Consider the following 98,851-nt stretch of genomic DNA (forward strand, 5'->3'; position numbering starts at 1 on the left):
CTAATAATCCGTAAGCTTATGTACAAACTTTTCCCTCCGAGCAATCGGAGGGAGAGAACTTTCTAAAATATATTTACTTTTCTTTATCTCAGTATGTTAAGATATTGTTTTAATTATCAATTGTCAATTATCAATTATTAATTAAAAAGTTGCCCAAGCAACGAACGACCTTAAGGTGGTTATTGCGGCGGGGCTCACCTCTTCCCATCCCGAACAGAGAAGTTAAGCCCGCCTGCGCAGATGGTACTGCATCATTGTGGGAGAGTATGTCGTCGCCTTTCTTTTGAAAACCCTGTCCGTATCGGACGGGGTTTTTTGTTTTTGGGGTATTTGATGTTTTTTGGCAATATAGCCCTCAATAGTAAAGAATTGATATAAACTCTGTTTTATTTCATCTTAAGGAAAAGTGCTCGTAGCTGTATTTTTTTATCTAATTTTTTTATCAGATTCTTTCATGTTGTAATACTTTTCTTTATGTTTTAAGTTTTCGTAATACTATTTTTAGTTGTTAAACATTGTAAATATGTTCGTAAAATAGTATTATTATATAATTTTATATAGAAAAATTAAATGGATAGGCGGCTATTACTATGTAAGTTATTATTATGATGCTCATCAAAAAAATAATAATAGTAAGAAAGGTTAGCAAAAATGTCGAATAAAGATATTTTCCCTGCTGTAATCGTTTATAGGTTCTTCGGTATTTCCAATAGGATAAGATAATTGTTAAAGCTCCGGTTAAAACTAAGGCAATCCCTATAATTATTGTAAACCCATTTTTAGGAATATCGGTATCTTTAAATAAAGAAGCAGGAAGTTGATTTACAAATAAAGAGAATTTAACAATAACGAATCCGAACACCATAATTCCGATCCCGGTACGAATCCAAGATAATAACGTTCTTTCATTTGACATCTGTTCATTGATCATTTTTTTATTATCGCTTTCCATTGTTTTTTGTATTTAATTTATTCAGGTTTATGCATTAAAATTATGTACAGTTTTGAAAAATGATTTTACAACATATAGAATCAATTTTACAGAATATCAATCTTAAGTATTTTGAATTTGCAAAGCTCGCATATGAATCAAGAATTATAAACAGTTTAATTATTACATTTTACCAATTTATCTTGATTTTTCCTCCGCCAGAAATTTTATGTTCTTCTTGTTTTTCATTTTTATTTATAGATAGTATTAAAATGTTGTCTATCTATATTTGTGGTGATTTAATCTTCGATTTAAAGCGCATAATTATTTTTATTCCACTATTCTGAAAGCTTTCTTTAAATTATCTTGTTTTAATAGTGTTGTATTCATAGCTATTCAGTTTAAATTTCTTTTGTCTCACAAATTTCGCGCTCGAAACAAATTTGTTCCGAAGATTTATAATTATGGTGATCATTTGATTCTTTATTATTGTAAAATGATTTTAGAAATCTTGTAATCCTTGTTAGTCAAATATGCACGTTTGAGCATAGTGGCATGGCTTCATTGTCTTTTGAAAGAACGGTATCGTCATTATTGTTGCCATTTTGCTAATGTTGTGTTGGAATAGTAAATATGCTGCTGATTAAAATATTATAATAAAAATAAATCCTGAAAAGAATAGCTATTAAATTCTTTTTAGGATTTATTTTCAAGTTTTTATAAATGAAATCTAATAATCCTCATCGTCTTCATCGGCTTTTATTTCATCTAGTGTTCTTCTATTGGCATCATCATCATCATCATCATCGTCATCCTCGTACCTCATTTAAATCTTCATTAAGACCTTGTGCTATTGGAGCATTTTTTTTAAAAGGATCTGAAGTATTATTTTCGTCACTTGTATGTTTGTCATTTTGATAATGAAGAATGTCTCTCTGAATTGTCTTCATGTTGATTGATAGCAGGATCTTATTTTCTCTTGAAATAATATCTAGTTTAGTGTGTTAGTATTTGTTTTTCTATTCAGCAGCTGTAATATTTACAATATTCAAGGCGATATCGTTCAGTAAACAATCAGCCTCTTTTTCTTCTGCTAAAGTTTGAGTTAGCAATTTTGCGGCGTCATTTTCTCCTAAAGTTTTTGCAAAAGCACATAGTGTTCCATACGATGCAATTTCGTAATGCTCGATTTTTTGTGATGCAGCAATTATTCCAGCATCCCTAATAGCTCCAGGCGTTGTTTCTAGAAGAACATTGTCGCCTTCTTTCAATAATCCAGCCATTGCTTCACATTTTTTTCCTTGTGTTTTTTCGCCTATAAGTTCAAATACTTGATCAAGTCTTGCAACTTGATTTTCAGTCACAGCAAGGTGTTCAAGAATAATACTAGAAAGTCCGGCTGATGAAGCATTAGCAGCCATTTTAGGAAGGGCAGAAACGAGGGCATTTTCAGCCCAATAAATATCTTGCAAACTATCTAAGAAAAGTTTTCTCAATTCTGTTGCAGCATCTTTTGCAGGTGCTACGATTTTATCTTTATTGCTTTTAGCAGTTTTATTTTGGATTGGTTTTTCTGAATTTTTCATAATTATTTTTGTTTGATTAATTATATAGATTTTTTTCACGTTGCCAGAAACGATGCATTGTCATGGCAGTTATAAAATCCTGAGCAAATGTGGCCGAAGCAATTTCGTCAGTTATTACAATTCCCGGATCGTAATCTGTCATTTGCGAAACAAAAGGAGAGTTGCTGATTATTTTAGAAGCTTTTCCATCTGCCCCAATAACTTTGCAATGTTTATAAGCATCGTTTAAAAATTCAACTACTTCGTCATTTTTTTCTAAAGTTGTCAAATCTAATCCATGTGGTACGTAAATAGCATCAAATAAAACAGATGAAGCGGTTAAAAAACTGAAATTAGCAGAAAGATCACCATCAGAGTCTGTTTTGATTGATCCTAATCGAGGTGCCACAATACATGCTTTAGCATCTTCTTTTTTCAATGCATTTTTTAAATTTTTGACAGCAGCTTCAGAAACTCCATCGGAACAAATTATAGCTACTTTTCTTGAGGCAATAGTTGGAGAATTGGTTGGATTATTTACCATACTTAAGGCATCCGAAGATTCAACGGTAGATTCTATTGTTTGTGATTCTTGATTTCCGCCTTCATTTTCTGGCGAAACACCTTTGTTTAATGGCGTTTCAAGAATAGGAGGTATGATGGCTCCAAGTCCGTTGGCAACTTTTTCGGCCAGTTGTCGGTCGACTTGTGACAGTAGTCCAATCATTCTAATTCGTATTGCTGTTGTTTCAACTTTTCCAAGCTCAAAACGAAGCGCTTTTACAATATGGCTTTTTTCTTCAGCAGTTTGGCTGTTAAAAAATAATCTTGCTTGACCGAAATGATCATTAAAACTTTCGCTTCTCTCGCGCACTTTATGCGCATCAACACGTTCATTAAAACTTGCAAAACCTCCTTCAGCAATTTTAGCTTGATAAGGGCAACCTCCGCCTAGAGAATTCGGATGATAACTTACTCGGCCTTTGTTGATTTCTTGTCGCATATGGCCATCACGCTGATTATTATGAACAGGCGCAATGCTTCTGTTGATTGGTATTTCATGAAAATTTGGACTTCCTAATCGAGACAATTGTGTGTCTGTATAAGAAAATAATCTTCCCTGAAGCAATGGATCGTTCGTAAAATCGATTCCCGGTACTATATGGCCTGGATGAAAAGCAATTTGCTCCGTTTCTGCAAAGAAATTGTCTGGATTTTTGTTCAGCACCATTCGGCCAATAATAGTAATCGGAACGATTTCTTCGGGAACAATTTTGGTAGGATCGAGCAAATCAAAATTGTATTTGTTTTCATCTTCAGAAGGAATAATTTGAATGCCTAATTCCCATTCTGGAAAATTCCCCATTTCTATGGCTTCCCATAAATCTTCCCTGTGAAAGTCTGGGTTTTTTCCCGAAATTTTCTGTGCTTCATCCCAAGCGACTGCATGCGTTCCTAATTTTGGTTTCCAATGGAATTTTACAAAAACAGATTCTTCGTTTGAGTTAATTAATCTAAAAGTATGAACACCAAAACCTTCCATCATTCTGTAGCTTCGCGGAATAGCACGATCAGACATCACCCACATAATCATATGCATGGATTCTGGCATAAGCGAAATAAAATCCCAAAATGTGTCGTGGGCAGATGCAGCTTGTGGCATCTCGTTGTGCGGTTCAGGTTTTACGGCGTGTACTAAATCTGGAAATTTTGACGCATCCTGTATAAAGAACACAGGGATATTATTTCCTACTAAATCATAAACACCTTCCTGAGTATAAAATTTAACTGCAAATCCTCTTGCATCTCTAGCCAAATCTGTTGATCCTCTGGATCCCGCAACTGTCGAGAAACGAACAAATACGGGTGTCGTTTGTCCCATTTCTTGCAAAAAACCGGCTTTAGTCAATTCTGGAATTGGATTTGTAACTTCAAAAAAGCCGTGTGCGCCAGAACCTCGCGCATGAACAATTCTCTCTGGAATTCTTTCGTGATCAAAATGAGTAATTTTTTCTCTTAAAATAAAATCTTCTAATAATGATGGGCCTCTTTCGCCAACCTTTAGCGAATTATTATCGTCATTAATTTTGACTCCTTGATCTGTAGTCAAAAATTTATTCGTTCCATCGGATTTGTTTAGAGACAAATCGCGTTGTTTTTCGTCTTGAAAATTTTTCATAAATATTCCTATTTTTAATGATTTTAAAATACATTGTTTATCTTCTTTAAAAATAAAAGATATTCTAAGAATTAATTTACAGCATTGAAAATCAAAATTTTACAATTACCATATCTGAGAATTTAGATAATTTGAAAATTTGGTCTAACGTGCATACTCGCAATATCGCTACGTTCAAATTGAGCCAAATCGAAATAAAACACTCGAAGCAATGTCTTCGGCTTTCAACATTTTCATTTTTTTATTTTTCCCTGTTGCACATCCTTTGTTGCAAGTTGCATATTGCTGGTTAAGGTACCAGGCTCAATGTTAGCAACTTTTATTAAAGTGGATTAATTTCTTTAAGCAAGGCCTTGCTGAAATCTCTTATTGTTATTGCGGTTTTGAATCTACTAACTAAAATTATGATGGGTTTACAACTATTAATTATGCATTTTTATAGGATTGCATTAAGGTTCATTTTGATTTTCAAGTTTCTTGATAATCTTTTTGATATTGGCTCCTTTTGCTAAAACAGGCTTCCATAAATCGCCTTTTTTTTCAAAACGTTGCAGTACATTTTTTATCGTAAACTGTGACGGATGCAATTTTTTATTGACTTCATTCCACTCCAATGGTGTTGAAACAGTAGCTCCTTGTTTAGGACGGACAGAATAAGGCGCGGCCAAAGTTTGCCCTCTCCGGTTTTGCAGGTAATCAATATAAAGTTTTCGGTTTCTTTTTTTAATACTTCTTTCAATGGTGGTAATTTCAGGAATTCGGCTTTGCACTTCTGAAGCAATTAATTCTCCTAAAATTTTAATAGAATCATAATCATATTGCCCGCCAAGCGGAATATAAATATGAAGCCCCGTAGCGCCCGAAGTTTTGCACAAACATTCGGTTTCTAATTCATCCATGACTTGTTTTACTGTCAGAGCCGTTGTGATAACATTGCCAAAATCATTTTCATGAGCAGGATCCAAATCCATTACAAGCCAATCTGGATTATGAATTCTTTTAATTGTCGAATTCCAAGGGTTCATTTCAATGCAGCCAAGATTTGCCATATAAAGCAAAGTTTCTTTATCATTGCAAATCAGATAATCGATATTTTCATTGGTTGATTCTGAGAATATTTTTTTTGTTTTCAACCACGATGGCGTTTTGTCCAAATCAATATCTTTTTGATAAAAACTGGGCGCATTAATGCCATTGGGAAAACGATTGAGTGATTCTGGACGATTTTTTAAATAAGGTAAAATCAGTGGCGCAACTTCATTGTAATATTGAATAATATCGCCTTTTGTGATTCCGTCAGCAGGATAATATATTTTGTTTTGATTGGTTAAATGAAGTGTTCTTTTTCCAACCTTCAAATCATAATCATTTTCGGTTTTATATTCGTTTCGATCTTCCATTTTATTGGTTTTCTTAGTAATAGTATTGTTTTCTTGCAAAATAACTTCGCCAGCTTTTTTGTCAATTCGCAATCCGAGATAAACCGGATGTCTCAAATGTTTGTCTTCTGTCCATTCAGAATATTTTACTTGGCAAATCAATTTTGGTTTTACCCACTGAATTTTATCTCTTAAATGAATTTTGTCATTTACTGGCGATTTGTCAATAAAAAACGGCTCGAGTTTAGTATAAAGTTCTTTTAAAACCGATTCTGTAAAACCTGTTCCGCATTTTCCAATGTATTTCAAGATTTTGCCTTTGTATTGCCCGAGCAGAATGGCGCCAAAATATTTTCGGGAATTTTTAGGTTCTGTTATTCCAATAATAATTGCTTCTTCTTCGTTTGAAAGTTTAATTTTCAGCCAATTATTGCTTCTGTTTCCTATGGAATAAGAACTGTCGGCTTTTTTAGCTATAATTCCTTCACTTTTGTTTTTTTCAGCTTTTTCAAACTGTTTTATTCCGTCTCCAATAGTATGTTCGGAGTAGAAAATATTCGAAAAAGAATATTTGTTGAATAAGATTTTAAGAAGCTCTTTTCTGTCCAGCAATGACAATTCGGTTATCAGATTTCCATCAAGAAGAAGCAAGTCAAAAACATAATATTTTAGGTTCCCAATACCAGTTTTTAAATAGTTTTGCAGCATTTGAAAATCAGCTTGGCCAGAATTATTTTCAACTACAATTTCACCATCCAGAATTACAGTATGGTCTATTTTTTTTAATTCGTCTGCAATTGGCTTAAAATTAGTATTAAACGAAACTTCATTTCGGCTGAACAATTCTATTTTATTGGGATTGATAACCGCTACTGTACGATAGCCGTCGTATTTATTTTCAAAAATCCATTCATCGTTATCAAAAGGTTTTTTGATCGTATTGGCAAGCATTGGTTTGATAAATTCGGCTTTTATTTTTTTTGTTTTAGGCTTTTTTTTTACCGGTTCTTTTTCAGTTCCATTTTTTTCTGGTTTTGGCAGTATTTTTTCTGATTTTGCTTCTAATTCTTCCAAAGTTCGCTTAGAAATAACCGATTTGTTTTTCTCCAAAACTTCTGCATTCGTGGCGTATTTATCTTGTTTTTTAATCAAGAGCCACGCATTTTCTTGTTTTCCGTGAAGTTTTACAAGAGAAAATTCGCCTTTAAGTTTTTTTCCTTTTAATATAAAACTTAAACGTCCTTTTTTAAGATCAGCAATTAATTGTTTTTCGTCTGAAACTGTTTTTTCATCATAAGTATACGTTCCGTTATCCCAAACAATTACATTTCCGGCACCATAATTTCCTTCCGGAATTGTGCCTTCAAAATCTTTATAACTGTATGGATGATCTTCGACCATCATAGCAAGTCGTTTTATTTCAGGATCTAAAGACGGACCTTTGGGAACAGCCCAACTTTTGAGAACGCCATTCATTTCTAGTCTAAAATCATAATGCAAATGCGAAGCGGCATGTTTTTGAACTACAAAAATCAATTCACTTGCCGATTTTCCTATTTTTCCTTTCGGCTCACGCGTTTGCTTAAAATCTCTTTTTTCATTGTATTTAGATAATGACATAGCAGAGTTATTTTAAAAATGTTAGTGAAGTAGCCTCAAAAGGCATTGTAGTAAAATAAAATTTAGTAATAAATGCTTTTAAAAAGTCTACTTTCAAAGTTACTCGTAAGCCGTTGTTTTGAGTTATATTTTTAAAACTCCGAATTATATAATTTTCAGTATAACAAAGTAATAGGTGTCTTTGAGATGAAATCTAATGCATAATATTTTGAAGCTTTTGAAAACGATTATGTAAGAGTTCATCCTTTCATTTCGATTAATTTTAAATAAATTAAAATTTTACTGTTATGAAAACAAACAACAACAATCTGAAAGTCAATAAAAAAAGTGACTCAGATATTCGAAGCAACACAAGAAAACATGAGTATAAAGAGCATGATGAAGTTTTAACAAACGACGAAAATTATGACGATGATACGCATAAGTTTAAAGGCAAGGAAGAACCTGAATTTGACGATAAGTTAAACAATGAAGAAAAAAAGTAAAGCTTAAAAAGTCTCAAATATTTTAATTTGAGACTTTTTAATTTTATGTAAATCAAAATATTAGATTTTGTCTGAAATATGTTTTGCGACCTCTGCAAGTCGGTTCGAGAAGCCCCATTCGTTGTCGTACCAAGCGGCAACGGAAAGCAAATTCCCTTCTTTCGCAGTAAGCGGTAAATCAATAATCGAAGAGTGCGGATCTCCAACAATTCGGGCTGATGTCCATTGTTCTTCTAAAACATCCATAACGCCTTTTAAAGAACCTTCTGATGCCGCTTTTCTAAAAGCATTATTTACTTCTTCTACCGTACAGTCTTTTGTGGTCACTAAATTTAATTCGGCAATACTTCCAGTTCTGGTTGGAACTCTGTAGGCTTTTCCAGTAATTTTAAGATCGCTCCAAATAAACTGTAAAGCTCTAGCGGCACCAGATGAGGATGGAATTATATTTTCGGCTGCTGCCCAAGAATCGCGCCTGTCTTTCATTGGCTGATCTGTCAAGGATTGGGTATTGGTATACGAATGAACCGTTGAGAAAAGGCCATATTCAATTCCGAAATTTTCTTTGATTACTTTTACCACAGAAGCCAATCCATTAGTAGTACAGCTTCCCATACTGATGATTTTATGGTTTGCTGCATCAAATTCATCCAAATTAATTCCTTTTAAAAGCACAGCATCACAGTCGGCTAAAGATTTGCTCGGCGCGCTTACCAACACATATTTTGCACCTTTGTCAATATGTTTTTGTGCAAAATCCCGTGTAGTCGCACGCCCTGTACAATCTACAACGAGATCAATTCCTAATGCTTTCCAATCCGGAATATCTAATTTGGAATTCTTGTACGGAATTTTTCTGCCTCCAATACTAAAATTTTCATCTGCTGTTTTTACTTCTTCGTGCCATCTTCCATAATTGGTATCGACACTAAAAAGCGCTCCGAGCAAATCTATATCTTGAATGTCAGCAATGACTTCAGGAACAAAAAGATTGTTTTTTAAAGCCACGCGAAGAAATTGTCTCCCGATTCGGCCAAATCCGTATAATGCTATTTTTGCCATGGTATATTGATTTTAATGATTATTTATTTTGAGAATTTTATCTGTGCATATCGAAAAGCTAGTCTTTAAATTTAATATTAAATTATTGATTATCAATTTTTTAATATTAAATAATTTTTAATTTTTTTTAAGTAATGACAAAAAAAGGCTGTCTGGAAACAGACAGCCTTTTTTGCATCATGCGTTTGCGATTAGAGCACTTCAGTTTTACTTTTCTGAAATTTCTTTTAGTTTATCCATTGCTTTTGGATACGTACTGTTGAAATAATCCAAATATTCATCAATTGTATCCATATCTACGGTTACGGTTGTAACGCCGTTATTTTCCTCAAAAGTGTAATTTTCGTGTCCGCCGGCCCATTTTTCAACTTGTTCGCCTGTGGTTACTTCAGTATCTCCATCCAGAAAACCGTAATGACGAATGGAAACAAAATCAGCAGGCTTATTTTCCTCGATTTCCGAAACCATTCCGGCTTTTTTACCGTTTTCATCTGTTCCCACAAAACGGATTTTGCTTCCTTTTTCCCAACTGCCTTCAAAGGTAGAAGTGGGGTTAAAAGTGGCGACCCAATATTCGTAAGTGGCTTTGTCCTTTAAGCCGAGCATCGTTTCATATACTTTTTGAGCGGATGCATTTATTTCTTTTTTAAATTGTAATTTTTGCATGGCTTCTTTTTTTAGATGCTTAAAGTTACATAGTTATTCGATATATAAGTACTAAAATGCTCTACTATTGATTTCAATATACAGATAATCTTTATCAAAAAATTCAATGAAATAATCAATCGTTTGGCTTACAAACCATGGAATATTTGCAATCTTGACAATTCGGCATTTTTATAATTTTTTGACATAGCCAATAAATTCATCTCTTTCAATATCCACTGTCCACTAGCAGTTTTTCAAAATTTATTTGACGAATAGTTTTTTTAGTATCAAATTCTGAATCTATTTTTATACAAATATTGCAATACATCAGTAGATGTTTGTTGTTTTACCTTCGATATATTTTGTAAGTTTCTCGTATTCTTTTTTTTTGATATAATTTTCCATATATACATAATCAGGTTTCCCTTTTTTGTCTATTGGTAAAACTATTTTTTCTCGTTTAATTCGTTGATCATTAATTTCTCTATTGAAACTATATTTTTCGCTTAATCTTTTTGTAATGGTTGAAATAAATATATATATAAATTCATTGAAATTTGTATTCTCTAATTTTGTAATATGATCACTTGCAACATATTTAAAAGGTTGGAAAAATGTTGCACCAACACTTCCGCTATTTGCTAAAGAAAGACAATTGTCGAAAATTCTAACACTATCTTTATTACTTACAAAACCATCAACTCCGTTGTTTATTGCGGAAGATGACACATAAGGCATTAAACCTTTTACATGGTCTTCTTTTTTTAATCTTTTACCTCTTTGAATGACAGTAAAAATTTCATTAAAAAAAAATTCTCTCCATTCTTTATTTTCTATAGGTTCAACTTCTGTGAAATCTTTTACTTGTTCGATTCTTTTAGTAACATATGTGTGATATTTTATAAGTTTTTCTTTTTCTTTCTGTCTTATAAATTGCTCCATAAAAGTATAGTCTGGCTCACCTTGATAAACAGGTAAAATAATTTTATCTCTTTTTAATCGTTTTTCATTTCTTATGTAGCCGTAACTATATTTATTACTCTGATTATTGTTGATAGTTACTATAAATTGTCCTACATACTCATTTAAGAATTTAGAACGACCAATAGTAACATTATTTGAAGGGATAAAGCAATTTTTTTTATATACAGCATCTCCAACAGAACCTTCTCCTGTATTTATGAAAACTAAACAATTACCATTTTTTAAGTATTTAATATAATTATTATTTACAAAGCCAACATTACCATTATTTCGACTTGTTGCACCAACATAATCAATAGAGTATTCTTGGGATAATTCACTACTTAATGATTTATTTGACCCTTTCTCTATTTCGAAAATTTCCCCAATTTCAAACTCTTCCCATTCAACTTTTTTCAAATCCATGCTATTACTGATTTTCGTTAAATAAATATTCACGGTTTTGCATAATCATACTAAATTCAAAAGTAAGATAATCAGCTATTGTTTTTTCAAAATCACTTTCATTAGGTATTTCATCATTGAAGTAATAAAAAGAATGCAACCATTCGTCAGTAGGCTCAATAGTTGTTTTTACACAAAATTTTGTTTCAGCATCAATTCGGTTGAACCAAACATCTAATAGATGTTGTTTCTTGTCTTTAGCTTTTATAGTTTCAACTAAACCACGATGCTTTTGTACTTCGAACCCATCATTATCAAAATTGATAAATTTTACTTCTTTTTCTTTATAATGTGGTATTCCAGCTGTAAAAATAGCAATACAAGGGTTTGTCCCAACTCCATAAAAAGTATTTTTGTTGAGTGTGATAACGCCATCTAAAGTATGGTGTTTAAGAATATTTTCTTTGATTATTTGTTCTTCTTTTGTTTTTCCAACCATTGTAGATTGAGGAACAATAACGACAACTTTACCATCTTGAACAATCGAATTTAGAAGATGTTCTGTAAAATTAATTTCATATAAACTTGGATTGCTTTTACTTCCCATCGAATATGGCGGATTCATCATCCCCACCGTACAACCTTTTTCTTGCAATAAAGATGGATTGTATTTTAAAAAATCTTCTTGTTCTAAATTACTTTTTCCATCGCCACGCAAAATCATATTTGTCGTCGCAATGGTAAACATATAAGGTTGCAATTCTAAACCATGTAATTGGTTTTTACGTATATTTCTTTGTGTTTCAGGATGGTCTGTTTTTTGTAACATAACATGCATTGCGGCAATTAAAAACCCTGCAGTTCCACAACATGGGTCTAAAACTGAATCTGTAGGTTTTAGCTCTATTAAGTCGCAAAACAATTCTGTTACATGCTTTGGTGTCAAAATAATGCCTAGTGATTGCCCGTCACCGCCAGAATATGACATAAACTCTCCATAAAATCTACCTAAATAATCTTCCGCAGATTGTATGTGTTTTATGTTTTTGTAAATATTTTCGTATAGAAATTCTGTAAAGTGTTTTAAAGGCGTTTTTTTTAATCCTTCATTTATTTCATTGATAGCTTTCGTATCTTTTATGACTAAAAACTGACTTAATAATTTTTCTTTTTTTACTTGAGGCGAAACATTTGATCTTTTTAAATTCTTTTCAATCGCCTCATAAATTTTTTCGCCGTCTGTATTTGTTTCGTCTCCAATTAAACTTTCAATACTGAAACCTTTATGTTCCATTTCACGTAAAGCTAAAAGAATTCCTGAAACTATTAGTGGTTTATCCTTATCTTGAATACTTCCATAATTTCTTAAATCTTCATGAAGATTTTTCGCATCCTTTAGGACTTCTTCTGTTGTCTTATCTTCGGGTGTTTGCTCTTTTAAAATGTTTTTCGTATAGTACTCCTCAATATTTTTCTCATTAAAAAGTGTAAATGTTTCAACATCTTCAAGTTCCTTGTAGCCACCTCTTTCATCAATGAAAATTGGTGAAATTTTGTGTCGTTTTTCGTTACCAGAAACTCCAAAAACAATAAGCTTTTTATAGTTCGTATTTTTTGCTAAATGCTTTCCGTAAAACAAAGCACCATTAACAGCATAATTTTTTACGCTTATTGTGTCATTACAAATTAGACTTTTATCGTTTCGCTTTATATGAAGCGAGACATCTGCTTTATTTTCAATAATTAAAACGAAGTCTTTGACGATTCCACTGTATTCAGGAAAACCAACTCTTCCAGTTCCAGCTTTTGATGCTGATTTTAAAGCGTTGTCAATATCTTTTATGTTACTTCCTTGCGGATGTAAGTCAATATTTGCTTCTTTTAGCAATTCGTAAACCCATAAATCTGTCAATATTTCTTTCTTCGCCATTTATTTTATCAATTCGTTAATATCGCAAATTTAGAATTTTTATTTGTATTATTTGTTGGTTTATCAGTCGGTTTTGTGGTTTGTTACAATGACGTATAAATAAATTTATTGGTCTGATTGCATTTAACTAAGTCACCAAAATATATAGAGATAATCTAATAAAGGTCAGTTTGGGTATCATTCATATGTAAGATATTTTTTGTAATGAATTAAACCTCTTTTCGAATTTTAAAAAAAAAAGCCATCCCAATAAGGACAGCTTTTTCAAAAAATAGTTGTGATATTCGGGATAAACCCGGTTTAGTAAGCAATTAATCTATTTTAACCAAATGTGCTTCAATAGCTTCTCTTTGAGATTCGTATTGTGCAGGAAGTTTTAGGTTTTGACCTAATTCTTCTAAGCTTTCATCTACTGTAAATCCAGGATTATCAGTTGCGATTTCGAACAAAACGCCTCCCGGTTCTCTGAAATATAGAGAGTGGAAATATTGTCTGTCGATTTGTGGTGTGATCTGCAATCCGTAATCTGCAATTTTTTCGCGGAAATGCATCAAAATCTCATCATTTGCTACACGAAAAGCTACGTGATGAACTGTTCCGTTAGCATTCAAACCGCGTTTTTCATCTGCCAATTCAACCAAATCTACAATTGCTGCATTTTCTACAGCATCTGTAGCATAACGGTAACGGTTAACGTCTTGATCAATCAATTTATAACCAAATATTTCAGTTAAAATAGCAGCAGTTGGCTTGATGTTATTTAACGTCAAAGTAATGTTATGAAAACCTTTTGTTGCCACATCAGCTTTTACTTCGTCAGTTTCCCATGCTTTTCGGTTGTCTTCGGTTTTAGATTCGATTAACTCTAATTTCAATCCGTCTGGATCTAGGAAAGTCAAATATTTTTCTCCGAATTTTTCGGCCGGTTTATTATAGATTACATTGTATTGATCGAAACGTTTTTGCCAGAATTCCAAGCTTCCTTTTGGAACAGAATACCCAATTTCAGTTGCCATTCCAGAACCTTTTCTTCCTTGTTGAATTCCTTCCCCCCAAGGGAAAAATGTCAAGATTGTTCCTGCACTTCCTACTTCGTCACCAAAGTAAAAGTGATACGTTCCTGGATCGTCAAAATTCACTGTTTTTTTGATGAATCTTAATCCTAAAATGTTTGAATAAAAGTTGAAATTACGTTTAGCGTCACCTGCAATTGCAGTAATATGGTGCAAGCCTAAAATTTTATTTTCCATGGTATTTTTATATTAAATTGTTGTTTGATTTTCTTATACAAATTTACGTCCGTTATGCTTCTGCATCGATTAACCTAGATTAAGAAATAAAAAGACACTAAATTTTCGTGTGCAAGTGTATATCCAAATAATATTCCACTTGATTTAAAGCTTTATTTATCAGGGTTTATGATGTAAAAGTCGTTATTTGATTATACGATATATCGTAATTTTATGATTTGGTACTGCCATATTTAGAAAATGGAACGTAATTTAATTGAGCCTATTTCTTAAATTTACGCTGTTACTACATATAAATACCGCCAAAAACTTTTATGGAAAAGCCTATAGACAAAACTGCCATCATAATGAAACGATTGCAGGAAAGAGAAAAAGAACAATTATTGATTTTGTCTATTTGCTCAGCGCTATCTCAGGCTTTATCAAAAAAAGATTTTGGCGAAATTCTATCTGGAATCGTAAAAGAAAATTTGCAGTTTGAGGATTTGGTTTTGGCTTCTTCCAAGGAAAATGAAAGCGATTACCATATTTTTTATTCTTCTTTAGAAAAAAATGCGGAATCTAAAAAATATGTTTTAAACGACGGTTTTTTTGATCGTTGTCTGGATTCAGCTGATTCAGTTGTTTTTGATTTAAAAGCTGAAAATCAAAGAACGCCAGATTATATTCAAGCGTCCCTTAAAAAAGGTTCTAAAAACGGAGTCGGAATTGGTCTTCCTTATTTAAAAGGAAATCGCAATGTGCTTTTTCTTTTCTTTAAAAATGCAAAAACGTTTGACAGAGCATCTAATAGAATTTTGCGAGGAATTGCAATGCAGTTTTCTATTACTATTCAAAATATTGTTTTAAAGCATCAATATGAAAATACTATCGCTGAATTGAAATTGCTGAAAAGTAAGTTTTCAGAAAAAAATGAGGAGCTTATTAATCTAAAAGATGAAGGTTTTCATGGAATTGTAGGAAACAGCGAGGCAATGCAGAATGTTTATGAATTGATTTCAAATGTAGCAACTTCGCCTTCTACAGTTTTGATATTAGGCGAAACGGGTACAGGAAAAGAGCTTGTTGCCAGCGCGATTCATAATTTATCGCCGGTTTCTAATAACAGAATGATAAAAGTAAACTGTGCTTCAATTCCTGAAAATTTGATTGAAAGCGAATTATTCGGGCATGAAAAAGGAGCTTTCACGGGAGCCACCGAACGTAGAATAGGGAAATTTGAGCAAGCAGAAAACAGTACTATTTTTTTAGATGAAATAGGAGAATTGCCATTAGAACTGCAAGGAAAACTGCTTCGTGTTTTGCAGGAAAGAGAAATTGAACGAGTTGGCGGAAATAAATCCATCAAAGTAAATGCTAGGGTAATTGCCGCAACGAACAAATCACTAGAAAAAGAAGTTGCCGAAGAACGTTTTAGAAGCGATTTGTATTATCGTTTGAATGTTTATCCTATTTTATTGCCAGCTTTGCGCGAACGTAAAAATGATATTGAAGTGCTGGCAAATTTTTTTTTAGAAAAACATTCGAACAGGATAGGCAAGAGGATAAAAGGTTTTTCGAAAAAAGTACTCAACAAAATGCTTGCGAATGCATGGCAGGGAAATATACGAGAGCTGGAAAATATGATCGAACGAAGTGTTTTGTTTGCGAAAAGCGACACGATCAAAGAAATGACTTTTACTGAAATTTTTATAACAGAATCGGATATTCCAGTATCTGAATTTCAAATTAAAACGTTGCAAGAGGTAGAAAAGGAGCATATCTTGAAAGTAATCAAAAAATGCAACGGACGAATTTCTGGTCCACAGGGAGCGGCAGTTTTATTAGGAATCCCGCCAACAACACTTGTTTCACGAATGCAAAAATTAGGTATTAAAAAAGAGTATTTCTTTTGATTGGTTGATTTTCCAAATCTGATTTCCTTTTTTATAATTTTATAAAAATAGATTTTCGCAGTTTTGGTTCAAGGTTTTTTGTTTTGTGTCCTTTTCCTGTAGTGTCTTCTACCAATAAAATTGAGCCGGTATTAAAAGTCCGTTTCTCTCCTAAAGAAGTTTCGATTTCCACGCCGCCGTCGAGTAAAACTATATACTGACGGTCGGGCGCATTATGAAAATCGTAATCATAAGAAGGATTTACTTCTCTAAAAACAATAGATTTAACAGGTTCATCATCAGATAAAAAACCGATATCGCCATTGTTTTTCAACGGAACTTCAAAGTCTTCAAAATGACTTTCTCCGTTGTTGTCGCTGTAAACTCTTGTGATTGTAATCATTATTTTTTATTGAATATCAATGCATTTGCGCAATCTACTTCGTCTTGACTAATGGTATGCCCCATGTTTGGATAGATTTTTTTTATAACATTTGCCCCCATTTTTTCCATAAGCGCTTCAGTATCATTTACTCTTTCTACCGGAACGTGAAAATCAGGATCACTTGTGCCAATAAAAACAGGAGTATTTTCGAAGTTTCCTGAATAATGATTTTCGTAAACTTTATCGCCAATCAATCCGCCTGTAAAGGCTACAATGCCACCGTATTTTGCTGCATTTCTGGTTGTGAATTCCAAAGCAAGGCAAGCTCCTTGAGAAAATCCCAAAAAATAGATATTCTCTTTTTCGATTCCGTTTTGTTGAATTGCCACTACAACTTGATGAATCGCCTCTAAAGATTTTGAAAAAGAAGGCTCATTTTCATTAAGTGGAGCTAAAAATGAATAGGGATACCAAGTTCTGTTTTCTGCCTGAGGAGCAACTAATGCAAAATCTTTTACATTTAGATGTTTGGCAATCGAAAGAATATCATGAGCGCCAGCACCACGGCCATGAATCATAATTAAAGCTTTTTTTGCTTCACCTAAAGTGATTCCGTCTGTTAAAATATCTGTATTCATACGTTGTGTTTTAATTTTTGTTTTGACAAACTTTGCAGAAAATACTTTACTAATAATTAATTATTTCTTCCAAATATCTTCATACTCATCTGGATGTCTCTTGAATTGTGCATGCACGTAAGGACAAAGCGGTAAAACCTTCAAATTATTGGCACGAACATAAGCAACCATTTCTTCTAAAAGTTTTTTTGCATAGCCTTTTCCTTCGCCTTCTGGTTCAATTCCTGTATGGTAAACAGTTAGCAAATCTGGTTTAATGCTCACAGTCATTTCACCAATTTTTTTATCGTCAACATAGAGGTTAAAAGCGCCATGTTTTTTCTCGTCTAATTCTAATTTTATTGTTTCCATGTTTTTTTTTATCTTAGTTTAGAACCACAAAGTTCGTTAAACTAACAGTTAAGTCTTCTTAATGTAGATTAATTATATCCTTGTTTTATGCCTAATTTTTTCATTTTTGAAAACAAAGTCTGAGGTTGCATTTTTAATAATTCTGCCGCACCACCAGCACCAGAAACTTTTCCTTCACACAGAAAAAGGGCATTCATAATATGTTCCTTTTCCATTTCTTCCATCGATTTCATTTTTCCTGAATTTTGTTCAACTGTAGCCAGAATGTTTTTAGGAAGATCAAATTTTTCAATTTCGTTTGTTCTGGCAAGTAATACATTCCTTTCAATTAAATGTTCCAATTCGCGGATATTTCCCGGCCAATCGTATTCTTTTAATTCTTCTAAAGCTTTCTCACTTATGCTGTTGACATTTTTTCTAGAACTTGATGCATATTTTTTCAGAAAATAATAGGCAAGGGGTTCAATATCTTCTTTGCGTTCTTTTAGGGTTGGCAATTGAATCGGAAATACATTTAGTCGATAATATAAATCAAGTCTGAAACGTCCTTCGGCAACTTCTTTTTCCAAAGATCTATTGGTTGCGGCTATAATACGAACATTAATTTTAATGGTTTTATTGCCTCCAAGACGCTGAATTTCTTTTTCCTGCAATACGCGTAATAATTTGACTTGCGAATCGAGTGGCAATTCTCCAATTTCATCTAGAAAAATAGTTCCCTCATTTGCCTGTTCAAATTTGCCAATTCGTAAAGCATTTGCTCCCGTAAAAGCGCCTTTTTCATGCCCAAAAAGTTCCGATTCGATCAAGGAATGTGGCAAAGCCGCACAGTTTACCACGACAATTGGATTTGATTTATGCGCCGAAAGTTCGTGAATGGAATGTGCAACTCTTTCTTTGCCTGTTCCGCTTTCGCCTAAAATCAAAACAGAAGTTTCAGCTGGAGCGACAAGTTTGATTTTTTCGATTACTTCATTCAAGAGCGGACTTTTGCCAACAATCCCTTCAATTTCTTGATGTTCTTGATCGTTGTGAATTTCGACTAACGTTTCTTTTTCCTCATTAAATCGATATCTGGCAATGTCAAGCATTACGATCAAATCTTTTTCGCGGAAAGGCTTAACCATAAATCCATATGGATGTGTTGCCTTTACTGCTTCAAGCGTGCTTTGATTGGTATTGGCAGAAATGTAAAGAAAAGGCAATTTCAGTTTTCGGAGCTCCCAAGCGAGATCAATTCCCGTAAGCGTTCCTTTGAGTATAATATCTAGAAGCACCCAATCAGGTTGTTTTTCTTCAATTAATTTTCGGGCCTGAATTACAGAGGAAGCAATGCCTACAATTTGATAGCCAGCTTTTAGCAACATGATTTTTAAATCATTAGCAACAATAAATTCATCCTCAACAATTAATATTTTCTCTTTCATTGTTTTACTGATGTAATTTCTGAATCTTCAACAACAGTTTCAAATTCAGTATTTCTGTTGAATGTGATTTTTATCTTCAATCCATTATCATTTTTCATTTCAAAAGTTCCGTCAATTTGAGCGCTTAAGCCTGTCATTAAATTCATTCCTAGTGAATCTCTTTCGGCATGATTGAAATTTTCAGGCAAACCAACTCCATTATCTGAAATGATAAGCTGGTAATTATCTCTTTCACTATTTTTGAAAGAAATAAAAATTTCGCCTTTTCGGTCTAATGGAAAGGCATATTTGATCGCATTGCTGATTGCTTCATTTATAATTAATCCCAGTGGAACGGCCTGTGCAACATCCAGACAGGTATTTTCGATTTCTAAAACAAAATTTATTTTTCCGTCCGTATCATAACATTCTTTCATGTAATTGATCAATTCATAAATATACCAAGACATATCGATATTTGAAAGATTGTCAGACTGATACAATTTTTGATGAATCAAAGACATGGCATGCATTCGGTGTTGGCTGTTTTGAATCGCCATCAAAGCATCTTCATTGTCCAAATAAGCTGATTGTGTGTTTAAAAGGCTAATAACAATTTGAAGATTATTTTTTACGCGATGATGAATTTCTTTCAAAAGCCACTCTTTTTCAATAAGCATTTTTTTGTTTAGCTCATTTTGCTCATTAATTTGCTGACGCTGGATTTCTAACGCTTCGTTTTTCTTCTTTTTTAATCTAAAACTATTGTACAAAAGGCCCAGAATAAGAATTAAAACCAAGACGCTTCCAATAAAGACATATTTTACAACATTATCTTTCTGAATTTGAATTTGCTGTACTTTGGCTTGTTGTTTTAGCAGTTCAATATTTTTATCTTTTTTATTGCTTTCATATTGTACTTGAAGACTGTTGATCTGTCTGTTCGTTTCACCTTTGTAAATAGAGTCTAAAATGTTTTTATGAAGCTGATAATGTTTAATGGCGTCGAGATATTTTCCTCTTGATGAATCTGCTTTAAACCAGATAAGGTAATTGTCTGATAGCATTATCGTATTTTTTGCTGTTGTTGCGAGCGAATCTAAGCGATGAAGTAATGGGTATAACTCATTATAGTTTTTTAACTGATAATGATAACGGACAAAACTTCTCAGAATCGGCAATCTGTTTTCGGCTTTTTTTTCGGCATTTTTGCCATAATAAGCTACCAGTTTATTATAGTATACTGTGGCTTTTTCATTATTATTTAGAACTCGGTAAATACCAAGAAAAAGGTAATTTTCTTTTATCTGCCTCTCCTCATCATAAGAAGGATAATTAACCTGCATTTCTTTTAAAATTTTGAGGGCATCATTTCCTTTTTTCTGCAAAATAAATACCGAACAAAGATTATCGCCAATTACTCTCACATAGTCCGTGCTTTTATGTTTTTTTGCTATTTCCAGACCCTTATAAAAATATTCCGCTGCATTATTTTTTTTTTGAAGGTTAAGATATGCCATTCCAACATGATTGTAAATAGCACTTAGTTGTAGTGAACTATCACGTAATTTCAAAGCTGTTTTTTCTGCTAAAAGTGCATACTTTAAAGCATCTTCAAAATTTCCCGTATGGGTATAACCATCTGAAAAGAGATTATAGACGCCTTGCAAATGAGGAAATTTTATCGATTTATACAAAACAAGCGATTCTTTTAAAATCGTAAGACCTTTTTCTGGATTGTCATTCATTAAGTATAATTCGCCAATTTCTTTGGTAACGTCTGCCTGTTTTTCTATTGCTCCAATCTTTTTTAAAATTGGCAATGCCATTTCTTTGTATTTAATTCGCTGTTCAAGCGATTCGCCATACATAGCAAGTTCCAAGTAAGCATCTGCCTGCAGTTCTGTTAAATTGTTTTTTTGAGAATAAGCTAGAATTTCCTGTGCCTTTTTTAAGCCGTTTTTTGAATCTCCTTTTTCTCTCGTAATTTGAGCATCAAGAAGAATTGATTTTCCAATTCCGTTTTTATAATGCAAACGAGTACTTAATTGTCTTGCTTGTTTGTTTATTGCTTCCGCTTGATCTAGATCCACTTTGTATTCGTGGTCTTTGTTTAGATAATAAGCGCTTAAGAGCAGTTGTAAATCAACTTTCTGTGAATCATTTTCCGCGGCAGCAATTCTTAATTGAAGTTCTTTCGGATTTTTCTTCAACTGCGCATTAATTTGCATGTTAAAGAACAGCAGCAAAAACAATACACATAAAACTTTGATGTGGTTTTTGGTAACAATAAAAGGGATGAAATTCATTTTTTAAAGATACTATATTATCAGAAATCTGCAATCCGAAAATTAGTGTTATCTAGCTTTTTCGGTGGTATAAATAACAAATTATCATGGCCAAGCCTGGCAGAATAAGAGTTTCTAATCCGAAAAACTTTCCCGCTATTGCACCTAAAAAGCATCCTATAAGAAATCCGATTATCGTAACTAATTGTTTTTTAAAACTTGATACAACATCGGTGTCTTTAAGTCCATTTTTTAGTATGTTTCCTAGATCCAGAGAAGCTTGTGTTACGTTTCCTGTCATCATTGTTGTTGGTCCGTGCGTTTCTTTAGCATATAATTTTCCAAAAGCATTTTGGAGCCCCATTGCAAATACTGTTGTCATGGCTATCGTGTATATTGTCCATTCTGCGGTATTTTGTAAATAGGCAAAAACGAATGAAGCAATACCGCTTAAAACCAATATTATTCCTTCCCAAAATAAAATGGTATAACGATTTGTTGCTTTTAATGCAATTCGCCCTCCGGTAATTACCGCAATTATAAAAATGGGGAAGGTTAACAGTTTTATCCACGCATGAATGTCTGAACCTTTGATGATTTGATAAGCAAATACAATGAAGTTGCCCGTTACGTGAGCTGAGAATATCGAATCGGCGGCGACAAATGTTACGGTATCGCAATACCCTGCTATTATGGTTAAAAGCAGGGTTACGTACCAAATGTTGTTTTGTTGTATTTCCATAATATTAGTTCAAGTGAGCACGAAGCATCCAAGCCATTTTTTCATGATTTTCTACAAGACCTGTAATAAAATCGCTTGTTCCGGCATCTTGTAAATCATTAGCAATAAAATTAATGTTTTCTCTAAGATAAATAATGATGCTTTCGTGATCCAAAAGCAATTCTTTGATAAAACCAATGCTGTCATTTTTTTCCTGTAGTTCTTCTGTAAGATGCGTCAATGCTAAAAAGTCTTTTAGTGTTGCAGGTGTATAATGACCTAGAGATCTGATTCTTTCGGCAACTGTATCTACGATTTCGTCGATTGCATCATATTGTTGTTCGAAAAAAATATGTTTGTTGTAGAAATCCGGACCTTCAACATTCCAGTGCGCTCTTTTTGTTTTGGTATAAAGTACAAATTCGTCTGCAAGAATTTTGGTTAGTACATCTACAACTTTTGAGATATTTTCTTGTTTGATTCCAATGTTTGATTTCATTTTAAATTGGGTTTTTAATGAATACTATGTTTAGAAAATTAAACACACAGAAACATAGATTTTTCTTTGACCTTGAAAAAGAATAATGAAAGAAACTGGTTTTTCACACATAGTCCCGAAGTCTAGGGATACATTAAAGTAAGTGAAACGCCTTTTTATGCTTTCCAATAAGATATGTTTTTATGTGTTTAAATTTAGTTTTTTGTGAGTGTTAATAAGTAATAATCAAGTGAATAAGTTCCTGCTCCAAGCGCCAGAAGCAATAATAAAGATAAAGTGTACATATAAGGAACGTCGCGAACTTCGAGGGAATCATTCTTGTGAACGACAAAGTAACCAATTGCAGTTACACCAATTGTTGGCAAAACAGCAAGACGTGTTCCGAGTCCTAAAATGATGAAAAACGGAATTATAGTATCTGAAAATGTTGCCACCAATCCGTTTAGTTTTTCTGGTAAATGCAACGGATTTGGAACGTGTTCTTTTTGTCCATTTTCAACTCTGAATTTTTTCATTCCGTGTACTCTAAATAGTTCAACTGCAAGTAAAACTCTAAATATTAAAAGAGCTCCATTATTGAATGAATTTCCTAAATCGGAATAAAGGATTTGTTTTATAATTTCAATCATTTTTTTTACTATTTAAAAGGCAAAACAAGAACATCCTAAAGCTCCCCAGAACGCATTATAATTGTTTACGGGAACATTGCTCATTCTGGCGACATTATGATTATGTGCGTGAACATCGCAACTTCCAGTACAGCTGTGAATTTGTGAAGTCAGTTTTGGTTTTGCATCTGCTTTTGCATTTTTTTCAATCGCACTTTGCAAACTGCTTCTTACTGGATATCCGTTATAAATATTCGTTGGCGACCAATCTGGCAAAATCGGAATATGAGGTGGGGAGAATGATGAAAAATCGCCATTTGCATACACAATTTTTCCGTCGACAATGGTTAAATCGGCTTCAATTTTTTTAATGTCTTCGTCTGCAATCGTAAAATAATCCCGATCTAAAACCACTAAATCAGCAAACATTCCAACTTTAATGTCTCCTTTTTTAGTTTGTTCTTGCGAAAACCAAGCACTTCCTCTAGTGTATAATTCTAAAGCTGTTTGTCTGTTCAATCTTGTTTCTGTGTACAATTGCAAGCCTCCAACCGTTTTTCCAACTGTCATCCAATACATAGAAACCCACGGATTGTAACTGCTCACACGCGTCGCATCTGAACCTGCGCCTACAGGGACTTCCATTTCTAGCATTTTTTTGATTGGTGGTGTATTTTCGGCCGCTTTTGCTCCATAACGATCAGTAAAATATTCGCCTTGATATGCCATTCTGCTTTGAATGGCAATTCCGCCACCTAAAGCTCTTACGCGTTCGATGTTTCTTTCGTCAATAGTTTCAGCATGATCAAAAATCCACGGTAGTCCGTTGAAAGGAACATCTTGATTTATTTTTTCAAATACATTCAAAAATCTAGTAATGCTTTCGTTGTAAGTTGCATGAAGTCTGAAAGGCCAACGGTTTTCTACTAATAAACGAACGACTTTTTCCAGTTCAGCTTCCATGTTTTCAGGAAGATCAGGTCTTGGCTGAAGGAAATCTTCAAAATCGGCAGCAGAAAAAACAAGCATTTCACCAGCACCATTATGACGATACATATCATTTCCTTGATACAATTTTACTGAATCAATCCAATCAGAGAAATCTTCAAACTCGTGCTTTGGTTTTTGAGTAAAAAGATTATATGCAATTCTTACTGTTAATTGTTTCTTTTCATTCAATTCATTAACAACTTTATAATCATCTGGAAAATTCTGAAATCCGCCGCCGGCATCAATAACACTTGTAATTCCGAAACGGTTTAATTCTTTCATAAAATGACGCGTCGAATTGATTTGATGTTCATAAGAAAGCGTTGGACCTTTTGCCAAAGTCGAATACAAAATCATCGCATTTGGTGTGGCAATAATAAGCCCGGTTGGTTCTCCGTTAGAATCGCGTTCAATATGTCCCCCCGGTGGAGCAGGCGTATCTTTAGTATAACCAACGGCTCTTAATGCTGCTCTGTTCATAATCGCTCTGTCGTACAAATGCAGAATAAAAACCGGAGTATCTGGCGCAATTGCATTGATTTCTTCTAAAGTAGGCATTCTGCGTTCAGCAAACTGAAATTCAGACCAGCCACCAACAACACGAACCCATTGCGGATTTGGTGTACGATCTACTTGTTCTTTCAGCATCCGAAGCGCATCTGCCAAAGAAGGAACGCCATCCCAGCGCAATTCTAAATTATAATTCAATCCACCACGAATAAGGTGAATGTGTGAATCGTTGATTCCGGGAACGACTCTTTTGTTTTGAAGGTCGATTATTTTGGTTTCTTCAGAAGCAAAAGTCATGATATCGCTATCGTTTCCAACGGCAATAAATTTTCCATCTTTGATTGCTACCGCCGTTACATTAGGTGTTTCGGTATTGAAACTATGAATTTTTCCGTTGAATAAAATTAGATCTGCTTTCATAATTCAATTATTTAGAGTTAAGTTTTGTGATAGCATCTTTGATACCTTCTCCAGCCACAGCATAGTAAGCTGGTCCAGCAAGCAAAATGATTTTGGAAAGAGGTTTGTATGCTGCTAGTTGTTTTTCTTTCAAAAAAGCTTGAGTTCTATAAGCTTCAAATGAACCTAAAACCACATTTTTAGCAACTAGTGCTGTTGGCGAATCAATTCCTGCATCCTTGACGTCACTCGCAAAAGAAAAATTGGAAACGCCTAAGCGTAAAGCTTCACGCATGGCAGTGCTTCCAACACTAATCATTATATCGGCATTGAATTTATTTCGATCTCCTAATCCAATCAACAATAATTGCTTTGATGCCAAAGTTCCTTTTGGTGGAGTAATCAATAAAGTTTCAAGCGAATGTCCGGTAAATTTGCCGCTTTTGCGTAATTCTGTAATAATGCCTTTTAATGCATCATCTAAATGTACCATTCCGTTTAGGTTTGCCGGCAGGGCAGGAGGGTTGAAAATATCACCTTCTGTATATTCAAAAACGCAGGCAACTTGTAAGTCGGCTTCTGCGGCAGATGGTCCTTGAACCAATCCGTTCACTGCTATTCCGTCTACTCTTCCCCAAGTAACTGTAGAACCTATAGAAGCTGTTTGCGCAAATGCGTTGTTACTAAGTGCGCCTGCAAGTGTTATAATAAGAAGCATTAGATATGAATATCTAAGACTATATTTTGTTGGGTTTGTTTTCATTGGTAATTTTTTGGTTAACGTTTGTGTATTCGTGAGAAATTTTTCAATGCGCTTAAATTAATTTTGCTAAAATTTGAATCCGAGTCGGGCGTTAAAGAAAACACCGTCTTTAGAATTTGGAATCATGTCATCAATAAAAGCTCCTGTTTTAAAATATTGAATACCGCTCACAACTGAAATATATTTATTTATGCTATATGTAAAGTTGGCCAAATATGCAGTGCCGATGTATTTTTCGTCAGAATCACTTCCACGAAGATTCAAAATACCACTAGGTCTGTAAACCCCGTCTTGTGTTGAAAATCGCCAGTTTAAAACCACATCGACCTGCATCTTAAGTTCTGGCAATAAATCCAGAGTAGCATAAGGATGAATATCGATAAGGTTTACAGGTCCAACCTGCGGACTAAAACCAAAATAGCCTCCTTTAGGATATAGCGGATTAAACGTTTGAAGATTTCCATTGCCTTGATTTTTATCTCCTGATATATAATCATTTCGGAGATTTATCGTTGGCTTAAATTTTACGTTTTCAAACAAATAACCAACATCAATAGATCCAGTCCATGCATTGATATTTCCTGATCCAAAAGTTCCAAATTGATACGCAGCTTCTAGATTATAAATAAAACCGCCACCATATTTCGAAAGTCTTGTACCGATAGTATGGCGTCTTTCTGGGGCAATTCCCTCTTCAAAAATAGAAGCATCTCTTCTGAATCCGAGGTAATAAACATCGAGATTTCCTGCTTTTGGGAAAAATATTTTAGAATATGCCCCCCAAAGATTTAGCTGTTTTGACATTTTATTATCAAAAACGCCTATGTGTACTGTGTCAGCCATGACAGCAAATGCATCAATAGCTAATCTTGACGATGTATACATTAATTTTCCTCCAGTAAAATACAATCTTGCATTTGGGCCTTCTCGAACAGAAATCAATCGTCCTGAACCATAATCCAATTCTTGTCTGCCAGCGCGAACTGTTATTTTCTTGTCTTTTTGTTGCCAGACATTTACATCTAAAAACAAATTTTGAACATTCAGCTGATCTTCGTCTATGCCTCGCGCTCCGTTTACACGTCCGTCTTCCAAGGCGCTTCGTAATTGGGCGAATATTCTAATTTTTTTTCCTAAATGAATATCAGCATGAAGATCATAGCGTTGCAGCAAGAAATTGTTGTGTCCAATATTAAATCTTCCCCAGTCTTCATTGTTGAAATCAACATATTCATATCGAGCTTCGCCTCCAAGAGACATATAAAAATCTTTTTCAGGACTTAACGGAATAAATTTTAATCGTTCATAAAAATTCCTGTTTGAGTCTTTTAAGAATTCATAATTTTCATCATAACGCAAAAGCTTAAAATTTTGTGCCAATGCTATGTTTCCAATAAAGAGAAAAAGTAAAAGTAACTTGGCGTATTTCGATATGGATTTTGATGATTCCAACATAATGAAGGGTAAAGGATTTAAAAAAAGAGTTGTCAGATTAGTGTTTCAACATATTATGCGCATAGTGAATACCAATACCGTATGAACCTCCATATTTTTTCATTAAAGTAGTTACCGGACCGTAAGTTTCTTCACGTGCCCAATCTCTTTGAAGTTCTAATAAATACTGAATTGCAGTTACTGGAATTGCGCCTGCTTGTATCATTCTCTGTACAGCGCGTTCGTGAGCCTCGCTGCTTACATCACCGCAAGCATCTGTAATTATATATACTTCGTAACCTTCTTCGATTGCAGATAAAACGGGACCAACAATACAAACACTTGTCCATAAGCCAGCAAGAACTAATTTCTTTTTATTTTTTGCTACAATAGCCTTATAAGCGTTTTCGTCTTCCCAAGTATTCATTGTAGTTCTGTCAATGTATCCAGAAGTAGCAATTGGATAAAATTCTTCGACTTCAGGAAAAACTGGACCTGAAAAGCTTTCTTCGGCAACTGTAGTTACAACTGTAGCTACATTGAAAATTTTTGACGCACCGGCAACAATTGCCACATTTGTACGTAATTCATGAACAGGAATATTGCTTGTTGCAAATGCCATTTGGCCTTCAAAATCGATTAATACTAATGCGTGATTTTCTGGTGTTAATAAGTTTACTGATGGTTTCATATTATTTATTTTAAGATTTATAATTAGTTAAGCCAATGGAATGCGAAACTTTTAATTGGTTATTAAAGAATAATTGGTCTTTTTAAAAGACGGTTTTAATTACTAGTGCGTGGAAAGTTTTCTAATCATTTCTGCAGAAACGGTATCGGCATAAATTCCGAAGGCACTTGTTAGAACACCTTTCAAATTGTAGATTTCAGATATAATGCCGTACACTATATCTTCATCTCCAGGATTAGTGTCGCCTTCAAAACGGAAAAAATATTCAATTTTAAATTCCTCTGGCGACATGCTTTGTCTATTGTTATTGTAACGAATACAATTAGAATCAAGATTAAAGTTTTCTGTAAAACCTTGAGTATTCAGCCATTGTAGTGCTTCAGTAACTGTATCGAAAGAGGGTTGTTGGAAAAAACTCATAATTTGATAGAATTAAACTGCCTGTAAAACCTTCTGCAGGCAGTTTTGATTGAATTATTTTATAAAAGCTAAAATATCGTTGTTGATTGTTTCTGCATTTATAGTCGGCATTCCATGTGAGAATCCTGGATATGAAATTAATTTTCCGTTTTTCAGCAATTTTGCTGATTTTGGCGCTTGATGAAACGGAACTATTTGGTCATCTTCTCCGTGTAATACAAGAACCGGAATGTCCAAACTTTTAAGATCTTCTGTGAAATCTGTTTCAGAAAAAGCTTTGATTCCTTCATAGTGTGACAAAACAGAGCCCATCATTCCTTGACGCCACCAGTTTTGCTTAATTCCTTCTTGAACGGTTTGGCCTTCGCGGTTCCATCCATAAAATGGAATTGGGAAATCATAAAAATATTGTGATCTAGTAAAAGCTGTTCCTTTTCTGATTTCGTCAAAAACAGACAAAGGCACACCTTCGGGATTTGATTCGCTTTGCACCATAATTGGCGGTACAGCACTTATGATAACTGCTTTTGAAATACGTCCTTTTGCGTATTTTGCAGCATAACGAATTACTTCTCCGCCTCCGGTTGAGTGCCCAACGTGTATTGCATCTTTTAAATCTAAAGCTTCAACCAATTGTGCAATATCAGCTGCGTAAGTTTCCATGTTGTTTCCTTCAGAGCTTTGGCTCGATCTACCGTGTCCACGACGGTCATGTGCAATAACTCTGTAACCTTTTTGAAGAAAAAACATCATTTGTGCATCCCAATCATCGCTTGATAATGGCCATCCATGATGAAAAACAATTGGCTGACCCGTTCCCCAATCTTTGTAATAAATTTGTGTTCCGTCTTTTACTGTAAATGTGCTCATGATTTTTGATTTTAAGATTAATATATTTTGCTATTCTGATTTTATGTGATAATTACTTCTTGTTTTTTAACATTTTTGATACTGAATTATCAATATTGTTGAGTTTGTATTGCAAATTTATTACAGTGAGAAATCTGCATCGATTAACCTAGGTTAAGAAGTAAAAATCCAGCCTAAATTTTTCTTAGTACATGAAAAAAACAATTTTGATTATCAGCAGTTTTTAAATTAACATTTGAATGCCAAAGAGTAGCCAATTAATGTGCCTGAATGTATAAAGTCTTTATCAATAGGACTTTTGACGTTTTTAGGGGTCTTATTTATTTACGATATATCGTTAATTTATGAATCGAATTTGTTTTATATAGAATTTTTGACAATTCTGAAGGTAAAGTTTAGCCGAGTAGTTTTTTATATTATCGTAAGAAAAGGGACAGTTTTTGTTTTTTCTACATAAATTTAGAGAAGTTATTCTCGAATTTTTCAGTTTTTTTAATTTTGAACACGAAGTGTTAGTTGTAAACTATTTGTTGATAAGTAATTATTTGTCAATGTGTTAAAGTTTGCTTTTAAATACAATATTTTAATAATTTTAACTTCAAGTTATCATGAATTAATTTAATCATATTTGAAATGGGAAAAGCAATTAAACTTCAGATAAGAAAAGAACTGAACGGTCATCAGCAGCTAAATGTGATTAGATTAAAAGGCAGTTTAATTTCAAATGGCTACACTGAAATAATTCATATCAATGATTATGATGATGAATTCCATATCAATACGTTCGAAACTTCACCAAATAATGCTGATGAGGTTTTAAATTTTATCAACGTATTTATAAATCAAAAGGAACTTAATAATACAGTTAGTGTTTATTGATTAAAATTACTTTTATAATCACCATCCTCAAACGGAAACTTTTCTTATTATATTCATCAGAGCAAACGTAATCTGATGACAATCTTTTTTTGTAGATTGCTGTTTCCTAATAAGCAAAATGATTTGCTTTGCGGTTTATTTTAAATAAAATTAAGAGTATGAAAAAAGTTATAATTATCGCATTGTTCTTGTCATGTGCGCCAATCCTACATGCGCAAAAAGCTTTCAAACCTCTTTTTGATGGAAAAACCACAAAAGGTTGGCATTCTTATGGTAAAAAATCAGCTGGAGCTGGATGGAAAGTAGAAGATGGCGTGTTGCATTTTGATCCTGAGACAGCAAAGAATGGAGAGGGAGGGGATTTAGTAACCAATTCTGAATTTGGGAATTTTCATTTAAAATTAGATTGGAAAGTGGCTCCCAAATCCAATAGTGGCATTATATTTTATGTGAACGAAAATCCGTCAAAATATCAAAATACATACAGTACTGGTTTAGAAATGCAAGTTTTGGACAACGACGGTCATCCAGACGGTAAAATCACAAAACATCGCGCGGGCGATTTGTATGATTTGATTCAAAGCAAGTCTGAACCCGTAAAACCTGTTGGCGAATGGAATACAGCCGAAGTAATCAGTAAAAATGGAAAACTGACTTTGATTCTAAATGGCGTTGTCGTTGTAGAAACAGTGCTTTGGGATGATAATTTTAAAAAATTGATCGACGGAAGCAAATTTGTTGGATGGCCAGATTTTGGAACATTCAAAAGAGGAAAAATTGCATTGCAGGATCACGGAGATAATGTTTGGTATCGTAATATCATGATTAAAGAGTAAGCGTCGTTTTAGTATTTAATAAAGATTTATCTTTGCAAAATATTAAAAAGCCATATAATGCCTCCTAAGGAAAAGTCAATTTATACTGTTCAGTTTATCTTATTATGTTTGAGTTCATTGTTGTTTTCATCTAGTTTTAACATGATGATTCCTGAACTTCCAAATTATTTGAGCAGTATGGGAGGGTCTGAATATAAAGGCTTAATAATTTCACTATTCACTTTAACGGCGGGAATATCACGCCCTTTCAGTGGCAAATTAACAGACAAATGGGGTCGCGTTCCGGTTATGGCAATTGGTTCATCTGTTTGTGTAATATGCGGTTTTCTTTATCCAGTGTTAAGTTGCGTATCGGGATTTCTTTTATTGCGATTAGTTCATGGTTTTTCAACAGGGTTCAAACCTACAGCGACTTCAGCTTATGTTGCGGATATTATTCCGCAGAAAAGATGGGGAGAAGCGTTAGGAATGCATGGTTTGTGTTTTAGTATTGGCGGCGCACTTGGCCCCGCAGTTGGTAGCTTGATCACAAATGCATTTGGAATAAATTTCATGTTCTACTGTTCGTCCCTGCTTGCGTTTTTATCGATTATTATTGTAATGAATATGAAGGAAACATTGGCAGAGAAAGAAAAACTGCACAAGTCAATGTTCATTCTTAGTCGAAAAGATATTATTGATGTTAATGCATTGCCAGCTGGAGTTGTAACTTTCTTTTCGTATACCGCCTTTGGACTTATACTTACTTTGATTCCAGATTGGAGCAGTCACTTGGGTGCGCAGAATAAAGGACTTTTTTTTACTGCTTTTACGGTTACGTCTGTCATGGTACGATTTGTAGCCGGAAAAGTTTCAGATCGGTATGGACGTCCAAAAGTTATTTTAGCAGGTTTATTTATCGTGGTATTGGCACTCTTTGTTATAAGTGAAGGCAGAAATATTCAGATGTTATTAGTAGGAGCAGGAATTTACGGAATTGGTACAGGAATTTTATCGCCTGCAATTAGTGCCTGGACAATTGATTTAAGTAGTCCCGAACATAGAGGAAAAGCAGTTGCTACTATGTATATTTCGATGGAACTTGGAATAGGAAGCGGTGCACTTTTGGGAGGAAGTTATTATAATGATCAAATCATGCGTATTCCTCAGATTATGAAATTTGATATTTTGGTTATCCTTTTGGGAATTATATATCTAATTTACTGGGGCAGGATTGTTAAAAGAAAGCGCGAAAATTTCACTTAAAAATAGAAACAAGATTATTTTGAAGAGCCTGTAAATTTATTTTGCAGGCTTTCTTGTTTAAATCGATGCAATTTGAAAGATCCTATACTGTTCCTGAATTTTTTAAAAGGAAGTTTATAGTTTTTTTAATTTTGGATTAGTTTGATAAATGCGGTATTCTGAAAAAGAGCCGTATTTGTTATTTAAGAGAAAACAAAAAAAAACAGAAATATAAAAAGCTCCGATGATGTTTATTTAATAGACGTCATCGGAGTTTTTTGTTATTTATTTAGGGCATTTTTTTTATGCTTATTGTTATAACGCATCCCAAGAAGCACTTGGATAATAGATAGAACTTGTTACTGGCGCTTTCCAATATTCTTGGCTACCACCACGGAAAGTATGAAGACTAACTGCATTTACATTTCGTTTAGAATCATTTGTCACCCAACGAATTTTCTGATTCAATATTTCTGTACCATTTACATAATATTTTACGTATCCATCTGTATTTGATCCTGTATTTAGCTTAACCGATATTTGGCAGTTGTATGTTACGCCTTCTTGAATGTAATACTTTTTTCCAAAATCATTTCCATACTGTCCAGGCTGGTCTTTGTAATATACATAGGGCTGAAGATAAGCACCGCTTCCTTTTGCAGTATTTGATCCATTCGGGCAATACCACATAAATCTGGCACTTCCGCCATTGCCATCCCATCCTGGATCACCACCGGTATTTTGATCACCAATTAAAATACCATAACCACATTTACCGCCTCGGCTCCAATAAAACCCAGAATTAAATTTCATTGTAAACCAAACAGTATACACACCTGTTGACCAAACGCCGTATGACGTGCATAACCCGCCAGGGCATGAAAGAGTGTTTGTCTGTAATGTAATTGTTCTGGCTCCAGCACTACCGGCTAATGCAGCAACGCTTTCTGCAGCGGCTTTTGCTGATACATCTTTAGCAGCAACATCATTATTAACGATTTCAGACATGTCTTCGTTAGTCGCTTGAACTGCATTTGTGTCTTGTTCCTTTTCACAGGAATTAAACACCAATACTGTAATAAATAATAAACTTGTTAATTTTAGAATTTTTTTCATTTTTAAAATTTTAAGGTTAGTAATAATTAATGGTTAGTAAATAATAGATAGTAATTGTATCATTTTGCTGAAATAGAGTGTTTTATAAATTAAAGATCAACAAAATGATAATGTAAAATTGATTAATAATAATTTGCAAGAGGAGTAATAAAGTCCGTTTTTACGTACACAAAAATCCGGAGCACTATTTTGTGGATTTTTTCTAGATCAGAAAAGACAATAAATTAATCTTAATAGTAATGAAAGTGATATAAAATGTTGATAGTCAGAATTTAATATTTTTATTTATTGATTTAGATCACGAAAATTTCTATTTAAAGAATGAAGAAGGGGCAAAAAAAGGAGTATGTATTTTTAAATACTTACTCCTTTTTTGATCGCTACAAATTGTTAGGTATTCAATAAACTGCAACGTCCCAAACATTGGACATACGAGCTTTTCCGTCAGGTCCTTCGATGTCAAGTATCACAATATATTTTCCTGCATTTTTATATTCATGAACAGGGTTTTGTTCATTTGAACTGGTGCCATCACCAAAATCCCAATGCCATTTGGTTATCTTGCCTGTACTTTCATCTATAAATGATACCTGTCGCTTGTTCATGTTTGTTATTTTGAAGGACCATTTTGCATCAAATGATTTTTGGTGTTTTTTCTCCAGTGGCTGTAATGTAAAAATAGTTCCAAGGCTTGAGTTGCCATACATTTTGTGGTTTTTAGATAAGTTCCAAAAACCTTTTTTTGTTTCGTCATTTACATCATCATAATCGATTACAGCCCATGTAAGTCCAATTTTTTTATTGTCATACAAGTTGGATTCGACTGCTCTTTCAGGGCCTTCGTTTCCTGCATAATCAAATAAGGTAATCCAGAATTCTGCAATTAGTTTTCCAGGCTGACCAGGCTTAAAGTTGTATGAATAGGCTATATTTGAGTAAGGCATTTTTTTTATCCATGGTTGACTGCCCCACGCAAGCGCCCAATCTTTCCCGACCGCTGGCGTAAAAATGTGATAATTTTGTGCATGAACTCCGTGAAAATCAAAATAGCGTTGCTGCCACGAAAGGTCTTGGTTTGGATGCAATTGATCCGTTAACGGTCCTCCGGAGAGGTCGCCATCTACTATTATTTCAAAAATGTCATTATGAAGCCCTGGCAACGAAAAATCCCAATAATCATCATAAGCCTCGTATAAAAAGTACAGTCGGTTCAGGCCTTTTACCCAAGCTACTTTCACTTTTACATCTAAATTTTTGGGATCTGTTTTTGGATAATGCTTTGAGTCGTCCCACAATTGGTCAGTGCCTACAATATATTCTGTTGGAAATGTATCCCAGTCATCTGTATTGCCATCAATTCTCGGAATCATATTGGCTGGAAACTGATATATTTTATAGCCTCTGTCTTCTTGTGAAAATGCCTTCGAACTTAAAAATATCAAAGCACTTAATATTAGGATGAATTTAGTTTTATATAACATGATGATTAGCTTAGATTATTGTCAATTGAAATTCTGATTCTAATATGTTTTCGTCGTCATTTTTTGTATTTCTAAATCCTTAAATGGCTTGCTGTCTTTAATAGAGAGTTCGTTAACATCTTTTAATATAAGCTTTCCAGATTTTTGATTTTCGGGTAGGTTGAGATTACGCATTTTCATGTTTTGTATATCGGTCAGCATTATTGCAGGACGCTTTTCTTCGCTTAATAAATACAGATTTACATTGTGGAGTTCAATGTTTTTAGCATGCCGAATAAAAAATCCATAAACCGGTAAAATTCCAAATTTTTGCGGTTCAGGATATGCTTTTTCAAATTCGGGAACTTCTTGCTGAATGTTGGTTTCTAAAGAATCGAGCGCACGATACCAAATACTTATATTACTGAGCCGAATGTCTTCTATAGGATGATTTGGAACCCCACTAATAAGAGTAGCAAAACGAGAATCGGCATTGTATACATTTATATTGCTGATATTTACACGACGCAATGCGCCTACTGGAGTGCCGTCGGGTGCTCTCATGCGGGAACCAAGACGAAGGAAAATAGGGGAGTTTATGACATCGCGCATTGTTATGTTGGTAATGTTTACATCTTCCAAAAGTCCGCCATCAACAGTTTCAAGTGCGAGTCCGCGACAGTATTCAAACACACAGTTGCTGATCGTAATGTTTTTAAAACCGCCATTTGATTCGGTTCCAAATTTGATTCGTCCAGTAGGGCCTTCTTTATCCGGCACCAAATGTGCTTCATTACGTAAATACGTACCATTGTAAAAGGTACCACGGTCAAAACCGCTTACACTGCAATTTGTTATAGTTACATTTTCGGTTGGACGTACATATCCCAAGGCAAAGGAACTCTTAAGGCAAATTCCATCATCCCATGGAGAATTAACACTGCAATTGGATATCCGAACATTTTTGCAACAGTCAATATCTATTCCATCTCTGTTTGTGTCAATTTTTAGATTATCAATGGTTAAATTGTCAACACCGGTTGCAAGTATACCGAAATGACCTCCGTATAATATGGTAAAATCTTTCAAAATTACGTTTCGACAAAGTTTTAGAGCAATTGCCTTATTTCCAATTGGTGCTTTGTATGGGCCTCCGCGCGATAATCCTTTGCCATGAATTATTCCCGGTCCAAGAATAGAAATGTCTTCAAGATTTTCACCCCATATCAAACTATTATGCCAATGACTATGTCCAAAATCTTGGAACTTATCATTTAAGGCGGGTTCTGGAGCATCATAACCGATCTCTCCAGAAGGAGTTGCGCCCATAATTGTTGCTCCTTGATCGAGATAAATTGCAATATGACTTTCTAGTCGGATAGAATAACTAAGATAAGTACCCGCAGGAAAGTATACCGTTCCTCCGCCCGCTTGTGATGCCGCCTTTATAGTATTGTTGATGGCATTAGTGTCAAGTGTACTGCCGTCTCCTTTGGCACCGTAGGCTTTGACGTTGAAGCTTGTTTCAGGTGATGCCCAAATACTGTTAAGTGTAATAATAAACAGATACACGCTAACAGTGAATTTTGAGAAAAAAGACGCGATAATTTCGGATAGAATTTTCATATGACTGAAACAAATAATATATAATTGTTTGTAATCTAAAAGTTTATTCAGAAATAAATATCCTGTACAATCCTGCTTCAAAGAAATTCATTTTCAAAACATTCAAAATTTCTCTATAGTTTTTTTGCTCGTTGCGCTGCTACATTAAATCCAATGCAAAAATTAGCATTTAATTTAGAAAGAAACGTATTAGATATTATTGTTTTAATATCTGAGAAGGTTTAAGCTCGTCTGGCGTGCTTTTGGTAAAACTGTCCCACGTTTCTTTAGAAGGTGTTGTAAATAAAGCTTTTAGTGCCGAAATATCAACATTTTCCTTCGGATTAAAAGAGGTTGATGTCATATAACGCGTCAAACTGTAAAGTAGCTGTTTTGCTGCTATTCTATTATTTGGATCACTGAATAAATCGGCACTGCAGACTATGATTTTTCCTTTTCCTGCTTTTGCTTCCATTATAAGTGCCAATTTTCTATTCATAAACCATGTATCAATAGGCTGAACTAGTGGTTTGAATCCAGCAGGGAAATCTTCGAGATGCATTACTTGGGCTTTATTGACTATTTCCCACCATTGCATATCACTATGGAATGAAGTTGGGAAATCATTAAAAGCTTTACTGGTAGTATCTACCAAAATGCCTAATGTGTGTGGAGGCTTCATTTTAAACCAAGAAGTATTCCAAAACACAGGCGTAAAATATTGAACGACTTCTTTTCCTTTAACTACTTTTCCTGCGGCGTTCAAAAATACAGTACCACCTTTTTGCAAGATTTTCTCGGCTTTTTCATCCAAGTTATCTGTAAAGTAAATGTTGTTGTCTATTTTAGGATTTTTTTGAGGATAAACCCAAAAATCCCAATCGTTAATTATTTCACTTTGTTCAAGACTTACTTCGAGTTTTAGTTTTGTTGCGGTAGTAATGCTGTTTAGTGGAAATGCAATTTCACCTATAGATGTAACGGTTCCCTTAGGCAATAATGTTTTATTTAGCAAACCATTGCCTATCATTTTTCCGCTGGAATCTTTTATTGTCCAATTTAATTTGGCATTTTCAATTGTTTTTGCTCCAAAATGGTATACCTCTATATTTGCTTTGAAAATTTCACTTTCCATATAAGTAAACTTTGGAATACGGCTTAATATAACAGTTTGGTTGCAAAATCGACGCCATTCATTCGGCGTAATATAACCTTTTTCCTGCCAGAGTGCATTTAAAACTCCTATAATCGCGCTCCCTTGACCCGGAAAATCCTGTAGACCTAAAAGCTGAAATCCTGCACTGTTGGCAGTGCGCAATGATTTTTCGATTTCTTGTTTGTAGCAAAGTGCTTGAAGTTTGCCTGATGCTTTTAGAAAATCTTCTGCCTGATCAAGCATTCCATGCGTTTTTAAGTCGGCTTGAAAAAGTTCGAAATTTTTAGCACGCATAACGCCTTTGTATTGCGTTATTTCTTTAAAATCGGGAAAAACACACCATTGGCCCATCTCATGCGTAATATATGGGATACTAAATGATTCGATTTTTTCGTGATAGTCGGTCATCGTCTCCGGCTGAATGTTGTTCCAATTTAGGCTTCGTGGTCCTGATTTGATCATATAATCGCTTTCAGGATATAAAGGCCAGCTCATTGCTACAGAAGCACCGGTATAAATATGGCGATTATCTTTATTTTTCCAATAAACATTAAATTTTTCAAGAAACGCGGCCTGATTTTTTCCAGCAGGTTCATTGCTAGAGGCAAAAAGACAAAAAGAGGGATGATTGCCATAATTTTTTATAATTAGAGCCGTTTCATCGTAAAGGTACTGATCGATAAACTTGCCATCACCTAATGTTGTGCCATGATTCGGCCATGTAGGGCCTTCGGGTTGGAGATAGAATCCCATTTCGTCAGCAGCGACAAAGGCGGCCTCTGGTGGACACCAAGAATGAAACCTGAAATGGTTGATCCCATGTTGCTTAGCAGTGGAATAAATCTTTTTCCAGCCTTCAACATCCATAGGAGGGTAGCCAGTAAGTGGAAATTCACAGTTATTCAAATCACCTCTTAAATGTATATTATTGCCATTAATTGTAATAAAACGTCCTTTTGTTTTGACAGTTCGCATTCCAAAAGTGACTTTATTTTCATCTAACTTTTCACCACTTTTGAGTGCAATTTGAAGTTGGTACAATGCCGGGTTAAATTCATCCCATAACTGCATTTTGTCTCCCATTTCAAATGGTATTTCAATCACCGTTGTAGTATCGGCGAAAGCCTTAAAATCAAGAGTTATTGCTGGAATGACATGTTTGGTCTCAGAGTTATAACTTGCGGCGCTTAAAACCAGTGTGCCTTTTTTTAGCTTTTTATTGGTATTGATGATGCTTATTACTACACGCGCTTTTCGATTTTCTACATCTGGATAAACCTGGACATCGGCAAGTTGAAGCAAAGGTTTTGCTGTAAGTGTTATTTTCCCAACTATACCATTCCAATTGCCTTGTGTATGATCGCTTACACTATGCGAATCTGGGCCGACATTCATGTTCTTGATCCTGTTGTCTATTTTTATAGTCAAAAAATGCTCGCCTGCAGTAATTTTAGATGGAAGATTATATCGATGAGGTGCAACTAGTGAATTGCCTTTGCCCAAAGGTATGTTGTCAATCCAAACCTCTGATTGAATATGAGGACGTTCGAGATATAATTCGATTTGTTTTTTAGTCCACTCTTTCGGAATTACTATTTTTCTTTGATACCAAGCAGCTCCAGCATAATATTTAACAGGACTAAGCCAAAAAGGGATTTTTATATTTCCCGGTTTGCGATAAGGTGCCAATCGAGAAAAATGATAATACGAACTGTCATAAATGGTTCCTGTCCACTTTGTGGTCAGACTTATTTCATCGCCTTTGCCATTTTCCGCCATGGAGCCAGGCAATTTGATTTTATCCTCTTTGATTTCCTTTTTATACCATTCCTCAGCTACTCCTTTGTCTTCAGGGTCAATCTTGAATGACCAATTTCCATGTAAAGAAATCTCTTGTGCATTAAGCGAGCCTATTATAAAAATAAAGAAGTATCCTATTCTTTTTATGTGATTTTGTAAATTCATCTCAAGTTATATTGCAATAAATAATATTGGCACAGTTTAGAAAGTAATGTTTGTGGTGTATTGAACGTTTATGGTAAAATTGTTCACATTCAGAAATTCTTTATTGTTTCCAAAATCGGGAATGCTTTCTGGATAAGGCTGTAGGTCTATAAGATAGGATGCATTTTTTTGCATTGGACGGAAATAAAGTACCATTTCTTGAGGTTGGCCAGTAAGAAATTTGCGTAATCCAATCTGCCATGGAATTCCCTTGTAAAATTCATCAGTAACCAGCTCGCCATCAATAAATCCCATTGCCGTATCTCCAGTGTAGTTTACCGTTAGATAAGCATCGTTAACATGTTTTGGAAGCTCCGAAGGAAGGTTTAAACTCCATTTTCTTTCACTAATCTTTTTGCTGTTAACATTCATTATTACTTGAGGGAGTGAAACTTTATAAGAGGAAAAAACTCTTTGATTGTCCAGCTTCGTTAAGTTCCCAAAAGTGTTTTTTGGAACTATTGATGTTTTAGGATAGATTTTAATGGTAAAGTCAGAACTTCCATCCTGAAGTAATTGAGTGCTTTCACCATTTTCTAATACCAGTGCATCGGAAAAAATGAAATGTTTTTTTCCGTTAATTGAAATTTTGTACATTTTTAAGGCTAATTCTTTACTAATGACAAGTATACGAATCATTTTTCCTGAAGCTGTTAGCTTGAATTCATTTATAGCTTCATTACAAGAAACCAGAGTTCTCTGCGAATTTTTATTGATAGACGTGCCTTGAAGGTTATTTATAGTAATATTGGACGGAAATGAAAATTCACTTTTTATACCCGCTGGGGTAAAGAAAATATAATAAGGTACTGATTGCTCTTCGTCCTTTGCTAAAAGTTGAGCAGTGGCATAATTAAGCTGAAAACCATTAAGGTCAAGGTTGTACGGAAAAATAACGTTTTCATTGCTTTCAAGATTAAACGAACCTTTTTCAGGAATTATAATATTAGTTTGCACGGTTTTTATTTTCAAGCGTATGTTTTTCTGCTCCACCATGGTAGTATCATCTTGAAAATTGTTTAGAAAGACAAAGCCCGAATTGCCTTTTTTTCTTACTGCATATCTTAAAGAAGTTATATTTTGAGGAGTAAGGGAAGAGGCATCCTGAGGCAAAACTGTAGTCATTGGTGCAAGTAAATGCCCATAATCTTGTACAAAAAAATGTAATAGTTTTAATCGTTGAAAGCCTTCCCTTACCTGTCCATATTCACCAATAGGTGCCTGAAAATCATACGATATTTTAGGAAGACCGTAGGCTTCATCGCTCATATAGGAAGATTTCCCTTTTGGGGTTGATCCTCCATGATACATATAATAACCAATCCCGTTCGCTCCACTTCCAAGACAGCGGTTAATCAATGCATCAAAACTTTTATGCACTGCTATAGGACGGCGTGTATAGACGCTCATAATTCCCGAGCCCAATTCAGCTGAAAATGCTGGATAATCAGTTGGGGTATATCGTACTGGGCCATAGTCTGGAAAACGATGCATATCTTTATACAGAAAAAAGGGTGAGTAGTCTCTTTTAGGTGTCCAGAATGGATAAGCATAAGCAGCAGTTACCGGAATACTTTCATCAGGAATAATTGCGGCATTTCCCCAGCCTGTCGCGGTGTAAATTGGAACATCGATTCCTGCAGACTGTGACAACGATTTCAATATTTTCATATGATCATTTCCCTGTTTTAAAAATGGGTTGACAGCATCGGAAATTCCAACTCCTTCCTGAGTTACACTCATATCTCTTTCTGAAGCCGTCATTTCAAGAGGCTGTCCTGGATATGTAAGTCCCCAAGGAGCTGCGGAATGCTGGTATTCGTTTTCAATTTGTACCCCAATAATTGGCCCATCATCTTTGTAATAAAAACCTTTGAGTTGTTTTCCAATTTCATTGTATAGCCTTTCAACATATTTTAAATAAAGAGGATCATTAGAACGAATGTTTAATGCTCTGCCCATAAGCCAGTCAGGAAGACCTCCGTTGCGTATTTCGCCATGGCAGAAAGGTCCTATCCTTACTATCACTTCAATATTATTTTTTTTGCACAGTTGAAGGAAATAACGTAAATCTTTGTCATCCTTCCAATCAAATATATTTTCTTTTTCTTCATGAACATTCCAGAAAACATATGTTGCTATTACGTTGATTCCTCCAGCTTTGATTTTACGAATGCTTTCATCCCAATATTTTTTTGGATATCTTGAAAAGTGAAATTCTCCCACAATCGGAATCACAGGTTTATTCCCTACTGACATATAGTAATTGTTCACTCTTATTTTTTCTCCCTTGGAATTGGTTCCTCCAAGTTTCAATTTTTGATGTATTTCAATATCAGGAACGTTTGTATCTAACTCGTATACTTTTTGAGCGGTTGTTATAGAGGAAAATAAAATTACTATTACAATACTTAAATGTTTTTTCATTAATATAGTTATTGAACGATGATAGCTAGTCTAGTAGTAAATCAAATGTATAGTTCGTATTGTAAAAAACCATCATGCTCTATCCTGATTCCGTGTTGTTTATATTCTATACCTCAATAAGAACTATAAATTTTGATGTAAAAGAAATAAAAGAAGTTAATTAGTGGGACGGTACATCATTCGGATAACCACTTTAAATGTAGAGTTACAAATGTTTGAAGATAATAAATGTCATTGGACAACTATTTATATAATATAAAATTGCATAGAACTGTAATTTACATTTTTCAAGATACAAACGAGCTACAAGTTTAATCATAACAACAAGCATCTAAAAGAAAAGGAAAATAAAAAACGAGTTAAAATACTGTTTATTAATACTTTAACTCGTTTATTTGTTTTTGTTTTGTCTTATTTTGTCCTGCTATTTTCCGATGCAGAAATTCGCAACCTTTATTTGTATTGCGGACCTAAAGGTACAATTGAGGTACAAACATTAACACAACATAGCAGTAAAAAACAAACAAACTTTATTCATTCTTTTTAATGAAAGCAGAACTTTGATTAACAGTAATAACATCTTTTTAAGAACACATTAATCCGGTGGTTGAAACAAAATTATGAAAATTATTTGATTGAAAAGGGTTTAGATCTTTTAAAGAGCATCTTCTAGTTTAGTTTTCGAATGAATCTGCTGATTTTTTTTAAATTTTAATTTCGTAAGATCAACATCTATTTATTATTTTTTTTATATCTTTGAACAACCGGTTGTGTTTGTTGTTTATATTCCATTATTTTCTAATAGTTTGACGGTCTCTTTAGATTGTTTAAATTAAGTTTAAAAGCAAAGCCTACTAACTCTTAGATTTAGTATAGGGTTTTGTTATACCGTTTGTTGCCACTGAAAAGAAAGAATGAATTATAAATCAAATAACAAACTTGGTATGCCTGAAGATAATATTGATAAAATAAATTTCGAAGAAATTAATAAATCCGCAATTTCTAAACCTCTAGTATTGCATATATACACAGCTGATCCCTCGGCACATGTGTTTGAAAATAAAATATATATTTATCCTTCCCATGATATCGAAGCCGGGATTCCCTTTAATGATAATGGTGATCATTTTGGTATGAAAGATTATCATGTGTTTTCGATGGATTCTATAGAGTCAGAAGCAGTAGATCATGGTGTTGCGCTACATATTGATGACGTAGCATGGGCTGAAAAACAAATGTGGGCTCCAGATGCAGCATACAAAAATGGTAAGTATTATTTGTATTTCCCAGCAAAGCGTGTAGATGGAATTTTTCAAATTGGTGTTGCAGTGAGTAATTCGCCTGCAGGGCCTTTTGAACCTCAAAAAGAGGCGATAAGGGGTAGTTACAGTATTGACCCCGCTGTTTTTGAGGATGATGACGATAGGCATTATATTTATTTTGGAGGTATCTGGGGTGGACAACTTCAAAAATATAGAAATAATAAATATGATATCAATAACCAAGAACCATCTGATACTGAGCCTGCTTTAGGACCCATCGTGGCAATGCTGTCAGATGATATGCTAGAATTTGCAGAAATACCAAGGGAAATTAAAATTCTCGATGAGAATGGGGAACCGCTGAAAGCTGAGGATAATGAACGACGTTTCTTTGAAGCTTCTTGGATTCATAAATATAATGGTCAATATTATTTTTCATATTCGACTGGAGATACACATTATATCTGTTATGCAATAGGCGACAATCCTTATGGGCCCTTTACCTATCAAGGCCGTATTCTTAATCCGGTGATTGGATGGACATCACATCATTCGATTTGTAAAGTAAATGACGAATGGTATCTGTTTTATCATGATTCGAGTTTGTCAAAAGGTGTGACGCATTTGCGAAGTATTAAAGTAACTAAAATCGATTATACAAATGACGGAAAAATCCTTACCATAGACCCATATGGTTTAAGAAGATCAACGGAGTAGATGTTGCTTGTCAGAGCCTTATACAGTATAGTCAAATTATACTGCCTAAGGTTTTAAAAATACAACTTAATAGTAAAGTAATTAAGTGGAATAAACTTAGTTATCTGATAGTCTTTGAACGTTATTTATTGAGGCCGATCGTGATTGTAATTTCATGAAAAGGGAATTATAATATTGAATGTGATTTTTTTGATAAAACTTTTCTTTCTTAATTTAGAAAAGGTATAAAAAAACTCATTCATTTTTTTGCTCTATTTTTTAAAAATAATTAATAGAATTTCAATTTTCCTAAAATTCAGATCAATTAAAGTTGATAAAAAACAAATATTTTATCAATTTTATTACTTATACTGTTTTTTACTTTACATATTTTTGATTTTTTGTAAAAATATTATTAAGCAACCGGTTGTTCTTTGGGATATTTTTTTATATTTGTAATAAATACACTTATTAATTATCTAGATTCAATTATTTTATAACCACACATTTCAAAGAGATGTTAAAATACAAGAACAAATTAAAATGAAACACCAAAAAATATTTCTGCTATTATCTTTATTATTTCTTTTTTCTTTTAGTGAAATAAAAATTAAAGATTCTCTTGTAAAAGCGCAAGTTGGCAAAATGCCTATTTTTTCTAATGTTGTTTATACAGGCAATGATGATATTTATAAAAATAATCCTTTAAAACCAGACGAATTTTATACTCCAATTTTACAAGGATGTTATCCGGATCCTGCTATCACCAGAAAAGGAGAGGACTATTATATGGTTTGCTCTTCTTTTGCCATGTTCCCAGGAGTGCCAATTTTTCATTCTAAAGATTTAGTGAATTGGACAGATTTAGGAGGCGTTTTAAATAAGGTTTCAGAATTTAATCCTCACGATACTGGAATTAGCCAAGGAGTGTACGCACCAGGTATAACTTATAATCCTCATAATGATACTTTTTATATGATTGTAACTGCTTTTACGGGAGGAATGGGTAATATTATAGTAAAAACAAAAGATCCAATGAAAGGTTGGGGAAGTCCTATGAAATTAGGTTTTGATGGAATTGACCCATGCATTTTCTTTGATGATGACGGAAAAGGTTATATCGTACACAATGATGCTCCAGACAAAGGAAAGGCACTGTATGAAGGTCATCGTGTAATTAAAGTTTGGGAATATGATCTTGTAAATGACAAAGTAATTTCGGGATCAGATAAAATTATAGTTGATGGCGGTGTAGATCTTTCTAAAAAACCAATATGGATTGAAGCACCACATTTATATAAAAAAGACGGTCGTTATTATTTAATGTGTGCCGAAGGCGGAACTGGAGATAATCATAGTGAAGTTGTTTTTATTAGTGACAGTCCAAAAGGGCCTTTCAAACCAGCATCAAACAACCCGATTTTGACGCAAAGATATTTTCCACAAGATAGACCTGAAAAAGTGGACTGGGCGGGACACGCTGATTTAGTATTAGGCCCTGATAATAAATATTATGGTGTGTTTCTTGGTATTCGTCCTAATGATAAAAATAAAGTGAATACGGGACGCGAAACTTTTATGTTGCCTGTAGATTGGTCAGGAGTTTTTCCAATTTTTGAAAACGGATTAGTTCCTCTCAAACCAAAAATGAAAATGCCTAATGGTGTTAATGAAAACAAAACTGGAAAAGATGGATTTTTTCCTAATGGAAATTTTACGTTTACAGAAAACTTCACATCTGAAAAACTAGATTACAGATGGATCGGGCTTAGAGGGCCTCGAGAAAATTTTATTTCAGTAACCAAAAAAGGACTAGAGATCAAGCCTTTTGCCGTAAATATAAAAGAAGTCAAACCAACGTCAACACTTTTTTATAGACAGCAGCACAATAATTTTTCTTTCACATCGACATTAGATTATAAACCTGTATCTGAAAAGGATTTGGCTGGAATTGTTTGCCTTCAGAGCGAGCGTTTTAACTACGTGTTTGGTATTACCAAAAAAGGAAAAGATACCTATGTTGTATTGCAAAGAACCGATAAAGGGCAATCAAAAATTGTTGCAAGTACTAAAATTGAAATCAAAAAAGACATTCGTCTTCAGGTAAAAGCAACAGGAGACAGCTATCAATTTAGCTATGCTTTAAATGATGTTGATTTTGAAAATTTAGGCGGAAGTGTTTCTGGCGATATTCTTTCAACAAATGTGGCTGGAGGTTTTACAGGAGCATTAGTAGGTCTGTACGCTACGAGTGCAAATGACGCTTACGCAGAATAAAAAGAAACGTCTTTACATAAGGATTGAATTTTTTAATTCAACATTTAAACAATTCAAAAATAATTTTTGGCATTAAAAATATCACTATATAATGAAATCAATAATTAGATTTTTTGCATTTGCTGTTCTTTTTTTGATAGGACAAAATGGATATTCTCAAGATCCAAATTTTCACGTTTATTTGAGTTTTGGCCAATCAAATATGGAAGGTTATGCCAAAATAGAACCTCAGGATATTGCTTCAGTTGATGATCGATTTCAGGTTTTGGAAACAGTTGATTGTCCTGAAATTGGACGTTCCAAAGGCACTTGGTACACGGCAGTTCCGCCATTATGCAGATGTAATACTGGGCTGACTCCAGTTGATTATTTTGGAAGAACTTTAATTGCCAATCTACCAAAAAATATAAAAGTCGGTGTTATAAATGTGGCTGTTGGTGGATGCAAAATTGAACTTTTTGATAAAGATAAAACATCAGAATATGTTGCAACAGCGCCTGATTGGATGAAAGGCATTCTGAAACAATACAACGACAATCCTTATCAAAGATTGGTGGAAATGGCAAAGATTGCTCAGAAGAAAGGTGTAATTAAAGGGATTTTACTCCATCAGGGAGAATCTAATACTGGTGATACGCTTTGGCCCAAAAAAGTAAAAATTGTTTATGATAACCTGATGAAAGATCTGAATCTGGATCCCAATAAAGTTCCGTTGCTTTCGGGTGAAACTGTAAATGAAGATCAAAACGGCAAATGCGGAAGTATGAATAAAATTATAGCAACACTTCCTAAAACAATACCTAATTCGTATGTGATTTCTTCAAGCGGATGCAAAGCCGAATCTGATAATTTGCATTTCAATGCGGCAGGTTATCGCGATTTAGGTAACCGTTACGGCGAGAAAATGCTATCATTATTAGGGTATAAATGGTACAATGGAAAAGACTTTTTCCGGGTTAGTGCTCCAATTGGTTTTGATCAGGTAAATTCAAACGAAGCAGCGGGTAAAGTAGAATTGATTAGTTACCAATCTAAAACGGTTGGAACCATAAGAAAAGCAAATGTATATACGCCTCCCGGATTTAATAAAAAGAAAAAATACCCTGTTTTATATCTCCTGCACGGAATAGGCGGCGATGAAAATGAATGGTTGAAAGGAGGAAATCCACAAATTATATTAGATAATCTTTATGCTGAAGGAAAATTAGAACCTATGATTGTCGTAATGCCAAACGGAAGAGCAATGAAAGATGATAGTGCTACAGGAAATATCATGGCTCCAGATAAAGTACAGGCTTTTTCAACCTTCGAAAAAGATTTATTGGGTGATTTAATTCCGTTTATTGAAAAAAAATATCCTGTTTATAAAGACAGAGAGCATCGTGCAATTGCCGGTTTGTCTATGGGTGGCGGGCAATCTTTGAATTTTGGCTTAGGGAACTTGGATAAATTTGCTTGGGTTGGTGCATTTTCAGCTGCGCCAAATACCAAAATGCCAGAAGAATTACTCCCAAATCCTGAAGAGGCAAAAAAGAAATTAAAATTACTTTGGATTTCGTGCGGTGATAATGATTGGTTAATTAGCAACAGTAAACGCACGCACGATTATTTGTATAAAAATGATGTGCCTCACATTTATTATTTAGAGCCAGGCGTGCATGATTTCAAAGTTTGGAAAAATGGATTGTATATGTTTTCACAGTTTTTATTCAAGCCTGTCGATCAATCCAGTTTTTCAGAATATACGATTTTAGGTGATCAGGCTGCGACCAACATCCGTAATGCGAAGTATCCTCAAATATTGCCGGATAACCGTGTCGTTTTTAAAATAAAAGCGCCAGAAGCTTCAAAAGTACAGATTGATTTAGGCAAGAAATATGATTTGTCCAGAGATTCAGACGGACTATGGACTTCAACAACAGGAGTAATTAATAAAGGTTTTAATTATTACTCCTTGCTTATTGATGGGCTAGCAGTTGCTGATCCTGCTAGTGAAACATTTTATGGCATGGGACGCATGGCCAGCGGCATTGAAATTCCAAATAGAGAAGGTGATTTTTACGAATTGAAAATGGTTCCCCATGGTGACATCAGAATCAAAAAATATTTTTCAAAAGCAACTAATTCGTGGCGTGAAATGTATGTTTATACACCAGCAGGTTATGAAAATTCGACCGAAAAATATCCTGTTTTATATCTGTTGCATGGAGGAGGCGAAGACCAAAGCGGATGGGCAACTCAAGGCAAGGCTAATTTGATTTTAGACAATTTAATAGCCGAAAAGAAAGCAAAGCCAATGATTATCGCCATGCTTGATGGAAATATGGGGAATGCAGGTTTCAATGAAAATGCATTGAAAGCATTTGAAAATGAATTAAAGGAGGGCGCAATTCCTTTTGTAGAAAGTAATTTTAAGGTGGTTGCAGATGCCAAAAACAGAGCACTTGCCGGATTATCGATGGGAGGATTGCAGACATTGTATGCTGGTGTTAAAAATTCAGATATGTTTTCAAGTATAGGTGTATTCAGCTCAGGTTGGTGGGCCAATAATGACACATTATCAGGACCTCAATATGAATTTATGAAAAACAATGTAACGGCTATTAATTCTAATATCAAGAATTTTTGGATTTCAATGGGCGGAAAGGAAGACATTGCATATGAAAACTGCAAAATAATGATGAGCAAATTCGACCAAATGGGTATTAAATATAAATACAGCGAATATTCAGGAGGACATACGTGGCCGGTTTGGAGACATGATTTGTTCCTGTTTGCTCCGTTATTGTTTAATTAATTTTTCAGATATCTAAAGGAATTCCAAAAACAACATAAATGATGAAAAAATACCTAATTGCCATATTGTTTTTGTTGGGGATTTCACTAACTGCACAACAGAAAGAGGATTTAAAACTTTGGTATAAAAATCCTTCTGGCACAGTATGGGAAAATGCTCTTCCAATTGGAAATGGTTTTCAGGGCGCCATGGTATACGGGAATGTTGAGAAAGAAATTTTTCAACTAAATGAAGCAAGTGTATGGAGCGGAAGTCCGAACAGGAATGACAATCCTGATGCGAAAAATGCGATGAATGAAATTAGAAAACTTATTTTTCAGAAAGAATATAAAAAAGCCGAAAAACTCATCAATGAAAATATAATCACTAAAAAATCCCACGGGCAAATGTTTCAGCCTGTGGGAAATTTAGAATTGGATTTTCTAAATCATCAAAACTTTACCGATTATTACCGAGAGCTTGATATAGAAAAAGCTGTTACAAAAACAGTTTATAAAGTTCAGAACGTTACCTATACACGTGAAGCATTTATGTCTTTCCCTGATCGGGTTTTAGTGATAAAACTTTCTGCTGATAAACCGGGAAAATTGTCGTTTACAGCTGCTTTCACTTCTGAGCATAAAAAGCAAGAAATGAAAGTTGAAAACAACAATGAACTTTCACTTTTGGGAACTACAAGTGATCATGAAGGTATAGACGGAAAAGTCAATTTTAATGCATTGGCAAAATTTAAAGTCAATGGCGGAGGAATAAAAAGTTTTGGAAATTCTATAAAAATTGAAGGCGCAGATTCCGTTTTGATTTATATTTCTATCGCAAGTAATTTTATTAATTACAACGACATAAGCGGCAACGAAAAAAAACTTTCAAAATCTTTTTTGGATAAGGCATTTGATAAAGATTATAACAATATGAAAAAAGCTCATATTGCTTATTATCAAAAATATTTTAAAAGAGTCAAACTTGATTTTGGAACGACTGAAGCATCTAAACTACCAACAAATGAAAGATTAGCGAATTTCAGAAATGTTTCGGATCCATCTTTTGTAGCACTTTATTTTCAATATGGAAGATATTTATTGATTTCATCCTCACAACCTGGCGGTCAGCCTGCTAATCTTCAGGGTATTTGGAATCACAGCATGAATCCTGCATGGGATAGTAAATATACCATCAATATAAACACAGAAATGAATTATTGGCCAGTTGAGAAAACTAATTTATCAGAAATGCATGAACCGCTTTTAAAAATGATTTCTGAACTTTCCGAAACAGGAAAAGAGACTGCAAAAGTGATGTTTGGCGCCCGTGGCTGGATGGCGCATCATAATACTGATATATGGCGTATTAATGGCGCTGTGGATGGTGCCACTTGGGGAGTTTGGAATGCCGGCGGAGGCTGGTTAAGCCAACATCTTTGGGAACATTATCTGTATACTGGCGATAAAGATTATCTTCAATCGGTATATGAAATACTTAAGGGAGCAGCCGATTTTTATGCTGATTTCTTGGTAAAAGATCCTGAAAGTGGCTGGCTGGTCGTCGTTCCTGGAAATTCACCTGAAAATAGCCCGGCAGCGCATCAAGGTTCTGCGGTAACTGCCGGATCAACAATGGACAATCAAATCGTTTTTGATGTTTTTAGTACGGCAATAAAAGCATCTGAAACATTAGGAAAAGACAAACAATATGTTGATAGTTTAAAAACGTTGCGCAATATGCTTCCGCCAATGCAAATTGGCAAATACAATCAGCTTCAGGAATGGATGGATGATGTTGATGATCCTAAAGATAATCATCGCCATATTTCGCATTTATATGGCTTATATCCTTCTAATCAGATTTCGGCTTACAAAACTCCGGAGCTTTTTGCAGCCGCAAAGAATACATTATTGCAAAGAGGCGATATCTCTACAGGCTGGAGTATGGGCTGGAAAGTAAATTGGTGGGCAAAAATGCAGGATGGAAACCACGCTTTTAATTTAATCCAAAATCAATTGACTCCACTCGGCGTAAACGCTGGAGGCGGGGGTACTTATAATAATCTTTTTGATGCGCATCCGCCATTTCAGATTGATGGAAATTTTGGTTGTACATCAGGTATTACTGAAATGTTGATGCAGAGTTCAGACGGTTCGATCCATTTACTTCCCGCTTTGCCCGATGCTTTGAAAGGATATGGAGAAATAACTGGTTTGAAAGCGCGAGGAGGATTTGAAATTAAAGAGTTGAAATGGAAAAATGGAAAATTAGTTGCTGTCAGTATTCAGTCCAATCTTGGAGGAAATCTTAGATTAAGAACTCCAAATCAAATCATTCCTGAAAATAAGATGAATTTTAAAACTGCTTCAGGTGCTAATTCAAATATTTTTTACGAAACGAATGAAATCCAGAACCCCATTATCGCCAAAGAATCAACTATAAAACCTTTGGATATACAAGCAACAATTTTATATGATATTGATACTGAAAAAGGTAAAATATACAACTTGAGAATTAAGGAATAATTCAATTTCGAATATCAATATCAATTATTTCATAAAGCAGTGAGGATTAAAAGACGAATTTTAAAAATGCTCATATTAAATTCAGAGAACATGAAAAACAAGTTTCTATTTATAATAAGTTTACTATCGTTTTTTTGTGCCAATGCACAGCAATATCCTTTTAAAAATCCTTCTCTTAGTTCAACAGAAAGAGCAAAAGATCTAATTTCACGATTGACGCTTGAAGAAAAAGCAGCGTTAATGTGCGATCAGAGTGATGCAATACCACGATTAGGAATTAAAAAATTCAATTGGTGGAGTGAAGCTTTGCACGGCTATGCTAATAATGATAATGTGACTGTTTTTCCTGAACCTATTGGTATGGCAGCATCATTTGATGATCAATTTATTTATCAAGTTTTTAATGCCGTTTCAGATGAAGCCCGTGCTAAATTCAATCAGTGGATTCAAAACGGAAATGAAAACAAGCGTTTTTTAAGCCTCTCAGTTTGGACTCCAAACGTAAATATTTTTAGAGATCCGCGTTGGGGTCGTGGCCAGGAAACTTATGGTGAAGATCCTTACTTGACTTCGCGAATGGGAATCTCTGTTGTAAAAGGTCTTCAGGGACCTGCAGATGTTAAATACCGAAAACTTTTGGCTTGTGCAAAACATTTTGCGGTTCATTCAGGACCCGAGTGGAGCAGGCACGAATTGAATCTTAATAATGTAAATCCGAGGGAATTATATGAGACTTATCTGCCAGCATTTAAATCACTGGTTCAAGATGCCGATGTTCGCCAAGTAATGTGTGCTTATCAGCGTTTAGACGACGAACCTTGCTGCAGTAATACAAGATTGCTACAAGGCATTCTTCGTGATGAATGGGGCTATAAATATATGGTGGTTTCAGATTGCGGTGCGGTGACTGATTTTTATACCACTCATAAAGTTTCGTCTGATGCAACACATGCCGCGTCTAAAGCCGTACTGGCAGGAACTGATGTAGAATGTGTTTGGGAAAAATATCCCTTTAAAAATCTTCCGGAAGCAGTTGAGAAAGATTTAATAAAAGAGTCGGATATCAATAAAAGCCTTCTTCGTGTTTTAGTTGGCCGTTTTGATTTGGGCGAAATGGATGATGATGCAATTGTTCCATGGGCTCAAATTCCGGCAACTGTTCTTAACAGCAAAGAACATCAGCAATTAGCACTTGAAATGGCTCAAAAGTCAATGACGCTTTTGCAAAACAAGAACAATATTCTTCCTTTAAATAAATCCATCAATAAAGTAGCCGTTATTGGTCCAAATGCCGAAAATGAGCCAATGTTATGGGGGAATTATAATGGAACCCCCGTTAAAACAATAACGATCAAAAGTGGAATAGAATCAAAACTTCCTGCAAATAAAATATTTTATGATAAAGCCTGTGATTTAGTAGAAGATAAAGTAAATCAAACCTACTTTGACCAACTTTCTTTTGAAGGGAAAAAAGGGATGAAAGCAACTTATTGGAATAACTCGAATAGAGAAGGCAGTCCAGTAGTATCACAACAGATTTTAAATCCGATAAAAATGACAACTGCTGGTCAGCATGAATTTGCTTCCGGAGTGAAATTAGAAGGATTTTCAGCAAAATATGAGGCAGAATTTGCAGCTAAAGCAAATGATACATTGGTTTTTAAAACTGGTGCCACGGGAACTTTCGAATTAATGGTTGACGGAATTTCTAAAGCAAAATACACCAATTGGAGAACAGTACCGGGAAAAATTCCATTTGCCGTTGAAGCAGGTAAAAAATATAAAATCGAAATTAATTACGCCCAGTCAAACAATTGGTATGCAAACCTTGAATTTGATTTTGGAAAAGAATTCGATATAAATTTCGGAGCTTTAATCCAGAAATTAAATGGTATTGATACGGTGATTTTTGTCGGCGGACTTTCGACTTTGCTGGAGGGTGAAGAAATGCCGGTTTCGTATCCGGGTTTTAAAGGAGGAGACAGAACGAATATAGAACTTCCGGCTGTTCAGAGAAAATGTCTGCAAGAACTTAAAAAAGCGGGTAAAAAAGTAGTTTTTGTAAACTGCTCGGGTTCTGCAATTGCTTTTGCACCAGAAACATCAAGCTGTGATGCCATTTTACAGGCATGGTATCCTGGGGAATCAGGTGGCCAGGCTGTTGCCGATGTTCTTTTTGGAGATTATAATCCTGCGGGGAAACTTCCAGTTTCATTTTATAAAAATTCAGATATATTGGGAGATTTTGAGGATTATTCTATGAAAGGACGCACGTACAGATATACAACGGATGTATTATTTCCTTTTGGCTTTGGTTTGAGTTATTCTAAATTCGACATTGGTACGGCAGAACTGAGCAATCCAAAAATAAAATCAAATGAAAGCACGCAATTGAGTTTTTCAATTAAAAACAGTAGTAAACGTGATGGAACTGAGATTGTTCAAGTATATGTTCGAAAATTAAATGATATAGATGGCCCATTAAAAACCCTGAAAGCTTTTAAACGGATCAATTTAAAAGCGGGAGAAAGTCAAAATGTAACGATTGATTTGCCATCATCTTCATTTGAATTTTATGATCAAAATACTAGAAATATGAAGGTAACTCCAGGTGAGTATGAGGTGTATTATGGTAATAGTTCAAAAACTCAAGATTTAAAAATGATTAAAGTTTTTGTTCAATAATCTATCAAAATTCAACGCCTGCTTGAGAAATATTGTTTTTTGAAGTATGCTAAAATTCTAATATTATACTTAATTAACATGTATAAAAATTGCATTTTCAATTAAAAAGTATATATTTAATTTAAATTTCCTCAATAATGTATGGCTCCAAAAATTTGTATTAAAGCGATAGTTATTCTATTTTTTATAGTAAACAAATTGTTTTCTCAGGATAAATTTGAAAACTATCAATTTAGATTAGTAGATAAAGAAGCTTCGAAAAGTGGTATCTATACCATTTCACAGGATCAGTCTGGATTTATGTGGATGGGTACAAATGGTGCTGGCTTGTATAAATACGACGGAGTTAATTATGTTGCTTATGAACAAAATTCCAAACGGAGTAATTCTATTAATAGCAATTTAATTTATGTTACTTACGTTGATACTCGCAACCGGTTGTGGATAGGGACTGACGAAGGATTATGTCTGTATAATCGAAACTTAGACAATTTTGAAAGCATTGATATTCAGAAGAAAATTAAAAAAGAAACTGTAATTTCTATTAAAAGCATTCTTGAAGACAATAACGGAAATCTACTGCTAGGAACAGTTAACAACGGTTTACTAAAATTAAATACTACAACGCGGAAAATTACTAAAGTCAATTCTGATGTAGCCAATAACGCTAATTATCTTATCAATAGTCTTGCAAAAGATAAAAAAGGAACCATTTACTTGGGAACAAATTTAGGATTGAAAATATTCGATCCTATAAAGAATGAGACAAAAAAGATTAACATTGGCAATGACAATCGGATACACTCGGCAAGCATTGTGTCTATGTGTTTAGATAGTAATCAAAACTTATGGATTGGCGACGGATTTAAAGGCTTGATAAAAGTCGATTTACATTCTAAAGTTAAACAAGCCTTTTACTATCCTATTACTAAAAAAAGAATCATGTCAATTTTGGCAAGAGATTCTAAAACAATTCTTTGTGCAACCGAAAATGATGGATTAATCATAGTTGATGATCAGGGTGTTGTTCAAAAAAAATATGTAAACAGCAAGTTCAATACACGTAGTTTGAGTTCAAATTCGGTTTGGTCTTTATTATTAGACAGAGAGAATAGAATTTGGCTGGGCTATTATAATAAAGGTTTAGGCGTTTTTGATAAAATAAACAGTAAAGTCAATATCATAGAAAGTTTGCCTGGAAATCCACAATCCTTACAAACCAGTTGTGTGACCGGAATAGCTAAAGATCATCAGGGACAATTATGGATTTCTATGGAAGGTGGAGGAGTGGATGTTTACAATCCCATAACCAAAGACTTTAAACATATTACTAAATCAGATGGCAAATTATATTCTGGATTAACCAATGATAATATCACAAAGGTATTTATTGACAAAAAACAAAATGTCTGGCTATCGAGTTGGAACGAAGGGATTTTTCTTTTAAAGAAAGGAAGCAGGAGTTTTATTAATTATAATACTAAAAATACACCTAATCTAGCCTCAGATAATATTATGAGTATTACAGAAGATTCCAGAGGTATAATTTGGATTGGAACTTTTGCTAAAGGACTACATTATTATACTCCGTCAGATGGACAATTTCACCATTGTAATGCGAAGCCATTTTTGACAAATGCAATAACAAATATTGACATCAGAAATGTAATGGTTGATTCAGATGATGCTGTTTGGGTCGGTTCAACAACAGGACTTTATAAAGTGGTTACGAATGATTTTATCACTTTTTCTGTGACTTCTTTTAGAGATAAAATGTCGGAGAAACTTAAAAATCATAAAAGTACTCATACAATTAATGCTTTATATCAGACTAAAAATAAAGAAATCTGGATTGGTACTGATGGCGCAGGATTATTCAGTTACAATAAAAAAACGAATGTCCTAAAATGGTATATCAATTTTAAAGGACTGCATGAAAAATCAATTTCGGCGATTACAGAATCTAATGACGAAAGCATTTGGTTAAGTGGAAAAAAAGGAATTACGAGATTGGATTTAAAAAACAATACTACCGTAAACTATTCTACCTTTGACGGTTTGCTAGGTAATGATTTCAATAATAATGCAGTTTTAAGAGATGAAGATGGAATGCTTTATTTTGGAAGTTACGAGGGTTTAAACTATTTTAATCCTTCTAATTTGGTTAAAAGCAAAAAGCAATTGCCTATTTATTTTACTGATCTGAAGCTTTTTAATAAATCGGTCGGACCACTTGAAAAAAATTCGCCACTTATAAAAGTACTTTCCGAAACAAAAAAAATAATTCTTAAACACGATCAGTCTGTATTTACAATTGATTTTATTGCGGTGAATTATTCTTTTCCAGCTAGAAATGAATTTGCCTATTATTTAGAAGGTTTTGATGATTCTTGGAATTATGTCGGAAACAAACGTTCGGCAACTTACACCAATTTAGCTCCTGGAAATTATACATTTAAAGTTAAAGCTTCAGAAAAAAACGGAGCTTGGAGCAAGGTGCCGTTGGAGTTAAAAATTGAGATATTGCCGCCGTGGTGGAAAACATCTTTTGCTTATTTATTTTATACGCTTTTACTTGGGGCAGCGATTCATTTTGCTAATCAGTATTATCAAAATCGATTTAAACAAAAACAAATGATCGAGTTTGAAAAACAGAAAGCGATTCAGATTGAAAAATTAAACAATAAAAAATTACAATTCTTTACCAATATTTCACATGAGTTCAGGACTCCATTAACATTGATTTTAAATCCTTTAGGAGATATCATAAAAAATAGCAGCCAGCAACTTCCAGAAGGTGTTCTGAATAAATTGCAAACGATTCAAAAAAGTTCTGACAGACTTTCGAGACTGATTAATGAGTTGATGGATTTTAATAAACTTCAGTTCAATAAAATGAATCTTCAATTACAATTGATTGAAGTGGTTGGTTTTACAAAAGAAGTTGTTAGTTATTTTAATGAAGAAGCATTAAGCCGCGGAATTGAGTTGCAATTTGAATCCAATAAAACTTCACTAAAAGACTGGATCGACCCGAAAATGTTTGAAAAAATTATTTTTAATGTCGTTTCAAATGCTTTTAAAGTTACGCCGGATAATGGAAAAATTAAGGTGAAAATCATAATTAATAGCGAACAAATTCATTTTCCTTTAATTGATTCATCAGATACTGCGCCTTATTTTACAATAGTTGTTGAAGATACTGGTTCGGGATTAGATAAAAAAGATATTAAAAAGATTTTTGATCGTTTTTATCAGGTAAACAATTTGAACAAAGCGTATTATGGAAGTACAGGAATTGGCTTGGAAGTTGTTCGCGGATTTGTCGAATTACATAAAGGGATAATTGAGGTTGAAAGCGAATTGGGAGTAGGGACTATTTTTAAATTGCTGTTTCCTGTTGGAAAAGAATTTTTTAATGAAAACGAAATATTGCTTGAAGAATATAAAAAGGATAATAAAATAAGCTTTAAGCCAATTGTCGAAAAAGAGGACATCCAATTGACTGATGATGAGGAGCATCAAGACCGAGTTTATACGGTTTTGATTGTTGAAGACAATGTCGAACTTCGAAATTATCTAAAAAGTGAACTCAAAAAAGAATACAAAGTCATAGTTGCCGAAAATGGGCAAGTTGGTTTAGACTTAGCTTTGCAAAAACTGCCTGATTTGATTTTAACCGACGTGATTATGCCTGTTATGAATGGTTTGGAATTATGCAAAAATATAAAAGCCAATTTAAAAACAAGCCATATTCCGTTAATGATGTTGTCTGCAAAAGCCTTAGTTAAAGACAGATTGGAAGGAATTGATTCTGGTGCTGACATGTATTTAAGCAAACCTTTTGATATGGATATTTTGAGGTCTAGTTTAACACAGTTGATTAATAGCAGACAAATTATGTTCAATAAATTCTATAACGGAATTACTTCAACTGCTAAAGAAAAGACTACAACTTTAGACAATGAATTCATAAAAAATGTACTAAATTACATCAATGAAAATATTCGTGAAACCGAATTGAGCGTAGAAGTTTTGGCTTCGAATGTTTTTTTGAGCAGAAGCCAGTTGTATCGTAAAGTCAAGACATTAACGGGCGTATCAGTCAATGAATTTATTCGGAATGTTCGTTTAGAAAAAGCTAAAGAACTAATAGAATTAGGAAATGATAATATAACGGAAATCAGTTATAAAGTAGGTTTTAGTTCGCCATCTTATTTTACTAAATGTTATAAAGAAAAATTTGGATGTCTGCCAACACAAAAAGTAAGCAATAGTTAATTATATCAATTTCCCCTCTAAAAAAGACGAAGTATTTCGTCTTTTTTTTTTGCTTTTAAATGAATCAAATAACCGGTTTTTACAGACTACATATTGTGATTTCTTTTGCACCTCTCTATTTTTTTAAAAGAAGAAATATCGGGAGCGATTTCGTCTCTTTTTGATTGTGAAATAGAAATTTATAAGTCGTATATTTTTTCTATATCCAAAAATTATGATGCAAAAAATGGCAATAATATATTTTTCATTTCAATTGATTAAGCGCTGTAAAACCCTGAATTTGCTATTTTTTTAACTATGATGCTACAAATTTGATAGATTATGCATCAAATGTAGTATGTGAAATTTATGTTAACAATCTACTTTTGGTAGAATCAAAATTAGAATAAACATGAAACAAATTACTAACAATCTTAAACCCATTTAGAATATGAATTAAAACCATATTTATGTATTGCAAGCGGCTTTTAAATTCAAAAAATAAAGGACAATATTAATACAATAAATAACAAACAAACAAAACTTTACAACCAACAATTATTTAACTAAAACAAAAAACCAATTATGAAGTTAAAATTAAAATTTGCAATAATCGCATTGCTGATGATAAGCTATCAGAATATGATAGCACAATCCAAGACCGTACAAGGTGTGGTTACAGATCCTTCTGGATTTCCATTACCGGGTGCAACCATAATTGTACAAGGTTCAAACAATAGTGCATCGACAGATTTTGACGGTAAGTATTCTTTAAAAGGAGTTAATCCAACAGACAAAATAATATTTTCTTATGTTGGCTTAGTTACGCAAACGGTTGCAGTAGGAACTCGTACTACAATTGATGTTACATTAGTTGAATCAGCACAAAACTTACAGGAAGTTGTAGTTGCCTACGGAACACAAAAAAGAACCAAAGTAACTGGAGCAATTTCAACTGTTACCTCAAAAGATATTACAGCAGTGCCTATTACTAATGCGGAGTCTGCTTTACAGGGTAGAGCCGCAGGTGTTACTGTTGTAAATGGCGCACCCGGTTCTAGCCCTACAGTTAGTATTCGTGGTTTGGCTACAATGGGAAACAGTACACCTTTATATGTAATTGATGGCGTTTTAACTGGCAACCTATCAGGATTAAATCCTAGCGATATTGAGAGTATATCCGTTTTAAAAGATGCATCAACAACAGCATTATATGGTTCTAAAGCCTATAATGGTGTAGTTATGGTAACAACTAAAAAAGGGAAAAAAGGTGCTGGAACATTAAATTTTAGTTCTTATGCAGGTTTTCAAAGAATTACTAAACGATATGATGTTCTGAATACACAGCAATACCTAAAATATGCAAAAGATTTAGGAAGTGACTTGACAGCAAGAGCAGCCGAATTTGGTAATATAAATACAAATTGGCAAGACGAAATCTTTCAGGATGGAGTAATGCAGGATTACAATTTAAGTTTCTCAAACGGAACTGAAAATTCTACAGGCCGTTATTCGGCTGGATATTTAAAACAAGAAGGAGCTGTTATAAATACTGGTTTTGAACGTTATTCTTTCAGAGCGAATAATACGCAAAACATCGGTAGACTGACTGTAGGAAGCAATATTGGAGTATCTTTTAGCAAGACTAATCCAGAACGTGCATCAGGAGGTAGAACATTATTGGAGCATGCTATTAAAATGGCACCTTATCTGCCTGTTTACAATGCAAATAATTTAGGAGGTTATCAAGGCCCTTCTACCGCTGATGGACAAGATGCAGAAAACCCAGTTCGTGTCGCAAATTTAGGATATCAATACATTAAGGGATTATCTATAATTGGAAACATTTACGCTGAAGTAGAAATCATTAAAGGATTAAAATTCAGATCACAAGTTGCGTTGGATTATTTTACAAATGAAGATCATACTTTTATCCCAAGCTACAGCGATGGTTCAGCTCATAAACAAGCTTACTCATCAACTGCAGAAACAAATTCTCAAGGTCAAACTATTGTTTTCGATAATAGTTTAACTTACAAAACTACCATTGCAGAAAAACATCACTTAGAAGCAGTAGGAGTAATTACTAAAATTGAGAATAAATTTCAGAATCTTGTAGCAAGTAGCCGTTATTATATTTCAGATGAAATTGATCAATTGAGACTTCAAGATGCAAATTTAGCATCAACAAGCAGTGAAACAAATAATTTAGGTTATGTAGCTCGTATTAATTACGACTATGATGATAAATACCTATTCGCAATTTCAGGACGTAGAGATGCATCTTCTCGTTTTGGTTCTAATAATCGCTATGGTAATTTTTACTCTGTTGCTTTAGGTTGGAATATTGCAAAAGAAAGTTTTATGGCAAATTCTATATTCAGCACATTGAAACTTAGAGCAAGTACTGGAACAACAGGTAATGACCTTATCGACAATTATCAGTACAGTGGAACTTTAGCCGCAAATTATATTTATCCAATTAACGGAGCAGCTGCTTCAGGTGTTACAGCAGGTAGAGCTTCTAATCCAGATTTGAAATGGGAGTCTAAAACAGATAGAAATATAGGTTTGGATTTTGGTTTATTTGATGAAAAATTTACTGGAAGCTTTGAATATTTTAACAATAAAGGTAGTGATATCCTTTTCGCAGTACCACTTCCTGCTTCTGTAGGTTCAGCTGGTGGAGGAACTCAAACTCAAAATATTGCTAATACAAAAGTACATGGATTTGAACTTTCACTTGGTTACAATGACAGAAAAGGTGATTTTACATGGTCAGCTGTTGCGAACTTAGGAACAAGTAAAAACGAAGTAACAAGTTTGGCACCGGGTGTAACTAGCGTATTAGGCGGACCATCAGGAAGAGCTGGTTTAGAGAGCTTTTCAAGACTCGAAGTTGGTCAGCCATTATTTTACTTCTGGGGTTATCAAACGAATGGAATTTATCAAAATCAAGCAGAAGTAGATGCTGCTTTAGGTGCAGGACAAACTACAATACAGCCAGGTGATATTAGATTTGTTGATAGAAATGGAGATAAAGTTATCAACTCAGAGGATAAAACAAATATTGGAAATCCATACCCAGATTTTACTTATGGTCTAAACCTTACAGCAGCATATAAAAAATTCGATTTCAATTGTTTTATAACTGGAGTTAGCGGAAATGATGTTTTTAACTCAAACAAATTTGATCTAGAAGCTATGCAGCGTTTATTCAATGCTAGCACAGATGTTTTAGACAGATCAATTGTTCAAAATGGAGTAGTTACCAACCCATCGGCTACATTACCTAGAGCACTTGGAGCGGGTCAAAACTGGTCATCTGCAAGTCAAAGATATGTTGAAGATGGTTCTTATACAAGGTTAAAAAATGTGACTCTAGGATATACTTTATCAGGGGACGCTTTCGACAACCATTTTACAAACATACGATTTTATCTAAGTGCGCAAAATCTTGTTACAATTACAAAGTACTCTGGCTTAGATCCTGAAATTGCACGTGTAGATGCTAATGCAAATTCTGCCGGAATTGATATAGGAAGATATCCACAACCTAAATCAATAATTTTTGGACTTGATGTTACATTTTAATTTATAAAGATGATGAGAAAAATAAAATATACAATTGCAGTGTTGTTAGGGATATTTACAATAAATTCTTGTAACGACAATGATTTAGAATTGAGCAATCCAAATGAGCTGTCGCCTGAAACTTACTTTAAAAGTGAAACACAGGTACAAGCTTCAGTAAATGCTGCATATGCTAACTTACAAACCAGAGGACTATACGCAAGACATATTTTCTTTGCTTTAGACAATATGGCCCAAGAAAATAAAGGAAATCCTCAATTAGAAGGAAACAAAAAGCCTTTTCTTGATTTTTCTTTTGATGCAAGCAGTGATATTATCCAATTTTATTGGGAAACCTGCTATTTAGGAATTTCCAAAGCGAATTTTGTCTTAGACAATGAAGATAAAATTAATGCTTTGCCAAATTCAGTCTTATCACAAGAGAAAAAGAATAAGTTTTTAGGTGAAGCTCATTTTTTAAGAGCCTACTATTACTTTTTGCTAGTACCTCGTTTTGGCGATCTGCCAATTTACACAAAACAAACTATTGTGGGTAATCCAAGAAGTCCTAAAGAAGAAGTCTACAAATTGATTGTGTCTGATTTTGATTTTGCTTCTAAAAATCTATTAAGCAAAAATGTTGAAGACAAAGGAAGAGCAACAAAAGAAGCGGCTTTTGCTTATTTAGGGAAAGCGCTATTGTACCAAAAGAAATATGATGAAGCTTTAGCTGCTTTCAATAAAGTGACAGGATTTAGCTTAGAAACTAATTTTTATAACAATTTTATGGATGAGACTGAGCATGGTCCTGAATCAATCTTCGAAATTGAATATGACGAAAAATTAGGAGTAGCTGATAAATGGGGTAGTGATACCGCTGGAGATGGTGTTGCTGAATCTACACTTAGAGGTCAGGAATATGGTAACCTAGGTTGGTACAACGTATATCCTTCTGATAATTTATTAGATGAATATGAGCCAGGCGACAAACGTTTTGGAGATACTTTTTACGTGCCGGGATCTAAATATAATAACGGAAACAACACGATGACAGCTGCTAATTTCTCTTCATCTGAAGGTTTAAGAAGAGCAGGCTGGAAAAAATATCAAAACTATTATAAACGTACTGACGAAAATCTTGATTCAAGTATCAACTTCAAAGTTATGCGTTATTCTGATGTATTGCTTATGATGGCAGAATGTGAAAGCTTAAGATCGGGTGGTGTGCAAGCAACGGCTATTGGTTACATCAATCAGGTTCGTGCAAGAGCAGGTGTACCATTGTTGGCTACAACTCTTACAAAAGATCAAGTTTTTACAGCTCTTATTCACGAACGCAAAGTAGAGTTGGCTGGTGAACAAGTTCGTTTTGATGATATAATTAGATGGGGCATTGCTAGTACTCAATTAGCAGGAACTGGCTTTAAAGCTGGTAAAAGCGAATTATGGCCAATACCAAATAGAGAAACATCTTCAAATCCAAATATTAAGCCTAGTGACAATAATCCTGGATATTAAATAAATTGAAGTTAGTTAGTTTAAGTTAAGTTAGTTAGTAGTTTGACAAACAGCGCATGCAAGTGCGCTGTTTATCACTATTTATATGGTGCAAAACCATTAAAATTTAGACACTTATAATTTTCTGTTTTACTATTAAAATACATTTTAAATACCACAAACCAGTTTTATTCAAGATGAAAAAAATTGCATCACTTTTTTTAATCGTAACATTGTTCTACAATGTTTTAGGATTTTATATCATGTTTGCTGAACAACAAGAGCAAGTATGGGTGAGTGCTATGGAAAAAACTCAAGATTCAGATTTTGAAGTTATCGAAATTCAGATTGATCCATACGCATATGTCGTAGATTCTGGTTTTGAAGAAGTTAATGAAGATCTCACAATTGAAAATAAGATCTATCATGTTTTTAAGAAGAGGATTGTAAACAATGTTTTACGATTGTATTGCTTAAAAAATGCTAATGCTAAAGTTTTTAGTAACGATTTAAAAAAAATTGTCGACAGTCAAATATTTGATACTTCTTCTAACAAAGAAAATCCAAGTAAAAAAGTAATGAAATCCTTCATTACGGATTATATTCCTAATAATGATACAATTGATTTGGTTTTGACTGCATCCAAAGCATTTTTTCCTGGCAAATTGTGTACATATACTCCAAAGAGAGACCTTCTTTCTGGGTATTTTACCACCATTTGTCCTCCTCCTGATATGGTGTAATATTTCTTTTCATGTTAAAAATTTAAAAAATATTGACTATTAATCAAGTCCTGCAATTCAATCGTTGGCTATTACCTCGATTAAATTCTAATCATTTAAATTTTACACATAATCAGTTACTACTAACTGATTAAAAAGCTATTACACAACCATATAAACCTAACCAAAAATGAAAATATATAAATTTTTGTTTAAAGTGCTATTGTTTAGTGCTTTAAGCATATCCGCGTTTGCTCAAAACAAAGATAATAAAAAACAAGCTGAGCCAACAGGAGCAAGCAATATGGCTTATAAATGGAGCGAAATTGCCATTACTTCAACGGCAAATGATACGGATAGATTTAAGCCAAGACCAACTGTAACTTCCCGTTTTTTAGGATTAACATTTGTAGCTGTTTTTGATGCTTGGAGTCGCTACGATGAAAAGGCAATTCCTGTATATTTAAAAGATACTGAAAGAAGACCTAATAAAGAACAGACATTAAAAAATAAAGAAATCGCTATTAGTTATGCAGCATATAACGCTTTAAGTGAATATTATTTTTCAGACAAAGAACTATTCAAAGCTTTTATGATAGAATTAGGATTGGATCCTAATGACAAATCTCTTGATCCGAAAACTCCAGCAGGAATAGGAAATTTAGCTGCAAAAGCGGTAATCGAAGCCAGAAAACATGACGGTTCAAATCAATATGGAGAAGAAGACGGATCAAACGGAACTCCGTATTTTAACTATGTAAATTACAAGCCAGTAAATACTGCAGATGAAATGGTAGATGTAAATCACTGGCAACCAAAATATTTTTCTGATGGAAAAGGCGGCAAGTTTGCGCCAGGTTGTATGACTCCATTTTGGGGTAAAGTCAAAACCGTAGGGTTAAAATCTGGAGCTCAGTTTCGTGCAATGTCTCCTCCTTCTTTAGATTCTGAACAACTTAAAAATGAAGTTGCAGAACTAATTGATTTGCAACATAATCTTACTAACGAGCAAAAAGCATTAGTAGAATTTATGCGTGATGGACCAAAATCAGTACAACAAGCTGGACATTGGCTAAAATTTGCTCAGGATGTTTCAAGACGAGACAAGCACACGCTGGATCAGGATGTGAAAATGTTTTTTTATAATCAGGTGACAGCTATGGATTGTTTTATAGCATGCTGGGATACAAAAATGTTTTATGATTTTGCTCGTCCTTATGCTTTAGTGCATTATTATTTTAAAGACAAAACTATAAATGCTTGGGGCGGACCAGGTTTTGGAAATATAGATATGAAAGGGCAAGACTGGAGACCCTATTCGCCAGATATTTTTTTATGTCCTGCATTTCCCGGTTATGTTTCCGGACACAGTACAATTAGTGGTGGCTGCGGTGAAGCATTAAAACTATGGACAGGAAGCGACGCTTTCGGAGAGTCTGCAACAGTAAATGCGCCAGGATCAATGACAGAACCAGATAACGTCGGGAAACCTGTTGTACTAAAATTTCCAACATTTACAGAAACAGCAAATATGGCTGGAATTTCCAGAGTTATGGGAGGCTATCACATTCAGGCAGATAATGTTGAAGGACTTAAACTTGGAAGAAACGTAGCTCACGAGGTTTGGAAATTCTACAATTTTCATATCGGAAATAAAACTATAGATAAAATTACTTCAATTGAATAAGTGTTCCAATTTTAAAATGGAACTGATTTTTTCTGAAAATGTTTTAATTATGAAAATTAAGCCAGTAGTATTTTTATTGATAGTTTCTGTTTTGGCAGTTTCATGCGATTATTTTTCCAATCCGAATGACAAGATGATTAAGATTTTGGATGCGAGAAAAATGATGTATAATGTCAAGAGCAATCCTTTTGCAGCAAAGGCAGAAGTCGCTTATTATGATTCTATAATCAATAGTTCTGATGAAGGTTTTTTCAAATTATTCAACGAATTGAATAAAGGAAATGCTTTGCTGAAATTCGGAAAAGAAGCAGAATCTGTTTCAATTATGGAAAATGCCATCAAAAGAAAAAAAGCGATTGATGGCAAAGATGATCCACAAGCGCTTAAATGTTTGGCAATTGCTTATATGAGACTGGGTGAAAAGCAAAATTGTGTCAATTACCACAATCCAGAATCGTGTATTATGCCAATTCAAAAAAATGGTATTCATACTATACGTCAGGGATCTCAAAACGCAATCGAAATTTATAAAAAGTTATTGGATTTAGATCCAAATGATTATGAATCAAGATGGTTGCTTAATATTGCTTACATGACATTAGGGGGTTATCCTTCAAGCGTTCCTCAAAAATGGCTGATACCTAATCTGAATAAAGATGATTCGGACTATCATGTAAAACCGTTTTTGGATGTTGCGCCAAACGTGGGCATAAAAAGCAGAAATATGTCGGGCGGAGTAATTGTTGATGATTTCAATAATGATGATTATCTGGATATTGTAACTTCAGATTGGAGTTTGGATGGCGTGATGCATTACTATCAAAACGATCTAAAAGGAAAATTTTCAGATGTATCCAAAATTTCAGAAATAGGCCGTTTTAAAGGAGGTTTGAATATGATCCAGGCAGATTATGACAATGACGGCGATGTTGATATTTTTGTTTTAAGAGGAGCCTGGATGCACAAATACGGCAGACAACCTAACTCATTGTTACGAAACAACGGCGATGGCACTTTTACTGATGTCACTATTAAAAGTGGTTTGTATTCTGAATTTCCTACTCAAGCCGGAAACTGGAATGATTTTAATAATGACGGCTATTTAGATTTATTTATTGGCAATGAATCTTCAGATGATGGATCATATCCTTCTGAATTGTACATCAACAATCAGGATGGAACATTTACAAATGTTGCAAAAGAAGCAAAATGTGACATTGTTGCTTTTATCAAAGGAGCAACATCCGCTGATTATGATAATGATGGCGATATTGATTTGTTTCTTTCCGGAATGAATAAAAAGAAGATATTATTAAAAAATGTCGGACTTAAAAATGGCATTCCACAATTTAAAGACATTACAGATGAAGCTGGTTTAGCGGGAATCAATGTCATGACTTTTCCAACTTGGTTTTGGGATTACGACAATGATGGCTGGCAGGATATTTTTGTTTGCGGTTATCAGTACAACGGATCAATTGCCGCTGAGACTGCAATGGAAGCACTAAATATCCCGAATGGAAGCAGTAAAATGTACTTGTATCATAATAATCATGACGGTACTTTCTCTGATGTTTCAAAAGTATCGGGTTTGAGTAAAACTGTTTTTGCGATGGGTTCCAATTTTGGAGATTTTGATAATGACGGTTTTCTGGACATGTACCTCGGTACCGGAAATCCAGATTATAAATCCTTATCTCCTAATAAATTATTCAGAAATATGGGTAATGGAAAATTTGCTGATGTAACAGTTTCAAGTCGTATGGGGAATTTGCAAAAAGGACATGCCGTAGCGTTTAACGATCTTGATAACGACGGCGACAGCGATATTTTCATTGAAGTTGGAGGAGCTTATTTTGGAGATGCTTTCAATAATTCTTTATATCTGAATCCCGGCCAAAACAATAATCGCTGGATTAAGATTAAACTGGAAGGTACAGAAAGCAATCGTTCCGCAATTGGTGCCAAAGTAAAAGTAAGCTTTAAAGAAAACGGTATTTCACGATCTGTGTGCAGAATTCTAAATTCAGGTGGAAGTTTCGGAGCCTCGGCATTGCGAATGGAAATTGGAATTGGACAAGCTTCAATTATTGATCAAATCGAAATTATCTGGCCAAAAAATCAAAAAAAGCAAGTGTTTAAAAATGTAAAGCCAAACCAATTCATCAAAATTATTGAAGGCGAAAAAGAATTTTCAAACATAAATCTTAAAAAACTTTCCTTACCTACGGCCGGATCGAGATCGCCAATCTGTATGTAATACAATGCTAGGAATTAGGAGGTTAATTCATTAGACAAATTGATAAATTTTAGAAATATAAAAATGAAAAACATAAATACGATAGCAGGTTTTTTGAGCATTGTGAGCTTACTAATACTTGCAAGCTGTTCTAAAGATTCTGATCAAAAGATCTTTACAACTTTAGATCGTTCTGATACAGGAATTGATTTCAGCAATAACCTGAAAGAAAATGATTCACTGAATTACTTTACCTACAACTATATTTATTTAGGAGGTGGAGTTGCAACAGGCGATATCAATAACGATGGTTTGGTTGATATTTATTTTACAGGAAATCAGGTTTCAAACAAATTATACTTAAACAAAGGAAATTTAAAATTTGAAGATATTACAGAAAAAGCTGGTGTAGGAGGCGATAGCCGTTGGTATACCGGAGTTACAATGGCCGATGTAAATGGAGACGGATTTTTAGATATTTATTGTAGCGTGGGAGGAAAATTTGGACCTAAAAACAACGAGCTATATATTAATAACGGAAACGGCACTTTTACAGAAAAAGCCAAAGAATACGGAATTGATGATATAGGAAACAGCGTTCAGGGAACTTTTTTTGATTATGATAAAGATGGTGATCTAGATTTGTTTGTTGCCAATTATCCGCCTACGAAATTTAATTCTGCAACGGGTGATTATGTCCAAATGATGCTTCATGTCAAAGACAATGAATCTGGACATCTGTATCGAAATGATGGAAATCATTTTACGAATGTTACTGAGCAAGCGGGTGTAAAAAACTATGGTTTGTCTTTAAGCGCAACAGTAGGCGATTTAAATAATGATGGCTGGCCCGATATCTATGTTTCAAATGACTTTAACTCACCAGATTTTTTATACATAAATAATCAGGACGGAACATTCAAGGAAGTGGTAAAAGAAGCAATGGCGCATAATTCATTTTACGGAATGGGCGTTGATATTTCAGATTTCAATAACGATGGAAATTTAGATCTTTTTCAGGTTGACATGGACGCAAAGGACAATCGCCGTAAAAAGGCAAACATGTCTAGTATGAATCCGAAACTTTTTTGGGATGTAATTGATGCCGGTTTTAATTACCAATACATGCACAATTGTATGCAGTTAAATACGGGTGTTTATGAAAACGGGATTCCGCATTTTGGCAATGTATCGCGTATCACAGGAACATCTTCTACAGACTGGAGCTGGGGACCTTTATTTGCCGATTTTGATAACGACGGAAACAAGGATTTGTTTGTAACAAACGGAACAAGAAGAGAAATCAATAACAATGATTTCTTTCATAGCCTTGAAACGTTAAATTTAAAACCAAAAGATTTGCTGAAAAAATCACAGGAAATTCCATCTGAGAAAATCGATAATTTCATGTTTCAAAATAATGGAAATTTAAATTTTGAGCAGGCAAATAAAAAATGGGGAATTGAATATAAAGGTTTTTCAAACGGCGTTTCTTACGTTGATTTAGATAACGATGGCGATTTGGATATTGTAGTAAATAATATCGACGATTATGCGTCAGTTTTCGAAAATTCAAGTTCAAAACTAAACAATTATGTCAAAGTCGATTTCAAAGGCAATTCAAAAAATGTTTATGGTCTTGGAAATCGTGTTTATGTGAGAACCAAGAAAGGAACTCAAATGCAAGAACTTACTTTAACAAGAGGTTTTCAGTCATCTGTTGCTCCTGAACTGCATTTTGGAGTGGGCGAGGAAAAAACAATAGACGAAGTAAAAGTGGTTTGGACAAATGGCAAAGTGCAAAAGTTAAACAATGTAAAAGCAAATCAAACACTCCATTTTAAAGAACAAGATGCCATAGAAGAATCAATCACGGTAACAACTCCTAAAAAACAATTATTTGCAACTGAAACCAAAGTATTTCCGGTTTTCAAGCACGAAGAAAATAAATACGATGACTTTAAAGATCAGGTTTTACTGCCTCATAAAATGTCAACTTTTGGTCCTGTGATTGCTGTTGGAGATTTGAATAAAGATGGTCTTGACGATTATTTCATTGGAGGTTCAGCAACTTATTCTGGAAAAATGTTTTTTCAGAATAAAAATGGTTTTGTTGAAAAGAATATTCCTGCATTGGAACTGGATAAAGCTAGTGAAGATACTGGAGCATTAATTTTTGATGCTGATAATGATGGCGATAACGATTTGTACGTAGTAAGCGGCGGTTACGAATTTTTGATTAATGACCCAAAATTGCAAGACAGATTATATATCAACAACGGAAAAGGAGATTTTACTAAAGCGCCAGTCGGAGTACTTCCGTCCATGCCGACAAGTGGTTCAAAAGTATATCCAATCGATTATGATAAAGATGGAAAACAAGATCTTTTGGTGTTGGGAAGACAGGTTCCAGGACAATATCCTTCGCCAACAACAACTTATTTGCTGCATAACTTAAGCACTGCAACACAACCAAAATTTGAAATTTCTAAAAAAGCTCCTAAAGAATTCATTAATCTCGGAATGGCAACAAGTGCCGTAATTACAGATATAAACAATGATAAATTAGATGATATTATTGTTGTTGGTGAATGGATGCCGATCCGAATTTTTCAAAATTCAAAAGCAGGTTTCAAAGAGGTTACAAAAGAAATGGGACTTAATGATGACACGACAGGCTGGTGGTGGAGCATTCAGCAAGGCGATTTTGACAAAGATGGCGACATGGATTATATCGTTGGAAATAATGGCTTGAATTACAAATACAAAGCTACTCCCAATGAGACTTTTGACATTTTTGTGAAAGATTTTGACAATGATAAACACAAAGATATTGTACTGAGCTATTACAATGATGGAAAACAATATCCAGTTCGTGGACGCGGTTGTTCGTCACAGCAAATTCCGAATATCAAGAAGAAATTCAAAGATTACGAAAGTTTTTCAGAAGCGACTTTGGTTGATGTTTATACCGAAAAATCACTTAAAGAAGCCTTGCATTATAAAGTGAAATCTTTTGCCAGTATTTATTTAGAAAATAGGAACGGAAAATTTGTTATTCATGAACTGCCTGTTGAAGCACAGCTTAGCTGTATCAATCAAATAATGATAGATGATTATGACAAAGACGGAAATCTAGATGCGTTGATTACAGGAAACATGTACAATTCTGAAGTCGAAACACCTCGAAACGATGCCGGTCATGGATTGTTTTTAAAAGGGAATGGAAAAGGAAAATTCAAATCGGTAACAGCAGTTGAAAGCGGATTTTTTACTCCGGGAGACGTTAAAAACATGGAAAAAATAAAAGTACAAGGAAAAACATATCTCTTAGTCACCAAAAACAATTCGTTTTTGCAAAGCGTCAGGATTAATTAAAGTAAATAACAAGTTAAGAAAAGTTTTTGAACTCCTTCTTTGAGTTCAGGCTTGATTTTTAAAAACAATACTTACAGTGTCTTTAAGACATTGTAAGGACTTGTTTTTACACACATTTAATTAACTAATCCTAAAATTCAAGACTAATGAAAACTACTTTTAATTCTTTCTATTTTTCATTGAGTGATAAAATAGGAAAACACGGTGTTTACTTAATGCGTATGGCTCTTGTCATCATTTACATTTGGTTTGGACTTCTTAAAATCTTCGGCCTTAGTCCTGCAGGTGACATGGTGGCAAAAACGGTTTTTTGGTTAAAGTCAGAATTTTTTATTCCAATTCTTGGAACTTGTGAAGTATGTATAGGATTGGGATTGCTCTTTAGAAAATTAATTCCGGTAACTATTGTGCTGTTATTATTGCACATGACGGCAACGCTATCTACTTTTTTCATTCTAAAATCCAGCTGTTTTGAAATCTTTCCGTATGAACCAACATTGGCGGGTCAGTATATTATCAAGAATATTGTCTTGGTTGCAGGAGCGCTGGTTATTGCCGGAAAATACAACGAGGATTATTATACAGCAATGAGTTTGAAAAAAGAGCAGGAAAAGTTTACTGCAAATGCTGAATGAGTAAACTGAAACAAACTATTAATCAACAAAAACAAATTTAAAAATGAAAAAAATATACTTGTGCTTTCTCTTCCTAATTCCCGTTATGATGAACGCACAAACTGATATAGATGCGCTTATGATGAAGAAAAATGATTTTTGCTTTGGAGCGGTTTATCAATACAGTAGCTGGGATAAATATTGGGAGGGAACCTTTAAAAGAGAAAATCTTAACCTTGGAACGGTATCTGCGCAAGGTCCTGCTTTTATGGGAGATTATGGAATATTAGACAAGTTAAATTTTCTTTTAACTGTTCCTTATGTTGAAACAAAAGCGACCGCTGGAACTATGAAAGGTCAAAAAGGAATACAGGATTTAACTTTCACTCTAAAATACATGCCAATAAAAAAGAATATTGGTAATGTCCAGTATTCCTTAATTGTTTTGGGAAGTTATTCAACACCTGGATCAGATTATGCTGCTGATTATTTGCCATTAAGCCTTGGTCTTGGGAGCAATACCGGAACACTTAGATTGATGGGAGATGTTCAGTATAACCACTTTTTTGCTACGTTATCTGGAGCTTATGTGAAAAGAGGAAACATCACAATTGATAGAAATTCTTATTTAGATAATGAAATTTATTATACCAATGAAGTAGATATGCCAGATTTAATAAATGTAAATTTTAGATTCGGATACCGTTCCTCAAAACTGATTGCAGAAGCTATTATCGATAATTCGGTGACACAATCTGGAGGTTTTGACATTACAAAAAACAACATGCCTTTTCCAAGCAATACGATGAATGCTTTTAAATTGGGTGTGAATGGAAAATATACGGTTATAAAACAACCTGAATTAGCCATTGTTGGTGGATATAATGTAGTAACAGAAGGCAGAAATGTTGGAGAAGCAACTTCATTCTATGGAGGCATTTTCTATCTGATTAATTTTAATAAGAAAAACAACTAAGATGAAAAAGAGTATTCAAAATATAGCATTTAAAAGTCTGATAATTTTACTTTTAGGCATTGGACTAATATATTCCTGTGATGATGATATTGCACAGCGAAATGAAGAATTTCCACAATTAAATCCGAAAAATACTGATGTTGAAGCCGGCACTTGGAAAACATATCTTTTAACTGCGCCCGATGAATTTTCAATAGATGCGCCAGTAGCGACAAATTCAGCTGCATATACCAGAGAAATCAATGAAATAAAGAGCTTTCAGGTTGATATTACAAAAGAACAAAAAAGAATAATAGAGTATTGGAGTGCCGGCAGTGTGCTTCGCTGGAATGAAATTTTGCGAACTTTGGTCGCACGACACAATCGTCCACCGTATCAAAATGAAGATGGAACGTATCCAGCACCTTCAGCAGCAAATCCGTTTGCTTATCCTCAATTTCCATTTTCTAATCCTCCTTATGCGGCGAGAGCTTATGCGTATGTAAGCGCTGCTCAATACGATGCTCTCGTTGCTGCTTGGCATTTTAAAAAGCTTTACAACAGAGCGGCACCTTATACTGTTGATCCGAGTTTGCAGGTTCTAATTCCTAAAAGCACTTTGCCATCTTATCCTTCAGAAGATGCTGTTGTGACGGGAGTTACCGTTGAACTTTTGAAATTATTATTTCCAACTGAAATCGCTTATGTAAACGAAAAAGCCGAAGAAGAAAAATTATATCGCATTATCAGTGGTGCCAATGTTCGCTCTGATGTTGATGCCGGAATAATTTTAGGAAGAAAGGTTGCGGCAAAATTCATCACTCGTGCTTCAACAGACGGAGCGGGAGCAGCTATTGGTACGCCAGCAATTTGGGCAGCATTTGAAACTGAAACTGCAGCAAAAGGAGAAATTCCGTGGAAATCATTAGAAGTACCGGCAAGACCTCCAATGTTGCCATTATTCGGAAAAGTAAAATCATTTTTAATGACAGAAGCTGATGTTGTTGCAAATCGTCCGCCTGCACCGCCATCCACAAAATCTGAAGCTTTTGCCAAAGAATTAGCCGAGATTAAAACTTTCAGTCAGGACAAGTCTCGTGAACATTTGGAAATTGTGAGTTTTTGGGCTGACGGAGTAGATACTTACACGCCTCCAGGACATTGGAACGCTATAGCTTCTGAAACTTTTGTACAGCAATCGTATAGCGAAGTTCGCTGGGCAAGAAATTTGGCTTTATTAAATGTTGCCATGATGGATGCTGCGATTAGCTGCTGGGACGCAAAATACGCCTACTTCAATCCACGTCCATGTCAAATGGATCCTTCGATTAAAACCACTACAGGAGTTCCTAATTTCCCAGCGTATGTTTCGGGACATTCTACTTTTAGTGCCGCCGCCAGTACCGTTTTATCGCATTTTGTTCCTGCTAAAAAAACGGAATACGAAGCTATGGCACTTGAAGCATCAAATTCAAGAATGTATGGTGCTATACATTACAGAAGTGATTGCGAAAAAGGATTAACACTTGGTAAAAAAGTGGCTGGATTTGCTGTTGCAAGGGCAACAACAGATGGCGCTGAATAATCAAATAATAATTATTTTTTTTAGGTTGTTTTCCAATTTTGAACCCGACAGGTTTCTAAAACCTGTCGGGTTTTATTTTCATATTAATCTTTTTATAAAAAAAATAACAAGCCAAAAAAATCTTTACGTATCGATTATTTGAAATTCTGTAAAAAATAAAATTGAGAAGTAATGTTATTAATTTTTGTGTTGAGTTTAGATTTTTATGCGATTATTTCATGCAAGTTTGCTTCATTTTTTATAGAAAATGCACGATTTGTTTGATTCGGATATACCGCATTGCTTTACTTTTGGAAGCTTGTTAAAAGATTTTTTTTCGCCATTATCATTACAAACAAATTATCAATCTTGACCAAAAAGTTTTTTAAAAATATATAAAATGAAATTCCAAATTAGAACTATTATGTTGTTTTCACTATTCTTTCAAACCGCTTTTTCACAAACCGATGCCGTAACTGAAAAGAAGATCCAACATTTGATAAAAAAAATGACTTTGAAGGAAAAAGTGGGTATGTTGCATGGAAACTCTAAATTTTACACTTCAGAAATAAAACATCTTGGAATTCCAGAATGGGCATTGTCAGATGGTCCGCATGGAGTCAGAGCAGAAATGAATCGTCATAATTGGCAATATACTGGGCAAACAGATGATGCGTCTACTTCTTTCCCTCCGGGAACTGCAATGGCAGCAAGTTGGAATTTAGATTTGGTAAAGCAGCGCGGAATTGTTTTGGGTGAAGAAGCTCGTTTTCGTAAAAAAGATGTTTTGCTCGGACCCGGAATCAATATTATTCGTTCTCCGCTTTGTGGACGAAACTTTGAATATTTGAGCGAAGATCCGTTTCTTATTTCGCAACTTTCCATAAGTTATATCAAAGCTTTGCAGACTCAGGATGTTGCTGCTTGTGTGAAGCATTTTGTAGCAAATAACCAAGAAGAAAATCGTTTTGTTATTGATGTCAATATGAGCGAACGTGCTTTTCGCGAAATTTATTTACCTGGTTTCAAATCGTCGATTGTTGATGCAGGAGTGTTAGGTGTGATGGGAGCTTATAATAAATTTAGAGGTGAATACTGTACCGAAAATACTTATTTAGGCCGAACAATTCTTAGGGATGAATTCAAATTCAAAGGCGTTTATATGTCGGATTGGGATGCCGTGCACAGTACTGAAAAAGCAGCATTTGCTGGTTTGGACTTGGAAATGGGAACAGAAAAAGAAAATTATGATGAATGGTATTTTGCAGATCCACTGATTAAGGCAGTAGAGGAAGGACGCATAAAAGAAAGTGTAGTAGATGAGAAAGTAGCGAATATTTTGCGAGTTATGATTAAAACCAAAGTTTTAGATCCTAAAACACGAATAACAGGTTCTATAAATACAAAAGAACACCAGCAAGCCGCTTATCGCTCTGCTGTCGAAGCGATTGTTTTATTAAAAAATGAAAATCAAACTTTGCCTTTAAATATGAGTGCTTTAAAATCGGTGGCAATTATTGGAGATAATACAACTCGTACGCATTGTGGTGGCGGATTTAGTTCGGAAATAAAAGCGTTATATGAAGTAACGCCACTTCAGGCTATTACCGAAAAATATGGAAAATCGGTACAAATAAATTTTGCACAGGGTTATGAAAAACAATCTCATGTTGTGGAAAGAAGCAGCGATGGGCAATTAAATACTGAGAAAGTAGATTGGAAATTAATTGACGAAGCAGTGGCGCAGGCTAAAAAATCGGATGTAGCGATTGTTTTTGCAGGATTAAACCATGATTTTGATTCAGAATCATTTGACAGACTTCACATGCGTTTGCCTTACGGACAGGAAACTTTAATTCAGGAAGTAGCCAAAGCAAATCCTAAAACCATTGTTGTGATTATTGCGGGTTCTCCACTTGAACTAGCCGGAATTGAATCGAGAGTTCCTGCCTTGGTTTGGGGATGGTACGGTGGAATGGAAGCCGGAAATGCTGTAATTGATGTACTGAGCGGTAAAGAATTTCCTTCAGGAAAACTGCCTTTTACTATTCCGGTAACCTTAAGCCAATCACCTGCACATGCTTTAGGAGCTTATCCTGGGCATGATTTGAAGGTAAATTATGATGAAGATATATTGGTAGGTTATCGCTGGTTTGACACTAAAGGAATTGAACCTCAATATTCTTTTGGATACGGACTATCTTATACTTCTTTTGAAATTTCTAATGTAGCGACTGATAAAAAAGCTTACAATATCGATGATGAAATAATTGTGAAATGTGAAATTAGAAATACTGGAAAATCGCACGGTGCTGAAGTAATTCAACTCTATGCTGGTCAAACAACTTCTTCCGTTTTAAGACCAAAGAAAGAATTAAAAGCATTCGATAAAGTATTCCTGAAACCAGGAGAACAAAAAATGGTTTCTTTAAAATTGAAAGTAAAAGATTTGGCTTTTTACGATGAGAAAACTTCAAGCTGGAAAGTTGAAGCTGGTGAATTTGTACTTTATACGGCGACATCAGCGAAAGAAATTGTTAGCGCTTTGAAGATTGTAGTACAATAAATCCAGCTTAGAAAAATTCAAATAAATTAAAATTGTGGCATTCGTAGAAGATTGCCATAATTTTAATTTTCTCTTCTTTCTCTAAGGTCACTTTCTATTTGAATTTCCATTTTTTTATCTATTTTGTAAAAGCACAGCATAACGGCGCTTATGATAAATATGAAACCAGGATAAATACTAACAGAAAGTTTAATTCCTTCGACTGCTGCGGGCACCTGATTGATTTCTTCGGCTACATAACCATATTTGGATAAAAAAGCCGCGCCTAATGCACCACCAATACTTATTCCAATTTTTAATCCTACAAGCATTGCCGAAAAAACAGTAGCAGTTGCTCTTCTATGGTTTTTCCATTCGCTATAATCAGCTACATCAGCTATCATAGCCCATAATAACGGAATTGTTACTCCGTAAATAAAACCGTGTACTAATTGGGTAAGAAAAACTATTTCAATAGCTGTTCTGCTGTAAAAATTGAAAAATAATAGACTTGTAGCTGACAAAAAAATAAAACTTATATAAATGTTTCTTTTTCCAAAAGTATCTGCAAATGGCTTCGAAATTAAAATGCCTAGAATCATAAAAAGAATTCCGCCAGCATTAAACAGACTAAATGCAGAAGTAGGAGCATCTTTTGGCCACTGAAAATCAACTAATCCCATTGAGATCATTTTATTGTTGAGATCTTGAATAAATGCTGTAAAACCGATATTGTTCAAAAATAAGGTTTGCGCACCTGGGTCTAGGTAATACTTAAAATAAAATACATACATTCCCCCTTTTAAGGACAAGGTTATAAATACCAATATAGTAACAAGCAACATAACTAGCCAGGGACCATTTTTGGACAAATCAGTAAAATCCTGTTTCACTGAAGATTCTTGTTTTTTAGAAGGAAGAATTCTTTCTTTGGTTGTAAAAAAAGTGATCAGCAAACAAATTGTGCCTATCACAGCAAATAATATCATCGTATTTTTAAAACCAACTGCTTTATCGCCATGGCCAAAAATTAAGACTAACGGCAATAATAGAGACTGAATCACAAATTGAGCAATCATTACTGCTACAAAGCGATAGGATGAAAGACTATTTCTTTCTTTCATATCACCCGTCAAAACGCCACTCAGGGCGACATAAGGCAAATTATTGGCTGAATATATTAGTACTAGGAAGAAATAGGTTAGTAAAGTATAAACGATTTTGCCAGTTTCATTAAAATTTGGCGTTAAAAAAGTTAGAATAGAACCAATTCCAAAAGGTAATGCAGTCCATAAAATCCAAGGTCTGAATTTTCCCCATTTTGTTTGGGTACGATCAGCAACAATACCCATAAAAATATTAAAGAAAGCACCGATAAAACCGCCAATAAAAATAATAATACTTGCTGTACCGGCAGGAATCTTATAGACATCTGTATAAAAGAAAGCTAAAAAAGTAAGCAAAGTTTGAAAAATCAAATTTGCTGCAAAATCTCCCAAACCGTAGCCTATTTTTTCTAACACAGAAAGTTTTTCAGATGTTTTACTCGTATATACGTATTGTTTTTTGCTTCTATCGATAAAATGGTTTATAGTTAAAATAGTATTGAGTTTTTTCATCTGTCAAAAATTTCCCTTCTTTTAATATGAATAAAATGCTAACTGTAAAAATAGCTTGAAAGCTGAAATAAGATTGTCACTTTTGAAGCCTTTAATAGAACATTTGAAGCATTCTTTTGTTTCGATAAATCTTTTAAATATAAATTGCTATTTTCGCTTCATAAGTTTCTAAAAACTCCTGCAACCCAAGTCATTATTCACACTTTTACAATTTATTTATATGCGTATTCAATACCTTTTATTTTTTGTTTTCTGCTTTTTTTTAAGTTGCGATAAAAAACAGAATCAAAAAGAATATCATAAATATACGAATGATTTGATCAATGAGACAAGTCCGTATCTTTTACAGCATGCGCACAATCCTGTAAATTGGAAACCGTGGAATAAGAAAGTTTTAGATCAGGCAAAAGCAGAGAATAAGCTTATCATTATTTCAGTAGGATATTCTTCTTGTCATTGGTGTCATGTTATGGAAAAAGAAAGTTTTGAAAACGATTCTGTTGCCAAATTAATGAATGACAATTTCATCAGCATAAAAGTTGATAGAGAAGAACGCCCAGACATTGACCAAATTTATATGAATGCCGTACAATTGATGACTGGCGAAGGCGGATGGCCATTAAATTGTATTGCACTTCCAGATGGTCGTCCAATTTTTGGAGGGACTTATTTTACAAAACAACAATGGACAAAAGCTTTAACCGAAATTTCTAATTTATACAAGAAAGACCCAAATAAGGCCAGCGAATATGCAGATAAATTAGTAAAAGGAATTCAAGAATCACAATTAATTGCGGTCAATACTAATGCTGTCAATTTTAATAAAACGGAGATATCGGCTTCTGTAAAATCATGGAAAGAACACTTTGATCATAAAGATGGAGGTTTAGTTGGCCAAACCAAATTTCCAATGCCAGCTTCTTTACAATTTTTGCTGCGTTACAGTGTCCAGAATAATGATAAAGCTACTCAAAATTTTGTTTTCAATACAATGACAAAAATGGCTGATGGCGGAATTTATGATGCTATCGGTGGTGGATTTTCCAGATATTCGGTAGATATAAAATGGCATATTCCTCACTTTGAAAAAATGCTGTACGATAACGCGCAGTTGGTAAGTTTATATTCCGAGGCCTATCTGGTTTCAAAGAATGAACTTTATAAAAAGACAGTATATGAGACGCTGAATTTTGTGGAACGAGAACTCATGGCTTCTAACGGAGCTTTTTATTCTTCGATAGATGCCGACAGCAAAAACAAAGAAAATAAATTAGAGGAAGGCGCGTATTATGTTTGGGATAAAAAAGAATTGCAGTCATTATTAAAATCAGATTATTTGCTTTTTCAGAAGTACTATAATAGTAATGAACAAGGTTTATGGGAAAACCAAAAATATGTTTTATTTAAAAATCAGTCGGATAAAGAGTTTGCTTTTCAAAATAAATTGACTTCAGCTCAATTGGATTCAAAAATTAAAAACTGGAAGCATATTCTTTTAGCAGCACGAAATAAAAGACCTCGTCCACATGTCGATAATAAAACATTGACTTCATGGAACGCTTTAATGATAAAAGGTTATGTAACTGCATATAGAACATTTAAGAATCTGCATTATAAAGAGGTCGCTTTAAAAAATGCCAACTTTATTGTGGATAATCAAATGCAAAAAGATGGAAGTTTGAATCATAATTATAAAGATGACAAAAGCAGTATTGCTGGTTTTGCAGAAGATTATGCCAGTGTTGTAGATGCTTTTATTGCGCTATATCAAATTACGCTTGATGAAAAATGGCTGAACAAATCTAAGCAATTAACTGATTACGCTATCAAACATTTTCAGGATAAAAAATCAAACCTTTTTTATTTTGCAACTGATGCTTCTACAGGTTTAATAGCACGCAAAATGGAAGTGGTAGATAATGTTATTCCGAGTTCCAACTCAATTTTGGCGCATAATTTATTTTTATTGGGACATTATTATTCTAATGATATTTATTCAGAAACCGCACAGCGAATGTTGAATAACATAAAAGTTAATGCTTTAGAAGCGCCTATGGAATACTACAATTGGTTGGATTTAATGCTGAATTATACTGATAATTATTTTGAAGTAGCCATTTCTGGTAAAGAGGCTATGTCCAAAACAAATCAACTTCAAAGTTATTATTTGCCTAATATTTTGATTGCCGGATCCACAAAAGAGAGCAGGATTCCTTTATTAGAAAATCGTTTTGATGAAAATGAAACTTACATCTATATATGCGTAAACAAATCTTGTAAAAAACCTGAAGTGGATGTTGTAACGGCAGTCAGTAAAATCAATAGCAATATTCAGTAAATAATGCCTATATGTTCTTGATTAACTGAGTTTTGATAGAAAAATTGTAATGATTTTTTTACGACTTGTTCAAAGAATATTTAATAAGGGTTATAAATCTGTAAGTTTCTTTAGTAAGGCATAAGTGAAAATACAGATATTATATTTTATTAGCATAAAAATAATATATATTATTTTTTTATAACTAATTTTTTATTAAAAATTAATGTTTTTTATTGCACAACCGGTTGTGTTTTAATTTGTTTTTTTATATTTGTAATAAATACACTTATTCATGATTAGATAAAATTTTCATATCGTTATTGAATAAGTAAATAAAGTTAGTATTGCATTTAATTGTTTTATTATAAAGCAATTATATGTTGAAAGATAAAAATTGGTTTAAAAGTTTGTGGTGGGTTATAAGTGTTATTTTACAGAATCTGTTTATAACTAAATGCCTTAGTTTTTAAATCGTAAAGCCGGAAGCTTAATCCTTTCGGCTTTTTAATTGCTTCATAATTATTCTATTTATAATCTGGCTGATCGAATTACCCAAAATCATGAAATTAAAAATTATCTTACTGCTTTTCGCTTCATTTAACATCTCTCATATTTGGTCGCAAAATATCATTTTGCAATCGCCAAATGGAAAAATTAGGACGGTTTTACATGCTGTTGATTCAACTATAAAAAGTGAATGGTACTTGAAAATATCTTATAAAACGGCTGACCAGATGACAGAAATATTACCGAAGGTAAATTTAGGTCTTTCAAGAAGTGATCAGGATTTTTCAAAAGAGCTTCATTTTTTAAAAGCGACAAAGCCAAAACCAATTATAGATCGATATGAACTTCCATTTGGGAAGAAGTCAGTGCGCGAAAACTCTGCCAATGAAATAACTGTTTCTTTCGAGAATCCGAGCAAAGCCAAATTAAATATTATTATAAGAGCCTATAATGATGGTGTTACATTTCGATATGAATTTCCAGAAAAACAAGGTTCTTATATCATTAATGAAGAATTTACAGCTTATCAAATACCAAAAGAAAACAAGCGATGGCTAGAAAAATGGAATCCGGCCAATGAAGGATTATACGCTTCATCCAGTGATGATAAAATTCTTCGGCAGGAATGGTGTTATCCGGCACTGTTTAATTCCTCAGATAAATCATGTTGGTTTTTATTACATGAGGCTGATTTAAACCGCAGTTATTGCGGAACAAAATTAAGCAATATTAAAGAGATCGATACGTACAAACTTACTTTTCCAGATCAACAGGATGCGAGAGGAACTGGTGAATCAAAACCAAAAACTTCACTTCCGTGGAAATCACCTTGGCGGGTAATTACTATTGGCAGTTTAGCAGATATTGTTGAGAGTACATTGGTAGAAGATGTTTCGGCTCCAACTGCTTTTAAAAATACTGATTGGATAAAACCGGGAAAAGTTTCCTGGAATTATTGGTCAAGCAATCACGGAACGAAAGATTTTAAAATTGTATGCGAGTTTACAGATTTAGCTGTAGAAATGAATTGGCCTTATACGCTTTTGGACTGGGAATGGGATGCTATGTCAAATGGCGGAAATTTAGAAGATGCTTTAAAATATATCCATTCAAAAGGCATAAGACCTTTGATGTGGTATAATTCAGGAGGAGATCACACATGGGTTCCATCAACACCGAAAGACCGAATGCTGACGCATAAAAATAGAGTAGAAGAATTTACAAAACTTAAAAAACGTGGCGTCGCTGGGGTTAAAGTTGATTTTTTCGAAAGCGAAAAGCAGGATATGATCAACTATTATCTGGATATTCTGGAAGATGCCGCACAATTTGAAATCATGGTCTATTTTCATGGCTGTATTGTACCACGTGGCTGGTCAAGAACTTATCCAAATTTAATGACTTATGAAGCTGTACGAGGCGCTGAGTGGTATAATAACGGACCGGAATTTTCTACCACAGCACCAGAGCATAATACCATTTTGCCTTTTACAAGAAATGTAGTAGGAGCAATGGATTACACTCCTGTGACTTTTACCAATTCTCAATTTCCGCATCATACTTCTTATGGACATGAATTGGCTCTTTCTGTACTTTTTGAGTCTCCTTTCCAGCATTTTGCAGACAGGCCTGAAGGATATAACCAATTACCTGACGGGGCAAAAAACTTCTTAAAAGAAGTTCCAACAACGTGGGATGCAACCAAACTTATAGATGGTTATCCAGGCAAAGATGTGATAATGGCGCGCAGAAAAGGAGGCTCTTGGTACATTGGAGGAATTAGCGCCTCAGAACGTGAAGAGCTTACAAAAGAGATTAAACTAGATTTTTTACAAAAAGGGATTGATTATCATGCTATTGTTATTGCAGATGGCAAACACGATAAAGCATTTTCTTCCCAAGTTTTGGAAGTAAATAAAGATAAGACGATTGAAGTGAAATTGCTTAGAAGAGGAGGCTTTGTGATTTCATTAATTCCGATTGAAAAATAAAATAATTGCAAAAAAATAACTATTAACCCAAAAACCACAATAATGAAGAACCAAATTAAAATAGCATTTATAGTAATGTGCTGTTTATCAGTATTTAAATTGAAAGCGCAAAATCCTATTATCAAAGATATTTTTACTGCTGATCCGGCTCCAATTGTACATAAAGGAACCTTGTATTTATATACAGGCCATGATGTAGCAACAGAGCAGGATACAAACTACAAAATGGCCGACTGGCATGTGTTTTCTACAACCAACATGAAAGATTGGAAAGATCATGGAGCACTGCTTTCACCTAGCACATTTTCATGGGCAACAGGCGATGCTTATGCCGCTCAATGTATTGAAAGAGATGGCAAATTTTACTGGTTTGTCTCTACATTTCATAAAAAAGACGATAGAAGTGCCGGCGGAGCCGCAATTGGTGTAGCGGTTTCTGACAGTCCTGTTGGGCCTTTTAAAGATGCAATTGGCAAAGCACTTATTATAAATGAAATGACTACAGACATGAAATATGCTTGGGACGATATTGACCCAACTGTATTTGTTGACGATGATGGTCAAGCTTATATGTTTTGGGGAAATGGAAGCTGCAAATGGGTTAAACTTAAAAAAAACATGACAGAATTGGATGGGGAGATTACTACTTTCAAACCCAAGAATTATATCGAAGGACCTTGGGTTTATAAAAGAAAAGGGCTTTACTATTTGGTCTATGCCAGTGCAGGCACAAAACCAGAAATGATTGAATATTGCACGGCTAAAAGCATCACAGGACCATGGACTTATCAAGGAATTATTCAGGAAAATGTACAAAATAGTTTTACCACACACCCAGGTATTATTGACTTTAAAGGCAAATCTTATTTTTTCTATCATAACGGAAGTCTGCCAACTGGTGGAAGCTACAGACGATCTATCTGCGTAGATTATATGCATTACAATAAAGATGGAACGATTCAGAAAATAATACAAACAACTGAAGGTGTGAGCAAAATCAAGTAAAGGATTTTAATTTTTTATGTTATGAAAAAAAGAATTAGCTTGATTTTTACCTTCTTCATTTTGATTGTTCAGATGACTGCTTCAGCGCAAGGAAAAAAAGCGCAAAATCCGATAATTTTTTCTGATGTGCCGGATCTTTCTATTATTAGAGTCGGGAAAAATTATTACATGAGCAGTACTACAATGCACATGAGTCCCGGTTTGCCCATTATGAAATCTACAGATTTAGTTAATTGGACACTAATTAATTATGCCTATGATACTTTGGCAGATATGCCTGAATTAAATTTAACAGATGGGAAAAGTACCTATGGCAGAGGTTCATGGGCAAGCAGTTTGCGTTTTCACAATGGAACTTATTATGTAACGACTTTTGCTCAAACAACGGGCGAGACCTATATTTTTAAAACAAAAGATATAGAAAAAGGAAATTGGCAAAGGGTTTCTTTTAGACCTGATTATCATGATCATTCCTTGTTTTTTGATGATGATGGAAAGGCTTATTTAGTTTACGGTTCGAGCCAAATCAAACTAGTAGAATTGAATGATGATTTAACAGGAATCAAACAAAATGTTCCCGAAAAAATTATTATTGAAAATGCTAGTCTGCCTGCTGGAAATAACATTATGCTTGGTGCCGAAGGCTCACAATTATTCAAAATTAAAGGCAAATATTATTTATTTAATATCTGTTGGCCAAAAGACGGAATGCGTACTGTAGTTATACATCGCGCCAATAATATTACCGGTCCTTGGGAAGGAAAAGTTGGTCTGCAGGATTTAGGTGTTGCACAAGGCGGACTTATCGATACTCCTGATGGACGTTGGTTTTCTTATCTGTTTCGCGATTTTGGCGCTGTCGGTAGAATTCCATATTTAGTTCCAGTAAAGTGGGAAAACGACTGGCCAATTTTGGGCGAAAACAATAAAGTTCCTGAAACTTTAGAATTACCATCCAATAAAAGTCTGATCCCAAATTTAGTGGACTCAGATGAATTCAATCGAAAGAAAGGACAAGAAACGCTGCCATTAGTTTGGCAATGGAATCATAATCCTGATAATGCACTTTGGACTTTAAAAGAAAGAAAAGGATTTCTGCGTCTTAAAACAGGGAGAATTGACAATGATTTTCTTTCCGCAAGAAATACGTTAACGCAGCGCACTATTGGGCCAACAAGCAAAGCTTCTGTTTCTTTGGATGCTTCACAAATGAAAGAAGGTGATTTCGCCGGCTTGAGTGCTTTGCAAAAAGAATATGGTTTGGTTGGGATAAAAGCTGAAAACGGGCAAAAATTCATTGTAATGGTAAATACTATTTCAGATAAAGCTTTTGAAGTACAGCGAATTCCATTAAATCAAAACCAGGTTTATTTAAAGATTGAATGTGACTTTACCAATAAAAAAGATGAAGCAAACTTCTTCTATAGCTTGGACGGAAAAGTTTGGAATGCGATAGGCGAAACTTTAAAAATGGAATATACGCTTCCTCACTTTATGGGTTATCGTTTTGGTCTTTTCAATTATGCCACAAAAAATACTGGTGGCTATGTGGATTTTGATTGGTTTCGAATTAATTATTAATAAAGATAAAAAGACAAAAGTGATGATAGATAAAAATTTCACAGGCGAATCCCTCGTAAGACTTCACTATCTGGTGTTGGTTTTGGGATTGATTTTACCAGTTTTTGTTATTAGTCAGAATAAAAAGAAGGAAGAAAAATCAGAAATTAAAGCACCTCAATATCGCAATCTTTTTAAAGAGGCAGGATACAATCAAAATGATATTGATAAAAAATTAGCGAAAGCATATTATGATGTTTTTGAAGGACCAAACAAAGTGTATTTTGAAGAGGGCGATTCTTTAGGATATGTATCGGATGTCAAAAACAAAGATGCGCGTACCGAAGGAATGTCATACGGAATGATGGTTGCGGTTCAGCTTGATAAAAAAGAAGTTTTTGATCGAATTTGGCGATGGTCGGTCAAATACATGCAACATCACGATGGACCAAGAGAAGGTTATTTTGCATGGAGTGTTGATCCTCAGACCAAAAAGCAAAATTCGGCTGGATCTGCTTCAGATGGTGAGTTGTATTTTGTGACAAGTTTGCTTTTTGCGTCTAACAAATGGGGCAATACTACAGGAATAGATTATTACAAAGAAGCCAGAAGAATTTTGGATAATATGTGGAAAAAAGATGGCACTGGCAACATCCACAATATTATCAATACCGAACATAAGCAAATATCATTCGTGCCTGAAGGTGGTGGTTACAATTGGACAGATCCTTCTTATCATGTTCCAGCATTTTTCGAAATATGGGCATTGTATGCAAAAGATGGCCACGAACAGTTTTACAAAGAATGTGCTGATGTTTCGCGACAATTTCTGCATAAAGCAACGCATCCGATAACAGGCTTAAACTCAGATTATACCGAGTTTACTGGCGAACCTCATCCTACACCATGGATGCCACCGGGATTTCGATATGATTCCTGGCGAGTTCCTATGAACATTGCAATGGATTATGCTTGGTACGGAAAAGATAAAAAATGGCAGGAAGAATACGCTTCTAAATTTCAAAATTTCCTCAGATCAAAAGGATTGGACACTTTTGAAGATCAATTCAATCTGGATGGTACTAAACCTGATTTTATTCTGCAAGCTGGTTCGGTTAAAAAACTAAGACATTCGATCGGATTGGTGGCAACTTCGGCTACGGCATCATTGGTAAGCAAAGACAAAAATAGTATCGATTTTGTTCATGCGGTTTGGAATGCCAAACTGGAACCTTATGAAGATGGTTATTTTGATCCGTATTATGATGGATTGATGTATCTCTTTAGTTTAATGCATCTAAGTGGAAATTATAAAATTATAACTCCATCAACTAATTAATTTTTAAACTTAAAAAATAACAATATGAAACAGCATACAATTGTAATGTTATGGGCATTTATTTTGTCAGCCAGTACTGGTTTTTCACAAGCAAGTCCGACTTCAATTATCGAAGATTTTAAGCCTTCAACGGTTAACCAGCCCGGACAGGAATATCCGAAAGTTAATTCTCAGGGTTATGCGCGATTTCAAATTTTAGCTCCTGAAGCCAAGTCGGTTGTGGTAAGTCTTGGATTAGGCGGAGCAAAAGGAGGAACTACACTCGTTAAAGGAGAAGATGGTTACTGGAGAGGCACCACGGCTGGAGCAATGGATGAAGGATTTCATTATTATCATGTTACGGTCGATGGCGGAATTTTTAACGATCCGGGGGCACTCAATTTTTATGGCTCTACCAGATGGGAAAGCGGAATTGAAATACCAGCGCATGACCAAGATTTTTATGCATTGAAAAATGTGCCACACGGAAATGTTCAGCAAATTCTTTTTCCTTCAAAAAGCACCAACACTTCACGCAGAGCATTTGTGTATACACCGCCAGGTTATCATAAAGATAAAACGAAACAATATCCGGTTTTGTATTTACAGCACGGTTGGGGAGAAGATGAAACGGCTTGGAGCAACCAAGGACGTGTCAATTTAATAATGGATAACTTGATTGCAGAAGGAAAAATAAAACCATTTCTTATTGTAATGACTTACGGAATGACAAATGAAATCAAATTTGGAGGTTTGGCAAGTTTCAAGATAGAGCCATTTCAAACTGTTCTTGTTGATGAATTAATTCCGTATATCGACTCAAATTTCCGTACGCTTGCTAATCAGGCTAATCGTGCCATGGCTGGTTTGTCGATGGGAGGAATGGAGACACACAGTATTACACTTAATAAACCTGAAGTTTTCTCTCATTATGCACTTCTTAGCGGTGGCATTTATAAACCTGAAGAAATTAAGGATAAATCTAAAGTAAAACTTGTATTTGTAAGCTGTGGAAGCAAAGAGAGACCCGAAGCGGTAGAAACTTCAATAAAAGCGATGAAAGATGCCGGATATAATGCGGTTTCTTATATCTCTGAAAATACAGCTCATGAATTTTTGACTTGGCGTCGTAGTTTCAAAGAATTAGCCCCGCTTTTATTTAAGTAGATTTTTCAACAGTACTAATTCAATCCATTGATCTGAACATTTCCTAAGAAGTAATTGTTTGGGTTAATCGAATAAAATCTAAATTATGTCTAAACTTAATAGCATTTCAACAGTTCTTTTGAACTTCCAGAATAAAAAATGGAAAGAAGTATTCCTATTTCTTTGTTTGTTTAGTTGGTCAACTATTTCATTTTCCCAAAAATTGAAAATAAACGAAAAGGAATATTTTGAAACCCGAGGATTAAATGTTTTGGTTTTTAGCAATGAATATAACGGAATGTTCTTTGACGAAAAAACTGCCGGTATAGAGTTTATTCATCATGGTGTAAGAACCGTGACCGGCGGCGCTATCAGGCTTCAAAACACTCCAGAACAATGGGATTTGATTCCGTTAATGACAAGCCGAAAAGTAGATAAGGCGAACAATACCATTGAAGTTACACTTACATATGAAGAATTTGATTTTGATTCCAAAATAATAGTAACATCAAAAGGAAACGGATTCTTGATCAATGTTTTTCTAGATAAGCCAGTTCCGAAGCAATTGGAAGGAAGAGCAGGATTTAATATGGAATTTTTGCCAACATCTTATTTTGAAAGTAATTATGTTGTTGATGGAAAGGCAGGAACGTTTCCGCGTTATCCTTCAGGAAATACTGAAATAAAGCCTTTATCTCAAAAAATCCCACAATTCGCCGGACATACCACATTTGATGATCGCGGAAAAAAGGAATTTATAACGACTCTTCCATTAGATTCCGGGAAGAATTTCATTTTCGCACCTGAAAATCCGGAGCGCACAGTAAAAATTCAGTCGGAAGATCAGGAGATTATGCTTTTTGATGGAAGAAATCTTGGACAGAATGGCTGGTTTATTGCGCGAAGTATACTTCCTTCAAATAAAACAGGAAAAGTATTGACTTGGTATGTAGAACCTAACGCAATTCCTAATTGGACAAGAGAACCTGTAATAGGCTTTTCGCAAGTTGGATATATGCCCGGACAAAAGAAAGTGGCGGTAATTGAACTTGATCAAAATGACACAGCATTAGCTAAAGCATCAATCTATAAACTTAATGAAGACGGGAAATTTGTAGAAAAACTGAAATCTGATGTCAAAGTTTGGGGAAATTATTTAAGATATAATTATGCTCAGTTTGATTTTAGTTCTATTAAAGAAAAAGGACTTTATTACATCCAATATGGCGATCAAAAAACAAACACTTTTCAAATAGAGGACAATATTTACTCAAATGTATGGCATCCTACAATGGATGTCTGGTTTCCGGTTCAAATGGATCACATGGAAGTAAATGAGGCTTATAGAGTTTGGCATGGAAAACCATTTTTAGACGATTGCCTTCAGGCGCCTTTGAATCATGAACATTTTGATGGTTACAAACAAGGCCCTACTACAGAAACAAAATACAAACCTTTAGAGCGTATTCCCGGAATGTCAGTTGGAGGCTGGTTTGACGCAGGTGATTTTGATATACAAACTTTTTCGCATGTCAGCGTAATCAACAGTTTTGTAGAATCTTGGGAAGAATTTAAAGTAAAAAGAGATGAAACTTTTATTGACCAAAAAACGCAGTTTGTAGACATTCACCGTCCCGATGGCCAGCCCGATTTATTACAGCAAATAGAGCATGGCGTTTTAAATCTTGTGGCACAGGTTGAAAATATTGGCCATCCGGTAAGAGGAATTGTTGTTCCTAATCTGCATCAATATCATCATTTAGGCGATGCTTCTACAGAAACGGATAATCTGCCTTATAATCCAAGTCTTAAGCCTTATGAATCCAATGGAGTTTCGAGTGGTACGATGGATGATAGATGGGCGTTTACAAATCGTTCTTCCTTTCTTGATTACAGAACAGCGGGTGCATTAGCTTCGGCAAGTAGAGCTTTAAAAGGCTATAATGATGAACTTTCGGCTAAATGCTTATCTCTTGCAGTGAAATTGACAAACGAAGCAACTGAAATAGAAAAAAAGGCAAAACCTGATAATAGTCCAATGTCGAGATGGGGCAAAGGAAGCGATATGATTGCGATATTACAGCTTTACTTAAGCACAAAAGACCATAATTATAAAAAAGGTTTTCTAGATAGAATTTGGAAACTATTGGATGAAAATTTAGAATTTAATATTAATTCAGCTTTATTGGCTGTGCCTTCTATGGATGATAACTACAAAGTAAAATTACGAAGCTATGTTATCAAGTATAAAGAAAAAACAAATAAAGAGAATAGTGATAATCCTTACGGTGTTCCCCTGGTTAAGAGAGGCTGGGGTGGTACTTCTCAGGTGATTAATTGGGCAAGCACAAATTATTACATTCATAAATTCTATCCTGAGATTATGGATAAAGAATCTGTTTATCAAGGATTGAACTATATTTTTGGATGCCATCCTTATTCCAATTTATCTTTTGTAAACGCTGTTGGAAATAAATCCAAAAAAGTAGCTTACGGAAATAACCGTGCCGATTTTACAACTATTGCCGGCGGAGTAGTTCCCGGACTTATTTTTCTTAAACCTGATTATTTAGAAAATAAAGATGACTGGCCGTTTTTTTGGGGTGAAAATGAGTGTATTATAGACGGTGGCGCTTGGTATGTTTTTTTGGCGAATGCTGTAAATGATTTAGCAAATGAAAAATAGTAAACAGGCTTAAAATTTAACCGCAAGGTACGCAATCCCGATAGCTATCGGGAACACAAAGTTCGCAAAGTTTTTATTGACAAAGCTTAGCGAACTTAAAAGACAACGTGAACACAACGACAAAAAGAAACTGGCGGACTTTGCGGTAAAATTAACCACAACATAAACAAATATAAACATGAAACGATTTTTAAATATTGCCATACTAATTTCCAGCTTGTATTTTCAGTCAGGCTGGAGTCAGGAAACACAGATTGTTGAAGATTTTAAACCTTCAACAATGAATCAGTCGGATAAACAATTTCCACAGGTAAATTCGCAAAGACGTGTCCGTGCCAGTATTTCTGCACCTGATGCAAATAAAGTGCAACTCGACATTGGCGGTGAAAAATACGATATGCGAAAAGATGCCAATGGAGTTTGGACAGGAGAATCGAATCCGCAAGATGAAGGATTTCATTATTACCAGTTAAATATTGACGGAGCTTCGGTACCAGATCCAGGAAGTTTGTATTTCTATGGTGCCGGACGATGGGGAAGCGGAATCGAAATTCCATCGAGAGATCAGGAATTTTTCGATTTGAAAAATGTGCCTCACGGCCTTGTCAGCGAAAAAAAATATTTTTCAAAATTGACAAATTCTTTTAGACGCTGTTTTATTTATACACCTGCAGGTTACAATGAAAATACGAAAATGCGTTATCCGGTACTTTATTTGCAACACGGAAGTTTTGAAGATGAAACAGGCTGGTCTTCTCAAGGTAAAGCCAATTTAATTTTAGATAATCTAATTGCTTCAAAGCAGGCAAAGCCAATGATTATTGTAATGGATAATGGTTACGCTTATAAGTCTCAAAGCAGTGAACTGAAAGATAAGAAAGAGCGTCCAGAATCTATTTTTGAAGAAGTATTAATATCCGAAGTTATCCCAATGATTGATGCTAAGTTTCGTACTATAGCCAATCGTGAAAATAGAGCTATCGCAGGTCTTTCGATGGGCGCCAATCAAACAATGAGGATTATGATGAATAATCTGGAAACTTTCTCGTACTATGGAGGCTTTAGCGGTACAGCAAATTATCCGAGTATAGATCCTCTTGATGCTTCCACCTTTTTGGATGGAAAATACAAAGACGGCAGTGCATTAAATAAAAAAATAAAGGTTTTTTGGTTAGGATTAGGTACAAAAGAACCCGCTCCTTTTCCAAAATCAATAGGAGCATTTCGAACGATGTTGGAAAAACAAGGTATTAAATATGATTATTACGAATCTCCTGAAACTGCACATGAATGGCTTACATGGAGGAGATGTTTACATCAGTTTGCAGCAAAATTGTTTAAATAAACTTTCTAAATAAGTCTAGATTAAAAAACATTTTAATATAAAAAAAGATAAAGTATTGAAAACGTCTTATCAATACTTTATCTTTTTTATTTTTTAATCACTATTTATTTTCCAAAATGTTTTTGGACAGCAAGAACTAAAAACATAAAATCGGTTGATCCTCCACCCATAACATATTCTGTTTGTTGCCAAAAGTAAGGCCATTTTTTAAGCTCGGGCAAGTTTGGCCTAATAAGCGCCGTGCCTGAAGTTACTCCGCCAGGAATATAGGACCAATCGGCACGATTCATTCCATAGGCAACCAACAACGAATTAGATCCAATTCCCGAAGCAAACGATGCGGTATTATTGCCCGGATGAACCCCAAGTATAAAATTCAAAGCATTGCTGTAAACTTCATAGTTTGCAAATTCTGGCCATGATTTTGAGAAATAATATTGTTGTACACCAAAATCCTGTAAAGTCCAGCCAGCTCCCCAAATATTAGGTTTATATGGAACTCCATAAGGAGAATCTGTAAGCGAATTGTTTTTGGTTTTCGCACTCCATTTTTGGGCTTCAGCATTCAGCTTTTCAAGAAATGATTTGTCCTTAATGAGATGTTTAATTCGTCCAACTCTCCATCCTAAATTTTCGAAATTTTTCAACACCTCTCCATTTAAAGAAGCAATTTGATTGAAATAAGTTAGTTCGTTGGTTGCTAATGCCAATTCAACAAGAACAGTTATTTTGCTTTCTGCTCTTTTTGATTTTTCAAAAGAAGTATTATAAAGCGCTTTTGCAGTTTCTAAACATTCTGTAGCCAATTTTGGATTGCTGATTTTTAAAACACGGTAAGAACAGGCAAGTCCGCCAGCAACATACAATTCACGATCAGGATTGTCTTCAGTGAAAACCCATCTGTCATCATCTTTTGCACTTGGATTTTCTGCCCATTTATTATCCGTAACTCCTCCAAAATCTCCAAGGAGCACATATTGTTTTAAATTGTTTGTAATGATTCCGCGATACAAACGACCCATAGAACGATAGCCTGCCAAAATTGAGGCCAATCCATGTTCCATTTGCTGTAAAGCATCAGATTTACCATCGGGCTGATGAATTTCAACTATTTTTTTATCATTATCAATACTTGTCGCATCATAAGATTCGATATTAAACTCTTCTAACATCAGTGCCAGATTCCAAACTGTTCCAATCTGAGATTCCACTCTCAAATCATCATCTCCAGCATCGTGCCACCCGCCTTGATTTAAATTTGGAACAACTTCATTCGATTTATATTTTGTAAGTGTCGAAGGTCCCTGGACATATCCGTCAAAATGATTCAAATTAGTTGGAGCCATTTGAGCATCATCCAAATGGCAGAAGTTGTGCCAAATTCGATACTTTTCATTCACTCTCATGTGGCACATTTGTACTGGTAAAAAGTATTCCAAAATAGGTTGCCAAACATCTCGATCATAAAGCTTTTTGCTTATCTGAAAAGAAGAAGTCTCATTTCCTCTATAACTTAATGTGTACATTCCTTCCTCATTTACTTCAGAAAAATCTATTTGGTAATAGTTGTATCTTAAAAAATCGCCCCATTTTTTAGGTTTTATGGTTTTGATTTTTTTCTTGCCAAACTCATCATGTTTGATCAAAATTACTTCTGATGTTTCTGTATCATTTGGATCCGTTTCCAGAATAGCTACTTTAGATTGTTTTGGATAATAGCCAACTTGCGAAACCTGAACAACCGGCTTGTAAGTCCAATTCGGAATAACATTTGGAGAAACAACAATATCAATAACCCTTTTCCCAGAAGTTTTAGAAATTGGCGCGCGGACAATAAACCACCCATTGTTATGATTAATTCTTCCATCCCATAATGCAATATCTTCTAAATTAGACTGAATCGTTACTCTCGATAAATCGCTTTCGGGGGCAATTGTAATTTTTTTTCCTTTACAGAGAGGCGTTCCAAGACTCTGTCCATCCATTTGTGATTGAAGAGGCCCGTAAGGAGAAGGAGTAAAAATGCCGAAATTTCCATCACATATATAGGACTTTCCAAACAAATCGCCCGGAAACAATTCAATGTTGAAACCAATTTTTCCTAACCATTTTGCATCGATTTCATTATCTAAATCGACTGTAATTCGAAAATTATTTCCATCTGTAGGCGTTACATTTACTTTATATTTTAATTTCAAATCAGGATAATCTATTGGATTAAAGCCACTGCGATTTTTAGATTCATCAGGATAAGATAAAGTCTGAGATATTGTATTCGAACCCGAATCTATATTTTTTTCGACTTCTTTCGGTACAGGCGACCATTGTCCTGGCGAGATTTCTAAACGTAAATCTCCATTTGCCATAACGCGTTCACCATGCTGAATCATTGTAACCCCTGTTTGATGTCCGTCAGGATAAATATCATCAAAGACGGTTACGTCTAGTCCACGAGCAGAAAAATAACCTTTTGGATGAAGTTTTAGGTTTTGTCCATACATTTTTAATTGTAGTATCGTTGCTATTAAGGCAAAAAAAATAAGCACTCTATTTTTCATTATTTACAGGTTATTTCGATTTGTGTTTTTTGACGAATGCAAATAGTTGAACTTTTATTTAATAAAAGATAAAATACCAACATTAAGATTATAAATGTAGTTTTCTGCTCATAATCTGAATAACAAATTTGAAGCGTAATATAGAAGAATTGATGCGCTTTTAAGGACTTAATTTTATGGAAGAGTCGTTTTTAGAAAAAAGCCTGATAAGTTAGTACTTCCCAGGCTTTTGATTTCTTCTCGTAGAGGGAATCATTCAAATATCTAACCAGATTATCTGGAATTATTACAATATTTTAGAATACGCATGTTAATTTTTTCTCGTCTTTGTTTACATAGCACTCATATAGATTGCAATATTTAAAACATATTAGTGTAAGTAATAATGCTGAGGATTAGTATTAATTTGGAAACCATCTATCAATCAAAGTTTTTATTTCCAATTTCGCATTTTCAAGGATTGAATTTAATTGGTCTCTATTTTGGTCAACCCCAAAAGCTGAAATTTGTTCTGAAGAGATGCCCATAAAATCAAAATTTTGTTTTATTGTTGAGGAAGCAAATTCCTTGATGTTATCTGAGTTATTATAATCGAATCCGCTAACTACTATTGATAAAGCTTTTTTATCTTTACAAAGACCACTAAAGCCTGTCTCAGGGCTAAAAGAAAATGTCTTATCACTAACGACAATAGCATCTATCCAAGCCTTTACTGTTGCTGGCATTGTAAAATTGTAAATAGGAAAAGCCAATACGATATTATCAGCTGCAATAACTTCGTCAATAAGTTTATGATGATTAGATAGAGTTAAGAGTTCTATTTCTGAAAAGTCTCTTTTACCCATATTCCATTCCATTATTAAATTCAAATTTTTCTCTAACAATAATTCTGGAGGAGTTTCAGCTAAATTTAAATGTTTAATTTCTGTTTTTCCTTTTGCTAGTTCCACAAATTCATCAAATAAAATTTGGGTATAAGAGCCTTTTCTCGGTGTGTAGTTTACAACTAATGTCTTTGTCATATTTTCTATTTTTTTACAAATATAGAGTCAATAAATTGATAATTTTAATTATTTTTGTTTGCTTATTTATAATATATGTTATGATTAATTTGGAATGGTTGAGAACTTTTAGCTGTATATATGAATGTAATAATATAACAGAAGCTTCAAAAAAATTAAATATGACTCAACCTGGAGTTAGTAAACATTTATCTGCCTTGGAAAGCCATATTGGAAAAAAATTATTTGAAAGAACTACTCGGAAATTAGTACCTACCGAATATGGAAAATTTTTATATTCACAAGTTAATAATCCATTAAGTGAATTAGAAAAAGTAGAATATTATTCAAGTCAAAGAACAAAAAAGCAACGATCTGCAATAACAATTGGTTGTACAACAGACTTTTTCAAGAAAGAATTAATGCATCATATTTATACTTTTGACATGTATATAGTGACCCAATTTGGAAATGAAAAAGAATTGATTGAAGCTCTTGAAATGGAAAAAATTCAATTGTTGGTTGGAATAAAAAAATACGATACTTACGACCATCAATTCACATACTTAAAGAATGAAGAGTTGGAATTAATTTGCTCCAATTCTATTGTTATTCCAGAGAATATTGAAAAAAATGATAAGCAATTCATCACATGGCTACAAAATCAAACTTGGTTTACATATGACAATAACCAAAATGATATAAAAAAGTTCTGGGATTCTAGATTTAATACCAGTCCTAGAATAGTTCCAAGATATATTTTGCCCTCTTATTTGGACACAATAGAAGCTTTAAAAAATACTAATGGATTTAGTATAGTTCCTAAACATTTATGCGATGAAGCGTTGGATAAAAATTTGATTAAAACACCAATTAAGTCTTCTAAAATAATAGAGCAAAAATTATTTTATTCATTCAAGCTGAAGAATAACAAGTTGAAAGAAGTTAACCTTTTTATAGAGAAGATGAATAAAAATAATTTGCCCGATTCCTCCGACATGTAGCCAACGATAGCGAAGATTTGCAATCTGTGCCTGCAAAGAAAATCAAAATTATAGAAACAAAAAAGCTTAAGAGAAATCTGAAGGTTTTGTCTGTGTAGCAGGAACAGGACTCGAACCATAATTTATTATTGTGATTTTCTATAAAATTGAAGTATTATAAAAAAATAGCAAAGATCTGGTTTTAAAAGGGCCAATTAAAATTGTATTTTATTTGTATCTCATGCTCATTTAATAGTATTCAATGTTAGAAAATTAATTTCTGGGAGTGAAATTCACAAAATATTTCAAATCTAATTTTTCTCTAAAAACAATCGTTTCAATTTTTGCTCTGTAATTTTTGATACTCAAAGATATTCAGATTGTCCAAATGCTTATGTCTTTTATTTATATTGTAAAATTTTTCAATATAAGCAGAAATTGAAGATTCAGCATCTTGTTTGTTGCGAAAGCTTTTTTGATATATTACCGTTGTGAGTGGAATAATCGAATTTCAAAGAATCAAATACCTTAATAGGATGTGCTTACGATTATGATGTTACAAATATTGGGAATTATAATGGAGGCTCCTATGAAAGTTTTGTCCGCTTAGACTTATTTGCCAATACAAAATCTAGAATAACTACCCAGAGTTTTTTTAGACTGTAGTTATCCTGAAAGTATGGCTGGAATGGTTTTCCTCTTGCAGTGGAAAGAATTTTTATTCTGTTGTATCGTCTTATTTGTTGATATTGAATGTTTTGTCGGATAAAATTTATATATACCTTAATCTATAAGTTTTAAAACTTTTACTGGCAAAAACAAATCTATTTTCAAAGGAACTTTGCACTTTCAAATCTAGGTGTTTGAATTTTAAGACCTTATAAAATAATTAAATACATAATAATTATAGTTATGAAAAATAGATTACTTCCTTTATTTCTTGTTCTAGGATCTATTTCAGCTTATTCGCAGGTTGGTATTGGAACCTTGACTCCAAATAAATCGGCACAGTTAGAAGTTCTTTCAAATGACAAGGGTATTTTGATACCAAGAGTTAAATTAACTAGCACAACAGATGCTGTTACAATTACGAATGGTAATGTAAATAGTTTATTAGTTTTTGCAACTGATACTATTGGTGATATCAAGCCAGGTTACTACTATTGGTATGATGACAAGTGGAATAGAATAGTTGTTTCGGGTGAAAATGCTGTAACTCCAGGTACGGTTATTTATAATCCTACTACTAATCAATTTGCTTATATTGACAATAAAGGAGATTCGCACATAATTAATATTACTGATATAATAAAAGCTAATGAAGTTATAACGACTATAACTAACAATGGTGGTGGAACATATACTTATAAAAATGAAGCAGGAGACGAGGTTGTAATTAACGTTATAGGTGATGTTGCTAATAACTTCCAGACTATCGTAAACAATCCTACCGTGACTAACATCATAAAGGAGATTGCTAAGAAGATAGAAGGGGATGTAACCTACAACGCGACTACCCAGCAGTTCAGCTATATTGATGCCAACGGCGATTCAAAAGTAATCAACATCAGCGACCTTGTGAA

General features: G+C 34.2%; 62 protein-coding genes, 1 rRNA gene and 1 pseudogene. 32 read left to right on the plus strand and 32 right to left on the minus strand.

Annotation, left to right across the window (positions count from 1 at the left end; all coding sequences use genetic code 11):
* Positions 1-171: 171 nt before the first annotated feature.
* Positions 172-281 (plus strand): 5S ribosomal RNA (gene rrf / locus H600_RS0111120).
* A gap of 272 nt (positions 282-553) precedes the next feature.
* Here the strand turns inward: rrf and H600_RS0111125 are convergent.
* The 5 genes from H600_RS0111125 to ligD form a co-directional block, all read right to left on the minus strand.
* Entirely contained in the window at positions 554-952 is a 399-nt protein-coding gene (locus H600_RS0111125) for a YidH family protein (RefSeq protein WP_026728853.1), read from the minus strand.
* Between the two features lie 788 nt (positions 953-1,740).
* The gene (locus H600_RS22880) at positions 1,741-1,881 is read right to left on the minus strand and encodes a hypothetical protein (RefSeq protein WP_157509906.1); all 141 of its coding nucleotides are present in this window, start codon (positions 1,879-1,881) and stop codon (positions 1,741-1,743) included.
* Between the two features lie 69 nt (positions 1,882-1,950).
* Positions 1,951-2,517: a YciE/YciF ferroxidase family protein gene (locus H600_RS0111140; RefSeq protein ID WP_026728854.1), complete on the minus strand. Its 567-nt coding sequence runs from the start codon at positions 2,515-2,517 to the stop codon at positions 1,951-1,953.
* Positions 2,518-2,533: 16 nt separating this feature from the next.
* A complete protein-coding gene (locus tag H600_RS0111145; protein WP_026728855.1) occupies positions 2,534-4,675 on the minus strand; it encodes a catalase in 2,142 nt (713 codons plus the stop codon).
* A 449-nt stretch (positions 4,676-5,124) separates the two neighbouring features.
* Positions 5,125-7,674: a DNA ligase D gene (gene ligD, locus H600_RS0111150; RefSeq protein WP_026728856.1), complete on the minus strand. Its 2,550-nt coding sequence runs from the start codon at positions 7,672-7,674 to the stop codon at positions 5,125-5,127.
* A gap of 287 nt (positions 7,675-7,961) precedes the next feature.
* Here ligD and H600_RS0111155 point away from each other — a divergent pair, with 287 nt between their 5' ends.
* The gene (locus H600_RS0111155) at positions 7,962-8,159 is read left to right on the plus strand and encodes a hypothetical protein (RefSeq protein ID WP_026728857.1); all 198 of its coding nucleotides are present in this window, start codon (positions 7,962-7,964) and stop codon (positions 8,157-8,159) included.
* Positions 8,160-8,219: 60 nt separating this feature from the next.
* Here H600_RS0111155 and H600_RS0111160 read toward each other — a convergent pair whose 3' ends face one another.
* The 5 genes from H600_RS0111160 to H600_RS0111180 form a co-directional block, all read right to left on the minus strand.
* A complete protein-coding gene (locus tag H600_RS0111160) occupies positions 8,220-9,221 on the minus strand; it encodes a type I glyceraldehyde-3-phosphate dehydrogenase (protein WP_026728858.1) in 1,002 nt (333 codons plus the stop codon).
* Between the two features lie 207 nt (positions 9,222-9,428).
* On the minus strand, positions 9,429-9,887 hold the full coding sequence (locus H600_RS0111165; RefSeq protein WP_026728859.1) for an SRPBCC family protein: 459 nt from the start codon (positions 9,885-9,887) through the stop codon (positions 9,429-9,431).
* Positions 9,888-10,196: 309 nt separating this feature from the next.
* Positions 10,197-11,258, minus strand: coding sequence for a restriction endonuclease subunit S (locus H600_RS0111170; protein WP_026728860.1), 1,062 nt, complete (start codon positions 11,256-11,258; stop codon positions 10,197-10,199).
* Between the two features lie 4 nt (positions 11,259-11,262).
* Positions 11,263-13,167, minus strand: coding sequence for an HsdM family class I SAM-dependent methyltransferase (locus H600_RS0111175; protein ID WP_026728861.1), 1,905 nt, complete (start codon positions 13,165-13,167; stop codon positions 11,263-11,265).
* Positions 13,168-13,478: 311 nt separating this feature from the next.
* A complete protein-coding gene (locus H600_RS0111180) occupies positions 13,479-14,417 on the minus strand; it encodes a ring-cleaving dioxygenase (protein ID WP_026728862.1) in 939 nt (312 codons plus the stop codon).
* Positions 14,418-14,731: 314 nt separating this feature from the next.
* Here H600_RS0111180 and H600_RS0111185 point away from each other — a divergent pair, with 314 nt between their 5' ends.
* Positions 14,732-16,312 carry a sigma-54 interaction domain-containing protein gene (locus H600_RS0111185; RefSeq protein WP_026728863.1) on the plus strand — a complete coding sequence of 527 codons (1,581 nt, stop codon included), beginning with the start codon at positions 14,732-14,734 and terminating at the stop codon, positions 16,310-16,312.
* A 31-nt stretch (positions 16,313-16,343) separates the two neighbouring features.
* On the opposite strand, the gene H600_RS0111190 is transcribed toward H600_RS0111185, so the two are convergent.
* The 14 genes from H600_RS0111190 to H600_RS0111255 all read right to left on the minus strand — a co-directional run bounded on the left by H600_RS0111190 (position 16,344) and on the right by H600_RS0111255 (position 29,264).
* The gene (locus H600_RS0111190) at positions 16,344-16,694 is read right to left on the minus strand and encodes a cupin domain-containing protein (protein ID WP_026728864.1); all 351 of its coding nucleotides are present in this window, start codon (positions 16,692-16,694) and stop codon (positions 16,344-16,346) included.
* The gene (locus tag H600_RS0111195; protein WP_026728865.1) at positions 16,694-17,314 is read right to left on the minus strand and encodes an alpha/beta hydrolase; all 621 of its coding nucleotides are present in this window, start codon (positions 17,312-17,314) and stop codon (positions 16,694-16,696) included. Before H600_RS0111195 ends, H600_RS0111190 begins: the two co-directional genes overlap by 1 nt.
* Positions 17,315-17,374: 60 nt before the next feature.
* Positions 17,375-17,665 (minus strand): GNAT family N-acetyltransferase, encoded by a 291-nt coding sequence (locus H600_RS0111200; protein ID WP_026728866.1) that lies wholly within the window; start codon positions 17,663-17,665, stop codon positions 17,375-17,377.
* Positions 17,666-17,733: 68 nt separating this feature from the next.
* Positions 17,734-19,092 (minus strand): sigma-54-dependent transcriptional regulator, encoded by a 1,359-nt coding sequence (locus H600_RS0111205; protein ID WP_026728867.1) that lies wholly within the window; start codon positions 19,090-19,092, stop codon positions 17,734-17,736.
* Positions 19,089-21,380, minus strand: coding sequence for a histidine kinase dimerization/phosphoacceptor domain -containing protein (locus tag H600_RS0111210; RefSeq protein WP_026728868.1), 2,292 nt, complete (start codon positions 21,378-21,380; stop codon positions 19,089-19,091). The genes H600_RS0111205 and H600_RS0111210 overlap by 4 nt, the downstream gene beginning before the upstream one ends.
* Before the next feature lie 52 nt (positions 21,381-21,432).
* Positions 21,433-22,101 (minus strand): YoaK family protein, encoded by a 669-nt coding sequence (locus H600_RS0111215; RefSeq protein WP_026728869.1) that lies wholly within the window; start codon positions 22,099-22,101, stop codon positions 21,433-21,435.
* 4 nt (positions 22,102-22,105) lie between these two features.
* On the minus strand, positions 22,106-22,579 hold the full coding sequence (locus H600_RS0111220) for a Dps family protein (protein ID WP_026728870.1): 474 nt from the start codon (positions 22,577-22,579) through the stop codon (positions 22,106-22,108).
* 194 nt (positions 22,580-22,773) lie between these two features.
* Positions 22,774-23,208: a DoxX family protein gene (locus H600_RS0111225; protein WP_026728871.1), complete on the minus strand. Its 435-nt coding sequence runs from the start codon at positions 23,206-23,208 to the stop codon at positions 22,774-22,776.
* Between the two features lie 12 nt (positions 23,209-23,220).
* Positions 23,221-25,107: an amidohydrolase gene (locus tag H600_RS0111230; protein WP_026728872.1), complete on the minus strand. Its 1,887-nt coding sequence runs from the start codon at positions 25,105-25,107 to the stop codon at positions 23,221-23,223.
* A 7-nt stretch (positions 25,108-25,114) separates the two neighbouring features.
* Positions 25,115-25,849: a M17 family peptidase N-terminal domain-containing protein gene (locus tag H600_RS0111235; protein ID WP_026728873.1), complete on the minus strand. Its 735-nt coding sequence runs from the start codon at positions 25,847-25,849 to the stop codon at positions 25,115-25,117.
* Between the two features lie 66 nt (positions 25,850-25,915).
* On the minus strand, positions 25,916-27,229 hold the full coding sequence (locus H600_RS0111240; RefSeq protein WP_245176554.1) for an alginate export family protein: 1,314 nt from the start codon (positions 27,227-27,229) through the stop codon (positions 25,916-25,918).
* A 112-nt stretch (positions 27,230-27,341) separates the two neighbouring features.
* Positions 27,342-27,974: a hydrolase gene (locus tag H600_RS0111245; protein ID WP_051234406.1), complete on the minus strand. Its 633-nt coding sequence runs from the start codon at positions 27,972-27,974 to the stop codon at positions 27,342-27,344.
* 102 nt (positions 27,975-28,076) lie between these two features.
* Entirely contained in the window at positions 28,077-28,394 is a 318-nt protein-coding gene (locus H600_RS0111250) for a hypothetical protein (RefSeq protein ID WP_026728876.1), read from the minus strand.
* Between the two features lie 54 nt (positions 28,395-28,448).
* Positions 28,449-29,264 (minus strand): alpha/beta fold hydrolase, encoded by an 816-nt coding sequence (locus H600_RS0111255; RefSeq protein WP_026728877.1) that lies wholly within the window; start codon positions 29,262-29,264, stop codon positions 28,449-28,451.
* Between the two features lie 633 nt (positions 29,265-29,897).
* Between H600_RS0111255 and H600_RS0111260 the strand changes: the two genes are divergently transcribed.
* The 3 genes from H600_RS0111260 to H600_RS0111270 all read left to right on the plus strand — a co-directional run bounded on the left by H600_RS0111260 (position 29,898) and on the right by H600_RS0111270 (position 32,224).
* Entirely contained in the window at positions 29,898-30,143 is a 246-nt protein-coding gene (locus tag H600_RS0111260; protein ID WP_026728878.1) for a hypothetical protein, read from the plus strand.
* A 158-nt stretch (positions 30,144-30,301) separates the two neighbouring features.
* The gene (locus H600_RS0111265; protein ID WP_026728879.1) at positions 30,302-30,979 is read left to right on the plus strand and encodes a 3-keto-disaccharide hydrolase; all 678 of its coding nucleotides are present in this window, start codon (positions 30,302-30,304) and stop codon (positions 30,977-30,979) included.
* Between the two features lie 57 nt (positions 30,980-31,036).
* Positions 31,037-32,224 carry an MFS transporter gene (locus H600_RS0111270; RefSeq protein ID WP_026728880.1) on the plus strand — a complete coding sequence of 396 codons (1,188 nt, stop codon included), beginning with the start codon at positions 31,037-31,039 and terminating at the stop codon, positions 32,222-32,224.
* 294 nt (positions 32,225-32,518) lie between these two features.
* Here the strand turns inward: H600_RS0111270 and H600_RS0111275 are convergent, their stop codons facing one another.
* The 5 genes from H600_RS0111275 to H600_RS0111295 all read right to left on the minus strand — a co-directional run bounded on the left by H600_RS0111275 (position 32,519) and on the right by H600_RS0111295 (position 41,971).
* Entirely contained in the window at positions 32,519-33,319 is an 801-nt protein-coding gene (locus tag H600_RS0111275; protein WP_026728881.1) for a polysaccharide lyase, read from the minus strand.
* Positions 33,320-33,717: 398 nt separating this feature from the next.
* Positions 33,718-34,800, minus strand: a complete 1,083-nt coding sequence (locus H600_RS0111280) for a PKD domain-containing protein (RefSeq protein WP_035108581.1) — start codon at positions 34,798-34,800, stop codon at positions 33,718-33,720.
* Between the two features lie 39 nt (positions 34,801-34,839).
* On the minus strand, positions 34,840-36,405 hold the full coding sequence (locus H600_RS0111285; protein WP_051234407.1) for a rhamnogalacturonidase: 1,566 nt from the start codon (positions 36,403-36,405) through the stop codon (positions 34,840-34,842).
* A 196-nt stretch (positions 36,406-36,601) separates the two neighbouring features.
* Positions 36,602-39,505, minus strand: a complete 2,904-nt coding sequence (locus tag H600_RS0111290) for an exo-beta-1,4-galactosidase (RefSeq protein ID WP_035108582.1) — start codon at positions 39,503-39,505, stop codon at positions 36,602-36,604.
* A 36-nt stretch (positions 39,506-39,541) separates the two neighbouring features.
* Positions 39,542-41,971, minus strand: a complete 2,430-nt coding sequence (locus tag H600_RS0111295; RefSeq protein WP_026728885.1) for a beta-galactosidase — start codon at positions 41,969-41,971, stop codon at positions 39,542-39,544.
* A 944-nt stretch (positions 41,972-42,915) separates the two neighbouring features.
* Here H600_RS0111295 and H600_RS0111300 point away from each other — a divergent pair.
* The 16 genes from H600_RS0111300 to H600_RS0111380 all read left to right on the plus strand — a co-directional run bounded on the left by H600_RS0111300 (position 42,916) and on the right by H600_RS0111380 (position 77,250).
* The gene (locus tag H600_RS0111300) at positions 42,916-43,950 is read left to right on the plus strand and encodes a glycoside hydrolase family 43 protein (protein ID WP_026728886.1); all 1,035 of its coding nucleotides are present in this window, start codon (positions 42,916-42,918) and stop codon (positions 43,948-43,950) included.
* Between the two features lie 522 nt (positions 43,951-44,472).
* Positions 44,473-46,206 carry a glycoside hydrolase family 43 protein gene (locus tag H600_RS0111305; protein ID WP_026728887.1) on the plus strand — a complete coding sequence of 578 codons (1,734 nt, stop codon included), beginning with the start codon at positions 44,473-44,475 and terminating at the stop codon, positions 46,204-46,206.
* Between the two features lie 91 nt (positions 46,207-46,297).
* Positions 46,298-49,003, plus strand: coding sequence for an alpha/beta hydrolase-fold protein (locus H600_RS0111310; RefSeq protein WP_026728888.1), 2,706 nt, complete (start codon positions 46,298-46,300; stop codon positions 49,001-49,003).
* A 38-nt stretch (positions 49,004-49,041) separates the two neighbouring features.
* A complete protein-coding gene (locus H600_RS0111315) occupies positions 49,042-51,510 on the plus strand; it encodes a glycoside hydrolase family 95 protein (RefSeq protein ID WP_245176555.1) in 2,469 nt (822 codons plus the stop codon).
* A 90-nt stretch (positions 51,511-51,600) separates the two neighbouring features.
* A complete protein-coding gene (gene xyl3A / locus H600_RS0111320; protein ID WP_026728890.1) occupies positions 51,601-54,195 on the plus strand; it encodes a xylan 1,4-beta-xylosidase in 2,595 nt (864 codons plus the stop codon).
* Between the two features lie 141 nt (positions 54,196-54,336).
* A complete protein-coding gene (locus H600_RS0111325; RefSeq protein WP_026728891.1) occupies positions 54,337-58,476 on the plus strand; it encodes a hybrid sensor histidine kinase/response regulator transcription factor in 4,140 nt (1,379 codons plus the stop codon).
* A gap of 564 nt (positions 58,477-59,040) precedes the next feature.
* Positions 59,041-62,049: a SusC/RagA family TonB-linked outer membrane protein gene (locus tag H600_RS0111330; RefSeq protein WP_026728892.1), complete on the plus strand. Its 3,009-nt coding sequence runs from the start codon at positions 59,041-59,043 to the stop codon at positions 62,047-62,049.
* A 9-nt stretch (positions 62,050-62,058) separates the two neighbouring features.
* Positions 62,059-63,546, plus strand: coding sequence for a RagB/SusD family nutrient uptake outer membrane protein (locus H600_RS0111335; RefSeq protein ID WP_026728893.1), 1,488 nt, complete (start codon positions 62,059-62,061; stop codon positions 63,544-63,546).
* Positions 63,547-63,722: 176 nt separating this feature from the next.
* Entirely contained in the window at positions 63,723-64,268 is a 546-nt protein-coding gene (locus H600_RS0111340; RefSeq protein ID WP_026728894.1) for a hypothetical protein, read from the plus strand.
* Between the two features lie 169 nt (positions 64,269-64,437).
* Positions 64,438-65,934, plus strand: a complete 1,497-nt coding sequence (locus H600_RS0111345) for a vanadium-dependent haloperoxidase (RefSeq protein WP_026728895.1) — start codon at positions 64,438-64,440, stop codon at positions 65,932-65,934.
* Between the two features lie 49 nt (positions 65,935-65,983).
* Positions 65,984-68,194: a CRTAC1 family protein gene (locus H600_RS22020; RefSeq protein ID WP_051234412.1), complete on the plus strand. Its 2,211-nt coding sequence runs from the start codon at positions 65,984-65,986 to the stop codon at positions 68,192-68,194.
* 63 nt (positions 68,195-68,257) lie between these two features.
* Complete coding sequence (locus H600_RS0111355) at positions 68,258-71,551, plus strand: VCBS repeat-containing protein (protein ID WP_051234408.1); 3,294 nt, start codon at positions 68,258-68,260, stop codon at positions 71,549-71,551.
* Between the two features lie 146 nt (positions 71,552-71,697).
* Entirely contained in the window at positions 71,698-72,186 is a 489-nt protein-coding gene (locus H600_RS22025; RefSeq protein ID WP_051234409.1) for a hypothetical protein, read from the plus strand.
* 43 nt (positions 72,187-72,229) lie between these two features.
* On the plus strand, positions 72,230-73,141 hold the full coding sequence (locus H600_RS0111365; RefSeq protein ID WP_026728897.1) for a hypothetical protein: 912 nt from the start codon (positions 72,230-72,232) through the stop codon (positions 73,139-73,141).
* Between the two features lies 1 nt (position 73,142).
* A complete protein-coding gene (locus H600_RS0111370) occupies positions 73,143-74,705 on the plus strand; it encodes a vanadium-dependent haloperoxidase (protein ID WP_026728898.1) in 1,563 nt (520 codons plus the stop codon).
* A 379-nt stretch (positions 74,706-75,084) separates the two neighbouring features.
* Positions 75,085-77,250: a beta-glucosidase gene (locus H600_RS0111380; RefSeq protein ID WP_035108584.1), complete on the plus strand. Its 2,166-nt coding sequence runs from the start codon at positions 75,085-75,087 to the stop codon at positions 77,248-77,250.
* 62 nt (positions 77,251-77,312) lie between these two features.
* Here the strand turns inward: H600_RS0111380 and H600_RS0111385 are convergent, their stop codons facing one another.
* Positions 77,313-78,848 carry an MFS transporter gene (locus H600_RS0111385; protein WP_084157378.1) on the minus strand — a complete coding sequence of 512 codons (1,536 nt, stop codon included), beginning with the start codon at positions 78,846-78,848 and terminating at the stop codon, positions 77,313-77,315.
* A gap of 220 nt (positions 78,849-79,068) precedes the next feature.
* Here H600_RS0111385 and H600_RS0111390 point away from each other — a divergent pair, with 220 nt between their 5' ends.
* From H600_RS0111390 to H600_RS0111425, 8 genes are all read left to right on the plus strand, one after another.
* Entirely contained in the window at positions 79,069-81,186 is a 2,118-nt protein-coding gene (locus tag H600_RS0111390) for a thioredoxin domain-containing protein (protein WP_026728901.1), read from the plus strand.
* Between the two features lie 542 nt (positions 81,187-81,728).
* A complete protein-coding gene (locus tag H600_RS0111395; protein ID WP_026728902.1) occupies positions 81,729-83,666 on the plus strand; it encodes a glycoside hydrolase family 97 protein in 1,938 nt (645 codons plus the stop codon).
* 42 nt (positions 83,667-83,708) lie between these two features.
* Positions 83,709-84,671: a glycoside hydrolase family 43 protein gene (locus H600_RS0111400; protein WP_026728903.1), complete on the plus strand. Its 963-nt coding sequence runs from the start codon at positions 83,709-83,711 to the stop codon at positions 84,669-84,671.
* Between the two features lie 21 nt (positions 84,672-84,692).
* Entirely contained in the window at positions 84,693-86,252 is a 1,560-nt protein-coding gene (locus H600_RS0111405) for a glycoside hydrolase family 43 protein (protein WP_026728904.1), read from the plus strand.
* Positions 86,253-86,274: 22 nt separating this feature from the next.
* Positions 86,275-87,570: a family 8 glycosyl hydrolase gene (locus H600_RS0111410; protein WP_051234415.1), complete on the plus strand. Its 1,296-nt coding sequence runs from the start codon at positions 86,275-86,277 to the stop codon at positions 87,568-87,570.
* A gap of 24 nt (positions 87,571-87,594) precedes the next feature.
* Positions 87,595-88,716 (plus strand): alpha/beta hydrolase-fold protein, encoded by a 1,122-nt coding sequence (locus tag H600_RS0111415; RefSeq protein ID WP_026728906.1) that lies wholly within the window; start codon positions 87,595-87,597, stop codon positions 88,714-88,716.
* Positions 88,717-88,801: 85 nt separating this feature from the next.
* Positions 88,802-91,381: a glycoside hydrolase family 9 protein gene (locus H600_RS0111420; protein WP_084157379.1), complete on the plus strand. Its 2,580-nt coding sequence runs from the start codon at positions 88,802-88,804 to the stop codon at positions 91,379-91,381.
* Positions 91,382-91,559: 178 nt separating this feature from the next.
* Positions 91,560-92,726 carry an alpha/beta hydrolase-fold protein gene (locus tag H600_RS0111425; protein WP_026728908.1) on the plus strand — a complete coding sequence of 389 codons (1,167 nt, stop codon included), beginning with the start codon at positions 91,560-91,562 and terminating at the stop codon, positions 92,724-92,726.
* A gap of 104 nt (positions 92,727-92,830) precedes the next feature.
* Here the strand turns inward: H600_RS0111425 and H600_RS0111430 are convergent, their stop codons facing one another.
* Positions 92,831-95,227: a glycoside hydrolase family 9 protein gene (locus H600_RS0111430; RefSeq protein ID WP_209320124.1), complete on the minus strand. Its 2,397-nt coding sequence runs from the start codon at positions 95,225-95,227 to the stop codon at positions 92,831-92,833.
* A gap of 458 nt (positions 95,228-95,685) precedes the next feature.
* On the minus strand, positions 95,686-96,306 hold the full coding sequence (locus H600_RS0111435; RefSeq protein ID WP_026728910.1) for an FMN-dependent NADH-azoreductase: 621 nt from the start codon (positions 96,304-96,306) through the stop codon (positions 95,686-95,688).
* 80 nt (positions 96,307-96,386) lie between these two features.
* Between H600_RS0111435 and H600_RS0111440 the strand changes: the two genes are divergently transcribed.
* Together H600_RS0111440 and H600_RS0111445 are read left to right on the plus strand one after the other, a co-directional pair.
* Positions 96,387-97,289, plus strand: a complete 903-nt coding sequence (locus H600_RS0111440; RefSeq protein ID WP_026728911.1) for a LysR family transcriptional regulator — start codon at positions 96,387-96,389, stop codon at positions 97,287-97,289.
* 891 nt (positions 97,290-98,180) lie between these two features.
* Positions 98,181-98,851 (plus strand): annotated as a pseudogene (locus H600_RS0111445) (hypothetical protein); the annotation flags it as partial.

This window comes from Flavobacterium denitrificans DSM 15936 (assembly GCF_000425445.1).
Lineage (GTDB): Bacteria > Bacteroidota > Bacteroidia > Flavobacteriales > Flavobacteriaceae > Flavobacterium > Flavobacterium denitrificans.

What these genes read in the sequence shown, in the direction of transcription:
- H600_RS0111315 (WP_245176555.1), top strand. Translation starts at nt 49,042, where the DNA reads ATGATGAAAAAATACCTAATTGCCATATTGTTTTTGTTGGGGATTTCA.
- H600_RS0111385 (WP_084157378.1), bottom strand. Translation starts at nt 78,848, where the DNA reads ATGAAAAAACTCAATACTATTTTAACTATAAACCATTTTATCGATAGA.
- H600_RS0111340 (WP_026728894.1), top strand. Translation starts at nt 63,723, where the DNA reads ATGAAAAAAATTGCATCACTTTTTTTAATCGTAACATTGTTCTACAAT.
- H600_RS0111170 (WP_026728860.1), bottom strand. Translation starts at nt 11,258, where the DNA reads ATGGATTTGAAAAAAGTTGAATGGGAAGAGTTTGAAATTGGGGAAATT.
- H600_RS0111330 (WP_026728892.1), top strand. Translation starts at nt 59,041, where the DNA reads ATGAAGTTAAAATTAAAATTTGCAATAATCGCATTGCTGATGATAAGC.
- H600_RS0111255 (WP_026728877.1), bottom strand. Translation starts at nt 29,264, where the DNA reads ATGAGCACATTTACAGTAAAAGACGGAACACAAATTTATTACAAAGAT.
- H600_RS0111215 (WP_026728869.1), bottom strand. Translation starts at nt 22,101, where the DNA reads ATGGAAATACAACAAAACAACATTTGGTACGTAACCCTGCTTTTAACC.
- H600_RS0111300 (WP_026728886.1), top strand. Translation starts at nt 42,916, where the DNA reads ATGCCTGAAGATAATATTGATAAAATAAATTTCGAAGAAATTAATAAA.
- H600_RS0111390 (WP_026728901.1), top strand. Translation starts at nt 79,069, where the DNA reads ATGCGTATTCAATACCTTTTATTTTTTGTTTTCTGCTTTTTTTTAAGT.
- H600_RS0111175 (WP_026728861.1), bottom strand. Translation starts at nt 13,167, where the DNA reads ATGGCGAAGAAAGAAATATTGACAGATTTATGGGTTTACGAATTGCTA.
- H600_RS0111245 (WP_051234406.1), bottom strand. Translation starts at nt 27,974, where the DNA reads ATGAAACCATCAGTAAACTTATTAACACCAGAAAATCACGCATTAGTA.
- H600_RS0111335 (WP_026728893.1), top strand. Translation starts at nt 62,059, where the DNA reads ATGATGAGAAAAATAAAATATACAATTGCAGTGTTGTTAGGGATATTT.
- H600_RS0111380 (WP_035108584.1), top strand. Translation starts at nt 75,085, where the DNA reads ATGAAATTCCAAATTAGAACTATTATGTTGTTTTCACTATTCTTTCAA.
- H600_RS0111270 (WP_026728880.1), top strand. Translation starts at nt 31,037, where the DNA reads ATGCCTCCTAAGGAAAAGTCAATTTATACTGTTCAGTTTATCTTATTA.
- H600_RS0111180 (WP_026728862.1), bottom strand. Translation starts at nt 14,417, where the DNA reads ATGGAAAATAAAATTTTAGGCTTGCACCATATTACTGCAATTGCAGGT.
- H600_RS0111420 (WP_084157379.1), top strand. Translation starts at nt 88,802, where the DNA reads ATGTCTAAACTTAATAGCATTTCAACAGTTCTTTTGAACTTCCAGAAT.
- H600_RS22020 (WP_051234412.1), top strand. Translation starts at nt 65,984, where the DNA reads ATGAAAATTAAGCCAGTAGTATTTTTATTGATAGTTTCTGTTTTGGCA.
- H600_RS0111410 (WP_051234415.1), top strand. Translation starts at nt 86,275, where the DNA reads ATGATAGATAAAAATTTCACAGGCGAATCCCTCGTAAGACTTCACTAT.
- H600_RS0111125 (WP_026728853.1), bottom strand. Translation starts at nt 952, where the DNA reads ATGGAAAGCGATAATAAAAAAATGATCAATGAACAGATGTCAAATGAA.
- H600_RS0111430 (WP_209320124.1), bottom strand. Translation starts at nt 95,227, where the DNA reads ATGTATGGACAAAACCTAAAACTTCATCCAAAAGGTTATTTTTCTGCT.
- H600_RS0111265 (WP_026728879.1), top strand. Translation starts at nt 30,302, where the DNA reads ATGAAAAAAGTTATAATTATCGCATTGTTCTTGTCATGTGCGCCAATC.
- H600_RS0111295 (WP_026728885.1), bottom strand. Translation starts at nt 41,971, where the DNA reads ATGAAAAAACATTTAAGTATTGTAATAGTAATTTTATTTTCCTCTATA.
- H600_RS0111395 (WP_026728902.1), top strand. Translation starts at nt 81,729, where the DNA reads ATGAAATTAAAAATTATCTTACTGCTTTTCGCTTCATTTAACATCTCT.
- xyl3A (WP_026728890.1), top strand. Translation starts at nt 51,601, where the DNA reads ATGAAAAACAAGTTTCTATTTATAATAAGTTTACTATCGTTTTTTTGT.
- H600_RS0111145 (WP_026728855.1), bottom strand. Translation starts at nt 4,675, where the DNA reads ATGAAAAATTTTCAAGACGAAAAACAACGCGATTTGTCTCTAAACAAA.
- H600_RS0111210 (WP_026728868.1), bottom strand. Translation starts at nt 21,380, where the DNA reads ATGAATTTCATCCCTTTTATTGTTACCAAAAACCACATCAAAGTTTTA.
- H600_RS0111165 (WP_026728859.1), bottom strand. Translation starts at nt 9,887, where the DNA reads ATGCAAAAATTACAATTTAAAAAAGAAATAAATGCATCCGCTCAAAAA.
- H600_RS22880 (WP_157509906.1), bottom strand. Translation starts at nt 1,881, where the DNA reads ATGAAGACAATTCAGAGAGACATTCTTCATTATCAAAATGACAAACAT.
- H600_RS0111230 (WP_026728872.1), bottom strand. Translation starts at nt 25,107, where the DNA reads ATGAAAGCAGATCTAATTTTATTCAACGGAAAAATTCATAGTTTCAAT.
- H600_RS0111275 (WP_026728881.1), bottom strand. Translation starts at nt 33,319, where the DNA reads ATGAAAAAAATTCTAAAATTAACAAGTTTATTATTTATTACAGTATTG.
- H600_RS0111400 (WP_026728903.1), top strand. Translation starts at nt 83,709, where the DNA reads ATGAAGAACCAAATTAAAATAGCATTTATAGTAATGTGCTGTTTATCA.
- H600_RS0111325 (WP_026728891.1), top strand. Translation starts at nt 54,337, where the DNA reads ATGGCTCCAAAAATTTGTATTAAAGCGATAGTTATTCTATTTTTTATA.
- H600_RS0111195 (WP_026728865.1), bottom strand. Translation starts at nt 17,314, where the DNA reads ATGAATACAGATATTTTAACAGACGGAATCACTTTAGGTGAAGCAAAA.
- H600_RS0111185 (WP_026728863.1), top strand. Translation starts at nt 14,732, where the DNA reads ATGGAAAAGCCTATAGACAAAACTGCCATCATAATGAAACGATTGCAG.
- H600_RS0111140 (WP_026728854.1), bottom strand. Translation starts at nt 2,517, where the DNA reads ATGAAAAATTCAGAAAAACCAATCCAAAATAAAACTGCTAAAAGCAAT.
- H600_RS0111425 (WP_026728908.1), top strand. Translation starts at nt 91,560, where the DNA reads ATGAAACGATTTTTAAATATTGCCATACTAATTTCCAGCTTGTATTTT.
- ligD (WP_026728856.1), bottom strand. Translation starts at nt 7,674, where the DNA reads ATGTCATTATCTAAATACAATGAAAAAAGAGATTTTAAGCAAACGCGT.
- H600_RS0111205 (WP_026728867.1), bottom strand. Translation starts at nt 19,092, where the DNA reads ATGAAAGAGAAAATATTAATTGTTGAGGATGAATTTATTGTTGCTAAT.
- H600_RS0111280 (WP_035108581.1), bottom strand. Translation starts at nt 34,800, where the DNA reads ATGTTATATAAAACTAAATTCATCCTAATATTAAGTGCTTTGATATTT.
- H600_RS0111260 (WP_026728878.1), top strand. Translation starts at nt 29,898, where the DNA reads ATGGGAAAAGCAATTAAACTTCAGATAAGAAAAGAACTGAACGGTCAT.
- H600_RS0111405 (WP_026728904.1), top strand. Translation starts at nt 84,693, where the DNA reads ATGAAAAAAAGAATTAGCTTGATTTTTACCTTCTTCATTTTGATTGTT.
- H600_RS0111200 (WP_026728866.1), bottom strand. Translation starts at nt 17,665, where the DNA reads ATGGAAACAATAAAATTAGAATTAGACGAGAAAAAACATGGCGCTTTT.
- H600_RS0111435 (WP_026728910.1), bottom strand. Translation starts at nt 96,306, where the DNA reads ATGACAAAGACATTAGTTGTAAACTACACACCGAGAAAAGGCTCTTAT.
- H600_RS0111285 (WP_051234407.1), bottom strand. Translation starts at nt 36,405, where the DNA reads ATGAAAATTCTATCCGAAATTATCGCGTCTTTTTTCTCAAAATTCACT.
- H600_RS0111345 (WP_026728895.1), top strand. Translation starts at nt 64,438, where the DNA reads ATGAAAATATATAAATTTTTGTTTAAAGTGCTATTGTTTAGTGCTTTA.
- H600_RS0111370 (WP_026728898.1), top strand. Translation starts at nt 73,143, where the DNA reads ATGAAAAAGAGTATTCAAAATATAGCATTTAAAAGTCTGATAATTTTA.
- H600_RS0111355 (WP_051234408.1), top strand. Translation starts at nt 68,258, where the DNA reads ATGAAAAACATAAATACGATAGCAGGTTTTTTGAGCATTGTGAGCTTA.
- H600_RS0111250 (WP_026728876.1), bottom strand. Translation starts at nt 28,394, where the DNA reads ATGAGTTTTTTCCAACAACCCTCTTTCGATACAGTTACTGAAGCACTA.
- H600_RS0111440 (WP_026728911.1), top strand. Translation starts at nt 96,387, where the DNA reads ATGATTAATTTGGAATGGTTGAGAACTTTTAGCTGTATATATGAATGT.
- H600_RS0111220 (WP_026728870.1), bottom strand. Translation starts at nt 22,579, where the DNA reads ATGAAATCAAACATTGGAATCAAACAAGAAAATATCTCAAAAGTTGTA.
- H600_RS0111235 (WP_026728873.1), bottom strand. Translation starts at nt 25,849, where the DNA reads ATGAAAACAAACCCAACAAAATATAGTCTTAGATATTCATATCTAATG.
- H600_RS22025 (WP_051234409.1), top strand. Translation starts at nt 71,698, where the DNA reads ATGAAAACTACTTTTAATTCTTTCTATTTTTCATTGAGTGATAAAATA.
- H600_RS0111305 (WP_026728887.1), top strand. Translation starts at nt 44,473, where the DNA reads ATGAAACACCAAAAAATATTTCTGCTATTATCTTTATTATTTCTTTTT.
- H600_RS0111190 (WP_026728864.1), bottom strand. Translation starts at nt 16,694, where the DNA reads ATGATTACAATCACAAGAGTTTACAGCGACAACAACGGAGAAAGTCAT.
- H600_RS0111415 (WP_026728906.1), top strand. Translation starts at nt 87,595, where the DNA reads ATGAAACAGCATACAATTGTAATGTTATGGGCATTTATTTTGTCAGCC.
- H600_RS0111365 (WP_026728897.1), top strand. Translation starts at nt 72,230, where the DNA reads ATGAAAAAAATATACTTGTGCTTTCTCTTCCTAATTCCCGTTATGATG.
- H600_RS0111160 (WP_026728858.1), bottom strand. Translation starts at nt 9,221, where the DNA reads ATGGCAAAAATAGCATTATACGGATTTGGCCGAATCGGGAGACAATTT.
- H600_RS0111155 (WP_026728857.1), top strand. Translation starts at nt 7,962, where the DNA reads ATGAAAACAAACAACAACAATCTGAAAGTCAATAAAAAAAGTGACTCA.
- H600_RS0111290 (WP_035108582.1), bottom strand. Translation starts at nt 39,505, where the DNA reads ATGAATTTACAAAATCACATAAAAAGAATAGGATACTTCTTTATTTTT.
- H600_RS0111310 (WP_026728888.1), top strand. Translation starts at nt 46,298, where the DNA reads ATGAAATCAATAATTAGATTTTTTGCATTTGCTGTTCTTTTTTTGATA.
- H600_RS0111225 (WP_026728871.1), bottom strand. Translation starts at nt 23,208, where the DNA reads ATGATTGAAATTATAAAACAAATCCTTTATTCCGATTTAGGAAATTCA.